At 66.8% G+C, this 100,491-nt stretch carries 101 protein-coding genes, 1 tRNA gene and 6 pseudogenes; 34 read left to right on the plus strand and 74 right to left on the minus strand.

The annotated features are described in order from the left end of the window. Positions 1-74: 74 nt before the first annotated feature. Positions 75-151, plus strand: a tRNA-Met gene (locus tag G3572_RS18115). Between the two features lie 143 nt (positions 152-294). Here G3572_RS18115 and G3572_RS18120 read toward each other — a convergent pair. The 9 genes from G3572_RS18120 to ftsH all read right to left on the minus strand — a co-directional run bounded on the left by G3572_RS18120 (position 295) and on the right by ftsH (position 10,671). Next, a complete protein-coding gene (locus G3572_RS18120) occupies positions 295-1,239 on the minus strand; it encodes a zinc metalloprotease HtpX (RefSeq protein WP_164614552.1) in 945 nt (314 codons plus the stop codon). Positions 1,240-1,252: 13 nt separating this feature from the next. Further along, positions 1,253-2,632, minus strand: coding sequence for a GntP family permease (locus tag G3572_RS18125; RefSeq protein ID WP_164614553.1), 1,380 nt, complete (start codon positions 2,630-2,632; stop codon positions 1,253-1,255). Positions 2,633-2,634: 2 nt separating this feature from the next. Continuing rightward, positions 2,635-3,714 (minus strand): patatin-like phospholipase family protein, encoded by a 1,080-nt coding sequence (locus G3572_RS18130; RefSeq protein WP_240335629.1) that lies wholly within the window; start codon positions 3,712-3,714, stop codon positions 2,635-2,637. 105 nt (positions 3,715-3,819) lie between these two features. Continuing rightward, positions 3,820-4,323 carry an Hsp20/alpha crystallin family protein gene (locus G3572_RS18135; protein ID WP_164614554.1) on the minus strand — a complete coding sequence of 168 codons (504 nt, stop codon included), beginning with the start codon at positions 4,321-4,323 and terminating at the stop codon, positions 3,820-3,822. A 21-nt stretch (positions 4,324-4,344) separates the two neighbouring features. Continuing rightward, positions 4,345-4,746: an Hsp20/alpha crystallin family protein gene (locus G3572_RS18140; RefSeq protein WP_164614555.1), complete on the minus strand. Its 402-nt coding sequence runs from the start codon at positions 4,744-4,746 to the stop codon at positions 4,345-4,347. 16 nt (positions 4,747-4,762) lie between these two features. Further along, a complete protein-coding gene (locus tag G3572_RS18145) occupies positions 4,763-5,182 on the minus strand; it encodes an Hsp20/alpha crystallin family protein (RefSeq protein WP_164614556.1) in 420 nt (139 codons plus the stop codon). 288 nt (positions 5,183-5,470) lie between these two features. Next, positions 5,471-8,296 (minus strand): ATP-dependent Clp protease ATP-binding subunit, encoded by a 2,826-nt coding sequence (locus tag G3572_RS18150; RefSeq protein ID WP_164614557.1) that lies wholly within the window; start codon positions 8,294-8,296, stop codon positions 5,471-5,473. A gap of 52 nt (positions 8,297-8,348) precedes the next feature. Then, positions 8,349-8,849 carry a phosphate-starvation-inducible PsiE family protein gene (locus G3572_RS18155; RefSeq protein WP_164614558.1) on the minus strand — a complete coding sequence of 167 codons (501 nt, stop codon included), beginning with the start codon at positions 8,847-8,849 and terminating at the stop codon, positions 8,349-8,351. A gap of 4 nt (positions 8,850-8,853) precedes the next feature. After that, positions 8,854-10,671 carry an ATP-dependent zinc metalloprotease FtsH gene (gene ftsH / locus G3572_RS18160; protein WP_164614560.1) on the minus strand — a complete coding sequence of 606 codons (1,818 nt, stop codon included), beginning with the start codon at positions 10,669-10,671 and terminating at the stop codon, positions 8,854-8,856. A gap of 281 nt (positions 10,672-10,952) precedes the next feature. Here ftsH and G3572_RS18165 point away from each other — a divergent pair, with 281 nt between their 5' ends. From G3572_RS18165 to dps, 9 genes and pseudogenes are all read left to right on the plus strand, one after another. Next, positions 10,953-11,498, plus strand: a complete 546-nt coding sequence (locus G3572_RS18165; protein ID WP_164614562.1) for an NADH dehydrogenase ubiquinone Fe-S protein 4 — start codon at positions 10,953-10,955, stop codon at positions 11,496-11,498. Positions 11,499-11,598: 100 nt separating this feature from the next. Next, a complete protein-coding gene (locus G3572_RS18170) occupies positions 11,599-12,351 on the plus strand; it encodes a rhomboid family intramembrane serine protease (RefSeq protein ID WP_164614564.1) in 753 nt (250 codons plus the stop codon). Beyond that, positions 12,342-13,169 carry an SDH family Clp fold serine proteinase gene (locus tag G3572_RS18175; RefSeq protein WP_164614565.1) on the plus strand — a complete coding sequence of 276 codons (828 nt, stop codon included), beginning with the start codon at positions 12,342-12,344 and terminating at the stop codon, positions 13,167-13,169. Before G3572_RS18170 ends, G3572_RS18175 begins: the two co-directional genes overlap by 10 nt. Positions 13,170-13,223: 54 nt before the next feature. Next, complete coding sequence (gene trxC, locus G3572_RS18180; protein ID WP_164614567.1) at positions 13,224-13,649, plus strand: thioredoxin TrxC; 426 nt, start codon at positions 13,224-13,226, stop codon at positions 13,647-13,649. Between the two features lie 70 nt (positions 13,650-13,719). Continuing rightward, positions 13,720-14,790, plus strand: coding sequence for a hypothetical protein (locus tag G3572_RS18185; RefSeq protein ID WP_164614569.1), 1,071 nt, complete (start codon positions 13,720-13,722; stop codon positions 14,788-14,790). A gap of 4 nt (positions 14,791-14,794) precedes the next feature. Beyond that, positions 14,795-16,231: a phospholipase D-like domain-containing protein gene (locus G3572_RS18190; protein ID WP_354004067.1), complete on the plus strand. Its 1,437-nt coding sequence runs from the start codon at positions 14,795-14,797 to the stop codon at positions 16,229-16,231. 158 nt (positions 16,232-16,389) lie between these two features. Continuing rightward, positions 16,390-17,364, plus strand: a pseudogene (locus G3572_RS22165) (cation:proton antiporter domain-containing protein); the annotation flags it as partial. 172 nt (positions 17,365-17,536) lie between these two features. After that, positions 17,537-18,007, plus strand: a complete 471-nt coding sequence (locus tag G3572_RS22170; protein ID WP_240335632.1) for an NAD-binding protein — start codon at positions 17,537-17,539, stop codon at positions 18,005-18,007. A 121-nt stretch (positions 18,008-18,128) separates the two neighbouring features. Beyond that, positions 18,129-18,605 (plus strand): DNA starvation/stationary phase protection protein Dps, encoded by a 477-nt coding sequence (gene dps / locus G3572_RS18200; protein ID WP_164614571.1) that lies wholly within the window; start codon positions 18,129-18,131, stop codon positions 18,603-18,605. Positions 18,606-19,095: 490 nt separating this feature from the next. Here the strand turns inward: dps and G3572_RS18205 are convergent. The 11 genes and pseudogenes from G3572_RS18205 to G3572_RS18255 all read right to left on the minus strand — a co-directional run bounded on the left by G3572_RS18205 (position 19,096) and on the right by G3572_RS18255 (position 32,102). Beyond that, positions 19,096-20,052, minus strand: a pseudogene (locus G3572_RS18205) (IS5 family transposase). Positions 20,053-20,450: 398 nt separating this feature from the next. Then, positions 20,451-20,573 carry a hypothetical protein gene (locus G3572_RS22380; RefSeq protein WP_354004068.1) on the minus strand — a complete coding sequence of 41 codons (123 nt, stop codon included), beginning with the start codon at positions 20,571-20,573 and terminating at the stop codon, positions 20,451-20,453. Between the two features lie 52 nt (positions 20,574-20,625). After that, positions 20,626-20,883, minus strand: a complete 258-nt coding sequence (locus G3572_RS18215) for a hypothetical protein (protein WP_164614575.1) — start codon at positions 20,881-20,883, stop codon at positions 20,626-20,628. Next, positions 20,883-21,563 carry a YcbK family protein gene (locus G3572_RS18220; RefSeq protein WP_164614577.1) on the minus strand — a complete coding sequence of 227 codons (681 nt, stop codon included), beginning with the start codon at positions 21,561-21,563 and terminating at the stop codon, positions 20,883-20,885. The genes G3572_RS18215 and G3572_RS18220 overlap by 1 nt, the downstream gene beginning before the upstream one ends. Positions 21,564-21,695: 132 nt before the next feature. Further along, positions 21,696-22,004 carry a hypothetical protein gene (locus tag G3572_RS18225; protein ID WP_164614579.1) on the minus strand — a complete coding sequence of 103 codons (309 nt, stop codon included), beginning with the start codon at positions 22,002-22,004 and terminating at the stop codon, positions 21,696-21,698. A gap of 10 nt (positions 22,005-22,014) precedes the next feature. After that, the gene (locus G3572_RS18230) at positions 22,015-23,922 is read right to left on the minus strand and encodes a DUF2793 domain-containing protein (RefSeq protein ID WP_164614581.1); all 1,908 of its coding nucleotides are present in this window, start codon (positions 23,920-23,922) and stop codon (positions 22,015-22,017) included. Between the two features lie 32 nt (positions 23,923-23,954). Beyond that, positions 23,955-27,941 (minus strand): baseplate multidomain protein megatron, encoded by a 3,987-nt coding sequence (locus tag G3572_RS18235; protein WP_164614583.1) that lies wholly within the window; start codon positions 27,939-27,941, stop codon positions 23,955-23,957. Between the two features lie 24 nt (positions 27,942-27,965). After that, complete coding sequence (locus G3572_RS18240; RefSeq protein ID WP_354004069.1) at positions 27,966-28,412, minus strand: NlpC/P60 family protein; 447 nt, start codon at positions 28,410-28,412, stop codon at positions 27,966-27,968. Then, positions 28,409-29,293, minus strand: coding sequence for a phage/gene transfer agent baseplate hub protein (locus G3572_RS18245; RefSeq protein ID WP_164614585.1), 885 nt, complete (start codon positions 29,291-29,293; stop codon positions 28,409-28,411). Before G3572_RS18245 ends, G3572_RS18240 begins: the two co-directional genes overlap by 4 nt. Beyond that, positions 29,290-29,916: a DUF2460 domain-containing protein gene (locus G3572_RS18250; RefSeq protein ID WP_164614588.1), complete on the minus strand. Its 627-nt coding sequence runs from the start codon at positions 29,914-29,916 to the stop codon at positions 29,290-29,292. The genes G3572_RS18245 and G3572_RS18250 overlap by 4 nt, the downstream gene beginning before the upstream one ends. A gap of 11 nt (positions 29,917-29,927) precedes the next feature. Further along, on the minus strand, positions 29,928-32,102 hold the full coding sequence (locus G3572_RS18255) for a phage tail tape measure C-terminal domain-containing protein (RefSeq protein ID WP_164614590.1): 2,175 nt from the start codon (positions 32,100-32,102) through the stop codon (positions 29,928-29,930). Positions 32,103-32,170: 68 nt separating this feature from the next. Here G3572_RS18255 and G3572_RS18260 point away from each other — a divergent pair, with 68 nt between their 5' ends. Together G3572_RS18260 and G3572_RS18265 are read left to right on the plus strand one after the other, a co-directional pair. Further along, positions 32,171-32,383: an AbrB/MazE/SpoVT family DNA-binding domain-containing protein gene (locus G3572_RS18260; RefSeq protein ID WP_164614592.1), complete on the plus strand. Its 213-nt coding sequence runs from the start codon at positions 32,171-32,173 to the stop codon at positions 32,381-32,383. Beyond that, positions 32,383-32,763 (plus strand): type II toxin-antitoxin system VapC family toxin, encoded by a 381-nt coding sequence (locus G3572_RS18265; protein ID WP_164614593.1) that lies wholly within the window; start codon positions 32,383-32,385, stop codon positions 32,761-32,763. The genes G3572_RS18260 and G3572_RS18265 overlap by 1 nt, the downstream gene beginning before the upstream one ends. A 3-nt stretch (positions 32,764-32,766) precedes the next feature. Here G3572_RS18265 and G3572_RS22315 read toward each other — a convergent pair whose 3' ends face one another. From G3572_RS22315 to G3572_RS18315, 11 genes are all read right to left on the minus strand, one after another. After that, positions 32,767-32,910: a DUF7697 family protein gene (locus G3572_RS22315; RefSeq protein WP_435530990.1), complete on the minus strand. Its 144-nt coding sequence runs from the start codon at positions 32,908-32,910 to the stop codon at positions 32,767-32,769. An 83-nt stretch (positions 32,911-32,993) separates the two neighbouring features. Next, a complete protein-coding gene (locus G3572_RS18270; RefSeq protein WP_164614595.1) occupies positions 32,994-33,431 on the minus strand; it encodes a phage-derived protein YdaY family protein in 438 nt (145 codons plus the stop codon). Beyond that, positions 33,431-34,375, minus strand: a complete 945-nt coding sequence (locus G3572_RS18275) for a phage tail tube protein (protein WP_164614597.1) — start codon at positions 34,373-34,375, stop codon at positions 33,431-33,433. The genes G3572_RS18270 and G3572_RS18275 overlap by 1 nt, the downstream gene beginning before the upstream one ends. Before the next feature lie 26 nt (positions 34,376-34,401). Then, entirely contained in the window at positions 34,402-34,821 is a 420-nt protein-coding gene (locus tag G3572_RS18280; protein WP_164614598.1) for an acyl-CoA transferase, read from the minus strand. After that, a complete protein-coding gene (locus G3572_RS18285; RefSeq protein WP_164614600.1) occupies positions 34,818-35,450 on the minus strand; it encodes a DUF6441 family protein in 633 nt (210 codons plus the stop codon). The genes G3572_RS18280 and G3572_RS18285 overlap by 4 nt, the downstream gene beginning before the upstream one ends. Continuing rightward, on the minus strand, positions 35,447-35,758 hold the full coding sequence (locus G3572_RS18290; protein ID WP_164614602.1) for a head-tail joining protein: 312 nt from the start codon (positions 35,756-35,758) through the stop codon (positions 35,447-35,449). Before G3572_RS18290 ends, G3572_RS18285 begins: the two co-directional genes overlap by 4 nt. Positions 35,759-35,769: 11 nt before the next feature. Next, positions 35,770-36,792, minus strand: coding sequence for a major capsid protein (locus tag G3572_RS18295; RefSeq protein ID WP_164614604.1), 1,023 nt, complete (start codon positions 36,790-36,792; stop codon positions 35,770-35,772). 66 nt (positions 36,793-36,858) lie between these two features. Then, complete coding sequence (locus G3572_RS18300; protein WP_164614606.1) at positions 36,859-37,239, minus strand: head decoration protein; 381 nt, start codon at positions 37,237-37,239, stop codon at positions 36,859-36,861. A gap of 115 nt (positions 37,240-37,354) precedes the next feature. Further along, positions 37,355-38,788 (minus strand): S49 family peptidase, encoded by a 1,434-nt coding sequence (locus tag G3572_RS18305; RefSeq protein WP_164614608.1) that lies wholly within the window; start codon positions 38,786-38,788, stop codon positions 37,355-37,357. Continuing rightward, positions 38,788-40,284, minus strand: coding sequence for a phage portal protein (locus G3572_RS18310; protein ID WP_164614610.1), 1,497 nt, complete (start codon positions 40,282-40,284; stop codon positions 38,788-38,790). The genes G3572_RS18305 and G3572_RS18310 overlap by 1 nt, the downstream gene beginning before the upstream one ends. Further along, complete coding sequence (locus G3572_RS18315; protein WP_153749246.1) at positions 40,284-40,493, minus strand: phage head-tail joining protein; 210 nt, start codon at positions 40,491-40,493, stop codon at positions 40,284-40,286. The genes G3572_RS18310 and G3572_RS18315 overlap by 1 nt, the downstream gene beginning before the upstream one ends. An 84-nt stretch (positions 40,494-40,577) precedes the next feature. Between G3572_RS18315 and G3572_RS18320 the strand changes: the two genes are divergently transcribed. Both G3572_RS18320 and G3572_RS18325 read left to right on the plus strand, forming a co-directional pair. Then, positions 40,578-40,823, plus strand: coding sequence for a type II toxin-antitoxin system CcdA family antitoxin (locus G3572_RS18320; protein WP_164614612.1), 246 nt, complete (start codon positions 40,578-40,580; stop codon positions 40,821-40,823). Continuing rightward, positions 40,823-41,119 (plus strand): CcdB family protein, encoded by a 297-nt coding sequence (locus tag G3572_RS18325; protein ID WP_164614614.1) that lies wholly within the window; start codon positions 40,823-40,825, stop codon positions 41,117-41,119. The genes G3572_RS18320 and G3572_RS18325 overlap by 1 nt, the downstream gene beginning before the upstream one ends. Here G3572_RS18325 and G3572_RS18330 read toward each other — a convergent pair whose 3' ends face one another. Together G3572_RS18330 and G3572_RS18335 are read right to left on the minus strand one after the other, a co-directional pair. Continuing rightward, a complete protein-coding gene (locus G3572_RS18330; RefSeq protein ID WP_164614616.1) occupies positions 41,120-43,150 on the minus strand; it encodes a phage terminase large subunit family protein in 2,031 nt (676 codons plus the stop codon). Next, positions 43,098-43,637 carry a hypothetical protein gene (locus tag G3572_RS18335; RefSeq protein ID WP_036708755.1) on the minus strand — a complete coding sequence of 180 codons (540 nt, stop codon included), beginning with the start codon at positions 43,635-43,637 and terminating at the stop codon, positions 43,098-43,100. Before G3572_RS18335 ends, G3572_RS18330 begins: the two co-directional genes overlap by 53 nt. A gap of 139 nt (positions 43,638-43,776) precedes the next feature. On the opposite strand from G3572_RS18335, the gene G3572_RS18340 reads away from it, so the two are divergent. From G3572_RS18340 to G3572_RS18370, 7 genes are all read left to right on the plus strand, one after another. Further along, positions 43,777-43,995 carry a hypothetical protein gene (locus G3572_RS18340; protein ID WP_036708756.1) on the plus strand — a complete coding sequence of 73 codons (219 nt, stop codon included), beginning with the start codon at positions 43,777-43,779 and terminating at the stop codon, positions 43,993-43,995. Positions 43,996-43,997: 2 nt separating this feature from the next. Next, positions 43,998-44,219 (plus strand): DUF6900 domain-containing protein, encoded by a 222-nt coding sequence (locus G3572_RS18345; protein ID WP_036708758.1) that lies wholly within the window; start codon positions 43,998-44,000, stop codon positions 44,217-44,219. 12 nt (positions 44,220-44,231) lie between these two features. Continuing rightward, on the plus strand, positions 44,232-44,450 hold the full coding sequence (locus tag G3572_RS18350; protein ID WP_036708761.1) for a hypothetical protein: 219 nt from the start codon (positions 44,232-44,234) through the stop codon (positions 44,448-44,450). Positions 44,451-44,461: 11 nt separating this feature from the next. Beyond that, positions 44,462-44,767: a hypothetical protein gene (locus G3572_RS18355; protein WP_036708764.1), complete on the plus strand. Its 306-nt coding sequence runs from the start codon at positions 44,462-44,464 to the stop codon at positions 44,765-44,767. Beyond that, on the plus strand, positions 44,764-45,126 hold the full coding sequence (locus tag G3572_RS18360; RefSeq protein ID WP_164614618.1) for a hypothetical protein: 363 nt from the start codon (positions 44,764-44,766) through the stop codon (positions 45,124-45,126). Before G3572_RS18355 ends, G3572_RS18360 begins: the two co-directional genes overlap by 4 nt. Before the next feature lie 101 nt (positions 45,127-45,227). Further along, positions 45,228-45,497 (plus strand): hypothetical protein, encoded by a 270-nt coding sequence (locus G3572_RS18365; RefSeq protein WP_036708769.1) that lies wholly within the window; start codon positions 45,228-45,230, stop codon positions 45,495-45,497. Positions 45,498-45,591: 94 nt separating this feature from the next. Next, positions 45,592-46,164: a DUF3489 domain-containing protein gene (locus G3572_RS18370; RefSeq protein ID WP_164614619.1), complete on the plus strand. Its 573-nt coding sequence runs from the start codon at positions 45,592-45,594 to the stop codon at positions 46,162-46,164. A 9-nt stretch (positions 46,165-46,173) separates the two neighbouring features. Here G3572_RS18370 and G3572_RS18375 read toward each other — a convergent pair whose 3' ends face one another. Genes G3572_RS18375 through G3572_RS18385 form a run of 3 tightly spaced genes read right to left on the minus strand, consistent with a single transcriptional unit; the run spans position 46,174 to position 49,012 of the window. Continuing rightward, positions 46,174-46,383 carry a DUF7220 family protein gene (locus tag G3572_RS18375; protein WP_164614621.1) on the minus strand — a complete coding sequence of 70 codons (210 nt, stop codon included), beginning with the start codon at positions 46,381-46,383 and terminating at the stop codon, positions 46,174-46,176. Next, entirely contained in the window at positions 46,380-47,753 is a 1,374-nt protein-coding gene (locus G3572_RS18380; protein ID WP_164614623.1) for a site-specific DNA-methyltransferase, read from the minus strand. Before G3572_RS18380 ends, G3572_RS18375 begins: the two co-directional genes overlap by 4 nt. Beyond that, complete coding sequence (locus G3572_RS18385; RefSeq protein ID WP_164614625.1) at positions 47,750-49,012, minus strand: site-specific DNA-methyltransferase; 1,263 nt, start codon at positions 49,010-49,012, stop codon at positions 47,750-47,752. Before G3572_RS18385 ends, G3572_RS18380 begins: the two co-directional genes overlap by 4 nt. Before the next feature lie 734 nt (positions 49,013-49,746). Here G3572_RS18385 and G3572_RS18390 point away from each other — a divergent pair. Together G3572_RS18390 and G3572_RS18395 are read left to right on the plus strand one after the other, a co-directional pair. After that, entirely contained in the window at positions 49,747-52,044 is a 2,298-nt protein-coding gene (locus G3572_RS18390; RefSeq protein WP_164614627.1) for an argonaute/piwi family protein, read from the plus strand. Beyond that, positions 52,041-53,225, plus strand: a complete 1,185-nt coding sequence (locus tag G3572_RS18395; RefSeq protein WP_240335633.1) for a PD-(D/E)XK nuclease domain-containing protein — start codon at positions 52,041-52,043, stop codon at positions 53,223-53,225. Before G3572_RS18390 ends, G3572_RS18395 begins: the two co-directional genes overlap by 4 nt. Positions 53,226-53,456: 231 nt before the next feature. On the opposite strand, the gene G3572_RS18400 is transcribed toward G3572_RS18395, so the two are convergent. From G3572_RS18400 to G3572_RS18425, 7 genes and pseudogenes are all read right to left on the minus strand, one after another. Then, the gene (locus tag G3572_RS18400; protein WP_164614631.1) at positions 53,457-54,116 is read right to left on the minus strand and encodes a hypothetical protein; all 660 of its coding nucleotides are present in this window, start codon (positions 54,114-54,116) and stop codon (positions 53,457-53,459) included. Then, positions 54,113-54,766, minus strand: coding sequence for a DNA methyltransferase (locus G3572_RS22175; RefSeq protein WP_240335630.1), 654 nt, complete (start codon positions 54,764-54,766; stop codon positions 54,113-54,115). Before G3572_RS22175 ends, G3572_RS18400 begins: the two co-directional genes overlap by 4 nt. 52 nt (positions 54,767-54,818) lie before the next feature. Further along, positions 54,819-55,277: pseudogene (locus G3572_RS22385) on the minus strand (DNA cytosine methyltransferase); the annotation flags it as partial. 5 nt (positions 55,278-55,282) lie between these two features. Next, positions 55,283-56,320, minus strand: a complete 1,038-nt coding sequence (locus tag G3572_RS18410) for a helix-turn-helix domain-containing protein (RefSeq protein ID WP_164614635.1) — start codon at positions 56,318-56,320, stop codon at positions 55,283-55,285. Beyond that, positions 56,317-56,712, minus strand: coding sequence for a VRR-NUC domain-containing protein (locus G3572_RS18415; protein ID WP_164614637.1), 396 nt, complete (start codon positions 56,710-56,712; stop codon positions 56,317-56,319). Before G3572_RS18415 ends, G3572_RS18410 begins: the two co-directional genes overlap by 4 nt. Beyond that, positions 56,709-56,978: a hypothetical protein gene (locus G3572_RS18420; protein WP_164614639.1), complete on the minus strand. Its 270-nt coding sequence runs from the start codon at positions 56,976-56,978 to the stop codon at positions 56,709-56,711. The genes G3572_RS18415 and G3572_RS18420 overlap by 4 nt, the downstream gene beginning before the upstream one ends. Next, entirely contained in the window at positions 56,975-57,220 is a 246-nt protein-coding gene (locus G3572_RS18425) for a MerR family transcriptional regulator (RefSeq protein ID WP_164614641.1), read from the minus strand. Before G3572_RS18425 ends, G3572_RS18420 begins: the two co-directional genes overlap by 4 nt. Positions 57,221-57,822: 602 nt before the next feature. Here G3572_RS18425 and G3572_RS18430 point away from each other — a divergent pair. Then, a complete protein-coding gene (locus tag G3572_RS18430; RefSeq protein WP_164614709.1) occupies positions 57,823-59,082 on the plus strand; it encodes a tyrosine-type recombinase/integrase in 1,260 nt (419 codons plus the stop codon). Between the two features lie 14 nt (positions 59,083-59,096). On the opposite strand, the gene G3572_RS18435 is transcribed toward G3572_RS18430, so the two are convergent. After that, on the minus strand, positions 59,097-59,693 hold the full coding sequence (locus G3572_RS18435) for a hypothetical protein (RefSeq protein ID WP_164614644.1): 597 nt from the start codon (positions 59,691-59,693) through the stop codon (positions 59,097-59,099). A gap of 244 nt (positions 59,694-59,937) precedes the next feature. On the opposite strand from G3572_RS18435, the gene G3572_RS18440 reads away from it, so the two are divergent. After that, entirely contained in the window at positions 59,938-60,930 is a 993-nt protein-coding gene (locus G3572_RS18440; protein WP_164614646.1) for a helix-turn-helix transcriptional regulator, read from the plus strand. Between the two features lie 32 nt (positions 60,931-60,962). Here the strand turns inward: G3572_RS18440 and G3572_RS18445 are convergent, their stop codons facing one another. From G3572_RS18445 to G3572_RS18455, 3 genes are read right to left on the minus strand one after another with little or no spacing between them, the layout of a single operon-like run. Further along, positions 60,963-62,792, minus strand: a complete 1,830-nt coding sequence (locus tag G3572_RS18445; protein WP_164614648.1) for an SLC13 family permease — start codon at positions 62,790-62,792, stop codon at positions 60,963-60,965. Positions 62,793-62,848: 56 nt separating this feature from the next. Then, on the minus strand, positions 62,849-63,409 hold the full coding sequence (locus tag G3572_RS18450) for a universal stress protein (protein ID WP_164614711.1): 561 nt from the start codon (positions 63,407-63,409) through the stop codon (positions 62,849-62,851). A 31-nt stretch (positions 63,410-63,440) separates the two neighbouring features. Then, complete coding sequence (locus G3572_RS18455) at positions 63,441-63,704, minus strand: universal stress protein (protein WP_205518796.1); 264 nt, start codon at positions 63,702-63,704, stop codon at positions 63,441-63,443. A gap of 87 nt (positions 63,705-63,791) precedes the next feature. Here G3572_RS18455 and G3572_RS18460 point away from each other — a divergent pair, with 87 nt between their 5' ends. The 4 genes from G3572_RS18460 (at position 63,792) to G3572_RS18475 (ending at position 68,234) form a co-directional block, all read left to right on the plus strand. Then, a complete protein-coding gene (locus G3572_RS18460) occupies positions 63,792-64,535 on the plus strand; it encodes a DUF1538 domain-containing protein (protein WP_164614650.1) in 744 nt (247 codons plus the stop codon). A gap of 1 nt (position 64,536) precedes the next feature. Then, entirely contained in the window at positions 64,537-65,304 is a 768-nt protein-coding gene (locus G3572_RS18465; protein ID WP_164614652.1) for a DUF1538 family protein, read from the plus strand. Then, positions 65,301-65,654, plus strand: coding sequence for a P-II family nitrogen regulator (locus G3572_RS18470; RefSeq protein ID WP_164614654.1), 354 nt, complete (start codon positions 65,301-65,303; stop codon positions 65,652-65,654). The genes G3572_RS18465 and G3572_RS18470 overlap by 4 nt, the downstream gene beginning before the upstream one ends. An 84-nt stretch (positions 65,655-65,738) precedes the next feature. After that, entirely contained in the window at positions 65,739-68,234 is a 2,496-nt protein-coding gene (locus tag G3572_RS18475; protein ID WP_164614655.1) for a cation:proton antiporter, read from the plus strand. A 520-nt stretch (positions 68,235-68,754) separates the two neighbouring features. Here the strand turns inward: G3572_RS18475 and G3572_RS18480 are convergent. The 16 genes and pseudogenes from G3572_RS18480 to G3572_RS18550 all read right to left on the minus strand — a co-directional run bounded on the left by G3572_RS18480 (position 68,755) and on the right by G3572_RS18550 (position 86,484). Next, positions 68,755-71,256 carry a S8 family peptidase gene (locus tag G3572_RS18480; protein ID WP_164614657.1) on the minus strand — a complete coding sequence of 834 codons (2,502 nt, stop codon included), beginning with the start codon at positions 71,254-71,256 and terminating at the stop codon, positions 68,755-68,757. After that, positions 71,249-72,229 carry an AAA family ATPase gene (locus G3572_RS18485; RefSeq protein ID WP_205518797.1) on the minus strand — a complete coding sequence of 327 codons (981 nt, stop codon included), beginning with the start codon at positions 72,227-72,229 and terminating at the stop codon, positions 71,249-71,251. The genes G3572_RS18480 and G3572_RS18485 overlap by 8 nt, the downstream gene beginning before the upstream one ends. Before the next feature lie 347 nt (positions 72,230-72,576). Continuing rightward, positions 72,577-72,744 carry a hypothetical protein gene (locus G3572_RS18490; protein ID WP_240335631.1) on the minus strand — a complete coding sequence of 56 codons (168 nt, stop codon included), beginning with the start codon at positions 72,742-72,744 and terminating at the stop codon, positions 72,577-72,579. Continuing rightward, the gene (locus G3572_RS18495; RefSeq protein ID WP_435530991.1) at positions 72,731-72,976 is read right to left on the minus strand and encodes a hypothetical protein; all 246 of its coding nucleotides are present in this window, start codon (positions 72,974-72,976) and stop codon (positions 72,731-72,733) included. Before G3572_RS18495 ends, G3572_RS18490 begins: the two co-directional genes overlap by 14 nt. After that, the gene (locus tag G3572_RS18500; protein ID WP_164614663.1) at positions 72,973-73,647 is read right to left on the minus strand and encodes a YcbK family protein; all 675 of its coding nucleotides are present in this window, start codon (positions 73,645-73,647) and stop codon (positions 72,973-72,975) included. The genes G3572_RS18495 and G3572_RS18500 overlap by 4 nt, the downstream gene beginning before the upstream one ends. Positions 73,648-73,720: 73 nt before the next feature. Next, on the minus strand, positions 73,721-74,029 hold the full coding sequence (locus G3572_RS18505) for a hypothetical protein (protein ID WP_043132951.1): 309 nt from the start codon (positions 74,027-74,029) through the stop codon (positions 73,721-73,723). Between the two features lie 33 nt (positions 74,030-74,062). Continuing rightward, positions 74,063-75,985 (minus strand): DUF2793 domain-containing protein, encoded by a 1,923-nt coding sequence (locus G3572_RS18510; RefSeq protein ID WP_164614665.1) that lies wholly within the window; start codon positions 75,983-75,985, stop codon positions 74,063-74,065. A 19-nt stretch (positions 75,986-76,004) separates the two neighbouring features. Next, positions 76,005-80,003: a baseplate multidomain protein megatron gene (locus G3572_RS18515; RefSeq protein ID WP_164614667.1), complete on the minus strand. Its 3,999-nt coding sequence runs from the start codon at positions 80,001-80,003 to the stop codon at positions 76,005-76,007. Between the two features lie 9 nt (positions 80,004-80,012). Next, complete coding sequence (locus G3572_RS18520) at positions 80,013-80,459, minus strand: NlpC/P60 family protein (RefSeq protein ID WP_164614669.1); 447 nt, start codon at positions 80,457-80,459, stop codon at positions 80,013-80,015. Next, positions 80,456-81,340, minus strand: a complete 885-nt coding sequence (locus tag G3572_RS18525) for a phage/gene transfer agent baseplate hub protein (RefSeq protein WP_164614671.1) — start codon at positions 81,338-81,340, stop codon at positions 80,456-80,458. The genes G3572_RS18520 and G3572_RS18525 overlap by 4 nt, the downstream gene beginning before the upstream one ends. Then, positions 81,337-81,963: a DUF2460 domain-containing protein gene (locus G3572_RS18530; protein ID WP_164614673.1), complete on the minus strand. Its 627-nt coding sequence runs from the start codon at positions 81,961-81,963 to the stop codon at positions 81,337-81,339. The genes G3572_RS18525 and G3572_RS18530 overlap by 4 nt, the downstream gene beginning before the upstream one ends. 9 nt (positions 81,964-81,972) lie before the next feature. Continuing rightward, on the minus strand, positions 81,973-84,435 hold the full coding sequence (locus tag G3572_RS18535) for a phage tail tape measure C-terminal domain-containing protein (RefSeq protein WP_164614675.1): 2,463 nt from the start codon (positions 84,433-84,435) through the stop codon (positions 81,973-81,975). Next, the gene (locus tag G3572_RS22320; protein WP_275897803.1) at positions 84,428-84,559 is read right to left on the minus strand and encodes a DUF7697 family protein; all 132 of its coding nucleotides are present in this window, start codon (positions 84,557-84,559) and stop codon (positions 84,428-84,430) included. Before G3572_RS22320 ends, G3572_RS18535 begins: the two co-directional genes overlap by 8 nt. A gap of 97 nt (positions 84,560-84,656) precedes the next feature. Continuing rightward, positions 84,657-85,094: a phage-derived protein YdaY family protein gene (locus G3572_RS18540; RefSeq protein WP_164614677.1), complete on the minus strand. Its 438-nt coding sequence runs from the start codon at positions 85,092-85,094 to the stop codon at positions 84,657-84,659. A gap of 2 nt (positions 85,095-85,096) precedes the next feature. Beyond that, a pseudogene (locus G3572_RS18545) lies at positions 85,097-86,035 on the minus strand (phage tail tube protein). 26 nt (positions 86,036-86,061) lie between these two features. After that, positions 86,062-86,484 (minus strand): acyl-CoA transferase, encoded by a 423-nt coding sequence (locus tag G3572_RS18550; RefSeq protein WP_164614717.1) that lies wholly within the window; start codon positions 86,482-86,484, stop codon positions 86,062-86,064. A 118-nt stretch (positions 86,485-86,602) separates the two neighbouring features. Between G3572_RS18550 and G3572_RS18555 the strand changes: the two genes are divergently transcribed. Continuing rightward, complete coding sequence (locus tag G3572_RS18555; protein WP_164614679.1) at positions 86,603-88,120, plus strand: phage minor head protein; 1,518 nt, start codon at positions 86,603-86,605, stop codon at positions 88,118-88,120. Further along, positions 88,117-88,521, plus strand: a complete 405-nt coding sequence (locus tag G3572_RS18560; protein WP_164614681.1) for a hypothetical protein — start codon at positions 88,117-88,119, stop codon at positions 88,519-88,521. The genes G3572_RS18555 and G3572_RS18560 overlap by 4 nt, the downstream gene beginning before the upstream one ends. A 16-nt stretch (positions 88,522-88,537) precedes the next feature. Here the strand turns inward: G3572_RS18560 and G3572_RS18565 are convergent. The 9 genes and pseudogenes from G3572_RS18565 to G3572_RS18605 form a co-directional block, all read right to left on the minus strand. Beyond that, a pseudogene (locus G3572_RS18565) lies at positions 88,538-89,160 on the minus strand (DUF6441 family protein). A 4-nt stretch (positions 89,161-89,164) separates the two neighbouring features. After that, entirely contained in the window at positions 89,165-89,479 is a 315-nt protein-coding gene (locus G3572_RS18570) for a head-tail joining protein (RefSeq protein ID WP_164614683.1), read from the minus strand. 11 nt (positions 89,480-89,490) lie between these two features. Then, positions 89,491-90,516, minus strand: a complete 1,026-nt coding sequence (locus G3572_RS18575; RefSeq protein ID WP_164614685.1) for a major capsid protein — start codon at positions 90,514-90,516, stop codon at positions 89,491-89,493. 33 nt (positions 90,517-90,549) lie between these two features. Beyond that, the gene (locus tag G3572_RS18580; protein ID WP_164614687.1) at positions 90,550-90,930 is read right to left on the minus strand and encodes a head decoration protein; all 381 of its coding nucleotides are present in this window, start codon (positions 90,928-90,930) and stop codon (positions 90,550-90,552) included. Positions 90,931-91,011: 81 nt separating this feature from the next. After that, entirely contained in the window at positions 91,012-92,322 is a 1,311-nt protein-coding gene (locus tag G3572_RS18585) for a S49 family peptidase (RefSeq protein ID WP_164614719.1), read from the minus strand. Continuing rightward, positions 92,322-93,827, minus strand: a complete 1,506-nt coding sequence (locus tag G3572_RS18590; RefSeq protein WP_164614689.1) for a phage portal protein — start codon at positions 93,825-93,827, stop codon at positions 92,322-92,324. The genes G3572_RS18585 and G3572_RS18590 overlap by 1 nt, the downstream gene beginning before the upstream one ends. A 2-nt stretch (positions 93,828-93,829) precedes the next feature. Further along, positions 93,830-94,042 carry a phage head-tail joining protein gene (locus G3572_RS18595; RefSeq protein ID WP_164614691.1) on the minus strand — a complete coding sequence of 71 codons (213 nt, stop codon included), beginning with the start codon at positions 94,040-94,042 and terminating at the stop codon, positions 93,830-93,832. Then, positions 94,042-96,093 carry a phage terminase large subunit family protein gene (locus tag G3572_RS18600; RefSeq protein ID WP_164614693.1) on the minus strand — a complete coding sequence of 684 codons (2,052 nt, stop codon included), beginning with the start codon at positions 96,091-96,093 and terminating at the stop codon, positions 94,042-94,044. The genes G3572_RS18595 and G3572_RS18600 overlap by 1 nt, the downstream gene beginning before the upstream one ends. Continuing rightward, a complete protein-coding gene (locus G3572_RS18605) occupies positions 96,041-96,577 on the minus strand; it encodes a hypothetical protein (RefSeq protein ID WP_164614695.1) in 537 nt (178 codons plus the stop codon). Before G3572_RS18605 ends, G3572_RS18600 begins: the two co-directional genes overlap by 53 nt. Before the next feature lie 134 nt (positions 96,578-96,711). Between G3572_RS18605 and G3572_RS18610 the strand changes: the two genes are divergently transcribed. The 3 genes from G3572_RS18610 to G3572_RS18620 all read left to right on the plus strand — a co-directional run bounded on the left by G3572_RS18610 (position 96,712) and on the right by G3572_RS18620 (position 97,928). Beyond that, positions 96,712-96,927, plus strand: coding sequence for a hypothetical protein (locus tag G3572_RS18610; protein ID WP_068767940.1), 216 nt, complete (start codon positions 96,712-96,714; stop codon positions 96,925-96,927). Between the two features lie 111 nt (positions 96,928-97,038). Beyond that, positions 97,039-97,266, plus strand: a complete 228-nt coding sequence (locus G3572_RS18615; RefSeq protein WP_164614697.1) for a hypothetical protein — start codon at positions 97,039-97,041, stop codon at positions 97,264-97,266. Positions 97,267-97,361: 95 nt separating this feature from the next. Further along, positions 97,362-97,928 carry a DUF3489 domain-containing protein gene (locus G3572_RS18620; RefSeq protein ID WP_164614698.1) on the plus strand — a complete coding sequence of 189 codons (567 nt, stop codon included), beginning with the start codon at positions 97,362-97,364 and terminating at the stop codon, positions 97,926-97,928. Positions 97,929-98,521: 593 nt separating this feature from the next. On the opposite strand, the gene G3572_RS18625 is transcribed toward G3572_RS18620, so the two are convergent. Both G3572_RS18625 and G3572_RS18630 read right to left on the minus strand, forming a co-directional pair. Next, a complete protein-coding gene (locus tag G3572_RS18625; protein ID WP_164614700.1) occupies positions 98,522-99,865 on the minus strand; it encodes a site-specific DNA-methyltransferase in 1,344 nt (447 codons plus the stop codon). Beyond that, positions 99,862-100,368, minus strand: a pseudogene (locus G3572_RS18630) (DNA-methyltransferase); the annotation flags it as partial. The pseudogene G3572_RS18630 and the gene G3572_RS18625, both read right to left, overlap by 4 nt. Positions 100,369-100,491: the final 123 nt, after the last annotated feature.

A 100,491-nucleotide genomic window follows, 5' to 3' on the forward strand; every position in this document is an offset into this window, starting at 1 on the left:
CCAAACCTAATAAGAGACAAAACTCTCAATACGATAACAAAAACCCGATCGAAATTAATCGCCCTCGGGAATGGCGCGGGGTGGAGCAGCCCGGTAGCTCGTCAGGCTCATAACCTGAAGGTCGTAGGTTCAAATCCTACCCCCGCAACCAAAATCCACAAACATCTCAAATGCTTGGCTGGTGGTGTCCATATACCACAGGCCATCCGCGCGTTTACATCAACGCCACGTCAACAGTGCAACAGAAAAACCGCATTCGCGCAAAGTCACCCGCATTGGTAGGCATTGCGTGAGCTAGAACCAATACCCTGAGCGCCGAAACCCTGGCGGCGGCGGGATCTGCAAGCCTGCTGGTGGTGCCGCGCGGGGGGGCGACAGGGCAGGCATCTTGCGCCGCGGCGCGAGCGCACGCAGGCGCGCAACCCGGACTTCGGTCGGAGGGTGGGTCCGCAGGAGCGAGGGTTCGGGGATCCTGCGCCCGGGGAGGAAGATCTCTTCCCAGAAGCGCCCGGCCAGCCGTTCTAGCTTAGTCAACGCCGAGGCGAGCGCTTCGGGGTCACCCGTCAGTTCGACCGCGCCGAGATCGGCGTCGTACTCGCGCCGACGCGACAGCGACAGCTGCAGAAGCGCCATGATCGTGGGCGAGAAGACCAGAAGCAGCAGCGCCCCCCAGGGGAAGGTTGCTGCCCCCGCGGCCATTAGCGGCAGGTTGATGATCAGCAGGAACTGTCCCAGCCAGCTGGCCACTGAGACCGCGCGCGACATGGCATCGGCCAGACCCATCAGCCACAGGTCGCGGTTGGCGATATGGGCCACCTCGTGGGCGAGAACCGCGGCCAGTTCGCGCGGGGTCAGGAGCCTCAGAAGTGCGTCCGAAACGCAGACCGCGCTTTCCTCGGGCGGGCCCATGGCGAAGGCATTGGGCACCTGGCTAGGGACATACCACAGTTCCGGCGGGCGCGGCAGGCCGGCGCGGCGGGCGAGTTCGTGCAGCACCGCCACCCCCTCGGGCCATTCGCGGGGGCCAAGAGGGCGGGCGCGGTAGCCCCGCAGCAGAAACTCGCGCGAGAGCGACGGGGCCAGTGCCAGGCCCGCAAGTGACAGCGCGATCAGCAGCACTGTTACCTCTGGCCCGAAAATGCTGCCCAGCACGACCCAGGCGATCGCCGCCATGCCGCCCAGGATCAGCATCGTCTGGACGAGGTTCAGCAGGCGATGCGACGGGCTGGGCCGGATCATGCAGCGCCCTCTGTCAGAAACTGCCGAAGGCCGAGCCGAGCGCGATCAGCACGACCAAAGCCACCAGCGGCCCTGCGACCGCGACCACGGCAATGTCGGGGTAGGATTCGCGGTGCGTCCGGCCGCAGATCGCCAGCAGGCTGATGACCGCGCCGTTATGCGGCAGCGTGTCGAGCCCGCCGGTGGCCACGGCGGTGATCCGGTGCAGAAGCTCGGGCGCGATTCCCGCCGCCGCGGCCATCTGCAGATAGGTGTCGCCAAGCGCAGTGAGCGCGATGCTCATGCCGCCCGAGGCCGACCCGGTCATGCCGGCCAGAAGGCTCGTGGAGACCGCAAGCGAGATCAGCAGGTTGTCGCCGCCAAGGCCGGTCGCCGCGGCGCTGACGGCGGCAAAGCCCGGAAGCGCCGCCACGACCGATCCGAAGCCCACCAGGCAGGCGGTGTTGAAGATCGGCTTCATCGCGCTGTCCGCCCCCTCGCCGAGGGCCGACTGGATCTGCTCCTTCAGCCGCGTCCAGTTCAGGACCAGGATCGTCGCGCAGGCCAGCGTCAAGGCCGCGATCAGCGACCAGATGCCCCGCACCGTGTCCAGATCGGCCGCCCCGAAGCGCGGATCGGCCAGCCAGCCGGTATCGAGACGCGGCAGGACGGCGAAGGTAAAGGCGAGATTGACCGCCAGCACCACCAGCAGCGGGAGAAGCGCGACAGGTGCCGAGGGTCCGCCGCCGGATGTCGTGGCAGAGGGGGCGCCTTCCGTCTCAAGCAACTCGTCCCCGAGCCGCCTTGCCCGCGATTCCAGCCAGCGCCAGCCGATCAGGAACATCACGCTGCTCGCGATCAGCCCGAGCCCCGGTGCGGCGAAGGGTGTCGTGCCGAAGAAGCGCATCGGGATCGCATTCTGGATCGAGGGCGTGCCCGGCATCGCTGTCATGGTAAAGGTGAAGGCGCCCAGCGCAATGGCGGCGGGGATCAGGCGCGGGCTGATCCGGGCCTCGGCAAAGACCGCAGCGGCAAGCGGGAAGACGGCGAAGGCCACGACGAACAGCGACACGCCGCCATAGGTCATCAGCGCGCAGCACAGCACCACCGCCAGGATCGCCTGCCGCGCCCCCAGAAGCCGGATCGTGCCATGCGCCAGCACCGCGGCGCTGCCGCTGGCTTCCATCAGCTTGCCAAAGACAGCGCCCAGCAGGAAGATGGGCAGATAGAGCACGATGAAATCGCCCGTCGCTCGCATGAAGACCTGGGTGTAGAACGCAAGAACCGGCCCGTCCTGCGACAGGACCACCGCGAGCGCGGCCAGAAGCGGCGTGGCGATCAGCAGGTTCCAGCCGCGATAGGCCAGGAGTACCAGAAGCCCCAGCGCAACGATGATCGGCAGGATCGCAGTCATGCTCACTCCTCCAGCGGTTTCATCGTCGCCGAGCGCGGCACGTCGCGAAACAGATCGTCCAGATCCAGCGTCGAACGCTGGCCGAGCGCGTCGAAGTTGCGGTCGAGCCATTCGTCGGCCCAGCGCTCGCCGCGCTCGAACAGCAGCTTCAGATAGGCCCATTCCGGGTTGAGCTTGCTCGAGGCCGACAGATCCTGCACGTCGGCTTCGGTATGGATCAGGTGCAGATAGGTGGTCTCGGCCATCCCGCAGTCACTTCCCTCGGCGCGGTTCAACCTCTGGGTCAGCGCTATTGCGCGCAGATCCTTGATGAGCGAGGTGTTGAAGCTGATTTCGTTGATCCGGTTAATGATCTCGCGCGCCCGGCGGGGCGGTTGGGGGCGCAGGATCGGATTGATCTGCACGATGACGATGTCAGCCGTGCGCGCACTCTCGACGAGCGGCAGCAATTCGGGATTGCCGCTGTAGCCACCGTCCCAGTAGAATTCGCCGTCGATCTCCACCGCCGGGAAGAGCTGCGGCAGGCAGGCCGAGCCCATGACCGCGTCAAGCGTGACCGCCTCGCGCGAAAAGACGCGCGAGCGCCCTGTCCGGACATTGGTTGCCGCAACATGCACCGCAATCTCGCGGCTGGCGCGGACATTGTCGAAATCCACCGTATCGGCAAGCAATCGGCGCAGCGGGTTGAAACCCGCCGGATTCAGGTCGTAGGGTGAAAAGAGCCGGGACGCGATGTCGAACCAGATATAGCCTGGCGAATGATCGAGCGTGTAGCGCCCGAACCATTGATCAAAGGGGCTGCGCTGGATAGGCGAGAACCGGGCGGCATCGCTCACCGCCATCCAGAAGCGCTCCAGCGCTGCCCGCGCCCCTTCGCGCCCGCCCTGGACATAACCGTCAGCGAGAACTACCGCGTTCATCGCCCCGGCGCTGGTGCCGCTGATCTCGCAGATCTCGAGCCGCGGATCGGCGAGCAGCCGGTCGAGCACGCCCCAGGTCAGCGCGCCGTGCGAACCTCCGCCCTGCAGCGCCAGGTTGATCCGCCGCGGGGCGTTCGGTCGGGGTGTATTTTCCTGCATCATCGGCGCTCCATAAACTGGCCGGGCCTGTGCGCCGACGTCTGAGAAGGGGTATCGCGGTAAGGCAACGACCGGGGCGGCGCATGGTCCCGCCCCGGTCAGCTCGGCTCAGCCGGCCTTGACCTCGATATGCTTGACGCGGGCCTGGGCCTCGGGCGTCTGGGGCAGGCGCACGGTCAGCACGCCGTTCTTGAAGCTGGCCTCGGCCTTCGAGCCATCGGTGCCCGGCGGCAGCGGGATCGTGCGCCAGATCGCGCCATAGCTGCGCTCGGACAGGTAGTAGCCCTTCTTCTCTTCCTGCCTCTCGATCTTTTTCTCGCCCTTCACGGTCAGAAGGTCGTCAGTGACCGTGACCTCGATATCCTCCATCGTCATGCCGGGCAGTTCGATCGAGATTTCGATGGCGTTGTCCATCTCGACGACATCGGATTTCGCCTCATGGTCGCCCCAGGGCAGGTGCAGCCCTTCCAGCCCCTTGCCGAAACGGCTGAGGAAGCCTTCGAAAACCTGGTTCAGCTCGTGCTGCAGGGTGGCAATGGGGTGTTCGGTTTCGCGATGGGTTTCCGGGGCCTCGTCCTTGCGGGCCCAGGGTATCAGGTCCTTGATCTTCATGGCATCTCTCCTTTCACGGGGTCAGGCGGCCCTGACCTTGACTGTCTTGGGCTGGGTGGCCTCGCTGCGCGGCAGGCGCAGGGTCAGCACGCCATTCTTCATCTCGGCCTCGATGCGGTCGGCATCGAAATCCTCCGACAGGGTGAACGCGCGTTCGTAATCGCCGGGCTCGTATTCGGCATGCACGAGGCGCAGCTTGTCGGGTCCGGTCTCGCGCGACCGGGCGCGGATGGTCAGCACCCGCTTTTCGAGCGCCACATCCACATCCTCGGCCGCGACGCCGGGCAGTTCCAGCATCAGCGTCACGCCGTCCTTCGTCTCGACGATATCGGTCAGCGGCCGCCAGAGCGGGCGGTTGCGGGTGGTTTCGGCCGCAGCTTCGGCCGGGGTCTGTTCGGGGGCCTTGGTGACTTCGGTGGTCATGGGTCTTCCTCCTTTCTCAGGCGGCCTTGATCTCGATCCGGCGCGGCTTGTCCTCATCCGGGCGGCCCACGGCAATGCGCAGCACACCATCGGCAAAGCGCGCCTCGACCTTCTCGGGATCGACGCGGAAGGGCAGACGGATGGCGCGGGTGAAGCGGCCGAAGGCACGCTCGCGCCGGTGCCAGGTGGCGCCTTCGGGCAGGTCAGGCAGCTTGCGCTCGCCCGAGAGCGTCAGTACGTTGTCCTTCACTTGGATGTCGATGTCAGCTGGTTCCACGCCGGGCAGTTCGGCGGTTATCGCCGCAGCCTCTTCATTCTGCCAGACATTCAGGGCAGGGAAGGCACGCGGGGCACCAAAGGCGCTGTCCAGATCCTGCGACAGGCGGCGCATCAGTGCAAAAGGGTCGGCTGGATAGAGAGAAGTTCTGTAGAGCATGGTCACCTCCTTCTGACGGGCCCTGCGGCGCACACGAAGGACGGGTCGAGGCATCGGCAATGCCCCGTGCTCTTGGATCGGACGTCACCTCTGAAGGCCCGTGTCGGCGCCCGCGGTGGCCTGCCGCCTTGGCCAGACCCGTCGTCTTGCGTGAACCCCGTTCGGGCGTTCGGCTCAGATAAAGGGAGCGGGTGCATTGATTTCAAGAGGCAGGACATCGGAAAATTCATGTGCGATTGCAGTTCCTTGCAAGAGACGACGGCGGACGATGCCGCCGCCGTCGAGGGGTCAGTTCCCTGCTTCGGACGCTGTCTCGGCGGCAGGCGCGTCGGGTGTCCCGGACCCTGTGCTGTCGGTCCCGGCCGGTTCGATCCTGACCTGCTCGGCCGTCGCATCCCAGGAAATGCGCACTCGGTCGCCCGTGCCCACCTCGCCGCCCAGCATGGCGCGAGCGAGGCGCGTCTCGACCAGGCTGCGGATCTGGCGCTTGAGTTCGCGCGCGCCGTATTCGGGGCGAAAGCCTTCGGAGGCCAGCATGTCGATGAGACTGTCGTCGAACACGATCTCCACCCCCTGCGTTTGGGCGGTGCGCGTGACGCGCGCCAGTTGCAACAGCGCGATCTGCCGGATCTCGTCCTTCGATAGGCTCTGGAACACAATGATCTCGTCGAGCCGGTTCAGGAATTCGGGGCGGAAATGGCCGCGCAGCACCTCCATAAGTTCAGATTTCAGCGCCTCCGGCTTCTCGGCCGCGGTGCCGCGCAGGTGCAGGCGTTTCCGGATCCGGTCCGCCCCCAGGTTCGAGGTCGCGATGATGATGGTGTTGGTGAAATCCACCACCCGGCCCTTGCCGTCGGTCAGCCGCCCGTCGTCGAAGACCTGCAGAAGCACGTTGTAAACATCTGGATGCGCCTTCTCGATCTCGTCGAGCAGGATCACCGAATAGGGCTTGCGGCGGACCTTCTCGGTCAGTTGCCCGCCCTCGTCATAGCCGACATAGCCCGGAGGCGCGCCGATCAGCCGGGCGACCGTGTGCTTTTCCATGTATTCCGACATGTCGATGCGGATCATTGCATCCTCGTCGCCGTAGACGACCTCGGCCAGCGCCTTGGCGAGTTCCGTCTTGCCGACGCCGGTCGGGCCGAGGAACAGGAAGGTGGCGACGGGCTTCGAGCCCTCGCGTAGCCCCGCGCGCGCCAGCCGCACCGCGTCGGAGACCGCCTTGATCGCCTCTTCCTGGCCGATGACGCGCTCATGCAGGCGCTCCTCCATCTTGAGAAGTTTTTCGCGCTCCTCCTCGGTCAGCTCATCAACCGGGATGCCGGTCAGCTTCGAGACGATCTGCGCCACATGGGTGGCCAACACCTCGGCCGAGCCGGTGGCGCGGGCCTTTTCCCAGGCCTCGGTCAGGTCCTTCAGCGTGGCTTCCTTGGCCTCGATCTGCTTGCCGATCTCGGCGGCCTTGTCGTAGTTCTTGCGTGCGGCGGCATAGTCCTGCTCGCGCCGCAGCTGGTGCAGCTCGGCCTCGATCTCCTGCACATCGATGGGGCGCGCGGTGGCCGACAGCTTCACCCGCGCCGCCGCCTGGTCGATCAGGTCGATCGCCTTGTCGGGCAGGAAGCGGCCTTGGATGTAGCGGTCCGACAGTTCCGCTGCGGCCACGATGGCTTCGTCGGTGATCGTGACCTTGTGATGCGCCTCGAACGTGTCGCGCAACCCGCGCAGGATCATCATGGCTTGGGCGACCGTCGGCTCGGGCACCATGACGGGCTGGAAGCGGCGTTCGAGGGCGGCGTCCTTCTCGATGTGCTTCTGGTATTCGTTGAGCGTGGTGGCACCGATCAGGTTCAGCTCGCCCCGCGCCAGCATCGGCTTGAAGACGTTGGCGATGTCGAGACCGCCCTCGCCGCCGCCCTGGCCGGCGCCGACGATAGTGTGCAGTTCGTCGATGAACAGGATCATCTCGCCCTGGTGATCCGTCACCTCCTTGAGGATCTTCTGAACCCGCTCCTCGAACTCGCCGCGGTATTTCGCGCCGGCGACCATCGAGTTGATGTTGAGTTCCACCAGACGCTTGTCGCGGATCGCTTCCGGCACGCTGCCCTCGACGATACGCTGCGCCAGACCCTCGACGATGGCGGTCTTGCCGACGCCGGGCTCGCCGATCAGGACGGGGTTGTTCTTCTTGCGCCGCGCCAGGACCTCGATCGTGGTCTCGATCTCGGCCGCGCGCCCGATCACCGGGTCAAGCTTACCGTCGCGCGCCATCTGCGTCAGGTCGCGGGAATACTTGTCGAGTTCGGGCGTGTTGGTGGGCGCTTCGGCGCGGCCGTCCTCGGCCCCCGACTTGCCCACCACGCGGGCGACTTGCTGGCGCAACGCCTGGGGCGTCAGGCCCAGTTTCTTCAGCATGTTGGCGGCCACGCCTTCGCCTTCCTCGGCCAGCCCGATCAGCAGGTGTTCGGGGCCGACATAGGAATGGCCAAGGTCGGTCGAGGCGCCGAAGGCACGGGAGAGCGCATCCTTCACCCGGGGGCTGACGCCGATCTCGCCCTCGTGGGGCTTCTCGCCGCGCTTCGCCTCGGCCTCGATCTGCGCTTTCAGCTGATCGACCGAGACCTTGAACTGGTCAAGGACCGTGCGCACCACGTCCGAGTCGGTCAGCGCCAGCAGCAGATGTTCGGTGTCCACCTCGGCCCGACCCATCTCGGCGGCATGGCGCGCGGCGTCCTGCAACAGCTTCTCGGCCTGTTCGCTGATCTTGCTGGCAAAGCCGCCGCCCTGACGGCGGGCGCTGCGGGGGCGCGGGGCCTCATCGCCAAAGGTGGCGTCCACCACCTCGTCATCGCCCGCACCGCCCATCGCCCCCAGCGGCGGTAGGTCGAAGCCTGCATCGCCCATCAGGCTGCGGAAGGGCTGGTCGCCGAAGAATTCCTCGAACAGCCCCCCGCGCCGGCCGAACAGCGATTCGAGCGGCGAGGCCGTGCGCCCCTGGCGGCGCAGCACCTCGCGGTAATGTTCGTCGCAGAGCTCCATGTTCTGGGTGCGCCCGTTGACCGAGGCGCGGACCCGCACTGTGGCAGGTTTTCCGCAGATGTCGCATTTGCCTTGCATTGGCTTCCTCCGTGATGGTTTGCTGTGTTCGGGCGTTATTCGCCCCAAAATCTCAGTCTTTGCCTATATCTGCCTTGATCTCCTGGGCGGCGACGCGCGTCTCGTCCTGCTGACGGATGATCCAGAACAGCCCGCCAAGCGCAAGTGTCGAGAAGCCGAGCGCGGCCAGCGTCGCGGCGTCGGTCTTGGACAGGTCGAGGATGATGAATTTCCGCAAGAGCGCCAGCAGCGCCACCAACACCACAATGCGGACATGGAACACAGTGTCATGCGTCTCGAGCGAGACGATGATCGAGCGCTTGAACTCGAGCGCGATGATGACGGTGAAGATCGCGCCGAAGACTGTCTGGAACGACTGGAAGTCGGTCGGGTCGAGCGAGCCGGTGAGGACCAGGTCGAAGAAAATGCGAATGAAGAGGTTCCAGATCGACGCGAGGATCACGACGATCAACAGGAACGACAGCGTCAGGGTCGCAACCTGTTCGAAGCGCTGATAAAGTGAGAGAATCGCCCAGCGATCAAGAAATGAGTTCCAGTCCGAACGCATCGACATGGGCTTACTCCGCCGCCATGGGAACGGGCTTGAGCGCCGGGAAGTCGTCGGGCGTGATCGTCTCGCGTTCCAGAAGCAGCTTCGTGCCGGCCTCGAGATCGGCGCGGCGTTCAGTCAGCACCTTCTTGGCACGCTCGTATGCGGCGTCGATCAACTCGCGGATGGCGACGTCCACCTCCCGCGCTGTTGCCTCGGAATAGTCGCGCCCCATCAACACCGGCGCTCCGTCCTCTCCCAGATAGCTTGCGCGCTGTGCCTCCAGCACCGCCTGGCCCACCTTCGGGTGCATCCCGAAGCGGGTGACGATCTGGCGGGCGATGTCGGTCGTGCGGGCAAGGTCGTCGGCCGCCCCGGTGGAGATCTCGCCCAGCACCAGATCCTCGGCCGCCCGGCCAGCAAGAAGGACCACCATGCGGTTGTCCAGATCCTGACGCGTGATCAGGAAACGGTCCTCGGTCGGTCGTGTCATGGTGTAGCCCAGCGCGCCGATCGAGCGCGGGATGATCGAGACCTTATGCACCGGGTCAGCCCCGGGCAGCGAGGCCGCAGCCAGCGCATGGCCCATCTCGTGCCAGGCGACCGCCTCGCGCTCCTTCGGGTTCAAAAGCCGCCCCTTGCGCTCGAGCCCCGCGACGATGCGCTCGATGGCGGCGGTCATATCCTGCGTCGTCACCGCCTCCGCTCCGCGGCGGGTTGCATGGATCGCAGCCTCGTTGACGAGGTTCGCCAGTTCAGCCCCGGAGAAGCCGGGTGTCAGTGCTGCGATCTGATCCACATCAAGGCCCTGATGCTGCACCTTCTTCAGATGTACCCGCAGGATCGCCGCGCGCCCGGTCTTGTCGGGCCGGTCCACCACCACCTGCCGGTCGAAGCGACCTGCGCGCAAAAGCGCGGGGTCGAGGATCTCGGGCCGGTTGGTGGCGGCCAGAAGCACGATCCCCTCGCGCGGATCAAACCCGTCAAGTTCGGTCAGAAGCTGGTTTAGCGTCTGCTCCTTCTCGTCATGCCCGCCGCCGAAAGCGCCAGCACCGCGCTTCTTGCCCAGCGCATCCAGCTCGTCGACGAAGATGATGCAGGGCGCGGCCTTGCGGGCCTGCTCGAACAGGTCCCGCACCCGTGCCGCGCCAACCCCCACGAACATTTCGACGAATTCCGACCCCGAGATCGAGAAAAACGGCACACCCGCCTCGCCCGCCACAGCGCGCGCGACCAGCGTCTTGCCGGTGCCCGGCGGGCCCACCAGCAGGATGCCCTTGGGGATGCGCGCGCCAAGGCGGCCATATTTGTCCGGCTCCTTGAGGAAGCTGACGATCTCTTGCAGTTCCGCCTTGGCCTCGTCGATGCCCGCCACATCGTCGAAAGTCACGCCCGTATCTTTTTCGACATAGACCTTGGCCTTCGACTTGCCGACCGACATCATGCCGCCGAAGCCCTGTTTCTCGGCGAAGCGGCGGAAGAAGAACATCCACAGGCCGAAGATCAGCAGGATCGGCACGACCCAAGACAGTAGGGTGGTCAGGAAGGTGTTGGTAACCGTGCCATCGTATTCGGCGCTAGAGGCTTCCAGTCGGCGGGTCAGATCCTCGGGGACGATGTTGGTGACGAAGTTCGTGCGCCCGTCGATCGACTCGCGATAGCGCCCGGTGATTCGCTCGGGCTGCACCTGCACCGTGGCGATGCGGTCCTCTTCCAGAAGCTCGATAAAGCGCGAATAGGGGATGCGTTCGGTCACGCTCGCCCCCTGCCACCAGGACTGGAACAGCATCAGGAGCATGAAGGCCGCGATCCAGTACCAGATGTTGAACTGCTGTTCCTTGTTCATCCCTGCTTCCCGATCGACATGAGCCAGAGGCGATGCTACCGAATCCTTACGAAGCTTGCACCCCGAAACCTGTCACCGCTTCTGGCAGCACCGCGGAAGATCCCCGCCAGTTAATGGATACTATTCTGCTTTAACCGGATCTGTCTTGTGTTACTTTCTGGTTTCGTGGCACTTTTCGAGAACGAGGCAGGCCGCTTGACCGATAGAGTTTCAGCAAAGGTTTCAACAGAAGAGAAATTGCGTTCGGAATTCCAGAGAAATAGTCAATCAGGGGCGCGCGCATGGTCGACGGTCGAAATCGTCCGATTGAAACTCCGCGCATTCCCGGCACGGACTTGCGCTCTCCGGATGTGCCGTTGGCCATCATCCGCCGCCCGACGCGCGCGGCGACCCAGTCTGCGCCCCGTCCGCGTCATTGGGTACTGGAGTTCGAACCTGCGAGCGCGTCAACACTCGATCCGCTGATGGGCTGGATGTCCAGTGCCGATCCCTACCGCAGCATCAGGTTGACCTTCCCCGATGCCGCCAGCGCCATCCGCTTCGCCGAGGCCAACGACTGGCGCTACATCGTGCTGGAGGATGGGCCCCGCCCGGCCCGACCCCGCGCGCAGGCGGGCACGTACCGCCACCGGCTTCACAAGGGTGCAGATGTCGCCGGTATGCGCAAGCTGCCCTACCCGGGCGCGGCGCCTGCGCGCATCGGCCCGCCGACGGACACGAATGCTCCGGTCGATCCGATCGAGGAAGCTTCGCTCGAATCCTTCCCCGCCTCCGACCCGCCGGCCTGGACCGGCATCACCATCGGCCCGCCGCGCGGCAAGCCCTGATGCCGGTCGATTTTCGATACAATGGATCATCGAACCAGCCCGCGCAGGGGCGCAGTCCCGCGCTCGGGCCTGCCCCTACCGACCTGAGGAACACCCCGCCATGATGCCCTACGGACAGACGATCCCGGCGCGTTACCCGGCCGTGGCGGTCTGGACGCTGATTGCGGCCTGCGTGCTCGCCTTCCTGCACCAGACATCGTTGCCGCCACGCGTGCTGGAGGTGTTCCTGTTCCACTACGCGCTGGTGCCGGCGCGGTTCTTCGGACCGCTGGCCGCTGTCGCGCCGGGAGACCCGATGGTCTTTCTGACCAACATGTTCCTGCACGGGGGATGGCTGCACCTGATCCTGAACATGTGGACGCTCTGGGTCTTCGGCCCGGCGGTCGAGGACCGGCTGGGAAGCCTGCGCTTCCTCGGCTTCTATCTGGTCTGTGGTCTTGCGGCCTCTTTCGCCCATGCGTTGGCCAATCCCGACTCGGTCATCCCCGCGCTCGGGGCCTCGGGCGCGATTGCCGGGATCATCGGCTGCTATGCCCGGTTCTTTCCGCATGCCCGGCTGGTGATGATGGTGCCGGTCCTCTTCATCCCGCTGTTCTTCGAGGTCCGCGCAATCGTCTTTGCCGCGATCTGGTTCGCAATGCAGGCGATCCCCGGCATCCTGGAGTTCGGACAGCAGACCGACAGCGGCGGGATCGCCTGGTGGGCGCATATCGGCGGCTTCGTCGCGGGCTGGCTGCTGGCACCGCTCGTGCACCGGCCGCGGCGAGGCTATCGACGGTATTATCGGGACGAAGGCATCGCCGGCTTCCGGCCGGACGGGCGGCGCATCGGAGGGCGCGGACCATGGGGCTGATGGAACTTCTGTGGCTGTTCTTAATCGTCTCGGCAATGCAGCCGGTGTTGCAGCGGCGCTATCTCGATGCGATGCGCACCCGCAAGATCGCCCAGATCGAGGGCCAGCGCGGCAGCCGGGTGATCCTGCTCGTGCACCGGCAGGAGACGATGAGCCTCTTGGGCTTCCCGCTGATGCGCTACATCGACGTCAACGACAGCGAGGAAGTGCTGCGCGCGATCCAGCTTACTGACGACGACGTGCCGCTCGACATCGTGCTGCACACGCCCGGCGGGCTGGTGCTGGCCGCGACCCAGATCGCCCGCGCGATCCGCGCGCATCGGGGCAAGGTCACGGTCTTCGTGCCGCATTACGCCATGTCGGGCGGGACGCTGATCGCGCTGGCGGCCGACGAGATCGTCATGTGCCGCCACTCGGTCCTCGGCCCGATCGACCCGCAACTGGGCGGTATGCCCGCGGCCTCTGTGATCCGCGTGGCCGAGGAGAAGCCTATCGTCGAGGTCGAGGACCAGACCCTGATCCTGGCCGATGTCGGGCGCAAGGCCATCGCCCAGGTAACCGAGACCGCCCGCAGCCTGCTGGCCGCCCGGATGGAGTCGGCCGAGGCCGAGGCCCTGGCCACAAGGCTCGCCACCGGCACCTGGACCCATGACTACCCCATCGCCGCCGAGGAGGCGCGCGAGATGGGCCTGCCCGTCAGCCTGGAAATGCCCGCCGAGATCATGGAGCTGATGAAGCTCTACCCGCAGCCGGTGCGCCGCCAGGCGGGCGGTGTCGAATACCTGCCCGAACGGCGCCAACGCGAGGCGCGCCGGTGACCGCAGGATCGCAGCGTGATGCGTCGAAAACCGTGAAACAGAAGGAAAACCCCCATGCCCACCGTCGCCTGCCCCGAATGCGCCGCCACCAATCGTATCCCTGACGCCCGCTTGAGCGAAGGCCCCAAATGCGGGCGCTGCGGTGCGGCCCTGTTTCAGGGGCACCCGGTCGATCTGACCTCGGCCAGTTTCGACCGGCACCTGAACGCCGAAACCCCGCTTCTGGTCGATTTCTGGGCTGCCTGGTGCGGGCCCTGCAAGGTGATGGCGCCGCAGTTCGAGGCCGCGGCCCGCATGCTCGAGCCGCAGGTCCGTCTCGGCAAGCTCGACACCGAGGCCGAGCAGGCGATCGCCGGGCGCTACAACATCCGCGGCATCCCGACGATGATCCTGTTCCGCGCCGGCCGCGAAGTCGCGCGAACGAGCGGCGCCATGTCCGCCGCCGACATCGCCCGCTGGGCGCGCGGCCAGCTTGGCTGATCCGACATCTGGTCGCGGGCGGCGGCCTGAACCATCCGTTCAACTAACTCAAAAGGAAGAGAAAACCAGCATGAGAATTGTTCCACGTCTGGCCAAGGGAACCGACTATGAAGGTCCGGTGCTTGCGCAGCAGATCGAGGCAGCCGCGGAGGACCTGCTGCTGCCGCTCTTGCGCAAGCATGGCGCAGAGGACCGGCTGCTGCATGCGTTGCTGACCGAAGTGAAAGGGTCCACCCCGCGCTGGCGGCTCGATCTGCAGATGACCCTGCCGCGCGACCGGATCGCGACCGCCTCTGCCGAAGCCCCCGATCCCGAGACCGCCGTGGCGCAGGCCGTCCGTCGCCTGTTCCGCGACGCGAAGCGTCATGTCGACCTGCTCATCGACCGCAAGCGTCAGCGCCGGCAGAAGCAAAAGAATGCACGTGCCGCGATCACCGCGCGCCTTGCCGCGCTGCCCGCCGACACCGCGCCCGCCTCGCAGGCCGGCATCACGCCCTTGCTCGAGCGGCTGCGCGCGGTGGCCCGGCGCGAGCTGGCCTATCTGCGCGCGGCCGGCGATCTGGCGCCCGACTGGCCGACGCTGGACGATGTTGTGGACGAGGCCGCCGTCGCCACCCGCGAAGCCTGGGATCCCACCCGGCCCGGCGAAAAGGTCTGGCTCGCGCTCCTGCGCAACCTCTTCAAGGTGCTGAATTGCGAGGTGGCCGCCAACCGGGTCTTCGGGGAGGCGGTGTCGCTGGATGCCCCGCCGCCCGAGGACGCCCGCGATCAGGCCGAGGCCATGGTCGAGGAGGAGTTCCTGGAATTCCACCAGCCCGACGAAAGCCTGACGCTGGCCGATGTGCTGCCGGACGACATCGCGCCGCTGGCCGACGCACCCGCTGAGGACGAGACCGCGGCGGAGCAGGCCCTTCTCGCCGATGTGGTGAAGGATCTCCCGCAGGCCTGGCGGCGGGCCTGGCTTCTGCAGGATCTCGAAGGCCTCTCGGTCGCCGCCATCGCCGAAGTGCTGGAGACGACCAAGGCCCGGGCCGAGTCCTGGATCACCGAAGCCGAGGCCTTCCTGTCGGCCCGGATCGAGGATGCCGGCATCGTCCGGCAGGCCGGGCTGCGCCTGACGCTGCGCCGCACCCCGGGCTGACCGGGTGGTCCTGACTGGTCTTGATACGGTCGAGATCGCCTCGCTCATCGGTGGGGCGATCACGTTCCTGCTGGCCGTCGGGGCGGTGGGGCACGCGCTGGTCACCAAGCGCGATCCGCGCTCGGCTACGATCTGGCTGCTAGCGATCCTGCTCCTGCCCCTCGTCGGCGTGGTGCTCTATGTCCTGTTCGGCATCAACCGCTACCGCCGCCGTGCGATCCGGATGCGCGAGGAGCATCCGCGGCTGGCGCCTGCGCCGTCGCCCGACCCGGCGATGGCACCCGCCGCCTTTGCCGGGCTCGACCGTCTGGCCGGGCAGACGACGGGCCTGCCGCTGCTGCCCGGCAACCGCGTGACGCCGCTCGTGGACGGGGCCGAGGCCTATCCGGCCATGCTGGAGGCGATCCGGGAGGCCAGGGCCAGCGTGGCGCTGATGTCCTTCATCTTCGACGGCACCGGCATCGGCGAGGCCTTCGTCGCCGAGCTTGCGGCGGCGCAGCGTCGCGGGGTGGCGGTGCGCGTGCTCATCGACGATGTGCATGTGCGGCTCTCGCGCCGGTCGGCCTTCCGGCCGCTGCGGCGTACAGGCGTGCCGGTCGCGGCCTTCAACGCCACGCTGGTGCCGGCGCGGCTGCATGCCGCCAACCTACGCAACCACCGCAAGATCCTGGTGGTGGACGGCGCGACGGGTTTCATCGGGGGCACCAACATCTTTTCCCCCTACTGGCGCCCCGAAGCGCCCCGGCGCGCTTTCCGCGACCTGCATTTCCGGATCGAGGGGCCGGCCGTCCTGCATCTGCGCGACTGTTTCGCGCAGGACTGGGCTGACACCACGGGCGAGGTTCTGGACGACGCCTTCTGGTGCGGGGCACCCGCGCCGGTTCCGGACGGGGCGCCTGCCCGTGGGATTGCGGCAGGGCCGGATGAGACGCTCGACCGCATGCGCTGGCTGTTTCTCGGCGCCATCGCCACGGCGCGCCGCAGCATCCGCATCCGCACGCCCTATTTCGTGCCCGATCAGGCGACGATCGCGGCGCTCTCCGCCGCCGCCCTGCGCGGCGTTACCGTCGAGATCCTCGTTCCGGCCGAGAACGACCATGCCTTCGTGCACTGGGCCGCGCAGGCGCATTTCTGGCAGGTGATGCAACATGGCGCGCGCGTTCATGCCCGCCGCGGCCCCTTCGACCACAGCAAGCTCATGCTGGTGGACGATGTCTGGGTCTGCCTCGGCTCGGCCAACTGGGATGCGCGCAGCCTGCGGCTGAACTTCGAGTTCAACCTCGAGGTTTACGACCCAGCCCTCTGCGGGCGGCTCGCCGCCGATTTCGACCGCATCCGCGCCCAGGAGTGCGACGCGGTCACAGCCGAAACCCTTGCCACGCGATCCCTGCCCGCGAAGCTGCGCGACGGCTTCGCCAGGCTGTTCGCACCGATCCTCTAGAAATTGCGACCCGTCGCGCCCATATCGCCGCGGCCCCCCTGAAACACAAGGAATTCTCCCGTAGGTCACTGCCCGAACTCGGCACCTTCTACGAAATCGCCCTGCTGATCGGGCTGGCCACGGCTCTTGGTATCGTCGGCACGCTCCTGCGCCAGCCGATGATCGTGGCCTTCATCGCCGCGGGCCTTCTCGCCGGACCGGATGTGCTCAACATCGTCCGCTCGACCGAAGCCGTGGCGCTTCTGAGCCAGATCTCGATCGCGGTGCTTTTGTTCCTCGTCGGGCTGAAGCTCGACATGACCCTGGTGCGGAACCTCGGCCGGGTGGCGGTGGCCACGGGCCTCGGGCAAGTCAGCTTCACTTCGGCGATAGGTTTCGTTCTGTGCCTGGTCATGGGCTTCGACTGGTTGACGTCGCTTTACGTCGCGGTGGCGCTGACCTTTTCCTCGACCATCATCATCGTGAAGCTGCTCTCCGACAAGCGCGAGGTCGATTCGCTGCACGGCAAGATCGCGCTCGGCTTCCTGATCGTGCAGGACCTGTTCGTCGTCTTCGCCATGGTCGTGGTCTCGACCATGGGGCTCGGTGCCCACGAGGCGCATGGCGGTGGCGGCCTTGGCGCGCTCGTCATCGGGACGCTGGCGCTGGCAGCTTTAGCCTGGGTCTTCATCCGGCATCTGGCAGAACCGCTCACCCGTCTGCTCAGCCGGTCGGGCGAGCTTCTGGTGATCTTCGCGGTGGCCTGGGCGGCGGGGCTTGCGGCCGTGGCCGATCTGGTGGGGCTTGGCAAGGAACTGGGCGGACTGCTCGCCGGGGTGACGCTGGCCTCGACACCGGTGCGCGATCTTCTGGGGGCGCGGCTGGCGGCGCTGCGCGACTTCCTGCTTCTGTTCTTCTTCCTGTCGCTCGGCGCGGGGATGGACCTCGGCACGCTGGGTGCGCAGGTCGGCCCGGCCGTCGTGCTGTCGCTCTTCGTGCTGATCGGCAACCCGCTGATCGTGCTGGCGATCATGGGCTACATGGGCTACCGCAAGCGCACCGGGTTCCTGGCCGGGCTGACGGTGGCGCAAATCTCGGAATTCAGCCTGATCTTCATGGCCATGGGCATCGCGCTCGGCCATGTCGAGGCCGAGGCGATGGGGCTTGTCACCCTGGTCGGGCTGGTGACGATCACCCTTTCGGTCTACATGATCACATGGGCGCAGCAGCTTTACGAACTCTGCGCGCCGCTTCTGGGCATCTTCGAGCGGCGCACCCCCTTCCGCGAGCTGGCCGAGGACACGCCGGGCGCCGAGGACCGGCCGCATGACGTGCTGGTTCTGGGCCTCGGCCGCTTCGGAGCGCGGATCGCCGGTGGGCTGCGGGCTGCGGGCTGCGAGCCTGCGCCCGCTCGGGGTGGATTTCAACCCCGAATCGGTGCGTCTGGCGCGCGAGGCGGGGTTCGATGCGATCATGGGCGATGCCCACGACCCCGAGTTCCTGGCGCATCTGCCGCTTGGCAGCTTCAGCGCTGTCGTCTCGGCCACGCCGCGGATCACCGGCGCGTTGACCGAGGCGGATGGCCACGCCGCGGCCACCGCGGCCCTGCGCGAGGCCGGGTTCCGGGGCATGATCGCCGTGACGGTGGACGACCCTGCCCATGCCGGCCGGTATCGCCAAATCGGCGCGGATCTGGTCCTCAGCCCGTTCGACGATGCCGCCGAGGTATCTGTCGCGCGCCTGCTCGCGCAGCTGCGCCGGGGTGACGACGCTGCCGCAAGCGGAGGCGCGACATGAACGAGGCCATGGCACTCTCCGCGCGGCCCGGGGTCCGACCGCTTAGAGCTGCCGTCCGGGCAACGCTTGTTTGCGCCTGAAGAACGCGGATACTGACCGTCAATGCGAAAGGAGTTTCGACATGAAAACACTGAACGATCTTCCCTCCAACAGCCGTTCTGCCGCGGCGGAGAGGCTGAACGCCCATCTCGCGGGCGCGCTGGATCTGGCGCTTTGCGTCAAGCAGGCTCACTGGAACATTCGGGGCGCGGGCTTCATCGCCCTGCATGAAATGCTCGACGGGCTGCGCGCCTCGCTCGACGGCGAAATCGATACCATCGCCGAGCGCATCGCCCAGCTCGGCTTTCCGGCACACGGAACCCTGCAGGCGATTCAGCAGACCACATCGTTCGACCCGTATCCGCTCGAAGAGGTGGATATCAGCAAGCATCTGGCCGCGCTCGCCCAGCGGTACGCAGCCCTCGGGGGCGCGGTCCGTCGCGACATCGCGAACCTCGACGAGATGGGCGATCCGGCGAGTGCCGATATCCTGACCGGCACTGCACGCGTCCTCGACAAGGGGCTATGGTTCCTTGAAGCGCATCTTTCTCCCGCATAAAGAACGCAAAGGGCATGCCGGGACTAATGTGAGAAAAACACCTCTGTAATCGGAAAGTATGCAGACTCTCGAGCAGAAATACCGGTTCGTGCCTACCTGCGCTCCTTCGTAATCCGGTTCTTGGGCTCAAGGCGCCTTGGTAACGGCACGGGGGGCGTAGTGTGTTTGGTATAGGCAACTGCGGCAGAATGCAGACAAAGATCGAGCCACATCTGGCATATGCAAGGAGGAAAAAGGCCGAGAGTTTGCCGGGCGCGTCGAGCGGAAAGCCAACACGGGCGACCCAGATCCCGGGTTGCCGGAGAAATTTCAGTCCAAGGCTTGTGCGGCGCTGGAAGCCTATACTTGTGGATCATCTGATCTACGTGTTCCGCTGCGCCGAGATGGCGGCTTGAACGCTTCGGGGGCCGTATACGGGTTGTTGACGGTCATTTCGCGGTTCCTCGGCCGCCATATCAGCGGTTGGTCAAATTCCCGGACAGACTCGTCCTCATGCCAGAAGCCTGCTTCGCACCAGGAACAGGTTGCCGAGCGCGAACAGGGTGAAGAGCTGGGCGCGGTTCTTGACCAGTCCCCGGTAGCGGGTCTTCACGTAGCCGAACTGCCGCTTGAGGATGCGGAACGGGTGTTCGACACGGGCCCTGACCATGGCGATGATCCGGTTGATCTTCTCGTCCTCGGGGTGGAGCTTGCCGCCCTTCGGCGCCTTGCGCATCACGCCCCAGTCCTTGCCCTCCTCGGTGAACGCGGCCTCCCGCTCGGCGCTGACATAGCCCTTGTCGGCCCAGACCGAGGTTTCCTCGCCATGCAGCAACTCGTCCCAGACCCGACTGTCATGGACCCTGGCGGTCGAGGTCTCGAGGCTGTGGGTCACGCCGCTTTCGGCATCGACGCCGACATGCGCCTTCATGCCGAAGTATCACGTGTTGCCCTTCTTCGTGGACGACATCTCCGGATCGCGGGCGCCCGCCTTGTTCCTGGTGGATGACGGTGCGTCGATGATCGTCGCATCCACCAGCGTGCCCGAGCGCAGCGTGATGCCCCTGTCCGCCAGATGCGCGTTCACCTCGGCGAAGATCGTCTCGGTCAGCCCGTGCCGCCCCAGGAGCTGGCGGAAGTTGAGGATCGTGGTCTCGTCCGGAATGCGGTCGTCGCCGAGCTCGATCCCCGCAAAGCGCCGCATCGCCTCGCTGTCGTAGAGCGTATCTTCCGCCATCGGGTCGCTCAACGCGTACCAGTTCTGCAGGAAGTAGACCCGCAGCATCGTCTCCAGCGGCATCGGTGGCCGTCCGCCCTTTGGCCCCGCCTTCGGATAGTGCGGCGCGATCAGGGCCAGCAGCCGCGTCCACGGCACCACGGCATCCATCTCCGCCAGGAACTGCTCCCGCCGCGTCACCTTCTTCTTCATCGCGTCGCGAAGACCGGGAATGGCGGGCTGCTTCGGCATCGGCGGAACTCCTCAGGGGGCGCCCACGCAGCTTATAAGATCACACAAGTGACGGGAGGTACTTCAGGGGTTCCTTGTGCAGTTCCCGCTGAAAACAGCATTTGCCTCTCGGCCAGCGCCTCAATGAGGCGGATCGGCTCTGATCACCTGATCTCGAACCAGCGCATCGCGGTCTGCAGGAGATGGTCGTAATCGCCCGCAATGGCCTCGTCCATGAAGGCGGCGATCTCTTCGTCGGAGAGCCCGGCATCGCGAGCGGCGGCGCGACAGCGACCGAGGATGGCGAAGTCGTTGCCATCCTGGCCGGTGAGCGTGGTGTTTCGAGGTCATTCCGTGCGGCTCCGTTGACGCGGCACCACGACATCAGGCGTGGCCGGCGGGCATAGTCCAGTCGAGAGTCAGCGGCTGGCGTGCGGGGCTTGGCAGGCCCGCGCCTGGTCGCGCAGGACGGCGTAGTCGGCGAGCCAGCCTGCGATCAGCGCCCCCTCCGGCAGCGCAGCGACTTCCTCGGCGACACGCATCTGCTCGGCCGGACTGTACGCGACGACGGGCGGGCAGGCGCCGGGCGGTGCGTCAGAACCCGCCGTCGCGCAGCCGGTCAAGAAGATCGTTGCGGCTGCGAGGGCGGCGCGCGGCGGCGTCCAGCATCTGGCGGTGGATGGCATGGGTCTGCTCCAGCTGGTCGAGCCGCTCGCCGGCGCGGCCTGCGCGCTCGGCCGTCCGGCGAAGGTTGAGGATGAACAGGGTGATGGTGAGCGCGACGAGGGCGATGGCCGTCGCCCGCCGCGCCCATGGCCGGGCGAGAAGCCCGACCACAAGGCTGGCCCACATCAGCGCAGGCCCTTCTTCCAGTCGTCGAGGCGCGCCCAGACGGCCACCGCGATCCCGCCCAGCGCGAGCGCGATGAAGACCCAGCGGAGGGTGTCGAGATACGGCACCAGCGGCAGGATCGCGCCCTGTGCCTCCGCCAGAACCTCCTGCGCGACCTCGACCCCGGCGGCCCCTACCGTCGCCACCCCGGCTGCGCCGGTCCCGCGCAGCGTGCGGCTTGCGGCCAGTGTCTCGCGCGCGGGCGGGGTCTCGACGGCGAAGGGGACGGCGCGAGGCGGGAAGGGATCGCCCCAGGAGCGGGCGGGGCCGAGGTCGATATGCATGAAGCCCGACCGGGGATAGGCGCCGAAGCCCAGAAACCCCACCTCCCGGGCGGCGGCCTCGAAGGCGGCGGGGTCGTGGTTCGACATGGCGATATCGAAGGCCGTGCCGTCCATGTGCTTTGAGCGCGGCGCCCCGCCGACAGCGCGGTTGTGCTCGGGCGAGCGATAGGCCGAGCGGACGATCAGCGGCTTGCCCAGCCGGTCGCGCAGCGCCTGCAACTTGTCGAGCGCGGCGGGATGCAGCTTCAGCTGGCCGGTGCCGCGGCAGGCGATCTCGGCCGGCGAGAAGTTCGGCCAGCGCCAGAGGTGCAGGGGCACATCGCGGAAGTGACGGAAGGTGCGGACAGGGTCGGGCATGGGGGCCTCCTCGGGGCGTTGGACATGCAGGAATGGGCACCCCGCCGCTGCAGGAGCGGCGGGACGGGTGCGGTGATCAGGGTCTTGGGGCCGGCGTGACGAGTGGGCGGGGCGCTGGGCGCCGGGTTGGCGTCAGTCGTCGCGGCGGCGCTGGAAGGCTTCGAACATCAGGTTGCGCATGGCACGGATGTCACCCTCCATCCGCTCCAGCCGGTCGGCATCGGCCTTGCGGTCCTCGGCACGCCGGTGCTCGACCCGCTCGCGCTCGGCCGCAAGTTCGCGGTCGAGCCGGGCGAGCATGGCGTCATTGGTGAAGGCCCGGCGCGTGATGGCTGCGAGCAGCGCCAGCGTGCCGCCGATCAGCGCGGTGATGGCTGCTGTGATCCCGTGGTCGCGAAAGGCCCGGGCGACCTCTTCGAGGAGGGATGTGCGGTCGGTCATGGCGGGCCTCTCAGTAGTCAGTCTCGACATAGACACCGCTGCAGTCGTAGGCGACCGCAGTCGCCGTGCTGCCGGTGTTCATGTAGTTGCGGGGGCTCAGGAGCTGGGTGGCGGCCGGGAGGTTCGCGGTGAGTTCGACCTCGGCGATGGCGCCGGAGACTTCCTCGACCACGCGGACCCACACAGAACTCGCGTTGGGGGCGGCGTAGAGGAAGAGGGTCAGGACATTGGTGGGCGCATCGACGGGGAAGCTGGCGCCCAGATTGATCAGCGTGGGTGCGCCGGAGCCGGAGTTGTGGACGATCTGCCAGTTGGCATGGGTGCCGCGCTGGAAGCCGATGCCGATGGCGTTGACGACGGCAGACAGCGCGAGCGTCGTGGCTAGCGCGGCGGTGGAGCCCATCAGCCCGAAAAAGCCCATGCCGGTGGGCTGCAGCGTCGTCAGCGAGAGCCGGTTCACGTAGGTGAATCCGCCCAAGCCCTCGGCATTGCCGCGCCAGCAGACCCAGCCGGCCGAGCGTTCCTCGGCCGCCGCGTCTGCGGTGGCGGCGCTGGTCATCCGCCAGCGGCGCATGGAGGTGGAGAGGTTGGTGGTGGCGAGACCGGGCGTGGAGGCGGTGCCGACGCCCGTGCGCGGCATGCCGATCGCGTTGATCGTGGTGCCCGAGGACGGGGCCCAGTACGCGATCCGGTTCACCCCGAAATGCGGCTGCAACGGAAAGAGCCGTCCCGAGGGGCGCATGACCTCGAGCCAGGCGCTGCCAGCGCGGTCGCGGGCGTAGAGGTGGATGCGCCCCGCGGGCGGCGGATCGGGCGGCGTGGCGCGGCCGGGCAGGACCATGGGCTCGGGCAGTTCCACCCGGCCGCTGGCGCGGTCGATGCGCAGCGCGTCGTAGTAGGCCGATCCGTCCGGGCTGACCTTGAAGCTGAAATCATCGTTGCCGAGCAGCCCGATCAGGGCGCGCGCCGAGAACCCGGTCTTGAATGCGAAGGCGGCATCGTCGCCCGGCGTGTTCTTGTTGAAGGTCGCCTCGATCCCGTTGCCCGCGTGGTTGAACAGCATCGCGGGCGTGTTGATCGAGAAGCGGTTGAAGGCGTCGGCGGTGGCCCATCCGAGGCCGAGTTGCTGGGCGGTCAGGTTCGCCTGGGGCATAGCGACCTGCGTGACGCTGTTCGCGAAGGTCACCGTGGGCGTGTTGATCACCGTGGTGCCGCCCGCGCCAGCGGTGGCAGAGCCGATGTTGACGACGGTGTTCGACCCGGACGCCCCACCGGTCCCGATGTTCACTGTCTTGGTCGTGCCGTTCGTGGTCGCCCCGGTCCCGACGCCATAGGTGGCGGTGCCGGTGGAGGTGCCGATGGTCGCCGTTCCCCCGGAGGCAGTCAGCGTGCCGGAGAAGGTCTTGTTGCCCGAGAAGGTCTGCGTGCCCGCGAGGATCGCCAACTCGCTCGAGGTGTTGGGCAGCGTATAGGTCCGGGTCTGGCCGGTGGAGATCGCGGCCAGCGAGAACACGGCCTTCTTCGTCGGGTCCGCGTCGTTCACCAGGCTGAAGACGCTGTCGGGCACGTCGCGCGGCTCGCCCACGCTGGCCCAGCTGCTGCCCGACCAGACAAGGAAGACGCCTTCGTCCGCGACCCAGACCAGCCAGCCGGGGCGCGGGACCAGCCGCAGCCAGACGCCATCGACCCGGAAGGCCACGTTCAGATCCCAGCCCGCCCAGAGGCCGGTCGCGCCGGAGGCCACGAGATGGCGGTCGCCATCGGCGGGGCTGGCGGGCGGCACGGTGCGGGTGCGGTCCAGCACGGCCAGCTGCACCATGGCGTCGAGCAGCCGCAGCGCCTCGTTGTGGGTGACATGCTTTTGCGCCTGCGCGGCCATGAGATACGGCAGGCCGAGATGGGTGGTGGTGTCGGACATGGTCGATCCTGTGGAATTCCCGCTGGTGGGGATCAGAACTGCAGCGTGACGCTGGCCGGTGCCCCGCGCCCGAGGCGGGCGGAGAGCTGGAAGATGCGGATGTCGAGCGTGTCGCCGGGGCCGAGCAGCGCGCCCCAGTCGGCGGTCTGCTGGGCGGCTGTGTAGAGAACGGAGGACGTGCCGCTGGTCAGCACGCGCTTCACCGCGTGCTGCGCACCGTCACGGATCTCGACCTCATAGGCTTCGACCTCTTCACCGAGGGGCACCTCGACCTGTTCCCAGGCATCGGCTTCGAGCGCGCGGGAGCGTCGGGTCCAGCGGATGGTCAGGTCGCCGGGCACGCGTGCCTGCCGCCAGGGCTGCGCGACATGCACTGGCGCGAAGGGGCGCAGGCCCGTGCCCGCAGGCGTGAAGGCTTGCGCCACGAAGGTCTCGTCCGAGGGCGGCCGGGTTGCGGGGCCCACGCGCCAGTTCCATGGCAGGCCGATGTCCCCCAACGCGACAGGCAGCGGTGCGAGCGTGCTGTCGAGCACCACCACCCGCGCCCCGGCGGGAGCCGGATTGCCCATCGCGCCTTCCGTGCCGCGCTGGCCGCGCAGGAGGCGGGTCAGCCGGTAGCGTCCCGGCGCGATCAACTCCGCCGCGCCCGCCTGGACGATCTCCCAGACCCCGGGGCTGGCCTCGACGGCCAGTGCATTGGCCCCGCCGAACAGGGCCAGATCAGTGACGCTTTCGAGCGAGCCGGTGAAGAGGTCGAGCGTCAGGGCATTGCCGAGATCGAAGCGCGAGACCGGGCCGGGCCAGAGATCGAAGGCCAGCACGCCCATCCGCGCCCGGGCGGGCACGGTGGTCAGGAGTTCGAACCCGTCGCCGCCGGGGCTGCGGAAGACCGCGAGTTCTCCGGGCCAGGGGCGCGCATGGGCGGCAAGGAAGGGCCTATGCGCGGGCTGGTCCTCGGTCAGCTGCGGCAGATCGAGGAAGGCGACCTCGGGTGCTGCCAGCACCAACGGGCGCGCGAGCGTCGCGGGGCGCGGATCGCCCGGTGGCAGGTCGTAGGCCGCGCGGTCCTGGCGGATCGCCTCGATCCCGCGCGCCTCGGCATCGGCCGTGGACAGGAGCCGGAAATCGAGGCTGCGCCCGTCGTGGACAAGCCGGATCACATCGGCCGGGTCGAGCGCGAGGCGCGAGGGCGGCAGACGGAAGCTGGCGGTCTCGCGGCCGATCCAGGCTTCCATCAGCGCGCGGCGGCAGCGGCGCTCGGCTTCCTCGGGCGCGACCGCCATGGGGAAGGCTTCCGACGCGATGCGGCTCGCGGACACGGTGATCCGCTGCGCCTCGACCTGGGCTGCGTCGTAATCCTCGTCGGCACGGGCCAGCTGCCACTTGAGCGCTTGCGGCAGTTCGGTCTCCTGTGCGCGGGTCAGTTCCAGACCCTCGGTGCGGGGGTCCGGGGCCGCGACCAGATCGTCGGCACCCAGTTCCGCGACAGCGGCGCGGCCGCGCATGACGAAGCGGATAACCCCGCCGCTCTCCACGGCATCGAACCCGAAATGCCGCGCCAGCGTGGTGATCGAGGCACGCGGGCTCTCGAGCGCGCCGATGACATAGCCCTCGACCGCGCCCCAGAGGCCGGTGACGTCGATGCGGTGGGCAGGCATCCCGGCGCGCAGGCAGAGATGGCGGACGAGCGCTGCCAGCGAGACCGCCCCGAGCCGCCCGGTCAGCCAGTGTCCGAGCCGCCAGTTGGGGCCATCCGTCCAGACGCCGGTCAGCGCGGGGAAGAACGGATAGGGCCGCGCATCCCAGGTCCAGGCGGCGCATTCGGGGACGTGCACCATCCGGCCGCCATAGACGGACGAGGTCGGGTTGGTCGCCGCCTCGCCCCACCAGAGGTACGTCGCCTCGAGATAGGCGCGCTGGATGGCGTCGTCGCGCCAGCCGCGGGAGAAGTACGGCGTGAAGCTCTCCGAGGACTTCGGGTCGAAGAAGACGTTCGGCTGGTTGGTGCCCCGATCGATGGCCGGGCAGCCGAGCTCAGTGAACCAGACGGGCTTCGACTGCGGCACCCATGCGGTGGGCGTCCCGCTCTCCACCCCGCCCGGGCGGTTAAAATGGGGCTCCGACCACCAGGCGCGCAGATCCTTGTAGCGGAAGACCCACGGCTTGCCTGCGCTGCCGTCGGTGATGGGCGTGCGCAGCTGTGCCGAGCGATCGACCTCCGAGGCATAGAACCAGTCGAAGCCCTCGCCCCCGGCGATGTTGGCTTTCAGATAGACGCGGTCGTGGATCGCTGGCCAACCCGCCTGCGCGTCGAGATGGTCGAACCCGTCGCGCCAGTCCGACAGCGGCATGTAGTTGTCGATGCCGATGAAGTCGGTGTTGGCGTCCGCCCAGAGCGGATCGAGGTGGAATAAGACGTCCCCCGAACCATCGCCCGGCTGGTGACCGAAATACTCGCTCCAGTCCGCCGCGTAGCTGATCCTGGTGCCCGGTCCGAGGATGCTTCGCACGCTTGCTGCGAGATCGCGGAAGGCCTGCACGGCGGGATAGGTGGACGCGTCCGAGCGGATCGTGGTCAGCCCGCGCATCTCCGAGCCGATCAGGAAGGCATCGACGCCCCCTGCAGCGGCGCAAAGATGGGCATAGTGCAGGATCATCCGGCGCAGGCCCCAGTCGCCGGCGGGGCCGGTCCAGCTGACGGTCTCGCCCGAGACTAAGAAGTTCGCGGGCGTGGCGGCGCCGAAGAAGTTCGCGACTTGCGTGGCCGCCGTGGCGGTCTTGTCAACGGTGCCCGCGAACCCGGCCGCGGGAGAGCAGGCAATCCGCCCCCGCCAGGGAAACACCGGCTGGCCCGGCTGGGCGGCGTTATCGCTGTAGGGGTTCGGAAGGCTGTTGCCGGGCGGGACGTCCATCAGGATGAACGGATAGAAGGTGACGCGCAGCCCGCGCGCCTTCATCTCCTGGATCGACTGCACCACGGCGAAATCGGCGGGCGTGCCTCCGTAGACCGGCCGATCCTCGCTGTCGCGGCTGACGAGATGCGCGTTCGCCCGGCTCACCCCGTTCACGCTCCAGAGGCGGCTCGTCGACTTGGACGCCACCTCCACGCCCGGTCGGATCTGGCAGTGGCCGGCCCGCAGATCGGTGCCGAACCAGGCAACGACGAGGCTGACGCTCTCGACCGCCGGCGCCATCGCCTGCAGCCGGTCGAGGGCCACCACAATGTCCGTCGTGTCGGGCAGCGCGTTCAGGTTCTCGGCCGTGGTGGTCCCGCCGATGCTTCCGGTCGTCTTCCGGATCGCCTGCGTGGCATAGGTGAACTCGCCCGAGGCCGGGATCATGGTGACCGCGCGGGTCAGCCCCTCGGCGGTGTCGGGATCGGCGAGCGGGCGGAAGACCTCGAAGGAAAGCTGCGGGATCCGGTTCCCGAAATCCGCCAGCGGCAGTTCCTCGAAGACGACATAGGCTGTGCCGCGATAGGCCGGGGTGTTGGCCGCGCCCATCTTCGCGGCGATGAACGGGTCCGGCGCCTGCGCCTCGTCGCCGGGATACCAGCGCATGGTGATGCCGGTCATGTCGAGCGGCTTGCCGTCTGCCCAGATGCGGCCGATGCCGGTGATCGGGCCCTCACACAGCGCCACGGCGAAGGACGCGAAATACAGATACTCCGTCGTGCGGACCTTGCCGCCCCCGCCGCCCTTTCCGCCGCCCCGCTGGGTGGTCGTGCGCGTCTCCTCGCGGAAATCCGTGGCCCAGACGATGTTGCCGGCGATCCGCATGCGGCCGTAGAGGCGCGGGATCACGGCACCCTCGGTCGAGGAGGTGATCCGCAGGCTCTCCAGCCGCGCGCCCTCGATGCGCTGGGTGGGGGCTAGCGAGGAGATGATCCAGCTGTCGATGACCGAACCCACGGTCGAGCCGATCAGCCCGCCGATGGCCGCGCCCGAGAGGCCAAGGATCGCGCCGCCGAAGCCCATGCCGATGCTGGAGCCGACGACGCCGAGAACGAGGGTGGCCATCAGGAAATCTCGATGTTGGAAGGGTCAGTGCGATGGAAACAGGAAGGCGAAGGTGATCTTGCGCGCCCAGGACGGGGTGAGCAGTTCCTCGATCACGCCAAGCCGCTCGTAGGCGTGGAGGAAGCGGTCGGGCCCGGTGAGGATCCCGACATGCTTGGCGATGGCGCGGCTATCCATTCGGAACAGCACCAGCGCACCGGGCGGGGCGTCGGCGGGCGGCACCTCGATCATCATGGCGCGCGCGCCCTCGGCCAGCACCTCGCGCGGGCCCGTCTCGCCCCAATCCCGGCTATAGGGCGGGATCGGAAAGGGCTCGGGGCCGACCACCTCCCGCCAGACGCCCCGGGCCAGCCCGAGGCAGTCGCAGCCCACGCCCTTCAGGCTGGCCTGATCGTGGTAGGGCGTGCCCAGCCACGCGCGGGCGATGGTGATGACGAGCGCGAGATCGGCGGCATCGCGAGGCGCTGTCACAGCACCGCCCCGTCATGGCCGCCACCGCGCGAGGCGTAGCGCAGGATGGTGTCCTGCCCCGGGATATGCGGGAAGCCCCGGAAGTTCGCGACGTTCCCGAACTTCGCGCTGCAGGTGGCCAGCCGCTTGTCGCAGCCCGCGCGGGCGATGAAGCTGTCGCCCTCACTGAGAGGGCGCACCGGAGCCTCGAGCAGCGTCAGGATCGCGAGCCCATCGACCAAGTCGTGCGCAAGCACCTCCGCCTGACGCCCCGCATTGGCACCAGATGCCCACTCGACCGTGCCGTGCGCGAACCAGCCCGCCGCGAAACTGCCAAGCCCCGAGGCCGTGAACGCCCGGTCGCGCAGCAGGTCGGTGACCGCGCCCGTGCCCCGGAAGTCCGCCGCCTCGAGGTTCACGCCGCAGCGGTCGTCGCCCAGCGCGGCGTCGCAGCCCGCCTGAAATGTCCGCCCGACCGTCTGGCCCAGCACATGGGCGAGCGAGCGCACCTCGGCCACGAAGGCCACCCGGCCGCGCCGGACCTGCCCGATGGCGCCCCGGCGCAGCAGCACGCGCTGGCTGGTGTCGGCCCAGTTCACCCGCCAGAGCTCGACCTCGGCATTGTCCCAGCGACCATCCTGAATGTCGGTCTCGGTGATGCGGTCGGAGGACAGTACGCCCTCGGCATCCTGCGCATCGACCGACAGGTCCGAGCCTGCCCGAACCTCGGAGGCTGTGAACCCGCTCTCGGGCTCGAACTCGGTCCCCTCGAAGGTCAGCGCCCGGTCGTGGTCGGTGAAACCGAAGCTGACGCCATCGGCCCGCGTGATGCGCCAGCACCAGGCAAGGGTCGTGGTGCCGTCATCGAGATGCGCCTGCAGGGAGGGGGCAAGCTGCTTCATCTGCGGATCTCCAGGAGCGGGATGGAGGCGATCGACCCGAGGCGCTCGAGGTCGAGCGTCACGTCGAGCGTGTCGGTGTCGAAGCGGACGGGTGTGTCGAACTCGAAGCCCGCGGTGACGGGGACGCCCGCACCGGGGGCCGAGCCGAAGGTGACGAGGCCGGTGGTGGTGTCGACCGACCAGCCCGAGAGCTGCTCGGTCCCGCCGAGGGCTACACGGACGGTGCCCGCGACGGGCTTGGTGATGGCGCGCGTCCAGGACTGCCCGCCCGAGGCGTAGCGCTTCAGGAGCGGAAATGTCGTGCGGACGCCATCGCCGGTGCCGAGTGGCTGATCCAGCGGCGACGGCGTGCCCGAGGGCAGGCACGACTTGTGATCGCCCCAGTCCTTGAAGCGGAAGCCGTGGAGGCGTCCGTTGCGCGCCTCGAAGAAGGCCACCACCACGGCCAGGTCATCGGCGCGGCGGATGCCGTAGGCGACATCGTAACGGCGGCGGCTGTTGGCCCAGCTGGCATTCCTCTCTTCGTCGCCCGAGGCGAGCTCGACCACCTGCGTGCGCCGTTCGGGCCCGCCGCGCGCGCCACGGCTGATCGCGTCCGGAAACCGGACCTCGTGAAACGCCATGCTCGGGATCCTCAGAGACCGCGGCGGCCCATCGACACCGCGCGGGCGATGTCGGCGGCGACTTGCGTCCGCGATTGGCGGAAGCTTTCCGCGTCGCGGGTCATGATGGTGACATTTACGGAGGGCGCTCCGCCGCGCCCGCCATATCCCGCTGCCTCGCGGCGCGAGAGCACGCGCTCGCCGCGCTGGAGGATCGCGGGCACCTCGTCCGGCTTCAGCCCGACCCAGCCGCCGGAATGCATGCGCGGGGCATTGGCGAAGGCCAGCGCCGGGACCATCCGGCCGGGACCGGCCGCACCCACCGTGCCGCCTGCGTGCAGGACCGAGGCGAACATGCCGCCCGCGCCGCCAAGCACCCCTGACAGCAGCCCCGCCAGCGGCCCGAGGATGAAGCGCCGCGCGGCGAGCCGGGCCAGATCGGCGATCATCGAGGTCACCAGATCGCGGAAATCGAGCTTGCCCTTGCGGACGAAGTCGGCGACCGCGTTCTCGGCTGCGCCGAACGCGCCCACCAGCGCCTGGCCGATATCGGCCCCGATCTCGCGCGCTCTCGCTGCATAGTCGGCGAGCGCGGCGGTGACCGCCTGCCATCCGGTCACGGCTTCCTCGGCGCCGGTAGCCGTCTGTGTTCCGGCCTCGCGCCCGGCGGCGCCCGCGCGACCGGCTGAGGTTTCCGCCTCGTCCAGCGCCTCGGCGACGCGCCGGGCCCCGGCGGCGGCGGCATCGAGCGCACCCTCGGTTTCCTCGCCCGAGCCGCGCACCGCCTCCACCAGCGCGGTGACGGCCTCGCGGACGCCATCGAAGGCGCCCGCCCGTGTGTCCGCCGCCCGCTGGCGGAAGCGTTCGGCCATGGTGCCCGCGTTGCTGGCGGCATGGTCGAGCATCGAGGCCCATGACTGCGCCCCGAACCAGTCGATCTGGAAATCCGCGCCGATCCGGTCGGCCACGGCATTGAAGGTGGGCCCGATCATCCCGAGGAAGTCGGCCCACTTCCCCGCCAGGAAGGCCATGAGGCGGGTCCAGATGCCCTCGATGTCGGCACGCAGGGCCCGGAAGTCGTCGACCAGCGAGCCCATCGTGGCCTTGATGCCGTCCCAGACCGCGCGGGCCACGTTACCCATCAGCTCCAGCGCATTCCCGAAGCCTCCCGCCCCGGTGACGAGGCGGGAGAACTGATAGACCAGCTCGCCCGCGCCGACGATCAGCGCCCCGATGCCGGTGCGGATCAGCGCGCCGCGCAGGACCACGAGCGCAGTGGCCAGCCCGCGCACCGACAGCGCCGCCGCCGCGAGCCCGGCAACCCAGCGCCCGGCCATGAGGGCGGCGAAGGTGGCGGCATAGGAGGTGAGCCGCCCGAGGTTGTCGAACAAAGTCCGGATCGCGATGCCGAGCGGCCCGGTGGTGCGCGCGACCGCTGCCATGGCGTCGGCCACCGCCTCCAGCGCGGGCGCCGCCGCGACCGCCAGCTGGTTCGCCAGCCCGCGCCAGATCAGGCCGAGGCGCGAGATGGCGTCGTTGGTGCGTTCGATCTGGCGGGCGTCCTGATCGGAGACCACCACCCCGAAATCCCGCACATCCTGCGTGGCCTGGCGCAGCGTCGCCGTGTCGATCCGGGTGAAGACCAGCGCCGCCCGGTCGCCGAAGAGCTGCGAGGCGACCGCTGCTCGCTCGGCCTCGGGCACGAGGTCCGCGAGCCGGTCCTGGATCAGCGCGATCCGCTGGTCGAGCGGCAGGGCCTGCAGCTCTCCCGCCGACAGCCTCAGGCGGCGCAGGGCTTCCGTCGCGGGCCCGGCCCCGGCGGCGGCCTGGCTCAGCCGTCGCGTCAGCTGCATCGCCGCCTGTTCGACCTGACCCATCGACACGCCCGCCAGATCGCCCGCGCGCTCCAGCACCTGGATCGAGGCCACCGTCGTGTCGAGTGAGGCCGCAAGCTTGGCCTGGTTATCGATCACCGACAGCCCCGAACGGATCATCGCCGTGGCCGCCGCCGCAAGCGCCCCGGCCGCTGCCGCCGCTGCGATCCGGGCGCGCCGCGCGAAGGCAGCAAGCCGGGTGTTGGCCATCTCCATCTCGCGCGACAGGCGCCCGAAGCCGCGCGCTCCGGCCTCGCCGACACCCTCGAGTTCGGCACGCACTTGCCGCCCGCCCACCGCCGCAAGGCGGACGGATACGCGTTTCTCCGTCATCGGATGCTCCTTGCCTTGGCGGCTCTCGCGTCTTACGTTACTGGTATCGATCCATGAGGCGTATGACGATGGCCGAGACCGCAACCCTGTCCTCGAAGTTCCAGATCTCGATCCCCAAGGCGATCCGGGCTGCCCATGCCTGGGAGGCCGGGCTGACCTTCGCCTTCATCCCGAAGGGCACCGGCGTGCTGCTCGTGCCGGTGCCGAAGAAGGAGAGCCTGAAGGGCCTTGCGAAGGGGGCGCGGCCCGAGGATTTCCGCGACCGCTCGGACCGGACCTGATGATCCTCGTCGACACCTCGGCCTGGATCGAATGGCTGATCGGCTCGCCCACCGGCGAGGCGGTCGCCGGACATCTGCCTGAGCAGGAGGCCTGGGTGGTGCCGACCATGGTCCAGCTTGAGCTCGCCAAGTGGCTCGCCCGCGAGGTGGGCGAGGACAAGGCCGATCAGGTCATCGCCTTCACGCAGGTCTGCCAGGTCGTGCCGCTCGACACCGAGATCGCGCTCGCGGCCGCTGAGGCCTGCAGCGCACATCGCCTCGCCACCGCCGATGCCATCGTCTTCGCCACGGCGCGCGCGAGGGACGCGACGCTTCTGACCTGCGATGCGCATTTCGAGGGGTTGCCTGGGGTGCAGGTCATCCCGAAGCGGCCTTCCTGAGCATCAGCCGCGCTCGGCCGCCATCTGTTCGTTGATCTTGCGCACCATCACCGCCTCGATGGGCGGCAGGAACTCGGCCATCGCGAGGGCGGGAACCCCCAGCGCGCGGCCCAGCGCGAGTGCGGCACCCATGTCCCAGCCGATCACTGCACCGGGCAGGATCCGGAGCTGGCCGCCGAGGCGCTGCGCGAGGTCCCAGACCTGTGTGCCCTCAAGGGTGAGCGGTCGGCTCAGCCTTGCCGGGCAGTCCGGGCAGGCTTGCGGGCAGGCCGTGCAGTAGCTTTCGCCCCCGCCGTAGGACCAGTCGGCGAGGGCGCAGAGGCGTTTTTTTCCTGTTCCAGCAGCAGACCCTTGGCGACATAGGCCGCTTGGAAGGCCTCGAAGGCGGGCCAGATTTCGAGGAGCGCATCGATGCCCTCGGGGCTGACACCGACCGGGTTGCCCTCGGCATCGCCGACACCTTCCCAGTCCAGCACCGCGCGCCGGGCCACCGCCTTGGCCATGGCCAGCGCCAGTTCCTCGGTCGTCGCTTCGGGCGGCAGGGCCTCGATCGCCGGATCGGCCCGGGCGGACACCATCAGCGCGGTGGTCAGCGGGCGCAGCTTCAGCCGCACCCCGGGCAGCATATCGAGCCAGCGCGGCGCGTTCGTCAGGTCCAGCGTGAGCATCAGTACGTCTCCCTCTCGTTCACCAGCGTCACGGCGCACATCCGCCCCAGCGTAGGATCGACCGCCGCCTGCCAGTCGAAACTGGCCTGGATGCCCTGCGGGCCCGGTACCTCGACGCGCGGGCGCGGCAGGTAGACGGCATGGATGGTGAAGGTCAGGCTCTCGCCCGAGGGCAGCGTCCAGCCGAGTTCGATCTCGCACGGATCCCCGGCGATGGCCTGGTTCGCCAGCACCTGATCGGCGAAGCGCACCTCCATTCGGCCGGTGAGCGCCGCCATGCCGGGGTCGGCGCCGTCGATGCGGCCATCGGCGCGGATGGTCTCGATCCGGTCGAGATTGTTGGTATAGGTCACCTCGGCGGTGACGAGGTTGCCCAGCGCCGCGCCATTGCGCGTGACCGTGCCGTTGAAATGGCCGAAGCGCAGCAGGTCCAGCGCGGCCGGGGTGCCCGCGCCGGTGGTCGCCGCCAGCGCCTCGCCCTGCGCAACCAGCCGGGCGGTCGCCGTCAGCAGCCCCGCGCGCTGCATCTGGAAGGACAGCTGGTCGACGACGCAGCCCGCATACATGGCAAAGCGCGGCACCTCGGGCATGGCGACCTCGATCGCTATCGACGGCAGCACCCATCCGCCCGAGCGGTACTCGTGCGTGAAGGGCCCCGGGGCCGTGCCAGTGGTCGTCGGCGCCCCGAACGCCCCCTTCAGCCAGAAGCCGAAGGCCTCGGCGTCCAGCGGCACGACCACGTCGCCATCGGCGGTCAGCGCGTCCTTGATCGGCGCCAGCGGATCGCGGCCGTAGCCGAGCAACTCGGAGTTCAGCAGCGGCTGCTCGGCCCCCAGCGTGGTGCTGGCGAAGGGCATCCGCGTGTAGCCGCTGGCGGGCGGCGTGCCATAGGTTGTCTCGAACGCCAGCGCCATCTGCGCCCGCGCCCCGTGGGCTCGTGCCATCGTCTTGTCTCCTGTGATGATAGGGGTCAGGCCAGCGGATCGGCTGTGCTGTAATGGAGAACGACCGGGATCACGGCGGCCTTCAGGCTTGCCGCGCCCTCAATGGGCAGCTCGACGGGCCGAGGAGCTTCCGCCTCGATCCAGTCGCACCGGCCGCCGAGTGTGCGATCGGCGGAGATTGCCGCGCCGATGCTGGCGCAGAGCGCGGCGAAGGTCGTGTCACGGTCGGCGCCCTGCACGACCGCCTCGATCTCGGCGCGGTGCTGGTAGTGGTAGCGCAGCGGCGACAGCGTCACGCCGGGTTCGCCCGGCTCGCCATCGCGCAGGATCATCAGGCCTGCGGCGGGAACGCGCTCGGGCAGCACCTCGCCGCGCAGCACTGGCACATGCGGAACCGTGCGCAACAGATCCGCCAGGGCGGATAGAATGGTCTCGCGGGGTGTCATCCGATCTTTCCTTCGACCCAGTTTGCGACGATCGCGCCTGGGATAGCCTCCTGCGCCCGCGCTGCATCGCGCGCGAGGTCGAGCCGCTTGCGGAGTTGCACCTGCGGCACCAGCAAGAAGATCGGGACCGTGGTCACGCCCCGTCCGGTCCTCGAGCGTGAAGCCACAGCGCGCCCGCGCGCATTGAGCCGCCCTTCCGCGACCAGAAGGCTGGGGCCGGTTCGCCGATAGACGAAGCGCAGGCGCAGGCCCAAGCGGCGCTCCCATTCGCCGGGGGTGATGCGCCCACCGCGCGCGGACTTGCCCGCAGCCGGCGTGGGGATCGCCAGCCAGAACCCGTTGCGCGACCGGATCAGCTGGCCCGTTTCATGGGCACCGATGATGACCGGGGCCTTCGACCAGACTAACGCGGCTGCGCTGAGGCTGGGTCGGCCTTTCGGGAACTGCTCGGACCGGATGGTGTTGGCCAGGCGCTGGCCGAGGCCTGCGCCGGTGATCTGCGCGCGCCAGGAGGATTTCACGCTGTTGCCAGCCTCGCTGACCGCCTGGCTCACGGCCCGCTCGCCTGCCTTGATCTCGGCGGCCATCATGGCGACGAGGTCCGGCGTGATGTCTAGTTGCAACTTCATGCTGGCCTCAGATCGACGGTCCAGATCAGCCGCTCGCGATCACGGACCGGCTCGCCCTGAATGATGAAGGCCTCGTCCTCGATCTCGACGCGGTCACCGGGCCGCGGGTTCGGGACCTCGGCAACGCGCAGATCGATCCGGGTGGTCTCGGACCAGAGGCGGGCGTCACCGAAGCCCGTAACCTCGTCCGCGCGGCGGGTGACCACGCGGATGAGTTTCGGTGCGCCGCCGTCCGCGATCCAGGTTGCATCGCGGGCGATGTTGGGATCGGCAAACAGGTTGTCGATGGCGGCGGCGAAGACGGACATGCGTGCGCCCGTCAGTTCGAGCTGTGCAGGCGGATCGCGAGGCGCGGGCGCTTGTTGACCGGCAGGATCGATGCCTCGGTCATGAGATCGATCCAGCGGCCCTTGGCGTCCATCATCTGGCGCGCATAAAGCGGCAGGCCCACGGTGTTGGCGGTCTCCAGCAGGTTGGCAGGCCCGCCATAGGTGGTGAAGGTGTCGAAGGTGCCGAGCGGGAAGGCGATGCCCTCGCCGGTGGGGATCAGCCGCTCGGATGTGCCATTCGAGAGGGTGACCGAGCCGTTGTACTCCTCGAAGAGGATGCCCGCGAAGGGGAAGGCGCGGCGCATGTCCTCGCGGAGCGGCTGGCCTCCGGTCGCCGAGAAGAACTTGTAGGCGTCCTCGGTCTTCGGGTGGCTGATCAGCTTGTCGAAGAATTCGGAGCTGACCAGCGCATGGGCGGTGGTCATGGTCTCGCCCAGGAGATTGTCCTCGATCGCGCGCAGGGTGGTGCGCACCTTGCCCTGGATGTTGGTGCCGGCGGTGCCGAAGACGAAGTCGACCGAGATCTGATCGAGGCCGAACTCGGTGAAGTAATTGTAGAGCGTGGTGCCCGCACCATCCTTCACGATGCCGCGCAGCGCGTTCATCTCCATGTATTCGCGGGTCTGGGCATGCTTGCGGCGCATCAGCGTCAGCTTGCGGTTCATCACCTCGACCAGCGGATCGGCCGCATCCGAGACGCCCAGCGCGGGCATTCCCTGAATGTCGGCGGGCAGGATCACGTCGTCATGCGGGATCCACGGCAGGGCGAAGCTGCGCATGGAGCGCGCCTCGCGGTTGCCGACGGTGGCGGGCGCGCCCAGCGGAACCGAGGGCAGGAGGCTCAGGACCCCCTCGCGCTGTTCGATGACGATGGAGCGCTGGGTGACGCCTTCAAAGCGGAAGAGGCCGATCTGGCCAAGGCGGGTGTAGAGGTTGGGCAGGATGTTGATGGCCTGCGTCATCTCGGCGAGCGAATAGCCGCCCGCGTCGAACGGGTTGCGGGTGATGGTCATGGGGAACTCCGGGAAAAGAGGGGTGGCGCGGGAGAGCGCGATGGGGGAAACGGTTGATCCGTCAGATCAGGCGGTGTCGCGGGGGACGATGCCCAGCGCGGCGAGCTGGCCGTGCTTGGTGGCGGTCTTTGGCGCGTCATCGACAGTGGTGTCAAAGACCAGCGCTGCCTTCGAGACGATGGCAGGGCCCCGCGCGACCACCACGCCGATGGCGTCGGTGGCGCTGGCATCGACCGCGTAGAGCAGCACGGCCGCGGCGGTCTGCGCGCCATCCGAGCCGCCCGAGGTGGCGAGCTTGTATTTGCCGCTGGCGGTGATGCGGCCGAGCACGGCACCGACGGGATAGTTGGTCCCTTCGAGCAGCGTGACAGTCTCGCGGGTGTAGTTCGGGTTGACCTCGTACTTGAGGACGTCGCCCATCGTGGCGGGCTGATGAAGGACGGTCATGGCGGGGGCTCCTGTTCGAAAGATGCAAGCGTTGAGCCCCGCTGACAGCAATCAGCGGGGTTCATGGCGGTGGATTGATCGAGGAAGTGACAGCCGTCGCGGGCGCCGATTGGCGTCAGCGATGGGCTCCCGATGCCGCGGCGCGCTTCGCGGCGGCGACGATGGGGCTTTCCTTCGCGAGCGGCAGGACCGGCGAACGGGGGGCGGCAACGATGTCGCGGGCATCCGCGGCCGCACTGGCGCGTTCGAGCACCAGGCGGCGCAGGGCCTCGGGGGTGGTGCCCTCGCGCAGCGCCTTCGCCGCGTCGATGGCGATGCCGAGGCGGCCCGCCTGCGCCGCGATCTCGGCGATCTCCGCCGCCGCCTCGCGTAGCTGCGCCGAGAGCTCGGCCAGATTGCCAGTCTGCGGGGCGGTCGTCGCGGGGGCAGTTGCTGCGGCTGCAGACGGTTGAGTTTCAGCGGGGGACGGCTCGGCGACGGCAGGCGGATCATCTGTGGGATCGGGTTCAGCATCGTCGAAGTCCGTCACACCGATCCCGGTGTCCTGCGGGCTCTCGTCGGGGTCGCTCTGGGTGGCCATGATTGCCTCCTGTCTGGGGTGGGGAAGGGATGCGCGCGTGGTGCGCATGGGTGAGAGTGTCGGGGTGCGGGACAGCATCTGCCGGAACGCCGCGAAGCCGCGCGTCAGATCGGTGACCTCGTCGGCGAGGCCAGCGGCGAGAGCATCCGCGCCACGGTAGGTCGCGGCTTCGGTCGCCAGCGCAGCCTCCTGGCTCAGGCGACCAGAGCGCCCGGCCGCGACGGTTTCCGCGAAGAGAAACCGCAGCACGTCGATCTCGCGCTGGATGTCGTCGCGCACGGCCTCGGGCAGCGGCTGATACGGGTTGCCATCGACCTTGTGCTGGCCCGAGTGGATCAGCGTGACACGCACCCCGTCCTGATCGAGCTGCCCGCTGAGATCGGCATGGAGCACCACGACGCCGATGCTGCCCAGCGCACCGGTGCGTGGCAGCAGGATGCGATCCGCTTGGGAGGCGAGCGCATAGCCCGCCGAGAAGGCGTGTTCGGCCACAAAGGCCCACACGGGCTTGGGTCCCCGAATGGCACGAATGCGATCTGCGAGGTCAAAAACCCCGGCGACCTCGCCCCCGAAACTGTCGATTTCCAACGCGAGGCCGCGCACGGCCGGATCGCTGGCCGCCGCATCGATCTGGGCCGCGATCCCCTCGTAGCTGGTCTGGCCCGAGGATTGGCCGATCCAGCCACCGCGATGGATCAACACGCCTGCAATCTCGACCACGGCGATGCCGTCGACGACAGGATAGGGCGCATCGCCATGCTGGCGGTAGTCGTCTGCCAGACCGCCAGCCAGCAAGCTGGCGCGAGCGGGCAGGATGGCCGCTCTATCCGGCGCCTTGACGCCGTCCGCCAGTTCGACCCGCCGCCCCAGGATGCGAGGTCCAAGGCCGGACAGGAACGCCATGGCCTTGGAGGGTTCGACGAGCAGCGGCGTGTTGAAGGCGCGCGCGGCAATCCGGGCATGAAGCATCAGGGCTGGTCCTCGTCTGGACGCGGGCGATCCTCCGCGTCATCGGTGTCGTCAACTTGCTCTTCCGCGTCGCCTTCGATGGGCATTGCCTGCACACCTTGCGCAGGCGAGCCGGGGCGGCGGAAGTCGAGGCCCAGCAACCGCTCGCGCGCCCGCTCGGCGGCAATCTCCCGGTCGACCTGCTCGGCGTCGTAGCCGCGCTCGGCGATGGCCTGCGTGCGGGATTTCAGCCCGGCCTCGATCTGGGCGATCTCGGCATTGGCGTCCTTCAGCGGATCGACCCAGTCCCACTTGGTGGGCAGCCAGTCGGCTGTCAGGAGCCGCGCGCGGTTCGCCTCGTAGCCGGGCAGGGTGAGGGCACCCGACAGCACGGCCGCATCCATCCAGCGGGCATAGACCGGCCGGCAGAGCTGCCAGACCATCACCGAATGCTGCCAGGCCGAGACGCGGCGGCGGAACTCGATCAGCGCGAGGCGCGAGTTCGAGAAGTTCCCCTTCACCATGTCATTGGCGAGATAGGGATAGGGGATGCCAAGTGCTGCCGATATCTGCAGGAGCGTGCGGTACTGGAAGGGCTCATAGGTTGCTCCGCTGTCTGCAGGCTGGCCCACAGTCACATCCTCGCCCGGATCGAGGCGCACGATCTGCCCAGGGCTGATTTCCACCCCGTCTGGCACTTCGTCATCCTCGGCCGGTGCGAGCGGGTTCTCCGGCGCAGGCGAGGTCACAAACATCGCGTACATCGCCGCGACCTTTTTGCGGTCGAGCTCGGCATCGTCATACTGATCAAGCAGAAACAGCTTCACGATCGCCGGGGCCAGTTTCGACACGCCGCGCAGCTGGCCGCCCTCTACGGGGTCGATCACATGGATCACCTCGGCGGCCGGCACCCGTACTACCTCGCCCGCCAGCCCCGGATCGGTGCTGTCGCCGGGATGGCGGCGCAGGAAGTGATAGGCCACGCGCCGCCCGATCCTGTCGAACTCGATCCCCTGGCGGATCGCGTTGCCATTGGCCGCCGTGCCGGTCTGCTCCAGCGGCAGCATCTCGGCGGGCAGCATCTGCAGCTGCAGCGGCACCGTCAGCCCGTCGCCTGCGCGGCGCATCCGGATCCGGAAGAACACCTCGCCCGCCATGAACACCTCACGCGCGGCGCGGCGCTGCAGCCCGTAGAAGTCGGTCAGCCCTTCGGCATCGGCCTCGTCGGTCCAGGCGAGCCAGAGGCGTTGCAGTTCCTCCTTGCGCGCGGCATCCCCGATCTTGGAGATCGGCTTGATCCCGTCGCCCACAGTGTTGGCGGCCCAGCTTTCGACCGCATTCACGGCATAGCCGTTGTTGCGTACCAGCCAGCGGGCGCGGGCGGTGATGTCGGGCCCGGCGGCCGCGATCAGCGCGTTGACATGGGCGCGGGTCGCGCGGAAGCCGCGTAGGCGCCGATGATGCTGGCCGGCATCGAACCCGCCGATGAAGGCCCCGAGGCGCTGACGCCAGTTCATCACAGATCCTTCACGGCGAAGGGGCGCAACACGCGCCGGCTGGTCCGTTCCAGCGCCGCGATCCGGCGCTCGATATCGGCAATGGCGGCGGCCAGCTCGGCATCCGAGCCATAATTGATGCTCTTGCCGTCATAGCTGACCGACCGCGTGCCGCTGTAGCGCGCGGCCAGCAGCGCGCTGTGGCGGGCCTTGAGATCATCGAGGGTCATGGGGGTCTCGGGGTTCCTGTCGTGCAGTGCGCTTGTTGTGAACACGCATCGTGTGTATTATGGTTGTGTCGAATGGAGGGCCTGATGCCGCAGAGCACCACCGAGAAGCAGCGCACGAATGTCTCGCTGACCGCCTCCAATCTCGCCGCCGCGCGCGAGCTGGGGCTGAATGTCTCCGCGATCAGCGATGCCGCGCTGGCCGAGGCCGTGCGTGTGGCGAAGGCCGAGGCCTGGGCGCACGAGAATGCCGAGGCGATTGCCGAGCGCCGCGCCTGGATCGAGGCCAACGGCACCCCTCTCGCTGATCTCCAGATCCTGAAGCTGGACTGATGGCGCAGTTCCACGTCTATCGCGTGCCGGGCGGCCGGCTGGTGCTCGACCTCCAGACCGATCTGATCGAGACTGGCACCCGGGTGGTCGCGCCGCTGGTGCCCGCCGCCTCGGGGCCGAAGGCCATCGGGCGGCTCGAGCCGGTCTTCGAGATCGAGGGCGCCGCGCATGTCCTGCACACGACCGAAATGGCCGCGATCCCCTCGGCCCTGCTCAAGGCGCCGCCCGTCGCGGACCTGTCGCGGTTCGACTACGAGATCCGGGGTGCCCTCGACATGGTCTTCTCTGGCTTCTGATCACTCCATGTATCGGGGCGTGCTGATCTTCCAGCCGCGCCGCCGCGGGGCGGTGATGCGCCCGGCTTCTGGCGCATCAGGTTTCGTTTGCTCGAGCGGGGCAGCAGCTATGGCCGCACTGTCGATGCCGGCCTGCTTCTCAAGCTGCCGCCACATGCGCTCGTCGAAGCGGTCGGCGCCGAGGATCCACGCGGCGGCGCGTGCATAGACCCGCGCGTCGAGCGCCTCGTTCCGCTCGCGCAGCTTCTGCCATTCCTGGCGGGCATAGCCGCGCCGGTCGCGGATCGTGACCAGCTGTTCGGCGACCAGCTGTTTCAGCCATTCGCTGTCGGCCCAGTCGGGCAGGTGGATCGTGCCGGCCGGTGTCGGCGCGTCCGGCTCGGACGGTCGATCGATCCGCAGATAGCGATAGGTCTCGGCCTTGAAGGTGGCTGTGGCCACCGTCCAGAGCCGCGCCCCGCGCTTGAGTTTGCGGCCATTCACGGTCGCATCCACGAAGGTCGGCCCCGACACGGGCGTGGCCCGGTTGAACCCCTCGAGGCCCTTCACGGGCGTCACCTGCGCGATGCCCTGCTTGCGGGACCAGGCATAAACGGCGGCGGACTCGTAGCCGGTGTCGATCGCGAGCTTCGCCAGCGTCATGAACGCGCCATTCTCATGCGCCCATGTCTGGCCCAGCAGTGCGGTCAGCCTGTCCCAGCAGGCGGGATCATCCGGCCCGCCCGGGATCACTATGTGATCCACGAGCCAGCTTTCCAGCCCGCGGCCCCAGGCCCAGACATCGACCTCGATCCGGTCCTTCTGCACATCGGCGCCTGCGGTCAGGAAGAGCCCGCCTGCGGGGATCTGCGCCGGGAAGGCGATGCGCCGATCAGCCAGCCGCTGCCATTCCGGCGCCTCGCCGCTTTCGATCCAGGTCTCGCCCAGGAGCGTGTTGCGCGCTGCGCGCAGCATTTCGTCCGAGCCCTGGGCGGCCAGCCAGTCGCGCGCAATCTGCTCCCAGCTCTTCCAGCCGATCGGCGAATAGAGCGCGGACAGATGGAACCCGATCGCATTCGGATCCGCACTGGTCGCCGTCGCCCGCCACTCGCCCCGCGCCAGCATTTCCGTCTTGTGGTGCTCTGCGATGGCGCGTTCGCAGCCCGCGCAATGATAAGCGGCGGTCTCAGGCCTCCCCTTCGCCCAGCGCAGCCGCTCGAACTGCAGCCATTGCCTGTGGCCACAATGCGGACAGGGCACGAAATAGCGCCGCTGGTCGCTGGCCTCGAACTCCCGCTCGATGCGTGACAGCCCCCGGATGGTCGGGGTCGAGACCATGAACACCTTGCGCCGGTGCGCGAAGGTGGTGGTCCGGGCCTCGGCCAGCGTGACCGGATCACCTTCCTCGTCGGCCGAGGCCGGATAGGCATCGACCTCGTCCAGAAACACATAGCGCGCGGGCATCGACCGCAGGCCGGTGGCCGAGTTCGCGCCGGTCAGGACCAGGATGCCGCCGGGGAATTCCTTGGACAGCATCGAATTGCCCGCGTCGCGTGAGCGGGCGGGGCTGACCCGTTCCTTCAGTGCCGGGCTGTCCTCGATCAGCGGGTCGATCCGGCCGCGCGAGGTCCGCTTGGCCATCTCGACGGTCGGCAGCACCGCCAGCATCGGCCCCGGTGCATGGTGGATGACAAAGCCGATCCAGTTGTTCCCGGCCTCGGTCGCGCCGACCTGCGCGGCCTTCATGAAGGAGATGCGCTGGGCGGGATGACCGGGCGAGAGCGCATCCATGATGGCGCGCAGATAGGGCGTGCGCGCGGTGCGATACCGCCCGGGCTCGGCCGAGGCGCGCGATGACAGCCAGCGATGCGCATCGGCCCATTCCGACACCGTCAGATCGGCGTCCGGCCGCATGCCCCGCCGCCAGGCGCGCAGGACGTCCTCGGCCCCGTCGAAGCCGAGGTCGAGCCCCTCGGTCAGGTCGTGATTACTGTCTCCTTCATGCAAGCGAGACCCGGAGGTCTGCGAGGGCGTCGAGCTGCTCTCGGACATGGGTTTCCAGCACCCTTTGCAGGATCGCAGTCTCGATCGTAACGGGCACCCCCGATGCCTTCTCCATCTCTGCGGACAATTGCGCGGCCATCAGCGCGGCCACGCGGGTGGGCCAGGTGACCCATGTATCGCGCTCCTGGCGCGCGAGGCGGAACACCAGCGTCTCGGCGCGTGCGCGGTCGACCAGCACGCCCTTCTTCTTCTGGACCGCGATCTGCTTGTCCTGGGCGGAATAGACCGTCAGCAGCGTGCGCGCCTTGATGTAGGACGCGGTCTCTCCTGGCCCGCTGATCACTCCCTCGCCACCGCCGCGCGAGCGCATCTGCTGATCGGGATCGGTCATCGCCCCCCGACGCGCATCCGAGGCCGCCGCGTTGATCGACCCGTCGGCGAAGAGCACCAACCGACCGTTCTTGCGCGCCTTCTGCACCGCCCCGCGCGAGAGGCCGGAATGGGCGGCATAGGCGCGTTCGGACATACCTTCCATGGCGCTGCGGTGATCCTTAAGATATTGGAATTAAACAGAAATACGCTTCTTATTCAGTTGATTACACTCCCGGATAGAGCGAGTCTTATCCCAACGAAACGGGTGCATCGCACCCCTTGGACGAGGATCGGAGCCAGCCATGCGCGCACAGGAGAGAATGGGGCACAGCTCGATGAGCGAAGGGTGGCGCAACCACACGAGCCCCGCGCAGGAGCGGGTGAACTGGGTGATGGACGAAGTGATGTCCGGGCGGATGAGCCAGGCGGACGGGATGGTCGAGATGGCCAAGGCCCAGGAAATGATGCGCGAGGAAGCCCGCGCGCGGACGACCCACCCCGAACACCGCTGGGAGGACTGACCATGGCGCGCCGCAAGAACTCCGACCCGACCGCCCAGCGCGACGCCCAGCTTCTCGAGATCGCCCAGCGCCAGTTCCACCTCGAGACGCTCGAGACCCGCAACTGGGACCGGCTGGATTTCCACGACGTCGCCGTCTGGGCCATCCGCGCCGCGCTCGAGGAGGCCTTCGAGGCCGGACGCCGCGCAGGCGCAGCAACCGCTCCCTCTGAAACCCAACCCTGAAAGGATCCAACCATGACCACCATCACCACCATCCGCATCGATCACGCCGCGCTGCCGGACCCGCTGAACCTCAAGGGCCCCGACGCCGCCGCCCGCATGATCGAGGCCGCGTTGCGCGACGAGGGTATCATGGCCGAGGCTTCGGACGTCATCTCGCACATCAAGATCGAGCTGCCGACCGGCCAGCTCGCCGCTGCCAGCACGATGCTGGCCAGCTTGCAGCTGATCTGAGGAGGGCGAGGATGAGCACGCGCGCACAGATCGCCATCCAGCTTGGGCCCGAAGAATGGGCCCATGTGTACTGCCACTACGACGGCTATCCCTCGCACATGCTGCCCGCGCTGGCCTCGTGGACGCCCGAGGACATCCTCGGGGCAAAGGAAATCCGGCAGGTGCGGGCCGACGAGCTCGACTGCTTCGATCCGCCCCGCGAGCCCACGATCCTGCCGCGCCCCACGCGCGAGCTGTGCCATCTCTATGTCTGGCAGGACGGGGCATGGGTCGAACTGGATCCCGAGGCCGCGCAGCCCGAGGAGCTCCCATTATGACGCAATCCTTCAACTGCCTCTCCGAAGGCGAAACCCTCCACGGCGTTGTGCGTCGCAACTGTGCCATCGGCTTCGATCTGCGCTTCTGCCGCAGCGTGGCGATCAGCCCCGACGACCGTGACACCGAAACTTGCGATCCGTCCGAGGCCGAGTTCGCCACGCTCTATGCGCTCACTGATCTGGGCGAGGCCATTGCCATCCACGATGCGGACCTGACCAGCGCCGGAGCGGATGAAGTCGCCGCCGTTGCCCGCACGCTGTTCGTGGCCATGGTCAACGCCCGCCGTGATCCCCCCGATGCCGCCCAGCGCTTTGAGGCGGAACAGGCGGCGATGATCGATCCGGATCGGATAGAATGATCAGAAAGCACTGATATTGCTCAGATTTACCTACGATAATCGCCGCACCGGAGCGATGGTTGTCGCACGGAAACGATGCAACTCACCATGGAGCCACCCCGATGACCCGCCTCAACCCGATCACCACCCCGCGCCACGAACTCCGCGCCGAGAAGGCGCGCCGCAACCGCGAAGCCGCGCTGAACGCCTTCATCGGCAAGAAGGCCGAAATCGACGAGATGCTCGCCCGCCTGCAGGCGCTCAGCGACGACCATTTCAACTGCCACCCTGACGAGGTCGGCTGGGCCATGGTCGGCACGCTTGAGCACTACGCCAGCCTCCTGAAGCGCATCACCGACAGCGCTTTCGGCGAGGGCGAACACGCCCGCTGATCTCCGGAACCGCCGGAACTCCTGCCACGCGCCAGCGCGGCCTGGGGTCGTGGAAGGCCGGCGATGATCGCGGCCCTGACCATGGAGACGACCCATGCCGAAACTCACCGACACCCAGAGCCTCATCCTCAGCCGCGCGGCCTCGCGCCCCGGCAATCTGGCGATGCCGCTGCCCGAAGGCCTGCACGGCGCCGCCGCGCAGAAGGCCGTCACCGCGATGATCACGCGCGGCTGGCTGGAAGAGGTCGATGCCGACCTGCGCCGTGGCGAGCCGCTCTGGCGCGAGACCGGGGATGGCCATGGCACCACGCTGATCGCCACCGAAGCCGGGCTGGAAGCCATCGGGATCGAGCCGGTCGCGGCCAGCGCCGTCGCCAGCGTGCGGAAGGCGAATCCACAGCCGGACGCGGAACCCACACCGACGACCGAGGCCCCCGGCCAACCAAAGCCTGTCGCCATCCGCGCCGGCACGAAGCAGGCGCAGATCATCGCGCTCCTGCAGCGGCCCGAGGGCGCGTCGATCGCCGAGATCGTCGAGGCGACGGGCTGGCTTGCACACAGCGTGCGTGGCCTGATCTCCGGCGGACTCAAGAAGAAACTAGGCCTGCCGATCACCGCCAGGAAGATCGACCAGCGCGGCACCGTGTACAAACTTGATGCGGCATGATCCCCACCGTTATCGCCAGCGCTCGAACAGCCTGCGCAGCGCATAGCTGCGCAGGAGCGAGATGCCGACGAAGACCCCGCCCAGCGCGAGGTTCTCGCCGAGACTGGGATGCAGGTCGAACCATGGGAACGCCACGATCTGCGTGACGACCGCCAGCGCGTAGCCCACGGCAACATTGGTAATGGCCTCGATCAGCGACATGCGGCGCGACTGCGTCATGCCCGCTTCCTCGGCCGGCGCGCAGGCTTCTGCGCTTCCTCCTCTTTGACGATGCGACCGGCCGTCCGCCCCGTCGCCAACTCCCACCGCCGCACGGCGACGTCGCAATAAACCGGATCCAGTTCCACCGCAGAGCAGCGCCGCCCGGTGCGTTCTGCGGCGATCAGCTGGGTGCCGGAGCCGCAGAAAGGCTCGAACACCAGGTCGCCGGGATCGGTGAATGCCTCCAGCACTGCCTCGACCAGTGCCACCGGGAACACAGCCGGGTGCGATCCGGCAGCGCCCAAGCCCCCTTTGTGCCGCATGATGCGAAAGACGCTGTCCGGAATGCGGTGGCTCTGGATCGCGTTGCCGAAGCCGGTCTTGCGGTGGACCGTGCCGTCGGCTCCGCGCAAACCGCCGCCGCCGAGGGTTTCGCCCGCGTGCTTGCTCGCGACCGTCTTGTTCGGCTTCCGGGGCTGGAGGTTGAAGTGGAAGATGAACTCGTGCGAGGGCGCCAGCCTCCCGTTCCAGTCGCCCGGAAGGCCGGGCCCCTGATCCCAGACATACCAGCCGAAGCGCCGCCAGCCCTGCGCGCGCATCCAGTCGAGCCAGTCCTCCCAATAAGGGATCCACTCGCCATCGCGATGCACAAGGCCGAGGTTCACCAGCAGCTGGGCATCGGCAGTGACGGGTGCTGCGGCGAACACACCCTGCATCAGTGCATCCCAATCGCCGAGTTTCTTCTTCGCTGCGCCATAGTCGCGCTGCTGCGCATAGGGTGGCGAGGTGAACAGTAGCGACGCCTGCGCCCCGTCCATCAGCCGCGCGAACACGGCCGGGTCGGTCGCATCGCCGCAGATCAGGCGATGGTCGCCCAGCGCCCAGATGTCGCCAAGTCGCGTGATCGGCTCGAGCGGGGCCTCGGGGATGGTATCGGCGGTGTCATCATCGATGGGCGCGCGGTCGTCGGCATCGTGCAACAGCGCGTCCAGCTCGTCCTCCGGGATGCCGATCAGCCCGAGGTCGAAGTCCTCCGCCATCAGGCCCCGCAGTTCCTCGAGCAGCAGCGCCTCATCCCAGCCGCCCATCTCGGTCAGTTTGTTGTCTGCGATCCGATATGCCCGGCGCTGCGCCTCGGTCAGATGGTCCAGCACGATGACCGGCGCCTCGGCCAGCCCGAGCTGTGCGGCGGCCAGGACGCGGCCATGGCCTGCGATCAGCTCACCGTCGCCTGCGACGAGGCAAGGGACGGTCCAGCCGAATTCGGCCATGCTGGCGGCGATCTTCGCGACCTGGTCGGCATCGTGGGTTTTCGCATTGCGGGCATAGGGTTTCAGCCGATCCAGAGGCCAGAACGCGATCTGGCTCGGGCGCAGAAGCTGCGTCATGCCGCCAGCCGCCTGGCTTTCAGGGCGGCGAATGTCTCGCCGGTTTCCGCCAGAATGGCGTCCTCGCCAGTGAACGATTGCCAGCGCTCGATGGCGACATCGATATAGGCCGGGTTCAGTTCCACGCCGAGGCAGACCCGGCCGGTGGTTTCGGCCGCGATCAGCGTGGTGCCGGATCCCATGAAGGGTTCATAGACCGCCTGACCGGGGCTGGAGTTGTTCAGGATCGGGCGCCGCATGCATTCGACCGGTTTTTGGGTGCCATGCACGGTGTCCGCATCCTGATCCCGGTTGGTGATCGCCCAGAGCGTTGTCTGCTTGCGGTCGCCTGCCCAGTGGCCCTTGCCCTTGGCGCGTACGGCATACCAGCAGGGTTCGTGCTGCCAGTGGTAATCGCCGCGGCTGAGGACCAGCCGGTCCTTGGCCCAGATGATCTGCGACCGGATGGCGAAACCTGCTGCGGTCAAGCTGTCGGCTACGGTCGCGGCATGCAGCGCCCCATGCCAGACATAGGCCACGTCGCCGGGGAACAGCGCCCAGGCCTCGCGCCAGTCTGCCCGGTCGTCGTTCAGCACCTTTCCGGTGCGTTTCGTCTTGGCCGCGCCCGCCTGATTGCGCCAGGAGGGGTCATACTCAACGCCGTAGGGCGGATCGGTCACCATCAGCAGCGGCTTCACATCACCGAGCAGCCGCCCGACCACATCCGCCGCGGTGCTGTCACCGCAGATCAGCCGGTGCGATCCCAGCTGCCACAGGTCGCCGACGACCGACACCGGCGTGACCGGCAGATCAGGCACATCGTCCTCGCCCTCGACCGGGCCATTGCCGCTCAGCGCCTCGGGATCCCGCAGCAGCGCGTCGAGGTCATCGTCGCTGATGCCGAGCAACGTCAGGTCGAAATCTTCCGCCAGCAGCCCCGCGATCTCGTCGCGCAGCAGGGCCTCGTCCCATTCGCCCAGTTCCGTCAGCTTGTTGTCGGCGATCCGGTACGCCCGCCGTTCTGCCTCGTCGAGATGGCTGAGCCGGATCACCGGCACCTCGGTAAGCCCGAGCATGGTCGCAGCCAGCACCCGGCCATGGCCCGCGATCAGCTCGCCATCGTCGGCCACCATGCAGGGCACGGTCCATCCGAACTTGGCCATGCTGGCGGCGATCTTGGCCACCTGATCGTCGCCATGCATCTTGGCATTGCGGGCATAGGGGCGCAGCCGGGCGATCGGCCAGGATTCAACCTGGCTCGGCGCGAAGACGAGGTCCATGGGATGGGGCTCGGGATGTGGGGGAGGGGAAATGAAAAGCGCCCGCGAGGGGGTTCCTCCCGGCGCAATTCTTCGATGATCAAGGGGTAGGTCAAGGGGGCTAGGAATGTCAATCCATTTTTGCGCATAGAATCAACGCTTTCGTGCTCAACGCCGCGCGGGTGGCTCCGAGAGGTGGCTTCGGTGGCCAGTGGCTTCCGCTGGGTGGCTTCGCTGGATTCCCGCCGGAATCCACTAGGCGAGCGCGGGCTGCCCCGTAAGTGTTTGAAGATGAGTCAAGATTTCAGGCGCGCGGGCGATGGTGGCTTCCAGGTGGATTCCCCGGCGAAAAGGCCAGACGCTGGAAAACTGCCGCGCTCAGCCCCCCCGTATACGGATCGAGCCCGGGAGGAACCATGGGAGGGGGGAAAGGGGCGACGCACCCGGCCCTGAGCTGCCGCTCCCCAAGCCCACGCCGCACAACCGCTCTGGCTGAGTGGGGCCGGTTCGCGAGCGAGCCACAGGTGCATGTAGACCACGCCGCGTCGTCGGGAAAGCGGTTCGCATTCGATCCTCAGCATGGCTGATGGATATGGCTGTGCGTCGGTCTGTCGCCTCCTCGTCTTGAGGCCACCCAGCCATGCCGAGGCGGATCCCCAATCTACAGCGTTGCTTACATCTGCCGAACGCTGTCGACTCGACCGGTAACTAGGATACTATCTCGCTAACCCTCTTCCTTTCGAGTGCCCTGCTAAATGTCCTTTCGAAACCATCCGGATCCACTGCCTACGGTCGCTTTGAACGCAATCGCGCTCGTCACACCGACCGTACCAATTCCGGTTGCCATCGTCCCCTATGACCGCGAGCAGCTGCACATGCTTCTCGACCGCGAGCCTCGCGACGTCTACGCGACCCGCCTGGATGACAAACGCATGGCAGTCGTCCCCCTGACTGAGAATGCTGAACTGCCAGGGCCTCGCGAGCAGCTCGACCCTCGAGTGAACATCCGCCTCTTTTCCACCCTTGCGCGCGAAGCAGTATTTAGGCACCTCAAGACAATGCCGGGCGGCTATCGCGTAACCCGCCGCAGACCCCCTACGGTCGAGTCAATCAAGCAGAAGAACATTATTCCTGCTTCGGCCGGCCTTCCCGATTGGATGCAGAAGCGCCGAACCCTAGTCTTCGAAACCCGCACGCTCTCGGCCAGCGCGCACGACGACTATGTCGTTCTCACCTGCGCCGAACGTTTTCGCCCCGTGATCGATCGCACTTGCGCGGCGCTTGCCACGGCTAACGTCACTCTGCTAGGGCGGTATGTCTCGGCTTGGGCGCCGAGCCACGATCAGCAGCTGGCCGAACAATTGCGACTGGCTGGGCGGATCAAGGGCGTTGATGGTGACGAACTGTTGCTCGACGACCATGGCGATGGCCCCGATCGGATCCGAAAGGATTCCGCCTATTTCGAGCCGAGTTTGCGAAACTTCCGAGCGGTGGTCGAGGCACTCAAGTCCGACGGGGCAGAGCGAAGCTTGCGACAGATACAAGAAGCCGAAGGGGAGCTCCGGAAGGGCAAACGGCAGCTCGACAGCATCCAGAAAACCTTGATCTGGTTGAGCCGCCAGCGGCTCGAAGTCGCGTGGGGTGTACCGCTGGAGTTCGGCGCCGTCCTGGCGCAAGGCTCCGATCAGCCATTTCCGTTCGTCGAGGTCTTTGAGAAGGCTAGGCTTTCCTTCGACCCGAGCGGATCGGGCACGATGAGCTGGCCGCAAGGCGGCCTTGATCGGCACGGCCCCTACGACAGCTCCAGCTTTGAGAACAAGCGGCCGCGGATTGCGGTCGTTTGTGAAGCGCGCGAACGCGGCAAAGTCTCCGCAGCGATTGCCGACCTGCTCAACGGCGTGCCGGACGCAGAGAACCGAAATGGCCTCAAGCCCCATGAGACCGGCCTTCTCGGGCGCTACAAGCTCCAACGGGCGCAGGTCGAATTCTTTGAGGCGACGGCCGATAGCGCGGCCAGCTATACCACAGCCGCGCGCGCCGCGCTCGCGTCGGCAGCAGAAACCGGACAGCCTTGGGATCTCGGTGTCCTCCAGGTTCGCCGTTCGTGGAAGGAGCGCCTTTCCAGCGACAGTCCGTATTGGACCGCCAAGGCGACCTTCTTGAAGCGTGACGTGCCGGTTCAGGCGCTCTCTGTCGAAATGCTTGAGATGGGCAAGTTTGAATATGCCTGCGCACTCGCCAATGCGAGCCTCGCGAGCTACGCAAAGCTCGGTGGTACGCCTTGGCTGCTTCAGTCACGGCCGTCCACCGATCACGAACTTGTCTTCGGACTCGGCTCCCATACGCGCAAGGACGGGCGGCGCGGTGCCGGCGAACGCGTCGTCGGCATTACCACCGTATTTTCGAGCCAAGGCCACTATCTTCTCGATGCTCGCACTGGTGCTGTCGCGTTCGAAGACTATCCCACGGCGCTGCGCACTCTGTTAGTGGAAGCGATCGAGCGAGTCAGGCGTGACGAGGCTTGGCGCGCGAGCGACGCGGTTCGCCTCGTCTTCCATGCCTTTATTCAAATGCGCCGCGAGACCGCGGATGCGGTTATCGACGCCGTCGAAGGGCTTGGCCTCAACCGCGTGTCGGTCGCATTCCTCCACATCGCCGAAGACCATCCTTTCACCGTGTTCGACCAGGCGATGGACAAGGGACGTGGCGCCTATGGGCCAAAGCGCGGCCAGGCTGTCGAACTCAGCAGCCATGAATGGCTTGTGTCGCTGACCGGACGCGAACAAATCAACGCCCAGTTTCAGGGCCTACCCGACCCTGTGCTTCTGCGCTTGCACGATCGCTCGACGTTTCGCGACATGCGGACCCTTGCCAAGCAGGTCGCGGATTTTGGATGCCATTCGTGGCGTACCTTCGGTGGCGCGCGGGTCCCGATCACCCTCCTGTATGCCGACGAGATCGCCAAGCAACTCGCCGGGCTGGAGATGACGCCGGGGTGGGATAGCGACGATGCCGCGGTGAGCCGCATCATGCGGCGGCCGTGGTTTCTATGATGGGACCCGGACTGGCTGAACTCCGCGCCGGCTTGGTGGCGGCATCAATCCTGCCGCCCGATGCGCCCCTTCATCACCGGGCACTGGCGCAATGGTTGGCAAGCGGGACCGCCGATAGCTGGGAAACCATCGAATCGACGGCGACTGGAAATCTAGACAACGCCGGCCGCCGCTCCGCTCGCGATGTTGCGGCACTCGGTTTCGCAAGCCATGGGCGCAACCTGGCACCAAGCCTGCAGCAGGGACTCGACTGGCTGGGGCAGCGATCGTGGTTTCACTCGCAACGGCCGATGACGCTCGAGGCGGATGGCGTGGCGGCACTGGGTATCGCACTGGCCTTCTCCCGCCTGGCACCAAGGTGTCCGGACTGGTTCTCCCATCTTCTTACCCGGTCGGCGTCCACGCTCCCGCTCGACCCGATCGATCGCTCCCTCTTTATAGTAGGGGCGCATTTGATGGACGCGCCCGGCAAGCTCGACCAGAGCGAAATCGAGCCGGAATTGCGGGTCGTTTTCGGTGGATTTGCGGGCATTACTGTGCCCGAGACGACCTATGCTGCCGCATGGTCGGCACTACGGACGGCGGTCGCGAACACGGGTGGGGAGGTGCAGGCACGCCTCAAACTCAAGGCGTTCGACCTTGTTGCCGAACACAGCATTCCCGCGCGGACGGGCAAGCTTGAGCCCTCTGACGTGGTACGTGTGCTAGAAGGCGTCTCGCGTTCGTTCCGTCGCTGGACTTGGGAAACCAAGCCCCGCACGACAACCTCGTCGGCGGTTCGTTGGGAGATCCAGAACGAATATCATGTTCAAAACCTGCTCTACGCGGTTCTTGCGCCGCTGTTCTGCGATCTCAACGACGAAGAGACCCTTCCTCCGATCGGCCAGAAAAATCCTCGCCTCGATCTAAGCATCCCCAGCATTGGCACCGTCGTCGAGGTCAAATTTCTGCGACCCGGCGTCGCCATGCAAAAGATGATCGACGAAATCGCGACTGACGTCGGTCTCTACAAGACCGACCCGCGTTGGACATCGCTTATTCCGTTCATATGGGATGACAGCGCCCGCACCGAGGATCACGCCAAGCTGGTGTCGGGGCTCGTCAAGCTGGATATGGTGGTCGGAGCCATCATTGTCCCTCGGCCGGGCAAAATGCTCGCCGTGAGTAGGGATGCCGTTTAACTGTGGTCCGACAGCTCGCTGGCTTAGGTTCCGGTGCTGGACCAGCCTTCCCGCGATCCGCGCCGCCGCATCGATCTTGGAGAATGGCGCGTTGAGGCTGTGGGCCATTATCTTGTCGCGAACCAGTACGGCAAAGTCCTCCGCGCTCTGCAGTGCTTCGATTTTGGCCCGCGTGACGATGAGGAGAACGACCCTGCGGCCGCGCGCGCTCGCCGCCTAGCCCGACTGTTTTCATCTCTGCTCCCACGGCGCGGCCTTCGGCATCGCGGGCGTCACACCGACTTCTCGCAGCATCCCGCCAGCGATCAGCCCGTCCCGGACCCATCCCAACGCACACCACCAAGCCTGGTAGCCGCGCCGCGCGGCTTCGATTTGGCCGGGATCCGGCTTGAACGTCACCGGACAGGCTCGAACCTCCACGCTCCGCCACTTCCCTCTCAGCAGTACGCGCTCGGTGCCGACTACGACGCTAACGGCGCGGTCACCATGCCGGTTGCGCTTGATGTCCACGGGGACACAGCGCGACACTGCACCCGGCAGCCAGTCCGGCGTCAGCCCGGCGCGGGCCAGTTCCGCCACGCGGATCGCCATGCGTTTGCCACCGAGGCTGTCGGGGAGCCCGGCGACGGTGGCGGCGATCACCTCGGCGTCCTCGTGGGTATAGCCGCCGATCTTGTGCTGGCCGCCATCGATCTTGCAGCCCAGCGCGGCGCGTTGAAGGAGGACGTATTCGAGACCAAAGCCGAAGCCTTCCTCGGTCACGTCCTGGGGCAGCGGAAGCTCCAGCTGCGCCTTCTCGACCCGAAACGCCCATTCCAGCGCCGCCTGCACGCCCAGCGCGCGCTTGATCTTGGTGCCGCCCGCGCGCCCGATCCGCCCCTGGACGCTCATGGCTTCAATCCTTCAAGGAAATCCATCTGCGCCGGGCGTTGGGCGGCCTCCGTCGGCCGCCAGATCCACGGGCCCGAGGCCATGGGCAGCTGCGAGAGAGCGCCACGCATGTGCTGCTGCCAGAGGGTGAACTCCGTTGCCGAGCAGGCGCAGAGCGCGTGCCCGATGGGCCAGCCCATCAGCCATCCGACGAAGAGCGGGTTCAGCCGCCGCCGCGACCGGCCCTTCAGGATCCGTCGCGAGGTGGCGCGCCCATGCGAGGCAATCATCGAAGCCCAGAGCGGGCGCGAGATCGGGGCGTGCGGCGAGGATCGCGCGCCATGCATCGTGGTCGCCGGGTCCGGGCGGGTGAAGCCCTGCTCCGCCCGGTAGTGCAGGATGTCCATCCGGGACTTTCCGTCGGTGCGGGTGATGCTTGCCTCCGAACTGCCCTTCCAGTTCTGCGCGGCTGGCGTCGGCCATTGCGCTGCCTGCGCGGGCAGGGGTGGCGTCCCGCCCGAGCCATAGCTCTGCCCGGGCCCGCCCTTCGCGCCATCCGTCGCCTTGGGCGTCGACCAGCTGGTGATGCCCAGCGCCAGCGCCTCGGCCTTCCGGGTGAAGTCGCTGTTCCCGGCCGGGTTGTAGCTGGCCGTTCCGGGGTGCAGGCTCATCGGTGTGGGCCAGGATGAAGATTCGCAACCGCTGGTGCGGCGCACCGACTTCAGCCGCGCTGAACAGACCCGCCGCAGGCGTGTAGCCCAGTCCCCAAAGCTCTCGCAGGACGGTCTCGAGCCCGAGGGTGACGTGCCCGGCGACGTTTTCCAGGAACACCCATTCGGGGCGGAGCTCAAAGATGACCCGGGCGACCTCGGGCCAGAGATGGCGGGGGTCGCCGGTTCCACCGCGCTTTCCGGCCGCGCTGAAGGGCTGGCAGGGATATCCGGCAAGCACCGTGTCGAAAGCCCCGCGGAAAGGCCTTGCGTCGAAGCTGCGCAGATCGGTCCAGATCGGGGCTGGGGCGAAATACCCCGCGCACTGGGCGGCGATGAGGACGGCACGGGGCCAGTCCTCCCATTCGACAAAGGCGCGGGTGTGATAGCCGGGCTCGGCGAGCATGAGGCCCATATCCAGGCCTCCGCCGCCTGCGCAGAGAGACAATCCGTGCCGGGGACGTGACACCATGCCATTCACCGCACCCCCCGTTCGCGCAATCGCTCGGGCGTGACCAGTCCCCGGGTCAGCATCGCGTCGCGCATGGTGTTGCTGATCGTACTGGGCGGCAGGAACCGGTCGGAGTTCACAAGATCCGCGTAGAAGGCCGCGAGCTCATCGTCGCTGGGCCGGGGGCCCTCGTCGCGCTTGCGGCGCCGGGTCTCGCCGTTGCCGGTTCCCGGACCCTTCTGCGGAATCGCTGCGCCGGTCTGCTTCAGGCGCTGGGCAGCGCGCTGTATGGCACGATCAAGGGCTTTCGGCCCGTCCGGCGGTTCGGGATGATCGCGCCGTGACGCCTCGGCGACCGCGAGGATCGCGTCCACGTCGAGACCCAGGTCGTCGCGCCAGCGGCGGACATGCTCGCGCGGCGGCCAGCCCTGCCACCAGCCGGGCAGGGCAGTCGGATCGAGGCCCAGCGCTCGGAGCAGCTCCCCGAAGAATTCCTCGGAGATGGCCTCGCGCGCCTGCGCGCCCTCCTCCTCCTTTACTGGTTTACTTAGAGGTTCCCTTACAGGGTTAGTGTCCGGATTCCGGACACGGCTTTCGGCATTTTCCGGACACGGGTCGGGGTCAGAATCGGACACGGGACGGGCGCAACACCCGTGTCCAGTTTCCGGACACGGTCTGAGCTCGACAGGCGCATCGTCCTCGAAAGGCGCTGGTTCTGCGCAGGTTTCTCCGTCGTCTGCCTCTCCATGTCCGGTTTCCGGACACGGGTCTGGCACATGCGGTGTGAAGCCCGGCTCGAAGCCCAGAATGTAGCGGGTCGGCATCTGCCGCTTGGTGACAGGATGCAGGCGCGGAACACGGCGCAGGAGCCCGGCCGCCTCGAGCTGGCCAAGGTGTTCGTTCAGCGTCGAGCGGCTGATTTCGCAATCCTCGGCCAGCCGATCCTGCGAGGGAAAGCAGCCATAGTCCGGATTGAAACGATCACACAGATGCCAGAGCACGATCTTGGTGGTCGGCTTCAGCCCGCGCTGCTTGATGGCCCAGTTGGTGGCCTCGTGGCTCATGGCGCGGGCCTCCGCACCGGAGCCGCGACACGCGTGGTGAACCCATGGTCCGCCAGCGCGCCCAACGCGTCGTCGAGCGAGCGAACCAGCGCCCAGCCATGGCCCTGCGCCAGCACGGCATCGCGAAACGCCTCCTGCGTTGGGCTTAGCCGCCCCTTGAGGGATTTCAGCTCGAGGAACAGCACGCGCCCGTCGCAGAAAACCATCAGATCGGCGAAGCCGGGATGGACGCCCATGCCGACCAAGATCGCCTGGCGCTTGGCGCCGCGCGGGCCGGCCTCGGTGACCTCGTTGGCGCAATGGTGAATGATCGCTGATCGGGGCAGGGCAAAGCGCAGGGCCTGCACCACTGCGCGCTGCAGATCGGCCTCGGGTGTGCCTCGGCGCTTCATCGGCGCACCTCGGGATCCGGCCGGTGGCGCCCAGCGCGCCCGGGCGATCGGGCATCAAGGACCACGAGCAGGATCCGCGCGTCCTCGCGCTCGGCCGGGGTCTCGCCATGCTGGACCAGCACATTGCAGGCGAGTCGGATCAGATGGTCGGAGTGGTTCACGACGTCGGCGACGACGATACGGGCCTCGCGCAGCCGCTCGTCGATCCAGTCCTGGCGCACCTCGTCGCGCTGGGCGCGCTTGCGGAAGGGCAGGGGGATGGTCATCGCCGCGCCCCCGCGCGCCGGGGAGCGGGCGCTTCCTGCTGCATGAGCCAGTCCTGCACCGCGTCGCGGCGGTAGTAGATCTTCCGCCCTGCCCGCACGCAGGGTGGCCCGAAGCGCAGCTTCTCCCAGCGATGCAGGGTTTCGACGGTGACCCCGAGCTCAAGGGCGAGGTCGAGGCGGCTGATCCACCCGCTCATCAGACGTGGCGCGCTGGATCTGGGGGAGGTTCCAAGTTCTGTCATCCGGTCTCTCCTGGTCATCGCCCGGCATGGGCAGAGTTCAGGACTTCAGAAGCGCAGAGCCGGAAGGGTGGCGGGAAGGCGGAGACCGGCGGTGATGCGATAGATGCTTGCCGGTCATTGATATCGCTGGAGTTTTCGAGGAAATGGGGTCGCGCAGGCGTTTGCAGCCGACAGTGCGAGAAGGGCGCTTGCGGTGCCGCGTGGCAATCCGGGGGCAGTTAGAGCAGCCGATTTACAGGCTTTCGCTGTGTTTTACCGATACTGGCGGGCATCCGTGCGCATTGAGCCAACCGGCAAAGGGTCGAAACCCTTGCCGGTCATTGATTTCAAATGGAATTTACAGATTCTGTGAGGATTCCAGACGGGTTCTACGCTGGCAGCGGACCTTGGTACCGGCCTCATGACGATCCCGCCGAACGAATTCACGGCAGATTCGCCCTTGGCGACCTGCGTGAACGGCCAGTTTCTCTAATGAATTCAACGACCGGCAGCGATCCGGCGCATCACTGCCGGTCACCGCCTGTGCGCCACCCCTCGGCGCATGCTTCGCTTGATAAGCCTGCGCATCTACGCCTGTGTCATGCGCAGAAGGAGGCGTGCGCATGGTCAAGAGATTGCGATTGAACGACAAAACCGTTCGGGAACAGATCCCGGAAGAGGATCGGGACTACCAGGTCTTCGACACCGAGATCCGCGGGCTCTCCATCCGTGTCATGCGCTCGGGGGAGCGGTCCTTTGTGCTGGACTATCGCTTCGCGGGGCGGCAGCGCCGCATGGTGATCGGACGCTGGCCGGAATGGAGCGTGACGGCGGCCCGCGAGCGGGCGCGCGAGTTGCGCCGCCAGATCGATGAAGGTACCGACCCGCTGGGCGAACGCGGCGCGCTGCGTGAGGCGCCTCGGTTCAAGGACATGATCGATCGCTATCTGGCCGAACATGCGTCGACGCTGGCCCCGTTGAGTGCGTCCGACCATCGCTCGTTTCTGACCAAGCTGGTCGCCCCGCATTGGGGCAACAAGCTGGTGACCGAGATCACCCCGCAGGACGTGACGAAGCTTCTGAACATCATCGCGCAGGGAAGGGCGCGTCCGTCGAAGGCGAAGCCCAACAACCGCGCGCGCAAGCTGAAGGGGAAGAAACCAACGCCCGTCCGCGCAAACCGGATCGGCGAGGTACTGCGCAAGATGTTCAACCTCGCCATCCAGTGGGGATGGCGCGCTGACAATCCTGCCTCGGGGTTCAAGAAGCGCGTCGAGACCGCGCGCGAGCGCTTCCTCTCACACGAGGAAATCCGCAGGCTGGCCGACGTGCTGGACGCGGCTGAGGACCAGCGTGCCGCCGGCATCATCCGGATCTGCATGCTGACCGGCGCCCGCGTAGGAGAGGTCCGCCAGGCGCGGTTCGAGCAGTTCAACCTCGAACTCGGGATCTGGTCGAAACCAGCGGCGACCACCAAGCAGCGCAAGACCCACCGGGTTCCGATCTCGGCCGATGTCGCGGCCATCGTTCGGCAGCGGGCGCTCGTGGTGCGCAAGGGCAACCCATGGCTCTTCCCCGGCGATGTGCCGGGCCAGCCCGTCAAGGAAATCCGCCGCTTCTGGATCAAGGTGCAGCGGGAGGCGAACCTGCCCGATGTGCGCATCCATGATCTGCGCCACACCTTCGCGTCGCTGCTGGTCAGCGGCGGGGCCTCGCTCGAGATGATCGGGAAACTGCTCGGACACAGCCAGATGCAGACGACCCTGCGCTACGCGCATCTGATGGACTCGCCCCTGCGCGCCGGGGTCGATGCCGTGGCCGGGATGCTCCGGCCACGCCCGAAGATCGTTCATGATGCCGATGCGAAGTCCAGGCCCGCCTGAGGCGACCCGCGCGCTCAGTTCTCGCCACGCAAGGCGCGCCAGAACGGGCGCAGCCGACGGCGGATGGTGCTCTCGTCGGGAACGTCGCCGCTCTCGGCGACATTGCCGAACCACTCCTGCAGCTCTCCGATCAGCTCCGCCTGCGTCGCAGGCAGGCCGTGTTCGTGAATGCGCTTGATCATGGCCACATACATCCCCTCCCAGTCATAGGGGGAGAGTGCGCCCGTGCCGCCGCCGATGCGGCGCAGCAGATCGTATTCGTCCTCGAACCGCAGCACGTCCTGGCCGCTGATCAGCAGATCGGCGATCGACACGTCGACCCCGTCGGCCGGCTCGGTGACATAAATCCAGTCGGCCCCCGGATCGGGCTTTACGCGCAGCAGCTTGATGGAGGTGGGCCCGGTGCCGCTGCGCCGGAAGAGGGGCAACATGTCCATGGGCGAGACGAAGACCTTGCCGGACACCTTGTCGGTTCCGCAGATCGCCAGGGGAATGCCGGTGACAATGTCCAGCTTGCCCACGGCGGCCCAGCCCGCGATGTCGGCGATGGTGCAGCCCCAACGCGACGCGGTTTCGTGAAGGGTGAAGAATGCTCTCGGTGGTAGTGCCATACTGACTCCAGTTCTCGTTCTGAGTGGGTGCGGCTTGCCACCAGGAGCCGGTGGGGCGCCGCCCGAAGCGCTGACGCGAGGGTGGAAACCTGCAGGCACGAGATTGATGAAGGCATGCCTCGACCAGGACGCCGCAGAAGCGCCTGTCAAATTCTTCAATCAATCAGCAACCTTAAGGCGAATCGCCCTCAGATGTAGTATACCCTGAGCATTACGTCATAAACTGTCGGGGATAGGGGGCCGCATGTCGTTTCGGAAGGCACAGGATTTGTTGAAGCTGGCGCGCCTGTCGGCATCGCGCCATGGCGGAATCAGCGTGAAGGAGGTTGCCGAGGAATTCAGCGTCAACGAGCGCACTGCCCAGCGCATGATCTATGCCCTGAAGGAGGTCTTCCCGAGCATCTCCCACCAGACCGACAGCGAACGGCGCCGATGGTGGAAGCTGCACGACACGGCCATGATCGGCATGCAGGGCATATACGACCGTGAGCTGGTGGCGCTCGAGATGAGCATCAGGCGGGCGGAGCGCGAGGGCGCGCTTATGGACGCGGAGGCGCTACAAGCCCTACGCGACCGCTTGATGGCAACGCTTCCCTCGTCCCACGCGCGACGCGCCGAGGTCGATGCCGAGACGATCCTCGAGGCGAAGGGCTATGCCTGCCGCCCTGGTCCCAAGGTGAAGACCTCGGCCACCGTGATGAGCGTCATCGCCGCGGCGCTGAAGGGGCCCTTCCGGCTTGTCGTCTGGTATCAGGGTGCGCAGGACGCCGAGCCGTGCCAGCGCACAGTCGAACCCTACGGTCTCCTTCTCGGGACGCGCCACTACCTGATCGCGCGCGACATCGCCAAGGATGAGTGCCTGCGCCGCTTCCGTCTGGACCGCATCGCCGGGGCCGAGATCACCATCGAGTGGTTCGAGAAGGACAAGGATTTCGACTTGGAAGCCTACGCGGCGCAATCCTTCGGGTCGTTTCACGCGGACGCAGAGGTCTCCCGGGTCGTCTGGCGCTTCAGCCCGGCGGCCGCAGCGGCCGCCCGCGAGTTCGAGTTCCACCCCAACCAGGAGATCGTCGAGCACGACGATGGCGGGCTGATCGTCACCTTCGAGGCCAGCGGCCTCGTCGAGATGGCCTGGCATCTTTACAAGTGGGGTGACGCGGTTGAAGTGGTCGAGCCTGTCGCGCTGAGGGAGATGGTGGTGGGTTTTCAGAACATATCCATTAAGGTGCTTCCTTGAGGGAAGAGCGTGGCGCGTATGCGAAGCTCTGATCAGAAAGGAAGCACGAGCGGCACAAGAGCCACACTCGCCGCCATGCAGATCACCGCAAAAGGCACGCCGATCTGCAGAAAATCTGCGAACCGGTAGTTGCCCGGCCCCACCACGAGCGTGTTCACTGGTGAGGAGACGGGCGTCATGAAGGCAGCCGATGCCGCCAGCGCGACGGTCATCGCGAAGGGATAGGGCGAGGCGTCGAGGGCGCTGGCGACGGCCAGCGCCACCGGGGCCATCAGGACAGCCGTGGCCGTGTTGGAGATGAACAGCCCGAGCAGCCCGGTGACCGCGAAGATCGCCGCCAGCACCAGCCGGGGCGAGGCACCGTCCAGCGCGTCGAGCAGCGCTTGTGCGGCGATCTCGACCCCGCCGGTGCGTTGCAGCGCCAGCGAAAACGGCAGCATGCCGACGATCAGGATCAGGCTCTGCCAGTGGATCGAGCGATACGCGCCCGCCATGTCGATGCAGCGGAACAGGCCCAGCAGCAGGCACCCGAACAGCGCCGCCTGCACATTCGGCACGATCCCCCAAACCATCAGCACCACCACCAGCGCGAGCACGCCCACGGCCAGCGGCGCGCGGTGGCGTGCGGGCACGGCCTCGTCGGACTCGGCGGGCAGATCGAGCAGCACGAGATCGCGCCGCTCGTCGGCCAGTTTGCGGATCGCGCGCCACGGGCCGACGGTCAGCAGCGTGTCGCCGGGGCGCAGCGGCTCGTCGATCACGCTGTCGGGCACGGGTTTCGTGCCGTGCTTCATGCCGATCACCGAGAGGTCATGGGCGCTGCGGAACCGGGCCTGCGTGACCGTCTTGCCGATCAGGCGCGAGGTCGGCGGCACAATGATCTGCGCCATTCCGATTTCCTGCGCCGTGTCGGTGAACCACTGGCCGGAGACTGGCAGCGCGATCAGATCGTGCGCCTGTGCGAAGGCTTCGAGATCGTAGCCTGATGCGCCGTTCGCGCGCCGGTCGATCAGCAGGATGTCGCCAGCTTCCAACACCGTCTCGGCGCGGGGATGGATCAGCTTGCGGCGAAACCGGCTGCCGCGCTCGATGGCGACGATGTTGATGCCCGCGCTGGCGCGCAGGTCCAGGGTATCCAGCCGCTTGCCGGCAAGGTCGGACCCCGCGCGCAGTTGCAGCCGGTGCTCGCGGCCGGCAAGGCCGTAATCCGCAACCCAGCCCGTCAGCGCAGCGCGCTCAGGCAACTTGGGCGCCGGGCCCGGGGCGAGGAAGCGGCGCGCGACCAGCATGTAGAAGATCGCCAGCACCAGGATCGGGACGCCAAAGGGGGTGAAGGCGAAGAAACCGAAGCCCTCGTGCCCCTGCCGCATCAGTTCGGAATGGACGACCAGGTTGGGCGCGGTGGCGACCAGCGTCATCATCCCGCTGATCAGCGCGGCCATAGAAAGCGGCATCATCAAACGACCTGCCGGAATGCGGGCGTTGCGGGCGATGCGCAGCACGATGGGGATGAAGATCGCGACGACCCCGGTCGAAGACATGAACGAGCCCACACCCGCCACGATCACCATCAGGAGGAAGATCAGCTTCGCCTCGCTGGCACCGGCACGCGCCGTCAGCCAGTCGCCGAGGCGCTGTGCAACGCCGGTGCGCACAAGCGCCTCCCCGATCACGAACAGGGCCGCGATCAGCACGATGTTCGGGTCCGACAGGCCCACCAACGCCTCGGACATGCTGATGACGCCTGTCATTGGCAGCGCGACCATCATGATCACCGCCACCACATCCATGCGCGGGCGGTTGAGCGCGAACATGACCACCGCCGCGCCCAGCAGGGCCAGCACCATAGTGAGGGGGGACATCGACTAGACCTCGCGCAGTGGTGCGGTGCAGTTTGGGATATGTGTGATGGCGCAGATCATGCCCCCGGCGGAACTGCGAGCACGTCGATCTCGACGCTGCCCATCAGCTCCTGCGCCACGCTGCCGAGGAAAAGGCGCTTGACCCCGGACAACCCGCGCGTGCCGATCACTAGAAGATGGGGTTTCGCCTGCTCCACCAGACCGGCGATGGCATCGGCGCCGACGCCCTCGATAATGCGGGCGCTGTAGTTCAGATCGGCAAGGTCGAGGTCCTGAATGAACTGGCCAAGCTCGCGGCGCGTGGACTGGAACTCGCGCTCGGCTTCTTGATGAACCCTCTCGGCGGGGATGCCGGCATGGGTCATCATCTGCCGCGTGATCGGCGCATAGCCGTGCACGAAGGTGACATCTGCACTGTCCAGCAGGCCAAGCGCGTGCGCCTTGCGAGCCGCATGGCCCGAGGTTTCGGACATGTCCGTTGCGATGAACACCTTTCCCCAGCGCTCGCCGGTATTCGAATTGGCCATCAGGACCGGTCGCCCCGCCGTGCGGGTGACACGCTCGATCGTCGTACCCACGAAGACATCGCGCAGGAACTGCCTCCGATGCGCGCCCATGACGATAAGATCCGCCTCGCGCGCGCGTGCCTCATTCCCCGATGACGTGGAAGGCGTGGCCCATGGCCACCGCGACATCGCACGCGGGCGGCTTGCCGAAGCCCGCGACCTGATCCGTCAGGTAATCCTCGGCACTCCGGATCTCATGGCGCATCCGGTCTTCGAGCAGGTCGTCCTCGACCACATGCAGAACGCACAGCGCCGCACCGGAACCCTCGGCAAGCTGCACCGCGCGCTGGACGGCGGGTTTCGAGCGGGACGAAAGGTCGGAGGCGACGAGGATCGATTTCAGCATGGGCGTGCGGGCTTCTGGTCAAGTGAAGGAGTTCGTGGCAGTATTGCACTGAAACAATATCGAGAAAACCCGAAAGCGCCCGGAAGCATGCACGCATTGCAACCCCTTGCTCTGGCCCTGCTCGCAACCCTGCGTGACATGGCGCCGATCCTAGTGACGATCGCGCTGTTTCAGGGGCTGGTGCTGGGGGTCTGGCCGGACGACCCCGTGGGCCTGCTGGCGGGGTTGGTCGCGATCCTGATCGGCCTCACGCTGCTGGTACGCGGGCTGGAGATGAGCCTCTTTCCCATCGGCGAGGCGCTGGCCGATGCCATGGCGAGGCGCGGACATCCGGCCTGGCTGATGGGGTTCGCCTTTGCCCTGGGCTTCGGCAGCACTGTGGCCGAGCCGGCATTGGCAGCCGTTGCCGCGCAGGCGGCGAGTGCCATGGTTGCCGATCCCGATTTCCCGGCAAACGAGGCGCAACTGGCCGCCCTTACCGTGCAGATACGCTATGGCGTGGCGTTCGGGCTGGGGCTGGCACTGATGCTGGGGGTCTGGCGCATCCTCAAGGGTTGGCCGCTGATCTGGCTGGTGCTGCCGGGCTATGGCGTGATCGCCCTGATCGCAGCGCTCACCGATGCCCCCTTCGTTGCCGTGGCGCTGGATTTGGGAACAGCCGCAACCTCGGCCATCAACATCCCGCTGATGCTGGCGCTCGGGATCGGACTGGCCTCGGTCCTGCGCAGCCGCAACGCGCTGGTCGATGGCTTCGGCATGGTGGTCATGGCCAGTCTGACACCGATGTTGCTGTTCCTCGCCGCCGCCTTCCTTCTGGTTCCGGTGGGCTGAGATGCTGGACATGATCCTGCGCGAAGCGACCCGAACAGTCCTTGACCTGGCGCCCATCGTGCTGATCCTCGGCCTGTTCTCGGCGCGGTTTTTGACCCGCGACCGGGCGCTGATGCGCCGGGTCCTGATCGGCGGGCTGCATCTGGCGGTGGGGTTGACGCTGTTCCGGATCGGGCTTGACGGGGCGCTCCTGCCGCTGGCGGGCGATCTGGCGCGCGGCCTCGCGGCAGCGCTGGTCGCCGATCCGCACTGGCCGCAGGTGCTGGCGGTCACGGGCTTTGCCGTCGCCATCGGCGCGACCGCCGCCCTGATCGAACCGACACTGGCGGCCACGGCGGACCGGGTGCGCGACCTGACCGGCGGCACGGTCCGGCCGATGGTGCTGCGCATCGCGGTTGCCCTTGGTTTCGGGCTGGGGCTTGGGCTGGCTGGGCTGCGGCTGGTCTGGGGGCTTCCACTTGCGATGGTTCTGGTTCCTGCGGTCGTCCTGCTGGCGCTGCTCGCGGCTTTCGCGCCCCGCGCGCTTGTGCCGCTGGCGCTCGACAGCGGCGCGGTTGCGACCTCGGTCGTCACGGTGCCGATCATCGCGGCCTATGGCGTGGCGGTGGCCGATACCCTGCCCGGGCGCAGCGGGCTGGCCGACGGGTTCGGAATGATCGTCCTGGCCATGATCTGTTCGGGGATCTCCGTGCTGTCCGCGGCGATCGTGACCGAACGCATGCGACGCAGGGCACCTGGCGCCCGTGATAACGAAAGGGGGAAATCATGAAGTTCAAACTGATCGTAGCCTTCCTGCCCGACGATCACCTCGACGAGGTGCTCAAGGCGGCGCGCGCCGCGGGGGCGACGGGTTCCACCGTCATCACCTCGGCGCGCGGCGAAGGGCTGGAGCCGGAACGCAAGTTCCTCGGACTTGAGGTCGCGTCGCACCGCAATCTGGCGTTCTGGCTGGTGGATGAGAGCGTGGCGGCGGAAGTGCTGGCGCGCATCTCTAGCGTCGGTCGATTCGAGGCGGAACGCGGTGCTGGGATCGCCTGTCAGATCGACGTCGAGGAAGCGGTAGGATTGATGCGACAGATCAAGGCGTTGGAAGGCGGGGATCACGCAGGAAAGGATTGACCTGCACGCCAAAAGAACGCATTCGGGGCGGGGCTTCCCCACCTCGTTTCCCGCAAGGCCGCACATGCGGTCATTGGTCCTGTCATGGATGTCATCTCGCTCGTCGGCATCGTTGCCGCGCTGTTCATCGTCATTTCCCTGAGCGAGCCCCTGGCCGACCGTACCCGGCTGCCTTACACGGTGGTACTGGCCATAATCGGCACCCTGATCGGCCTCGGGGCCGTCTTCCTGGTCGATCACGGCCGCGACATCCTCGGCCTGCCGCTGGCCGTCGAGATGTTCGAGATCAACATCCGCGCCAGCGTCTTCCTTTACGTCCTGCTGCCGACGCTCCTGTTCCAGGTCTCGCTTGGGCTGAACCTGCGCCGGATGGCCGACGACTGGGTGCCAATCCTCGTCATGGCGGTGCTGGCCGTGGTGGTGGCCACCTTCGCCATCGGCTTTGCGCTGACCCCTTTCACGACACTGCCGCTGATGGCCTGCCTGATGCTGGGGGCGATCGTCGCCACGACCGATCCCTCGGCGGTGGTCAGTATCTTCCGCAACATCGCCGCCCCCCAAAGGCTGACGCGGATCGTCGAGGGCGAGAGCCTGCTGAACGACGCAGCCGCGATCGCGCTCTTCGGCTTCTTCCTGACCTTCGTCATGCTGGGGGTGCCGAACCCGACCTTGCGGGATGCGCTGGTCGGCTTTCCCACGCTGGTCTTCGGCGGGATCGGCATCGGCTGGATCTTCGCGCGAATCTGCATCGCACTCTTCGCGCTGATGAGCCGCTATCCCCTGGCGCAGGTCTCGCTCAGCGTGGCCCTGCCTTATGTCACGTATCTGGTGGCCGACCAGATCCTGGGCGTCTCGGGCGTGATCGCTGTGGTCATGGCCGGGATGACCTTGAACTTCCTCGGCCCCGGCCGCCTTTCGCCCGGCAGCTGGACCAACCTGCGCGAGGTCTGGGATGTTCTTGCTCATTGGGCCGGGGCGCTGATCTTCCTTCTGGCGGCATTTCTGGTGCCCCGTCTGCTTGGAGACGTCCAGCTACGTGACCTTGCGCTGATCGGCGTGGTGATCGCGGCTGCGACGGCGGCACGATTGTTCATGCTGTACGTCGTCCTGCCGCTGCTGACGGCGGCGCGGCTATCGCCTCGCGTGGATCGCCCCTATCGCGTGGCCATCCTTTGGGGTGGGTTGCGCGGGGCCGTCACGCTCGCCCTCGCGCTGGCCGTGACCGAAAACCTCCGCGTGCCGATCGATATCAAGCGCGAGGTCGGCATCCTCGCCACCGGCTTCACGCTCTACACACTTCTCGTTCAGGGGACGACCCTGCGCTGGATTATCGCGTTTCTCGGGCTCGACAAGTTGTCTCGGCTGGACCGGGCACTGTCGAACCAGGTCATTGCTGTTGCGCTGGGGAATGTGCGTGAGGAGGTCGCGAGTACCGCGCAACGCCATGAGCTGACGCGGGAGATCGTCCGCTCTGAAGCCAAGCGCTTTGCAGAACGGCTGGACAGCGCCATGGCAAAGGCCGAAGGCGCCGACGAGATCCCCGATCGCGACCGCATCACACTTGGCCTCGTCGCGCTGGCCGGACGCGAGCGGGACATGATCCTCGAGGCGTTCCGCGAACAACAAATCTCGGCCCGCCTGGCTGAGCAGATGCTGTCGGACGCCGACCGGTTGATCGAACGAACGCGGGCGGGGGGGCGTGACGAGTACCGCACGGCGGGGCGCCTCAGCCTGGTGCAAGGGCGCTGGTATCGCTTCGCAATCTTCCTGCACAACCGGCTGGGTCTCTCCGGCCTGCTGGGCCGCATGACTGCGGACAGGTTCGAGATACTGCTGAACCAGCGGGTGATCCTGCGCGACCTGCACGGGTATATCGACGGAAAGATCCGCCGAATCCATGGTCGCCGGGTGGCAGATCTTCTGCACGAGCTGCTGAAACGGCGCGAGGATGAAACGCAATTGGCGCTCGATGGGCTGCGGCTGCAGTATCCGGGCTATGCGGAGGAGATCGAACGCCGGTTTATCCGTCGCACCTCTCTTCGGTTGGAAGAACGGGAATACGACATTCTCTATCAGGACGGGCTGATCGGCCGGGAGCTTCTGACCACGCTCAAGAAGGAACTGGCCGAGCAGCGCAAGCGCGCCGAATCGCGCCCGGCACTGGATCTTGCGGTGCAGAAGACAGAGCTAGTACGTCAATTCCCCCTGTTTGCCGACATGGACGATGCCGCCAGGACCCGGCTCGCGAAGTCGCTTAAGGCGCGCTATGTCCAACCCGGCGAGGTGCTGATGCGAAAGGGCGACGTGCCCCGCGAAGTCTGCTTCATCGCCTCCGGAGCCGTCGAGGTCGAAACAGCAGGGCAGAGGAGCAAACTGGGCCGCGGCGACATGTTCGGGCAGTTGTCGCTCTTGAGCCGACAAGTCCGGCGAACCCAGATCACGGCAATCAGCCATACGACACTGCTTGTGCTCGATGAAGTCCGCTTCCGGCGATTGCTAGAAGGGAGCGAGGCACTTCGCTCAGCCGTGCGGGCGAGCGCCGAGAAGCGGGGCTTGCCGATCGAGAACCTTGGCGTGTAGGTATCGCTCGGTAGAACAGGGACTGGTTCTCTTTTGGTGTCTAGCCGCGCGGGAGCGGTCTGGAGGGATCGTTCGCTTTAGGCCGGGTTCGACCGCGTGACGATCATCCTTTTTGCTCGGGAGGCGAAGTTCCATGTCAACGCCATGTCAACGAGCGTACGTCATTTTTCGATGGACCGTGACGGCGAATGCAGGCCAATGTCAGCCAGTGTAAGGACTGAAAATCCGTGGAATCAAAGGCTTATCAGCTAAGGCGCTGATTTTCTTTAGCTATTGGAATCATTGAAATTTCGGCTCATAACCTGAAGGCCGCAGGTTCAAATCCTGCCCCCGCAACCAAAACTTTCAACGATATCAAAGACTTCAAAGACGAGCATAACGCTCGGCTTTTGTCGTTTGCAGTCTACATCAACGCCACATCAACACGACACCAGAAAAACCGCACCAGCACGGATAAGCGTGCAGCCGCGGGCTGCGGCAGGCATTGCGAGTGGCAGCCGCGGCGGCTAGCCACCGAGTGCTAGACCTCGATGCTTGTACCTGCTGTCACTAGCGCGGCGGCTTGGATCGAAACAGGCGTGAAAAGATCGATGTCGAGCTCAGGCGTTTCGATCCCGACCACCAAAGAATACCGAGTTTTGTTTGCCACCCTACCAAGTGCGCGGCGCTCTCGCCACCAACCTGCTATCGGATAGACGTAGATTAGGTCCCGTTCGACGAGCTCGACCGCACTGCCTTCCCAGGTGTCGCTGTGGATTGATCCCGCGGAGATAGATTTCGGTCCAAAGAACCAGCCATCGTTGTCTTCATTCACCGGGCGCGGATCGTCCTCATCCCGATCATCCTTGTTGACGCGCCGAAGGAAGTTCCCATCGGTTTCCCTGGCGCGCTTCAAATCAAAGCGCAGGCCAAACGACTGATATCGAGCAGGGTCGATCGCGCTGGCAAAGCTTGGGTTAGGCTCGATGAAGTACGACAGAGTGACTTTCAGGCGCACGCTTTGATCGCCGAGCCCTTCAAGAACATCTCGTGGCCACGGCAGGCGATAGACATGGGAGTCACTGAACCGAACACTCCCATCTTCGATCCTGAAAGGCTGAATGTACCTCTGGGCGACGAGGGCGAGGTCATTCGATGCCGACGCCAAGGCGCGCTTCAAATCCGGCACGCCGTAGCCATACTTTCTTGCTAGGTTTTTTCGGTCACTCTTCGACGCGGAGCCATTGAACTCACCAAGCATATGGGGGGTCCAGCGCGCACTATGGACCATCAAAGCACGTACTGTTTCAGGCCAGTAATCGGGATGCTCCGCCATGATGCAGGCAGCCATCCGACCGGCCTGTGCTGTGGCTGCGCTTGTCGCCCAGAACGGCGTGACTGAGTTGGCACCAGCAGATTTCGACGTCGTAAGCAACGAAAGAGATGGGAGACCGGAGACCGCCTCCGATCCAGAGCGACTGAGAGCACGGTTGCCTGCTTCAAAGACGATCTCAGGCTTAATGGGAGATTGGCTTGACCGCCAAAGTGTTGTTGTTCGACTGTAGGGGCTGCGCTCTCCGGGTCGCGCCCAGCCGGACCAGTCCCGGTATCCTCTCTCCGCGATTTCCGACTTGATGGTAGTGCCACCTACCGTCAGTGCGTTCCACGCCTGCGCTGGATCTTCGCCAGGGAAGGCATCGCCGTCTGCGATCTCTTCCGCCCTCGAATTGTCCCGGATGTTCCCAAGCGCTTGAACGAACAGGCGGCGGATGTGATCAGGACCTTCGTCGATTGCATCGGTGCCGGAACTGATCTGGTCTAGGGCTGAACTCCAGCCGGTCGGTTCCGCTCCGGAACGATCCTCGTTGGTGATTGCCATGCAGTAGACCCGTGCGCGATCCGGAGCGGAGATTTCCGGAAGCGATGCTGCTGACGTGGTTATGGCGCCATAGGAGAAGGGATCATTCGGATCGAATCCGTCAGGCGGGAGGATTTTTACGGACTCCAGTCGATGCCTCAACGTGGGCCGCGATGCATCACCGAGGCGGGCAGTCAGATCTCCGTGCATTGCAAGACCTGCCATGCCCGACCCGTGCCCAATATCACTGTGATCATCTACACCCCATTCCGATGCGACAGCATGCATGTCAGCTGGCGCAAGAGCTGGTTCGATCAACGGATGGCCGCGATTGACGCCAGTGTCGAGGAGGCAAACTGCAGGGGCATCACGACCAGGCCACGATGTCCGTTCGGCAAGGTCATCGACAAACTCATTGACCATCTCAGCGAGCTGATCGGTGAAAACCGTGGGTGTGTCTGTGGCCCGCCTGATTTCCGCGACACCACCAGTTGAAAACAGAAGCAGCTCGATTGCTGCGCGCCGACCGAATACCGGCAGAACGACTACTTCCGGGAACTGCAGCCGTGTATCTTCCGATCCCAATGTCAGACCAAGTCTCAACGCTACGTCTTCAACGCGATCAAGCCGATCCTTGAAGCACCAAAGTGCCCACCAGATCTCCGCCTGCGACCCTTCAGGCAAAGCAGCTGGGTCATCGCGCCAGAAGGATTGCAGACGCGCAGTCCGAATATGCTCGATCGGCTCGACACGAGTCTTCTTCGGAGGTTCGGCGCCTGGCTCGACATCGGCGAACGCGTAGTCGCGAAAAACGGCCTCAAACACATCGCGGGTATCATCTGGAACGAAAAGCGCAATCCGCCTCGCTCCATTCTCCGAGATCGTCACTGCACCCTGTCTTGTGCCTTCGCGCTTCTTCTCGAGCGTTGTTGGGCCCGCAGACGGTGCAAGTTCAACTTCGATGTATACGCCATCCGGTGGCAATGCACCGTCCGGAAGATCCAACGCTTCGCGGCCACGATCTGCAAAGTTGAACGCAGTGTCGAGCTCTGCGACGACCCTCCGGCCATGTTCTTCGCGAATTCGCTGCAAAGTGCGCTGCCGCGGGGTACTGCCCGGTGACTTGTAGTCACGAACACCGGCCAAACCACTTAAATCAATGTGTCGGTGCTCGTAATCAGCCAATGGAACCCTTGTCGTCGATAAACACTGTCTTCATGTCCTGCCGCTTCTGAAGTTCGTGCAAGAGATCGGTGGTGGAAATGCTATTTCTCTCGGAAAGAATCGCCGCTTTGACCGCCTCTTCGGCCGCGTTAGCAATCTCGGCCTGGCTAAGACCATTGGCTGTGGTCTCAATGGTTTTCCAAGCGAGCTTGGGGTACTTCATGGGCGAGAGGTGCGCCTTGATGATGGCCCTTACTTCCTCGTTAGTGGGCATTTCGAACCGGAGCACTTCATCGAAGCGCCTGAGTAGAGCGCGGTCAAGAAGCGACGGGTGGTTGGTCGCTGCCACAAGAACACTGTCAGTGACAGAAGGCTCTTCCATGAACTGCAGGAAACTGTTCAGCACGCGGCGCATCTCGGCAACGTCATTTGTCGCCATGCGGTTGCTGCCAACGGCATCAAACTCATCGAAAAGGTAGACACCGCGACGTTTCTGCGCCTCGTCGAACACGAGCCGCAACTTTGCCGCCGTTTCTCCCATGAAGCGAGTGATGAGGCTTTCCAAGCGGATGACGAAGAGCGGCAATCTCAGCTCGCCCGCCAGCGCCTCTGCTGTCATCGTCTTCCCCGAGCCAGGAGGTCCAGCAAATAACATGCGCCGACTGGGCGTCTTTCCATGTTCTCTAAGCCAGTCTCTACGCTGTTGCTGCAGAATGAGCGCGTTCAGATGTGCACGAACTGGTGAACTCAGAACGACGTCGGCAAGCCGAATTCTGGGTTCCCTCAGGTCAAGGAGGCTGTCGAGGTCGCCGCGGGGTCGCGAAAACGCGATCGGGACTGAAGCTTTTGTGCCGCGCTGTGATCGTGCTGCATCCACTGCTGCGCGAATTTCCTCCGCCGTCACACGATGACCTTGGCGCGCCTCCCCGGCAGCGACCTGAAGTGCGATGGAGTAGAACTGCTCATCGTCGCCCTCGGCCTTGCTCCTCAGCATCGCCAGTATCTGCTTTGCGTTTGACACTGCGTTGCCCCAGCCGATCGTCGTTTTTGGAGCAGGATAGTTCAGCCTGGCTGATTTGGAAAGCTTCCTGAGGTCGCACCGTCTTACCGCTAGCCCTCATTTCGCTCCCCAATGCTGTCTTTGGCTTCGTCGGCGTGGCGGGCATGGGCACAATTGTGCCCATCGCTGCGCGGGACAGGCAGGACAGCATCTGCCATCATCAACCCGCAGCGAATCCCTGCCTCTCGTTGACAGCCTGAATCCATGAACCGGGCCGGGCAATGCGCTGCGGTCGAGGCATCCGGCGCTTGCCTCGTGGCAGGCTTCGCCCGGCCCGGCTTTCACCGGCACGCATGCGCTTGATCGCGCAGTACGGCATAGTCGCTCAGCATCCGCGCTATGACGGCGCCTTCCGAAAGCTCCTCGACCTCGTCGGCCGCGCGGGCCTGCTCGGCGCTTGTGTAGTCCACCACGGGCGGACATGGCGCGCGGGCATCAGAACCGTCCATCGCGCAGCCGGTCAGCCAAAGCATCGCGATCAGGAGGGCGGCGGGCGGCAGCGTCGAGCATCTGGCGGTGGATGGCATCGTTTCTCTCTCTGGCATCAAGCCGTTCGGCCGCGCGCCCGGCGCGTTCGCCTGCGCGGCGGAGGTTCAGAAGGAACAGCAGGATCGCTGCTCCGGTGAGGATGAGGCCCAGCGCCTTGCGCGCCGGGCCATGGGTGAGGAGCCAGCCGATCACCGCTGGCCCCGTTTCCAGTCGTCCAGTCGCGCATGGATCGTGACGGCGATGCCGATCAGGGCGATGGCGATCAGCACCCAACGCAGGGTGTCGAGGTAGGGCACCAGCGGCTGGATGGTGGATTGGGTTTCAGCGAGGATGTCCTGCAGCACCTCCACCCCGGCTGCGCCAACGGTGGCCGCGCCAGCCGCGCCGCCACCGCGCAGCGTGCGGCTTTCCGACAGGATTTCGCGCGCGGGCGGCAGTTCCGGGGCGAAGGGCACCGCGCGCGTCGCAAAAGGATCGCCCCAGGAGCGGGCAGGACCAAGGTCGATGTGCATGAAGCCCGAGCGGGGATAGTATCCGAACCCCAGGAACCCGACCGCCCGCGCCGCTGCCTCGAAGGCCGAAGGATCGTGGTTCGCCATCGCGATGTCAAAGGCTGTGCCCTGCATGTGCTTGGACGCGGGGGCACCGCCCACGGCGCGATTGTGTTCCGGGCTGCGATAGGCGGAGCGGATGATCAGCGGCTTGCCGAGGCGGTCGCGCAGGGCCTGCAGCTTGTCCATGGCTTCCGTGTTGATCTTGATCGCGCCGGTGCCGCGGCAGGCGATCTCGGCGGCCGAGAAGTTCGGCCAGCGCCAGGCAGTCGCTGGCACATCGCGCCAGTTGGGGTAGGTCAAGGTGGGCATGGTGGATCCTCTTGATGAAAAAACCCGCCTCTGGGGCGGGGGATGTGGTCGTGGTGGTGTGGTCGCCTGGCAGTCAGTCGGATCGGCCGCGTTGGAAGGCATCGAAGAGCATGTCGCGCATGGAGCGGATGTCGGTCTCGATTCGGTCGAGGCGGTCGCCGTCGGCCTTGCGGTCCTCGCTGCGCTGCCGGTCGATCCGGTCCCGGTCGGCGATGAGCTCCCGGTCGAGACGATCCAGCAGGGCCTCGTTGGTGAAGGCCTTGCGGGTGATCGCCGCGATAAGGGCCATGGTGCCGCCAATCAGGGCGGTCAGCGCGGCGGTGATCCCGTGGTCCCGAAAGGCCCGCGCGACCTCCCCGGCGAGAGTGGTCTGGTCGTTCATGGTGGTCCTTTCATTGCCGCTGGCTGCGGCCAGTCAGAAATCGGTTTCGAGGTAGACCCCGGCGCAGTCGTAGGCGACAGCGGCGGCGGTCGCGCCGGTGTTCAGGAAAAGTCGCGGCGACAGGAACTGAGTCGCGGCGGGCAGGTCGGCGGTGATCTCCTGCTCGAAGACCGCACCCGAAACCTCGTCGACGACGCGCGCCCAGACAGAGCTTCCGTTCGGCGGTGCCGCGATAAACAGCGTCAGCACCCCGCCAGTCGCGATGGCGAAACTCGCCCCCATGTCGGTCAGGGTTGGCGCCCCGGTGCCATCGTTCGCGGCCAGTTGCCACCGGGTGTGCGTCCCGCGCTGGAAGCCGATGCCGATGCAGTTGACGGCTGCGGCCAGCGTCAGGTTGGTCGCCAGCGCGGCGGTGGAGCCGTAGAGGCCGAAGAACCCCATCCCAGTCGCCTGCAGTGTCGTCAACGAAATCCGCGTGACGAAGGTCCAGCCACCGAGGCCCGCCGCGTTCCCGCGCCAGCAGGCCCAGCCTGCGGATCGCTGGTCGGCCACCGAGTCCACGACCGCCGCCGAGGTCAGACGCCAGCGCCGCATGGAAGCAGCAAGGTTCGTCGCGGCCAGCGTCGGGTGCGACACGGTCCCGACCGAGGTGATCGGCAGGCCCTCAGTCGTGATCGTGGTGCTGACCGAGGGCGACCAGTTGGCGATCCGGTTCACCCCGAAATGCGGCTGCAGGGGGAAATCCCGCCCGGAGGGGCGCATCACGTCGATCCAGGGCGCCCCGGCCCGGCTGCGGGCATAGACGGCGGCCTTCCCCGCGGGCGGCGGGGTCGGCGCTGCGGCCAGTCCCGGCAATACCGTCGGCTGCAGCAGTTCCACCTGGCCGTTGGTGCGGTTGATACGGATCGCGTCGTAGAAGGCCGACCCATCCGGACTGACCTTGAAGCTGAAATCGTCGTTGCCCAAGAGGCCGATCAGCGCTCGGGCAGAGAAGCCGGTCTTGAAGGCGAAGGCCGCGTCATTCCCGGCTGCGGCCTTGTTCACCGTCGCCTCGATCCCGGCGCCTGCGTTGTTCAGGAGAACGGCCGGTGTGTTCACAGACAGACGGTTGTAGCTGTCCGCCGTCGCCCCGCCGAGGCCCAAGAGTTGCGCGGTCAGATTGGCCTGCGGCATGCCGACCTGCGTGACGGCATTGGCGAAGGTGACGGTCGGCGTGTTGATGACGGTCGATCCGCCCGCTCCGGCGGAGGCCGAGCCAATGTTGACGACCGTCGTCGACCCGGATGCCCCGCCCGTGCCGAGGTTCACCGTCTTGGTGATGCCGGTGGTCGTCGCACCAGTGCCCATCCCATAGGTGGCCGTCGTCGTCGCCGTGCCGATCGAGGCGCTAGTGGCCGAAACAGTGACGGTTCCAGACGCCGTGAGCGTCCCAGAGAAGGTCTTGTTGCCAGTAAAGGTCTGGGTGCCCGCGAGGATCGCCAGTTCAGACGAGGTATTCGGTAGGGTGAAGCTGCGCGTGGTCCCGGCGCTGATGCCTGCGAGCGAAAAGGTCGCCTTCTTCGTCGGATCGGCATCGTTCACCAGGCTGAACACCGCGTCCGACACGTCGCGCGGCTCGCCCACCACCTCCCAGGCGCTGCCGGTCCAGACCAAGAACAGCCCCTCTGCTGCGACCCAGACCATCCAGCCAGTGCGCGGCACAAGTCGGATCCACGCACCGTCGATCCAGAAGGCGATGTTCAGGTCCCATCCTGCCCAGAGGCCCGTTGCGCCCGAAGCGACGAGATGTCGGTTGCCGTCTGCCGGGCTTGCGGGCGGGGCCGTCCGCGTGCGGTCGAGGACCGAGAGCTGCACCATGGCATCGAGCAGACGCAGCGCCTCGTTGTGGGTGACATGCTTCTGGGCTTGGGCGGCCAGAAGGTAGGGCAGGCCCAGATGGGTCGTGGTGTCGGACATGGGGGTTCCCGTATTGGGATCAGAATTGCAGAGTGACCGTGGCGGGCGTGCCGCGGCCGAGGCGGTTCGAGAGCTGGTAGATGCGGATCGCCAATGTCTGGCCGGGGCCAAGCAGGGCGCCCCAGTCGGCGGTCTGCTGGGCGGCGGTGTAGAGGACAGAGGTCGTGCTGCTGGTCAGAGTGCGCTTGATCGCAGCCCCGTCGAGGATCTGGACGTCGTAGCTTTCTAGGTCCTCTGCCAAGGGTACCTCGACCTGCTCCCAGGCATCGGCGACCAGCGCGCGGGACCGCCGTGTCCAGCGGATGGTCAGATCGCCCGTGTTGCGGGCCGTTCGCCACGGCTGTTCGACATGCACCGGTGCGAAGGGGACAAGCCCACGGCCAGTGGGGGTGAAGCCCAGCGCGGCGTAGCTGTCATCCGTGACAGAACGTGCGGTCGGGCCGACCCGCCAGTTCCACGGCAGGCCGAGGTCAGCCTCGGCGATGGACAGTGAGGCCAGCGTAACATCCAGCACGACGACCCGAGCCCCGGCCGGTGCCGGATTGCCCATGGCATGTTCCGTTCCGCGCTGGCCACGCAGCAGACGGGTCAGGCGGTACCTGCCTGGCGCGATCAGTTCAGCCTGACCAGCCTGGACGATCTCCCATTGGCCAGCGGCGGCCTCGACCGCCAGCGCATTGGCCCCGCCGAACAGTGTGACTTCTGTCACGCTTTCCAGCGTCCCGGACAGCAGATCGACCACCAGCGCGTTGCCGAGATCGAAGCGTGAGGTGGGGCCCGGAAAGAGGTCGAAGGCTAGTGTGCCGATCCGCGCCCGACTGCCGAATGTGGTCAGCAACGCGAACCCATCCGTCGAGGCGCTGCGGAAGACGGCGATCTCGCCCGGCCAGGGGCTGGCATGGGCGGCGATCAAGGGGCGATGCGCGGGCTGATCTTCCGAAATCTGCGGCAGGTCCAGCATCACCACCTCGGGCATGCCGAAGACGACGGGGCTCGAAAGCGAAGCCGGGCGGGGATCGCCGGGCGGCATGTCATACGCGGCGCGGTCCTGCCGCACCGCCTCGATCCCGCGCGCTTCGGCATCGGCGACCGAGACGAGGCGGAATTCCACCTCACGGCCGTCGTGTGCCAGCCGGATCACGTCGGCCGGATCGAGAGCGAGCCGCGAGGGCGGCAAGCGGAAGGTGGCGCTTTCCCGGCCGATCCACGCCTCCATCAGCGCACGGCGGCAGCGGCGTTCGGCCTCCTCGGGCGGGATGGCCATCGGGAAACTTTCCGAGGCGATGCGCGTCGTGTCGACGGTGATCCGCCGCGCTTCAACCAGCGCCGCGTCATAATCCTCGTCCGCCCGGGCGACCTGCCACTTCAGCGCTTGGGGCAGTTCGGTCTCCTGCGCGCGGACCAATTCCAGCGCCTCGCCTTCCCGGCTGGCCGCCAGATCATCCACCGTCAGGGTGAGGCTGGATGCCCGCCCGCGCATGACGAAGCGGATCACGCCCTCCGTCTCGATGGCATCGAAGCCGAAATGCCTTGCCAAGGTGGAAATCGACGCGCGGGGGCTTTCCAGCGCGCCGATCACATAGCCCTCGACCGCGCCCCAGAGACCCAAGACGTCGATCAGATTCTCCGCAAGCCCGGCGCGTAGGCAGAGATGCCGCACCAGCGCGGCGAGCGACACCGCGCCCAGCCGCCCTGTCAGCCAGTGGCCGAGCCGCCAGTTAGGGCCGTCCGTCCAGACCCCGGTCAGTTCGGGGAAGAAAGGATAGGGGCGCGCGTCCCAGGTCCAGGCAGCGCATTCGGGGACATGGACCATCCGGCCGCCGTAGATCGCGGACACCGGATTGTTGGCCGGGGATCCCCACCACAGGTAACTGGCCTCCAGATAGGCGCGCTGGATGGCATCATCGCGCCAGCCGCGCGAGAAATACGGCGTGAAGCTTTCGGACGACTTCGGATCGAAGAAGACATTGGGCTGGTTCGTCCCCCGGTCGATGGCGGGGCATCCAAGCTCGGTGAACCAGATAGGCTTGGACTGCGGCACCCATGCGGTCGGCGTGCCGCTCTCGATCCCGCCCGGCCGGTTGAAATGCGGGTTCGACCACCAGGCCCGCAGATCCTTGTAGCGGAAGACCCATGGCTTGCCCGCGCTGCCGTCGGTGATGGGGGTGCGGATTTGCGCCGACCGGTGGGCGGCAGAGGCGTAGAACCAGTCGAAGCCTTCACCACCCGCGATGTTCGCCTGCAGGTATCCCCGGTCATGGATCGCGGGCCAACCTTGCAGGGCGTCGGCGTGGTCGAAGCCGTCGCGCCAATCCGACAGCGGCATGTAGTTGTCGATGCCGATGAAATCGATGTTGGCATCCGTCCAGAGCGGGTCGAGGTGGAAGAACACGTCCCCCGTGCCATCGCCGGGCTGGTGCCCGAAATACTCCGACCAGTCGGAAGCGTAACCCACCTTTGTGCCCGGCCCGAGGATCGCCTTCACATCCGCGGCCAGTGCCTTGAAGGCGGTCACGGCCGGATAGGCGCTGCCGCTGGACCGGATCGTCGACAGTCCCCGCATCTCGGTCCCGATCAGGAAGGCATCGACCCCGCCCGCCACCGCGCAGAGATGCGCGTAGTGCAGGATCATCCGGCGCAGGCCCCAATCGCCGGAGGGGCCGGTCCAGCTGACAGTGTCGCCCGAAACGGCGAACTGCGCTGGGGTGGCGCTGCCGAAGAAGCTGGAGACCTGCGTTGCCGCAGCAGCTGTCTTGTCGGCAGTCCCGGTAAAGCCTGCCGCCGGAGAACAGGTGATCCGGCCCCGCCAGGGGAAGCTGGGCTGGCCCGGCGTGGCGGCATTCGCGCTGTAGGGGTTCGGCAGCGTGTTGCCGGGCGGGACGTCCATCAGGAGGAAGGGATAGAACGTCACCCGCAGCCCGCGCGCCCTCATCTCGCGGATGGCCTGCACCACCGCGAAGTCGGCAGGTGTCCCGCCATAGACTGGCCGGTCCTCGGCATCCCGGCTGACGAGATGGGCTGCAGCGCGGGAAACCCCGTTGACCGTCCAGACCTTGGGGCTGGTCACCTTGGTCGCCACCTCGACGCCGGGCTTGATCGTGCAATTGCCCGCACGCAGGTCATTGCCGAACCAGGCGACGACGAGGCTGACGCTTTCGACGGCCGGAGCCATGGCCTGCAGCCGGTCAAGCGCCACGACGATGTCGGCTTCATCCGGAAGCGCGTTCAGGTTCTCGGCCGAGGTCGTGCCACCGGTGGTCTGCCCGAACACCGTGGTCGTGGCGCCCACCGTCTTCCGGACAGCCTCCGTCGCATAGGTGAACTCGCCCGAGGCCGGGATCATGGTGACGGCCTTGACCAGCCCCTCGGCCGTATCCGGGTCGGCCAAGGGCCGGAACACCTCGAAGCTGAGCTGCGGCAGGCGGTTGCCGTAGGTCGAGAGCGCCAGTTCCTCGAAGACCACGTATGCCGTGCCCCGATAGGCGGGCGTGTTGGCTGCACCCATTTTCGCCGCGATGAAAGGATCAGCCGTCTGGGTCTCGTTCCCCGGATACCAGCGCCAGGTGATGCCGGTCATGTCGAGCGGCTTGCCGTCGGCCCAGATACGGCCGATGCCGGTGATTGGGCCTTCGCACAGGGCGACCGCGAAGGACGCATAGTAGAGGTATTCGGTGGTCTGGACCCTCCCACCGCCACCACCCTTGCCGCCGCCTTGGGTGGTGGTCTTGGTCTCCTCGCGGAAATCCGTGGCCCAGATGATGTTGCCGCCGATGCGCATGCGCCCGTAGAGGCGGGGAATGATCGCGCCTTCCGTGGCCGAGGTGATCCGCAAGCTGTCGAGGCGCTGGCCCTCGATCTTCTGCGCCGGGGCTAGCGAGGACACGATCCAGCTGTCTACGACCGACCCGATGGTCGATCCGATGAAGCCACCGATGGCGGCCCCGGAAAAGCCGAGGATCGCGCCACCAAAGGCCCCGCCGATGGCGGAACCGACAGCGCCGAGGACAAGCGTGGCCATGGGAAAATCTCAGCGAGCGGGGAAGAGGAAGGCGAAGGCGATGCGGCGTCGCCATGTGGGCGTCAGCGGTTCCTCGATCACGCCTAGTCGCTCATAGGCGTGAAGGAAGGTGCCCGGTCCGGTCAGGATGCCGACATGCTTGGCGATAGCGCGGGGCATCATGCGGAACAGGACCAGCGCGCCGGGTGGGGCATCTGCCGGTGCGATTTCCGGCATCATCGCCCGCGCCCCATCCGCCAGCACCTCCCTCGGCCCGGTCTCGCCCCAGTCCCGGCTGTAGGGCGGGATCGGGAACGGTTCAGGACCGACGACTTCCCGCCAGACGCCGCGCGCGAGGCCGAGGCAGTCGCAGCCGACGCCCTTCAGGCTGGCCTGGTCGTGGTAGGGCGTGCCAAGCCAGGAGCGCGCGACGGCGATGACGCGGAAGGGATCGGCGGTTGGGAGGGGCGTAGTCATAGGACCGCCCCCTCGTGGCCGCCGTCCTTGGTGGCGTAGCGCAGCACGGCGTCCTGGCCCGGGATGTGCGGGAATCCCCGGAAGTTGGCGACATTGACGAACTTCGTGCCGCAGGTGGCGATCCGCTTGTCGCAGCCCGCCCGGACCACGAAGGCATCCGTCGGCGTGACGGGGCGCACCGGCGCTTCCAGCAGGGTCAGGATGGCAATGCCGTCGACGAGGTCATGGGACAGCACCTCGACCCGCCGCCCGGCATTCGCGCCGGTCGACCATTCGACCAGCCCGAAGGCGAACCAGCCTGCTGAGAAGGTGGCGAGGCCGGAAGCGGTGAACGCCCGATCCCGCAGCACATCGATGATCGCGCCGCTTCCTTTGAAGGCCGGGGCCTCGAGGTTCACTCCACACCGCGGATCGCCCAGCGCGGCATCGCAACTGGCCTGAAACGTCCGCCCGACTGTCTGGCCGAGGACATGGGCCAGTGACCGCACTTCGGCCACGAAGGCCAGCCGCCCGCGCCTGATCTGTCCGATGGCCCCGCGACGCAGCAGCACGCGCTGCGAAGGGGCCGACCAGTTCACCCGCCAGACCTCGACTGCTGCATTATCCCATCGGCCATCGAGGATATCGCTCTCCGTGATCCGGTCAGACGACAGCACACCTTGCGCGTCCTGTGCATCGACGGATAGATCGGACCCCGACCGCACCTCGGACGCCGTCAGCCCACTTTCGGGCTCGAACTCGGTGCCGTCGAAGGTGAGGGTCCGGTCGTGATCAGTGAAGCCGAAGGTCACGCCATCGGCCCGGGTTATCCGCCAGCACCAGGCGAGTGTCGTCGTGCCATCATCGAGATGCGCCTGCAGCGCGGGGTTCAGGGACTTCATGTGCGGATTTCCACGAGGGGGATCGAGGTGATCGAGCCGAGCCGTTCGAGGTCGAGGGTGACGTCGAGAGCGTCGGTGTCGAAGCGGACGGGGACGTCGAACTCGAACCCCGCGGTGATGGCGACGCCTGCCGCGGGGGCGGTGGTGAAGGTGACGAGGCCGGTTGAGGTGGAAACCGACCAGCCGGAGGCTTGGGGCGTCCCATTCAGGGCGATGGTCACGGTTCCCGCGACGGGCTTGGTGATGGCCCGCGTCCAGGACTGCGCGCCGGAGGTGTAGCGTTTGGTCAGCTGAAACAGGGTCGCCGCCCCATTGCCGGTGCCGATGGGCTGGTTGGTAGGGCCCGGCGTCTGCGACGGCAGGCAGGACTTGAAGTCGGCCCAGTCCTTGAAGCGGAAGCCGTGGAGACGGCCGTTCCTCGCCTCGAAGAAGGCGACCACCGCCGCCAGATCGTCGGCGCGGCGGATGCCATAGGCGACGTCATAGCGGCGGCGGCTGTTGGCCCAGCTGGCATTGCGTTCCTCGGCCCCACTTGCCAGTTCGACGATCTGGGTGCGGCGTTCGGGGCCACCGCGTGCCCCGCGGCTGATGTTGTCCGGAAACCTGACCTCGTGAAATGCCATGGCGGTTCCTCACATGCCGCGGCGGCCGAGCGACACGGCGCGGGCGATGTCGCTCGCGACCTGCGTGCGTGATTGCCGGAAGCTCTCGGCGTCGCGGGCGTTGATCGTGACATTGACGGTGGAGGCGCCTGCCTGGCCGTAGCCCGTCGCCTCCCGGCGCGAGAGGACGCGTTCCCCGCGCTGCAGGATCGCGGGCACTTCGTCGGGCCGCAGCCCAGCCCAGCCGCCATTGTGCATCCGCGGTGCCCCCGCGAAGGCCAGCGCCGGGACCATGCGTCCGGGACCAGGGGCGCCGACCATGCCGCCCGCATGCAGGATATTGGCAAAGATCCCACCCGCGCCACCCAGCGCGCCGGAGAGGGCATTTGCGATGGGGCCGAGGATGAAGCGCCTTGCCGCGAGCTTGGCGAGATCGGCGATCATCGAGGTCACCAGATCGCGGAAGTCGAGCTTTCCGGTCTTCACGAAGTCGCCGATGGCATTCTCGGCGCTCTGGAATGCCCCGACCAGCGCGCTGCCGATGTCCCCGCCGATGTGGCGCGCCTTGGCGGCGTAGTCGGCGAGTGCGGCGGTGACGGCTTGCCAGCCGGTGAGGGCCGTGTCCGCGCCCTCGGCGGCTGCAACGCCCGCGTTGCGTGCTGCGCCACCAGCGCCGTCGGCGGCGGTGGCCGTATCGTTCAGACTGGTGGTTAGGGCATCGGCCGAGGCGGCGGCATCCACCAGCGCGGTTTCGGCCTCGGTCCCCGTGCCGGTCACCGCATCCTTCAGCGCCTGCCAGCTGGCGAGGTGTCGACCGGCAGCGTCAGCCAGCATCCCTGCCGCCTCGCGATAGCCGTCGGCCCGGGCGCGGGCATCCTCGGCCATCGCGCCGAGGCCGAGGTCAGGCGGTTCTAGGTAAGTCCGCGACAGCGCGGCCGAGACGGCATCCGCAGCGGCAGCGCCTGCGGCGGTCGCGGCACCTTCGAACGGATTGCCGATACGCCCCAGTTCAACCGGATCGAGGATGCCGATCCGGACGCCACCTTCGCCTGTGGCCCATTCGGGCAGCAAGGCCAGCGCCGCGTTCAGGGTCTCGATGAAGCTGTTGATGCGGGTGACAAGGCCGTTCAGCATCGCCTCGACCCCCGAGATCAGCCCGTTCGCGGCCTGGAAGGCGAAGTCGCCGATGGCGCCGGGCAGGCTGCCCCAGATTGCCACCGCCGCGTCGTAGGCGCCCTGAAAGATTGCCGCCGTCCGGTCGCCAAAGCTGACGACGCCTGCGATGGCGCCCTCGAGGGCCGAGAGACCGGCCGCCTTCAGCCCCTCCCATCCGGCGGCCATCCGCGCGAGGGCCGCATCCAGCGACAGGCCGATGCGCGACCAGACCTCGCGGGCCAGATCGCCCAGCAGCCGGAAGGCCTCGCCCACGCCGCCGACCCGAGCGACAAGCTGCGAGAACTGATAGACGAGCTCGCCCGCACCGACGATCAGCGCGCCGATGCCGGTCCGGATCAGGGCGCCGCGCAGGAACACGAGCGCCGTCGCGAGGCCGCGCACGGAGAGTGCCGCCGCGGCAAGTCCCGCGACCCAACGGCCCGCCATGACTGCCGCGAAGGTTGCGGCATAGGTGGCGAGACGGCCGAGGTTGCCGATCAGCCCATCGATGGCCGACCGCAGGATGCCGCCATCGGAGGCCAGGGCCACGAAAGCATTGGCCAGCGCTTCGACGGTCGGAGCGACGGCGACGGCGATCCGGTTGCGCAGGCCGTCGAAGACCAGAGACACCGTGCCGAGCGCTAGTTGGGTGCGGCGCAAGGCTTCCAGCGCATCGCTGTCCAGAACCGCACCGAGATCGGAAGCCTGGTCACCCAGTCGTGCCATCTCTGCCCCGCCGTTCCGCAGGAGGGGCAGGAGGCGGGTCGCGTCCGAGGCCATGGCCTCGAGATAGAAGGTCATCTCCTGCTGGCTCAGACCCGCGCGTTCGAGGGTATCGACATAAAGTTTCAGCGCCTCGGGGCCGGAAAGGCGCGCGAACTGGTCGGCCGTGACGCCCACGCGCGGGGCCACGTTCTCGAAGAAATCCGCCATCGGCCCGCCGCCGGTCTGCAGGAAATCCCCCACCCGGTCGTTCACGTCCTTCAGGATGTCGGCCAGCTTCTCCTGTTCGATGCCAACCGTCCGCGCGCCAGCCGACCAGCGCTGAAGGGCCTCGGGCGTGGCATTGGCGACCTGCGCGAACTGCCGGATCTGCGCGGCGCTCTCGGCCGTGGAGCGGACGATCAGCCCGAAGGAGGCTGTGGCGGCGGCAGCGGCGGCCCCGAGGGCAAGGCCAGCCCGGCGCGCAAAGGCGGCCAGCCGGGTGTTGGCCAGTTCCATCTCGCGTGACAGGCGGCCGAAGCCACGGGCACCGGCCTCGCCGACGCCCTCCAGTTCGGCGCGCACGCGGCGTCCGCCCTCCGCCACGAGGCGGACGGAGACCTTCTTCTCAGCCATTCCGGCGTCCTTCCATCTGCTCGTTGAGTTTGCGCACCATCACCGCCTCGATCTCGGGCAGCAGTTCGGCGGTGATCAGTGCGCTAACGCCCAGCGCCTCTGCCAGTGAAAGCGCAGCGCCCATGTCCCATCCGATCACCGCCCCCGGCGCGATGCGCAGCTGGCCACCGAGGCGCTGGGTCAGGTCCCAGACTGCCAGCCCTCGACGGTTTGCGGCCGGTTCAGTCTTGCGGGGCAGTCGGGGCAGGGGCCTGCGCAGGCCGCGCAGTAGCCGTCGCCCCCGCCGAAGGACCAGTCGGCGAGGGCGCGGAGGCGTTTTTTTCCTGATCCAGCATCAGACCGCGGGCGACATATTCCGCCTGGAAGGCTTCGAAGACCGGCCAGATGTCGAGAAGGGCGTCGATCCCGGCCGGGCTGACGGGCACGAGGTTGCCGTCATCGTCCCCGACGCCCTCCCATTCCAGCACCGCCCGGCGGGCGACGGCCTTGGCCATCGCGAGGGCCATGTCCTCCTGGCTGGAGGCTTCCGAAAGGCCGTCGATCAAGGGATCGGCGCGGGCGGAGACCATCAGCGCGGTGGTGAGCGGCGCCACGAGGACGCGCAGGCCGGGCAGCAGGTCCAGCCATTCGGGGCGGTTCGAAAGGTTCAGGCGGATCATGATCAGTATCCCGTGACAGTGTTGACGAGGACGGCGGTGCACATGCGGGCGGGGCTGGTGGCCTTGGCGGCCTGCCAGTCGAAGGTGGCCTGGATGCCCTGCGGCCCGGGGATCTCGATCCGCGGGACCGGAAGGTAGACGGCGTGGGCGGTGAAGACGAAACTGGCATTCGCGCCGAGGCTGTAGGCGAATTCGAGCTCGCAGGGCGTGCCGTCGATGGCTTGGGTTACGAGGGCGCTATCGGCGAAGCGCACCTCGATCCGGCCGGTAAGGGCCGCCATGCCGGGATCGGCGCCCTCGATCTTGCCGTCGTTGCGGATGGTCTCGATCCGGTCGAGGCCGTTGGCATAGGTGATCTCGGCCGAGACGACATTACCCAGTGCGGTGCCATTCCGCTTCACCACCCCGTTGAAATGGCCGAAGCGCTGCAGGCCCAGCGCGGTCGGCGTGCCTGCGGCCGTGGTGGCAGCGATGGCCTCGCCTTGGGCAATCAGGCGGGCAGTGGCCGTCAGCAGGCCCGAGCGGTTCATCTGCCAGCTGAGCTGGTCCATCACGCAGCCCGCATACATCGCGAACCGCGGCACCTCGGGCATCGCCACTTCGATGGCCATCGAGGGCAGTGTCCAGTTGCCCGACTGGAAGGTGTGGGTCTTGGGCGTGGTCCCTGTCGTTGTCGGGGCGCCGAAAGCGGCCTTCAGCCAGAAGCCGAAGGCCTACACATCGATCGGCACGACCACCTCGCCATCGGCGGTGACCGCGTCCTTGATCGGGGCCAGGGGATCGCGGCCGTAGCCCAGCAGTTCGCTGTTCAAGAGCGGCTGTTCCGCTCCCAGCGTGGTGCGGGCAAAGGGGATCAGCCGATAGCCGCTGGCGGGCGGGGTGCCGTAAACCGTCTCGAACGCAAGCGCCATCTGCGCCCGCGCGCCGTGTGCGCGTGCCATGGGGGTCTCCTGTGGATGTGGAGGTGTCAGGCCAGCGGCCCGGTCGTGGTGTAATGCAGGACGACGGTGATCACCGCTGCCTTCAAGGCAGCAGCGCCCTCGATGGGCAGGTCGACCGAGGCCGGGGCCTCCGGTTCGACCCAGTCGCAGAGGCCACCCAGCGTCCGATCAGTCTCCAGCGCGGCGCCGATGGAGGCGATCATGTCGTCGAAGGCGCTGGCCCGGCCGGTGCCTGCCTGGACGATGACCTCCAACTCGGCGCGATGCTGGAAGTGGTAGCGCAGCGGTGACAGCGTCACTTCCGGCTCGCCCGGCTGGCCGTCACGCAGGATGATCAGCCCGGCCGCGGGGATCCGCTCGGGCAGCACCTCATGACGCAGGGTGAGGGCGGCAAGCGGTTGCAGCCGCGCGTGCAGCGCGGCGAGGACTGTTTCGCGATGGGTGGGCATTGACATGAACCTCGCAGCCTCCCTTGGGCCGTTGCCGTGTTGCATGCACCGTGCGGTGGGGTGAACGCTTCTTTACCAACTGCCTCTACAAACCACCCGCGGGTCAGCGGGAGGTTCCATGCAGCACAATCTACGGGAATTTCTCCGCCACGGCGGCAGCGGGCAGTATGTGTTCTCAAGGCAGAACGGGGCCGCCTGTGGCTATCGCGTGGGCGTCTCGATCAAGTCGACTTTCCCCGGCTATGCCAACTTGCGCGCCGACTTCACCGACCAACTGGACCGCGTGATCGCCGACAACACCCGGATGCTGCTGAACGCCCTGACACCCCCGGACACCGTGCCGTGGGTGACCGAAGCCGATCTGCGCGATGTTTCGGATGTGAAGGAGGAGGCGCTGCGCCAGTGGGATGCACGCTTGACGGCGATCTTCGAGGAATATGAGACCCATCCGCAGCGCCTTCGCCCCCTTCGAACCGCCATGGAAGAACGCCTTCTGCGGGCCTTCGCGGGCCTGATCAACCAGCTTCGGCAGCAGGATTTGGGGATCGAGCGGTACATCTGGCGGTCCCAGGACGACGCGAAGGTGCGCGAGAGCCACGCTGAGTACGACGATCAGGTGTTCCGCTGGGACGAGCCGCCCGCAGGTGGCCATCCGGGACAGGCGCACAACTGTCGCTGCTATGCCGAGCCGGTTGCATCGAGTGAAACCATGATCACGCCTGCGGAGTATGTGCCAAGTATCGATGGATTGCCCGATGCCTTGCCGTCTCCCTCAGAGCTTGGATCGGGACTTCGTGCGTTGACGAGAGGAGGCCTTGCTGCAGTCGCAGTTGTTGGGCTTGAGGCATTTCGCCGATATGCCGAAGATACAGCCGTTCAGAGATCTGCGGAACGCCTTGGCCTTGACCTCACCACAGTCGAGGGTGTCTTGGCCGCCCGTGCCCATGCATGGGGCCAATTTCACTCGGGGGCGTTTGCAGGCGCGGACTGGTCGGGACCCAGTTCCGAAATCGTGGCGCAGGCACTTGCATTATACGAACTCTCCGATCCTGGTACTTTAGGGCGAGCGTTGTCAGGTAGCCAAGAAGACTTGGCCAGAATCCAGGGCATAGTCGATCAAGCTTTGAAAGCGTGGGGCGCGGGGCAGCTTATTGTGATTCCCGGCGAATTTGCCTCCGGTTGGGTCGAAGTCTTTCCCCAATTCGATGGATTCGGTCGTGATATCCTTGATCTGCCCGGTTTTTCGACCGAAGGCTATCAATCGCTCGGTGGTACGTCCTCACCGCATATTGTTGAGAATCGTGCAGAGGGTGGACCCAGAGCACTTCCAGAAGGTATCCCGGAGACCGATGCAGAGGGCAGACCCGTAGAACCTGCGCCGGAAGCGCGGGGCTTGCCTGCACAGGGGCGTCCGGGAACCTGGGTTGTCGGCCCTCGCGGAGACAGACTATATGGCCCTGACGGAAAGCCGATCAAAGACGTTGATTGGGGCCACGATCACGGCCAAGGTCGGCCCCATACGCACGAATGGATCGACGGCGAGCGCCAGCCTGGTCGACCAGCGACCGAGGAAGAGAGCTTTTCAGGTGACGGGCGAGGTGATGACGGGCTGATCCGTCCGGAGGATTGGAGATGATCACGTTTGAAGGGGATGAACGGTTTGCCGACGTGGAATATGTTGGCATGGCCTACGAATCCACTGATCGAACCCTGAGGCTGTTGGTCACGTCCGATCCCGCAGACAACTGTGAAGTGATCCTCCTTCGAAATGTTGCGGCATTTGATGTCCTTCATTTCACGCGACAGAATGTTGTCAGTTACCTCGATATCGCGCGTTTGGCCGCCGCCGAGCATCAGGCCTTTGTCGAACTTGCCGTCGGTGAAGGGGCGACGATTACTTTGACAAACTATCCCAGTCGGGATGTTCTGCTTGGGGTCGTTTTCGTGTCTGCCAACGGAGCAACGATCTTTGCTCTTTGCGGTTCAGTCGAGAAATGCTCCAGCGACGGGTCGGCGCTCTACGGCGTAATGGCATGATTTTTGCGACCTGCACTCAACGATCCGCCCACCCCTCCACGATCCGCCCAGGCACGGTGTCGATGGCCCGCTCGGCATCCCGCGCAAGGTCCAGCCGCTTGCGCAGTTTGACCTGTGGCACCAGCAGGAAGATCGGCACGGTGGTCAGCCCGCGGCCGGTCTTTGATCGTGACGCTACGGCGCGTCCCTTCGTGTTCAGTCGCCCCTCGGCCACCAGCAGGCTCGGACCCCTGCGCCGGCAGATGAACCGCAGCCTCAGCCCCGTACGGCGCTCCCATTCGCATGGGGTAATGCGGCCGCCGCGGGTGGATTTGCCTGCGGCCGGGGTGGGGATGGCCAGCCAGAACCCGTTGCGCGACCGGATCAGCGGCCCGGCGTCATGCGCGCCGACGATCACTGGCGCGTTCGACCAGACCAGCGCCGCGGCGTTCAGGCTTCGCCGCCCTTGGGATAAGTGGCGAGGCGGATCGAGTTGCCCAGCCTGGTGCCCAGCCCCGCGCCGGTGATCTGGCCGCGCCAGGCGGATTTGAGTCCCGCGCCCGCCTCGCGCAAGGCGGTCGTGACCGCCTTCTCGCCCGCAGCGATTTCCGCCTGCATCATCGCAACGATGTCAGGATCGATGGTGAGCTTCAGTTTCATCGGATCACGCCGGGCGCAGATCGAGGGTCCAGATCAGCCGTTCCCGGTCGCGCAGCGGTTCTCCCTGGATCACATGGCTGTCCGCGCCGATGACGATCACGTCGCCCGGCCGTGGGGTGGGCAATTCGGTGACGCGCACATCCACCACCGTCGTGTCGCTGACGAAGCGTCCCGCGCCGAAGTCGGTGACGCGGTCGGGTGCGCGGCGGATGATGCGGATCGGGCGTTCCTCGGAGGTGGTGGCCGAGATCCAGAGGGCCGGGGCCACCATGGCAGCATGGGTAAAGATGCGGTCCATGGCGGCGGCGAAGACGGACATGGGTGGGTCCGTCAGTTCGACGTGTGCAGACGGATCGCCAGCCGCGGCCGCTTGTTCACCGGCAGGATCGAGGCTTCGGTCATGACATCGATCCAGCGACCCTTCTCGTCGAGATGCTGGCGGGCGTAGAGAGGCAGGCCGATGGTGTTTGCGGTTTCCAGGAGGTTCGCCGGGCCGCCGTAGGTGGTGAAGGTGTCCATCGTGCCAAGCGGGAAGGCGATGCCCTCGTTCGCCGGGACCAGCCGTTCGGTGGCCTTGGTCGAGAGGGTGACGGTGCCGGAATACTCCTCGAACAGGATCCCGCCGAAGGGGAAGTTGCGCCGCACATCTTCGCGCAGCGGCTGGGCCCCGGTCGAGGCGTAGAACTTGTAGGCCTCCTCGGTCTTGGGATGCGCGATCAGCTTGTCGAAGAACTCGCGGCTGACGAGAGCGTGCACGCTGGTCATGGCCTCGCCCAGCAGATTGTCCTCGATGGCGCGCAGCACCTCGCGCACCTTGCCCTGAACGTTGGTGCCTGCGGTGCCCAGCACGAAGTCTACCGAGATCTGGGCGAGGCCGAATTCGGTGAAGTAGTTGTAGAGGGTGGTGCCTGCGCCATCCTTCACGATGCCGCGGAGCGCGTTCATCTCCATGTATTCGCGGGTCTGTGCGTGCTTGCGCCGCATAAGCAGCAGCTTGCGGTTCATCACCTCGACGAGGGGATCAGCCGCATCGAACGCGCCGCCCAGCGCAGGGGCGCCCTGGATGTCGGCAGGCAGGACCACGTCGTCATGCGGGATCCACGGCAGGGCGAAGGACCGCATGGACCGGCCTTCGCGGGTGCCGACTGTGGCGGGGCCGCCGAGGGGGACGGAGGGCAGAAGGCTCAGGACACCTTCGTATTGCTCGATGATGACCGAGCGCTGGCTTACGCCTTCGAAGCGGAAGAGGCCGATCTGGGCGAGGCGGGTGTAGAGGTTGGGCAGGATGTTGATGGCCTGCGTCATCTCGGCCAGCGAATAGCCGCCAGCGTCGAAGGGATTGCGGACGATGGTCATGGTGGGGCTCCGGGAGATTGAGGGGATTGGACGTCAGACACCGTCGCGGGCGATGATGCCGACAGCGCCCAGCTGGGTAATCTTGGCGGCGATCTTGGCCGCGTCGTTGACCGTCGCCTCGTAGGCGAGGGCAGCGCGCGACACGATGGCGGGGCCACGCGTGACGATGATGCCCACGGCGTCTGCCAGCGTGGCGTTCACTGGATAGAGGTGCACAGCGACTGCGGTTTGCGAACCGTCAGCCCCGGTCGCGGGCGAGAGGGTGTACTTGCCGCTCGCGGTGATGCGGCCGAGGACGGCACCGGACGGGTAGTTGGTGCCGATCAGCAGCGTGACCACCTCGCGGGTGTAGTTCGGGTTGACCTCATATTTGAGGACATCGCCCATGCTGGGCGGTTCCGTCAGGACGGGCATGGTTCAGTCTCCGGGATGTTGGGGGATGGGAAGGCGGGGCGAGGGCGCAGCAACAAATGCCGTTGGTGGCCAGCGCCAATGTCAGCGCGAGGCGGCGGCCGATTTCTTCGCGGCCGCCACGATGGGGCTTTCCTTGGCCCCGGGTGCCGGGGCGGTGGCAATGATGCCAGCCGCATCGCTGCGGGCGGCAAGGTCGGCCAGCACCTTGGCGCGCAGCGCTTCCGGCTTCACGCCCTTGGCGACCGCATCGGCGGCGTCGATCTGGACGCCGAGGCGCGCGGCCTGTGCGCAGACCTGTGCGACCTCTGCCGCCTCCGCGCGGATCGCTTCGGGCGACATCGCGGCCGCTGTGGTTTGTGGCGGCGCGATTGCCGAGGGCGCGGCCGGTTCCGGCGGGGTGCTGGCGGCAGGCGTGGTCGCAGCCTGCGCATCGTCTTCGGGGGCAGTGGTCATCATCGGGCCCTTTCCTCTGAGGGTGATTGTGCCGCGGGGTGCGGCGGCGAAAGCGCGGAAGGCGGTGACGGGATCGGCCACCTCATCTGCGAGACCGGCGAACACCGCCGCCTCCCCGCGGAACACAGCCGCCTCGGTGCCCAGCGCGCGTTGAGTGTCGAGGCGGCGGCCGCGCCCTTCGGCGACAGTCTCGGCGAAGAGCTGGCGCAAATCCTCGAGTTCACCCGCGATCCGGGCGCGGACGGCCTCGGGAAGCGGCTGGTAAGGGTTCGCATCGACCTTGCGGGCCCCGGCATGGATCAGCGTGACGGCAATGCCCTTCTGGTCGAGCGCCCCGCTCATGTCGCTGTGCATGGCCACGACACCGATGCTGCCAACGGCGCCGGTGCGGGGCAGGATGATCCGGTCGGCCTGTGAGGCCAGCGCATAGGCGGCCGAGAGGGCGTGATCGGCGACGAAAGCCCGCACGGGCTTGACCTGACGAGCCGCGCGGATGCGGTCGGCGAGATCAAAGGCTCCGGCCACCTCGCCGCCGAAGCTGTCGATGTCGAGGGCGATGCCGCGGATCGCCGGGTCGGCGATGGCCGCCTGCAGCTGGGCCGCGATCCCTTCATAGGAGGTCAGGCCGGAGGATTGCCCGATCCAGGCGCCGCGATGCACCAGCGTGCCTGCGATTTCGATGACCGCGATCCCTTCGACGACTGCGAAGGGCTGACCGCCGTTCCGTGCCTGGCGGTTGGTCAGATCGTCACCGAACAACGACGCCCGGACGGGCAGGCTGGCGGCCTCCTGCGCTTCGGAGGCGATTTCGACCCCCTCGACGCTGATTTCTCTGCCGGTGATCCGCGGACCAAGGCCGGTCAGGAAGGCCAGTGCCTTGGCGGGATCGACCATCAAGGGCGTGTTGAAGACGCGCTGGGCGATCTGGGTGTGGTGCATCATTCGTCCTCCGCGGGCCGGGTTTCCCGGTCCTCACCCTCGTCGTTCTCTCGCTGGTCCTGCTTGTCAGGGTCCGTTTCGCCGCCCTGATCCGCGCTACTGCCACCGGCCGCCTGCGCCGGTGACCCCGGCCGCCGGAAGTCCAGCCCCAGCTCCGCCTCGCGTTTCCGTTCGGCCGCGATTTCCCTGTCGACCTGCTCGGCGTCGTAGCCGCGCTCTGCGATGGCCTGCGTGCGGGATTTCAGGCCTGCCTCGATCTGCAGGATTTCGGCCGCAGCATCCTTGGCGGGGTCGATCCAGTCCCACTTGGTCGGAAGCCAGTCACAGGCGAGGTATGCGCGCCGGTCGGTGGCATAGCCCGGCAGGTCGATGGCTCCGGCCAGCACCGCCATGTCCATCCACCGCGTCCAGACGGTCCGGCAGAGCTGGTAGACCATCACCGAATGCTGGAAGGCCGAGATCCGGCGGCGGAAGTCGACGAGTGCGATCCGGGTGTTCGAGAAGTTCCCCTTCGCCGTGTCGCCGGTCAGGTAGCCATAGGGCACGCCCAGCGCCGCGCCGATCTGCAGAAGCGTGCGGTACTGGAAGGGTTCATAGGTGGATCCAGAATCCGGGGTGGATGGTGTGGTGACATCTTCGCCCGGGTCCAGTCGCACCACCTGGCCGGGCTCGACCTCGAGATCATCCTCGGCGGGATCGAGGGCCGTTTCTGGCGCGGGGGAGGTGATGAACATCGCGAACATCGCCGCGGTCTTCTTCCGCTCCAGTTCCGCGTCGTCGTAAAGGTCCAGCGTGAAGATCTTCACGACGGCCGCGGCGAAGCGCGACACCCCGCGCAGCTGGCCCGCCTCGACCGGGTCCAGAATGTGGATCACCTCGGAGGCGGGCACGCGAACCGTCTCACCCACCAGCCCCGGATCGGTCATGTCGCCTGGATGGCGGCGCAGGAAGTGGTAGGCCACGCGCCGCCCGATCCCGTCGAATTCGATCCCCTGCCGGATCGACCCAGCGCCGGGCAACGCGCGCGTCAGGTCCTGGGGCAGCATTTCCGAGGGCAGCATCTGCAGCTGCATGGGCACGGTCAGCCCGTCTTCCGGCCGCCGCGTGCGGATGCGCAGGAAAACCTCTCCCGCCAAGAACACCTCCCGCGTGGCCCGCCGCTGCAGGCCGAAGAAGTCGGTCAGCCCCTCGGCATCGGCCTCGTCGGTCCAGGCGAGCCAGAGCTTCTGCAACTCCTCCTTCTTTGCGGCGTCCGCGATCTTCGAGGACGGTTTGATGCCGTCGCCGACGACATGGTTCGCGAAGGCGTCGACAGCGTTCGCGGCGTAGCCATTGTTCCGGACCAGCCAGCGGGCGCGGGCCGTGATGGTCTCGCCGGAGGCGGCGATCAGCGTGTTCACATGCGCCCGGGTGGCCCGGAACCCGCGCATGCGCCGATGGGACTGCGCCGCGTCGAACCCGCCGATGATGGACCCGAGCCGCGCACGGAAGGCGTCGAGGACCATGATCACAGACCCTTCGTGGCGACGGTGCCCCAGCGGCGGCGACGCGGCGTGGCAGAGGCTGTGGCAATCCGTCCTTCCAGATCCCGGATCGCCGCAGCCAGTTCGGCGTCCGACCCATAGGTCACGGTCTTGCCGTCATAGCTGACGCTGCGCAGCCCGGCGAAGCGAGCTTCCTGCAGCGCGATCAGCAGGGCTTGCATGCGTTCCAGGTCCATCAGTCCCTCATGAAGTTCGGGGTGTAGGCCCGCCGTTTCCGGCGCGGCGTGGTCAGGGTTCCGGCCTTGGGCTGGGCCGGATCGGGTGGTGTGATGTCCATCGCGACGGCTGCTGGCATGCGCGTTTCCACGCCCGCCTGCGCTTCCAGCCGCCGCCAGGTGGCTTCGTCCCATCGGTCGGCGCCGAGGATCCACGCTGCGGCGCGGGCATAGACCCGGCAGTCCAGCGCCTCGTTGCGGTCGCGCATCTTCTGCCATTCCTGATGGGCATAGCCGCGCTTGTTGCGGATCGTGACCAGCTGTTCCGCCACCAGCTGCTTCAGCCATTCGGTGTCGGCCCATTCGGGGACGTGGACAGCCCCCGCCGCATCGAGCACGCCCAGCGCCCGGTCCTCATCACTCGGTCGTTCGATCCGCAGGAAGCGGTAGGTTTCGGCCTTGAAAGTCGCCGTGGCCACCGACCAGAGCCGCGCGCCGCGGCGCAGGCGTTTCCCGCCAATGGTGGCGTCGACGCAGGTTGGGCCCGAGACTGGCGTGGCGCGGTTGAAGCCCTCTAGGCCCTTCAGGGGTGCGACCTGTTCGAACCCGACCTTGCGCGACCAAGCATAGACCGCCGCGGCCTCGTAACCAGTGTCGATGCCAAGCCGCGCCACGGTCATGTGCGCGCCGTTGGCATGTTGCCAAGACCGGCCGAGCAGGCCGGTCAGCTTGTCCCACGCCGCCGGATCGTCAGGCCCGCCTGGGATGACGATGTGATCGACGAGCCAGCTCTCCAGGCCTCGGCCCCAGGCCCAGATGTCGACTTCGATCCGGTCCCTCTGGACGTCGGCCCCGGCGGTCAGGAACAGCCCCGCCACAGGCACGGTGCCCGGCTTCCAAGCCTCCCGCCGATCCGCCAACCGCTGCCATTCCGGCGCGTCGCCACTTTCGACCCATGTCTCGCCCATGAGCGTGTTGCGCGCGGCGCGCAGCGTCTCGTCCGACCCTTGGGCCGCCAGCCATTCCCGCGCGACGTCGGACCAGCTTTTCCAGCCCAAGGGCGAATATAGCGCCGAGAGATGGAAGCCGATGGCTTTCGGATCCCTGGAAACCGCCGTCGCCCGCCATTCGCCCCTGGCCAGCATTTCTGTCTTGTGGTGCTCGGCGATTGGGCGTTCGCAGACCTCACAATGGTAGGCTGCCGTTTCCGGCTTCCCCTTCGCCCAGCGCAACCGGTCGAATTGCAGCCACTGCATCGCCCCGCAATGGGGACAGGGCACGAAGTAGCGCCGCTGGTCGGATGCCTCAAATTCCCGCTCGATCCGGGACAGCCCCCGGATCGTCGGGGTCGAGACCATGAACACCTTGCGCCGGTGCGAGAAGGTGGTGGTCCGCGCTTCGGCCAGCGTGACCGGATCGCCTTCCTCGTCGGCCGAGGCCGGATAGGCATCGACTTCGTCCAGAAACACATAGCGCGCGGGCATCGACCGCAGGCCGGTGGCTGAGTTGGCTCCGGTCAGCACGAGGATGCCGCCGGGGAATTCCTTCGACAGCATCGAATTCCCGGCATCGCGGGATCGGGCCGGACTCACCCGCTCGCGCAGTGCAGGGCTGTCTGCGATCAGTGGGTCCAATCGGCCCCGCGAGGTGCGTTTCGCCAGTTCCAGGCTGGGCAGCACCGCCAGCATCGGCCCCGGCGCGTGATGGATGACGAAGCCGATCCAGTTGTTCCCGGCCTCTGTGGCCCCGACCTGCGCGGCCTTCATGAAGGTGATGCGCTGGGCCGGGTGACCCGGCGACAGTGCATCCATGATCTCGCGCAGGTAAGGCGCGCGGGCGGTGCGATAGCGCCCCGGCTCGGCCGCGCCCCGCGACGACAGCCAGCGATGCTGATCCGCCCATTCCGACACCGTCAGGTTCGGGTCTGGGCGCAGGCCCTGCCGCCAGACTCGGAGCAGGTCCTCGGCCCCGTCGAAACCGAGGTCGAGACCCTCGGTCAGGTCGTTCTCGTCGTCCTCATCATGCAAGCGAGACCCGGAGGTCGGCGAGGGCGTCGAGCTGTTCGCGGACATGGGCTTCCAGCACCCTCTGCATGATCGCGGTCTCGATCGTCACCGATGCCCCGGATTGCCGTTCCACCTCCGCCATGATCTGCGCCGCCATCAGCGCGGCCACCCGTCCGGGCCAGGTGACCCAGACATCCCGTTCCTGCCGCGCCAGGCGAAACACCAGCGTTTCCGCCCTTGCGCGGTCGACCAGCGCGCCCTTCTTCTTCTGGACGGCCAGCTGGCGTTCCTGCGCCGCGTAAACTGTCAGCGCCGTGCGGGCCTTGATGTAGGACGTCGTATCGCCGGGGCCGCTTGCCAGCCCGTCACCACCAATCGACCGGCGCTGCTGGTCGGGATCCGTCATCTCCGCCCGCCGCACATCCGAGGCCGCGGCGTTGATCGACCCGTCGTCGAAAACAACCAGTCGCCCGTTCTTGCGCGCCTTCTGCACCCCGCCGCGGGAGAGGCCGGAATGCGCCGCATACTCCCGCTCGCTCATGCCTTTCATGGCGCTGTGAAGCCTGTCAAGATATTGAAAATAAACAGGAAAAGACAATCAATTCCGTTGATTGTCTCCCCCTCCGGAGCGATTCTGTCGTCCATCAACAGGCCGCATCGCGCCGATCCCAGGAGGGCTTCACCATGACCACGACCACCATCCGCATCGACTATTCCACCCTTCCCGAGGGCTTCGACCTGAGCCGCCCGGACGCCATCGCCGAAGTCATCGAGCAGGCGCTGCGCGAGAGCGGGATCCCGGCCGAGGCCTCTGACGTCCTGTCGCACCTGAAGATCGAGCTGCCGACTGCCCAGCTGGGTGCCGCCAGCCGCGCGCTGGCCGAGATGCGGCTGATCTGACCGGAATGATCAGAAACCACTGATATTGCTCCGAATTGCCTACGATCATCCGCCCGACAGAGCGATGGTATTCGCACCAGAACGATGCAACTCACCGAAGGATGCCCCGCCATGACCACCCGCCGCGCAGCCGACAATTCCAAAGCCCTCGACGCCTTCATCGCAGCCAAGGCCGAGATCGACACCATGCTGGAGCGCCTGAAGGCCCTCAGCGACGACCATTTCGAGACCCACCCCGACGAGATCCATTGGGGCCATGTGGGGACGCTGAAGCACTACGCGGGCCTGCTGCGCCAGATCACCGACAGCGCCTTCAAGGAAGGCGAACACGCCGCCTGACGCGCCCACACGGCGCGATGGCCGCCCCGTCCGACGACGGGGCTTGCCTCCGTAGAAGGCGCTCACAGCGCGCGCCCACAGCCACGGAGGCCCCGATGACCACCCCGTCCGACACCCAGTCCCTGATCCTGTCCCGCGCCGCGACCCGGCCCGGCAACCTCGCCCTGCCGCTGCCCGAGGGACTGGTCGGCGCCGCCGCCAAGATGGTCGTCGGCAAGATGATCGCCCGCGGCTGGCTCGAAGAGGTCGAGGCGAACCTGCGTCGCAGCGAGCCGATGTGGCGCGAGACCGGCGACGGACATGGCACCACGCTGATCGCCACCGAGGCGGGGCTGGAGGCCATCGGGATCGAGCCGCTGGCGGCCAGCGCCGTCGCCAGCGTGCGGAGGGCGAAGCCCAAGGCGGAACCGGAGCCGGTGCAGACGCCCGACGACAGCGAAACCGTGAAACCTGTCGCCATCCGCGCTGGCACCAAGCAGGCGCAGATCATCACCATGCTCCAGCGCCCCGAGGGCGCGACGGTCGCCGAGATGGTCGAGGCCACCGGATGGTTGGCACACACGGTTCGGGGCTCCATTTCTGGTGCCCTGAAGAAAAAGCTGGGTCTGCCCATCGCCGCCGAGAAGGTCGAAGGCAGGGGGACGGTCTATCGGATCAGGTGAGGTCGCGATGTACTCTTTGCCGCCGGGCAGATTGTGGGCTAGATATCTGAAAGTCGAACGAAAACCTATGCGAGGGCAGGCTTGTGACCGGATTTGTTGAAGCGCGTCCTAAAGGATGATAAGGCGAGTTCTTGATTTCTGCGCTGCATTCTTGACTGGTGTGGCGGTTTGGTTCGCAGTACAGGTCGTGAACGCCCTAAATCCCTTCCTAAATTGGGAATACCCACTCCTAAGATTGTTCTTAGGCATAACATTTCCAGGTGGGGCTCCACCCAGCCTGCACTATCTGAGCCATGTGGCTCAAACTTGGGTGCCATTTCTGGCCGCGTACTTTGTCGCCAACGCTCTGACCGGCCACAAGGCGCGATTCTCTGGGGCGGTGGCTGTGTATGTCGTATTTCTCATCTGGTCATGGGGAATGGTGATTCTGCATACGTTAGGCGTGGCGCAACAGATCATTTTTTCAATCGGGATTGCAGGCACATTCTTTGGGGGCCTAGGCTTATACCTGAGGCTGATCTGTCCAGTCCACTCTGAATAAAATCCGCACGCGCCAAGGACCGCTTTGGCTGCATGGGTGAGCTTCAGCGTATCTAACGATCTGGTTGCTTCCCCTGTAGTCGCACCGCCTTCCGCCCTGTCGCCAACTCCCACCGCCGCACGGCGACGTCGCAATAGACCGGGTCCAGTTCCACCGCGCAGCAGCGTCGCCCGGTACGCTCCGCGGCGATCAGCTGGGTGCCAGAGCCGCAGAAGGGCTCGAACACCAGGTCGCCGGGATCGGTGAAGGCTTCCAGAACCGCCTCGACCAGCGCCACAGGGAACACGGCCGGGTGCGATCCGGCCGCGCCCAGCCCGCCCTTGTGCCGCATTATGCGGAACACAGAGTCGGGGATGCGGTGGCTCTGGATCGCGTTGCCGAAACCGGTCTTGCGATGGACCGTGCCGTCGGCCCCGCGCAGGCCACCACCGCCGAGGGTTTCGCCCGCGTGCTTGCTTTCGACCGTCTTGTTCGGCTTCCGCGGCTGGCGGTTGAAGTGGAAGATGAACTCGTGCGAGGGCGCGAGGCGGCCGTTCCAGTCGCCGGGCAGGCCCGGCCCCTGGTCCCAGACATACCAGCCGAAGCGCCGCCAGCCCTGCGCGCGCATCCAGTTGACCCAGGCTTCCCAATACGGGATCCACTCACCGTCCCGATGGACGAGGCCGAGGTTGACCAGCAGCTGGGCATCGGCGGTGACCGGCGCTGCGGCGAACACGCCCTGCATCAGCGCATCCCAATCGCCGACCCTTTCCTTCGCCGCCCCATAGTCGCGCTGCTGGGCATAGGGCGGGGAGGTGAACAGCAGCGACGCCTGCGCCCCGTCCATCAGCCGCACCACCACGGCCGGGTCAGTGGCATCGCCGCAGATCAGCCGGTGATGCCCGAGCCGCCAGATGTCGCCGGGCTTCGTGATGGGTTCGACCGGGGCTTCGGGGATGGTGTCGGCGGTGTCGTCGTCGATGGGCGCGCGGTCGTCGGCATCGTGCAGCAACGCGTCCAGTTCATCTTCGGGGATCCCGATCAGCCCGAGGTCGAAATCCTCGGCCATCAGCCCCCGCAGCTCCTCCAGCAGCAGCGCCTCGTCCCACCCGCCGAGTTCGGTCAGCTTGTTGTCGGCGATGCGATAGGCGCGCCGCTGCGCCTCGGTCAGATGGCCCAGCACGATCACCGGCGCCTCGGCAAGCCCAAGCTGGGCTGCGGCCAGGACCCGGCCGTGGCCCGCGATCAGTTCGCCATCGGCCGCGACGAGGCAGGGGACCGTCCAGCCGAATTCGGCCATGCTGGCGGCGATCTTTGCCACCTGGTCGGCATCGTGGGTCTTGGCGTTGCGGGCATAGGGCCGGAGGCGGGCCAGCGGCCAATGCTCGATCCGGCCGGGCAGGAGGGGCGCGTTCATGCCGCGAGCCGCTTTGCCTTGAGGGCGGCGAAGGTCTCGCCAGTCTCCGCCAGAACGGCTTCCTGCCCTGTGAAGGACTGCCAGCGCTCGATGGCGACATCGACATAAGCCGGGTTCAACTCGACACCGAAGCAGACCCGCCCCGTCGTCTCGGCCGCGATCAGCGTGGTGCCGGAACCCATGAAGGGCTCATAGACAGCCTGGCCGGGGCTGGAATTGTTCAGGATCGGCCGTCGCATGCATTCGACCGGCTTCTGGGTGCCGTGCACGGTGTCGGCATCCTGATCCCGGTTTGCGATCTGCCACAGCGTCGTTTGTTTGCGGTCCCCGGCCCAATGACCCTTGCCCTTGGCACGCACTGCATACCAGCAGGGTTCATGCTGCCAGTGGTAATCGCCGCGGCTGAGCACCAGCCGGTCCTTGGCCCAGATGATCTGCGACCGGATGGCGAAACCTGCGGCGGTCAGGCTGTCGGCCACGGTCGCGGCATGCAGCGCGCCGTGCGGTAATCCTCCCCATGGTTAAGGGGATGCGGAAGTAGAATTTTCTCGGCAGGATGAACGAGGAGATTCCGATGAAGAAGAGCCGTTTCACCGAAGCCCAGATCATGGGCGTGCTGCGCCAGG

Source organism: Pseudotabrizicola algicola (genome assembly GCF_010915705.1).
Classification (GTDB): Bacteria; Pseudomonadota; Alphaproteobacteria; order Rhodobacterales; family Rhodobacteraceae; genus Pseudotabrizicola; species Pseudotabrizicola algicola.

Coding starts and splice junctions, on each gene's coding strand:
- G3572_RS18120 (WP_164614552.1), bottom strand. CDS start 1,239: ATGATCCGGCCCAGCCCGTCGCATCGCCTGCTGAACCTCGTCCAGACG.
- G3572_RS18125 (WP_164614553.1), bottom strand. CDS start 2,632: ATGACTGCGATCCTGCCGATCATCGTTGCGCTGGGGCTTCTGGTACTC.
- G3572_RS18130 (WP_240335629.1), bottom strand. CDS start 3,714: ATGATGCAGGAAAATACACCCCGACCGAACGCCCCGCGGCGGATCAAC.
- G3572_RS18135 (WP_164614554.1), bottom strand. CDS start 4,323: ATGAAGATCAAGGACCTGATACCCTGGGCCCGCAAGGACGAGGCCCCG.
- G3572_RS18140 (WP_164614555.1), bottom strand. CDS start 4,746: ATGACCACCGAAGTCACCAAGGCCCCCGAACAGACCCCGGCCGAAGCT.
- G3572_RS18145 (WP_164614556.1), bottom strand. CDS start 5,182: ATGCTCTACAGAACTTCTCTCTATCCAGCCGACCCTTTTGCACTGATG.
- G3572_RS18150 (WP_164614557.1), bottom strand. CDS start 8,296: ATGCAAGGCAAATGCGACATCTGCGGAAAACCTGCCACAGTGCGGGTC.
- G3572_RS18155 (WP_164614558.1), bottom strand. CDS start 8,849: ATGTCGATGCGTTCGGACTGGAACTCATTTCTTGATCGCTGGGCGATT.
- ftsH (WP_164614560.1), bottom strand. CDS start 10,671: ATGAACAAGGAACAGCAGTTCAACATCTGGTACTGGATCGCGGCCTTC.
- G3572_RS18165 (WP_164614562.1), top strand. CDS start 10,953: ATGGTCGACGGTCGAAATCGTCCGATTGAAACTCCGCGCATTCCCGGC.
- G3572_RS18170 (WP_164614564.1), top strand. CDS start 11,599: ATGATGCCCTACGGACAGACGATCCCGGCGCGTTACCCGGCCGTGGCG.
- G3572_RS18175 (WP_164614565.1), top strand. CDS start 12,342: ATGGGGCTGATGGAACTTCTGTGGCTGTTCTTAATCGTCTCGGCAATG.
- trxC (WP_164614567.1), top strand. CDS start 13,224: ATGCCCACCGTCGCCTGCCCCGAATGCGCCGCCACCAATCGTATCCCT.
- G3572_RS18185 (WP_164614569.1), top strand. CDS start 13,720: ATGAGAATTGTTCCACGTCTGGCCAAGGGAACCGACTATGAAGGTCCG.
- G3572_RS22170 (WP_240335632.1), top strand. CDS start 17,537: ATGACGTGCTGGTTCTGGGCCTCGGCCGCTTCGGAGCGCGGATCGCCG.
- dps (WP_164614571.1), top strand. CDS start 18,129: ATGAAAACACTGAACGATCTTCCCTCCAACAGCCGTTCTGCCGCGGCG.
- G3572_RS22380 (WP_354004068.1), bottom strand. CDS start 20,573: ATGCGTGTCGCCGAGGAAGTCGCTGCGCTGCCGGAGGGGGCGCTGATC.
- G3572_RS18215 (WP_164614575.1), bottom strand. CDS start 20,883: ATGTGGGCCAGCCTTGTGGTCGGGCTTCTCGCCCGGCCATGGGCGCGG.
- G3572_RS18220 (WP_164614577.1), bottom strand. CDS start 21,563: ATGCCCGACCCTGTCCGCACCTTCCGTCACTTCCGCGATGTGCCCCTG.
- G3572_RS18225 (WP_164614579.1), bottom strand. CDS start 22,004: ATGACCGACCGCACATCCCTCCTCGAAGAGGTCGCCCGGGCCTTTCGC.
- G3572_RS18230 (WP_164614581.1), bottom strand. CDS start 23,922: ATGTCCGACACCACCACCCATCTCGGCCTGCCGTATCTCATGGCCGCG.
- G3572_RS18235 (WP_164614583.1), bottom strand. CDS start 27,941: ATGGCCACCCTCGTTCTCGGCGTCGTCGGCTCCAGCATCGGCATGGGC.
- G3572_RS18245 (WP_164614585.1), bottom strand. CDS start 29,293: ATGAAGCAGCTTGCCCCCTCCCTGCAGGCGCATCTCGATGACGGCACC.
- G3572_RS18250 (WP_164614588.1), bottom strand. CDS start 29,916: ATGGCGTTTCACGAGGTCCGGTTTCCGGACGCGATCAGCCGTGGCGCG.
- G3572_RS18255 (WP_164614590.1), bottom strand. CDS start 32,102: ATGACGGAGAAACGCGTATCCGTCCGCCTTGCGGCGGTGGGCGGGCGG.
- G3572_RS18260 (WP_164614592.1), top strand. CDS start 32,171: ATGGCCGAGACCGCAACCCTGTCCTCGAAGTTCCAGATCTCGATCCCC.
- G3572_RS18265 (WP_164614593.1), top strand. CDS start 32,383: ATGATCCTCGTCGACACCTCGGCCTGGATCGAATGGCTGATCGGCTCG.
- G3572_RS18270 (WP_164614595.1), bottom strand. CDS start 33,431: ATGCTCACGCTGGACCTGACGAACGCGCCGCGCTGGCTCGATATGCTG.
- G3572_RS18275 (WP_164614597.1), bottom strand. CDS start 34,375: ATGGCACGAGCCCACGGGGCGCGGGCGCAGATGGCGCTGGCGTTCGAG.
- G3572_RS18280 (WP_164614598.1), bottom strand. CDS start 34,821: ATGACACCCCGCGAGACCATTCTATCCGCCCTGGCGGATCTGTTGCGC.
- G3572_RS18285 (WP_164614600.1), bottom strand. CDS start 35,450: ATGAAGTTGCAACTAGACATCACGCCGGACCTCGTCGCCATGATGGCC.
- G3572_RS18290 (WP_164614602.1), bottom strand. CDS start 35,758: ATGTCCGTCTTCGCCGCCGCCATCGACAACCTGTTTGCCGATCCCAAC.
- G3572_RS18295 (WP_164614604.1), bottom strand. CDS start 36,792: ATGACCATCACCCGCAACCCGTTCGACGCGGGCGGCTATTCGCTCGCC.
- G3572_RS18300 (WP_164614606.1), bottom strand. CDS start 37,239: ATGACCGTCCTTCATCAGCCCGCCACGATGGGCGACGTCCTCAAGTAC.
- G3572_RS18305 (WP_164614608.1), bottom strand. CDS start 38,788: ATGCTTCATGCCCGGATTGCCGCGCGCGCCTTCAACACGCCGCTGCTC.
- G3572_RS18310 (WP_164614610.1), bottom strand. CDS start 40,284: ATGAACTGGCGTCAGCGCCTCGGGGCCTTCATCGGCGGGTTCGATGCC.
- G3572_RS18315 (WP_153749246.1), bottom strand. CDS start 40,493: ATGACCCTCGATGATCTCAAGGCCCGCCACAGCGCGCTGCTGGCCGCG.
- G3572_RS18320 (WP_164614612.1), top strand. CDS start 40,578: ATGCCGCAGAGCACCACCGAGAAGCAGCGCACGAATGTCTCGCTGACC.
- G3572_RS18325 (WP_164614614.1), top strand. CDS start 40,823: ATGGCGCAGTTCCACGTCTATCGCGTGCCGGGCGGCCGGCTGGTGCTC.
- G3572_RS18330 (WP_164614616.1), bottom strand. CDS start 43,150: ATGTCCGAGAGCAGCTCGACGCCCTCGCAGACCTCCGGGTCTCGCTTG.
- G3572_RS18335 (WP_036708755.1), bottom strand. CDS start 43,637: ATGGAAGGTATGTCCGAACGCGCCTATGCCGCCCATTCCGGCCTCTCG.
- G3572_RS18340 (WP_036708756.1), top strand. CDS start 43,777: ATGCGCGCACAGGAGAGAATGGGGCACAGCTCGATGAGCGAAGGGTGG.
- G3572_RS18345 (WP_036708758.1), top strand. CDS start 43,998: ATGGCGCGCCGCAAGAACTCCGACCCGACCGCCCAGCGCGACGCCCAG.
- G3572_RS18350 (WP_036708761.1), top strand. CDS start 44,232: ATGACCACCATCACCACCATCCGCATCGATCACGCCGCGCTGCCGGAC.
- G3572_RS18355 (WP_036708764.1), top strand. CDS start 44,462: ATGAGCACGCGCGCACAGATCGCCATCCAGCTTGGGCCCGAAGAATGG.
- G3572_RS18360 (WP_164614618.1), top strand. CDS start 44,764: ATGACGCAATCCTTCAACTGCCTCTCCGAAGGCGAAACCCTCCACGGC.
- G3572_RS18365 (WP_036708769.1), top strand. CDS start 45,228: ATGACCCGCCTCAACCCGATCACCACCCCGCGCCACGAACTCCGCGCC.
- G3572_RS18370 (WP_164614619.1), top strand. CDS start 45,592: ATGCCGAAACTCACCGACACCCAGAGCCTCATCCTCAGCCGCGCGGCC.
- G3572_RS18375 (WP_164614621.1), bottom strand. CDS start 46,383: ATGACGCAGTCGCGCCGCATGTCGCTGATCGAGGCCATTACCAATGTT.
- G3572_RS18380 (WP_164614623.1), bottom strand. CDS start 47,753: ATGACGCAGCTTCTGCGCCCGAGCCAGATCGCGTTCTGGCCTCTGGAT.
- G3572_RS18385 (WP_164614625.1), bottom strand. CDS start 49,012: ATGGACCTCGTCTTCGCGCCGAGCCAGGTTGAATCCTGGCCGATCGCC.
- G3572_RS18390 (WP_164614627.1), top strand. CDS start 49,747: ATGTCCTTTCGAAACCATCCGGATCCACTGCCTACGGTCGCTTTGAAC.
- G3572_RS18395 (WP_240335633.1), top strand. CDS start 52,041: ATGATGGGACCCGGACTGGCTGAACTCCGCGCCGGCTTGGTGGCGGCA.
- G3572_RS18400 (WP_164614631.1), bottom strand. CDS start 54,116: ATGAGCGTCCAGGGGCGGATCGGGCGCGCGGGCGGCACCAAGATCAAG.
- G3572_RS22175 (WP_240335630.1), bottom strand. CDS start 54,766: ATGAGCCTGCACCCCGGAACGGCCAGCTACAACCCGGCCGGGAACAGC.
- G3572_RS18410 (WP_164614635.1), bottom strand. CDS start 56,320: ATGAGCCACGAGGCCACCAACTGGGCCATCAAGCAGCGCGGGCTGAAG.
- G3572_RS18415 (WP_164614637.1), bottom strand. CDS start 56,712: ATGAAGCGCCGAGGCACACCCGAGGCCGATCTGCAGCGCGCAGTGGTG.
- G3572_RS18420 (WP_164614639.1), bottom strand. CDS start 56,978: ATGACCATCCCCCTGCCCTTCCGCAAGCGCGCCCAGCGCGACGAGGTG.
- G3572_RS18425 (WP_164614641.1), bottom strand. CDS start 57,220: ATGACAGAACTTGGAACCTCCCCCAGATCCAGCGCGCCACGTCTGATG.
- G3572_RS18430 (WP_164614709.1), top strand. CDS start 57,823: ATGGTCAAGAGATTGCGATTGAACGACAAAACCGTTCGGGAACAGATC.
- G3572_RS18435 (WP_164614644.1), bottom strand. CDS start 59,693: ATGGCACTACCACCGAGAGCATTCTTCACCCTTCACGAAACCGCGTCG.
- G3572_RS18440 (WP_164614646.1), top strand. CDS start 59,938: ATGTCGTTTCGGAAGGCACAGGATTTGTTGAAGCTGGCGCGCCTGTCG.
- G3572_RS18445 (WP_164614648.1), bottom strand. CDS start 62,792: ATGTCCCCCCTCACTATGGTGCTGGCCCTGCTGGGCGCGGCGGTGGTC.
- G3572_RS18450 (WP_164614711.1), bottom strand. CDS start 63,409: ATGGGCGCGCATCGGAGGCAGTTCCTGCGCGATGTCTTCGTGGGTACG.
- G3572_RS18455 (WP_205518796.1), bottom strand. CDS start 63,704: ATGCTGAAATCGATCCTCGTCGCCTCCGACCTTTCGTCCCGCTCGAAA.
- G3572_RS18460 (WP_164614650.1), top strand. CDS start 63,792: ATGCACGCATTGCAACCCCTTGCTCTGGCCCTGCTCGCAACCCTGCGT.
- G3572_RS18465 (WP_164614652.1), top strand. CDS start 64,537: ATGCTGGACATGATCCTGCGCGAAGCGACCCGAACAGTCCTTGACCTG.
- G3572_RS18470 (WP_164614654.1), top strand. CDS start 65,301: ATGAAGTTCAAACTGATCGTAGCCTTCCTGCCCGACGATCACCTCGAC.
- G3572_RS18475 (WP_164614655.1), top strand. CDS start 65,739: ATGGATGTCATCTCGCTCGTCGGCATCGTTGCCGCGCTGTTCATCGTC.
- G3572_RS18485 (WP_205518797.1), bottom strand. CDS start 72,229: ATGCTGAGGAGCAAGGCCGAGGGCGACGATGAGCAGTTCTACTCCATC.
- G3572_RS18490 (WP_240335631.1), bottom strand. CDS start 72,744: ATGGACGGTTCTGATGCCCGCGCGCCATGTCCGCCCGTGGTGGACTAC.
- G3572_RS18500 (WP_164614663.1), bottom strand. CDS start 73,647: ATGCCCACCTTGACCTACCCCAACTGGCGCGATGTGCCAGCGACTGCC.
- G3572_RS18505 (WP_043132951.1), bottom strand. CDS start 74,029: ATGAACGACCAGACCACTCTCGCCGGGGAGGTCGCGCGGGCCTTTCGG.
- G3572_RS18510 (WP_164614665.1), bottom strand. CDS start 75,985: ATGTCCGACACCACGACCCATCTGGGCCTGCCCTACCTTCTGGCCGCC.
- G3572_RS18515 (WP_164614667.1), bottom strand. CDS start 80,003: ATGGCCACGCTTGTCCTCGGCGCTGTCGGTTCCGCCATCGGCGGGGCC.
- G3572_RS18520 (WP_164614669.1), bottom strand. CDS start 80,459: ATGACTACGCCCCTCCCAACCGCCGATCCCTTCCGCGTCATCGCCGTC.
- G3572_RS18525 (WP_164614671.1), bottom strand. CDS start 81,340: ATGAAGTCCCTGAACCCCGCGCTGCAGGCGCATCTCGATGATGGCACG.
- G3572_RS18530 (WP_164614673.1), bottom strand. CDS start 81,963: ATGGCATTTCACGAGGTCAGGTTTCCGGACAACATCAGCCGCGGGGCA.
- G3572_RS18535 (WP_164614675.1), bottom strand. CDS start 84,435: ATGGCTGAGAAGAAGGTCTCCGTCCGCCTCGTGGCGGAGGGCGGACGC.
- G3572_RS22320 (WP_275897803.1), bottom strand. CDS start 84,559: ATGGGCGCTGCGCTTTCACTGGCAGAGGCGCTGGGCGTTAGCGCACTG.
- G3572_RS18540 (WP_164614677.1), bottom strand. CDS start 85,094: ATGATCCGCCTGAACCTTTCGAACCGCCCCGAATGGCTGGACCTGCTG.
- G3572_RS18550 (WP_164614717.1), bottom strand. CDS start 86,484: ATGCCCACCCATCGCGAAACAGTCCTCGCCGCGCTGCACGCGCGGCTG.
- G3572_RS18555 (WP_164614679.1), top strand. CDS start 86,603: ATGCAGCACAATCTACGGGAATTTCTCCGCCACGGCGGCAGCGGGCAG.
- G3572_RS18560 (WP_164614681.1), top strand. CDS start 88,117: ATGATCACGTTTGAAGGGGATGAACGGTTTGCCGACGTGGAATATGTT.
- G3572_RS18570 (WP_164614683.1), bottom strand. CDS start 89,479: ATGTCCGTCTTCGCCGCCGCCATGGACCGCATCTTTACCCATGCTGCC.
- G3572_RS18575 (WP_164614685.1), bottom strand. CDS start 90,516: ATGACCATCGTCCGCAATCCCTTCGACGCTGGCGGCTATTCGCTGGCC.
- G3572_RS18580 (WP_164614687.1), bottom strand. CDS start 90,930: ATGCCCGTCCTGACGGAACCGCCCAGCATGGGCGATGTCCTCAAATAT.
- G3572_RS18585 (WP_164614719.1), bottom strand. CDS start 92,322: ATGCACCACACCCAGATCGCCCAGCGCGTCTTCAACACGCCCTTGATG.
- G3572_RS18590 (WP_164614689.1), bottom strand. CDS start 93,827: ATGGTCCTCGACGCCTTCCGTGCGCGGCTCGGGTCCATCATCGGCGGG.
- G3572_RS18595 (WP_164614691.1), bottom strand. CDS start 94,042: ATGGACCTGGAACGCATGCAAGCCCTGCTGATCGCGCTGCAGGAAGCT.
- G3572_RS18600 (WP_164614693.1), bottom strand. CDS start 96,093: ATGTCCGCGAACAGCTCGACGCCCTCGCCGACCTCCGGGTCTCGCTTG.
- G3572_RS18605 (WP_164614695.1), bottom strand. CDS start 96,577: ATGAAAGGCATGAGCGAGCGGGAGTATGCGGCGCATTCCGGCCTCTCC.
- G3572_RS18610 (WP_068767940.1), top strand. CDS start 96,712: ATGACCACGACCACCATCCGCATCGACTATTCCACCCTTCCCGAGGGC.
- G3572_RS18615 (WP_164614697.1), top strand. CDS start 97,039: ATGACCACCCGCCGCGCAGCCGACAATTCCAAAGCCCTCGACGCCTTC.
- G3572_RS18620 (WP_164614698.1), top strand. CDS start 97,362: ATGACCACCCCGTCCGACACCCAGTCCCTGATCCTGTCCCGCGCCGCG.
- G3572_RS18625 (WP_164614700.1), bottom strand. CDS start 99,865: ATGAACGCGCCCCTCCTGCCCGGCCGGATCGAGCATTGGCCGCTGGCC.